At 48.4% G+C, this 115,343-nt stretch carries 104 protein-coding genes (1 of these 104 only partly in view); 54 read left to right on the top strand and 50 right to left on the bottom strand.

Annotated elements, in window-relative coordinates; genetic code table 11:
• Positions 1-35: 35 nt before the first annotated feature.
• Entirely contained in the window at positions 36-2,009 is a 1,974-nt protein-coding gene (locus SPK40_RS07250) for a starch-binding protein (RefSeq protein ID WP_330959964.1), read from the bottom strand.
• 596 nt (positions 2,010-2,605) lie between these two features.
• Here SPK40_RS07250 and SPK40_RS07245 point away from each other — a divergent pair.
• Both SPK40_RS07245 and SPK40_RS07240 read left to right on the top strand, forming a co-directional pair.
• The gene (locus tag SPK40_RS07245) at positions 2,606-3,514 is read left to right on the top strand and encodes an esterase/lipase family protein (protein WP_371929440.1); all 909 of its coding nucleotides are present in this window, start codon (positions 2,606-2,608) and stop codon (positions 3,512-3,514) included.
• 3 nt (positions 3,515-3,517) lie between these two features.
• Positions 3,518-4,387, top strand: coding sequence for a lipase secretion chaperone (locus SPK40_RS07240; RefSeq protein WP_330959963.1), 870 nt, complete (start codon positions 3,518-3,520; stop codon positions 4,385-4,387).
• A 78-nt stretch (positions 4,388-4,465) separates the two neighbouring features.
• On the opposite strand, the gene SPK40_RS07235 is transcribed toward SPK40_RS07240, so the two are convergent.
• From SPK40_RS07235 to SPK40_RS07225, 3 genes are all read right to left on the bottom strand, one after another.
• Positions 4,466-5,734, bottom strand: coding sequence for a DEAD/DEAH box helicase (locus SPK40_RS07235; RefSeq protein ID WP_330959962.1), 1,269 nt, complete (start codon positions 5,732-5,734; stop codon positions 4,466-4,468).
• Positions 5,735-5,888: 154 nt separating this feature from the next.
• A complete protein-coding gene (locus tag SPK40_RS07230) occupies positions 5,889-6,548 on the bottom strand; it encodes a glutathione S-transferase family protein (RefSeq protein WP_330959961.1) in 660 nt (219 codons plus the stop codon).
• Between the two features lie 151 nt (positions 6,549-6,699).
• Positions 6,700-7,287, bottom strand: a complete 588-nt coding sequence (locus tag SPK40_RS07225; RefSeq protein ID WP_248142439.1) for a phospholipid scramblase family protein — start codon at positions 7,285-7,287, stop codon at positions 6,700-6,702.
• A gap of 364 nt (positions 7,288-7,651) precedes the next feature.
• On the opposite strand from SPK40_RS07225, the gene SPK40_RS07220 reads away from it, so the two are divergent.
• Positions 7,652-8,830, top strand: a complete 1,179-nt coding sequence (locus SPK40_RS07220; protein ID WP_330959960.1) for a LysM peptidoglycan-binding domain-containing protein — start codon at positions 7,652-7,654, stop codon at positions 8,828-8,830.
• Positions 8,831-9,107: 277 nt separating this feature from the next.
• Here the strand turns inward: SPK40_RS07220 and SPK40_RS07215 are convergent, their stop codons facing one another.
• The 4 genes from SPK40_RS07215 to SPK40_RS07200 all read right to left on the bottom strand — a co-directional run bounded on the left by SPK40_RS07215 (position 9,108) and on the right by SPK40_RS07200 (position 13,966).
• The gene (locus SPK40_RS07215; protein WP_330959959.1) at positions 9,108-10,496 is read right to left on the bottom strand and encodes a hypothetical protein; all 1,389 of its coding nucleotides are present in this window, start codon (positions 10,494-10,496) and stop codon (positions 9,108-9,110) included.
• Positions 10,486-11,694, bottom strand: coding sequence for a hypothetical protein (locus SPK40_RS07210; RefSeq protein WP_330959958.1), 1,209 nt, complete (start codon positions 11,692-11,694; stop codon positions 10,486-10,488). The genes SPK40_RS07215 and SPK40_RS07210 overlap by 11 nt, the downstream gene beginning before the upstream one ends.
• An 18-nt stretch (positions 11,695-11,712) precedes the next feature.
• A complete protein-coding gene (locus tag SPK40_RS07205) occupies positions 11,713-12,630 on the bottom strand; it encodes a hypothetical protein (protein WP_330959957.1) in 918 nt (305 codons plus the stop codon).
• 109 nt (positions 12,631-12,739) lie between these two features.
• Complete coding sequence (locus SPK40_RS07200; RefSeq protein ID WP_330959956.1) at positions 12,740-13,966, bottom strand: hypothetical protein; 1,227 nt, start codon at positions 13,964-13,966, stop codon at positions 12,740-12,742.
• Between the two features lie 746 nt (positions 13,967-14,712).
• Here SPK40_RS07200 and yiaA point away from each other — a divergent pair.
• From yiaA to SPK40_RS07185, 3 genes are all read left to right on the top strand, one after another.
• The gene (yiaA, locus tag SPK40_RS07195) at positions 14,713-15,186 is read left to right on the top strand and encodes an inner membrane protein YiaA (protein WP_330959955.1); all 474 of its coding nucleotides are present in this window, start codon (positions 14,713-14,715) and stop codon (positions 15,184-15,186) included.
• A gap of 137 nt (positions 15,187-15,323) precedes the next feature.
• Positions 15,324-16,232, top strand: a complete 909-nt coding sequence (locus SPK40_RS07190; RefSeq protein ID WP_330959954.1) for a LysR family transcriptional regulator — start codon at positions 15,324-15,326, stop codon at positions 16,230-16,232.
• Positions 16,233-16,301: 69 nt separating this feature from the next.
• Positions 16,302-16,421, top strand: coding sequence for a 3-ketoacyl-ACP reductase (locus tag SPK40_RS07185; RefSeq protein WP_248142447.1), 120 nt, complete (start codon positions 16,302-16,304; stop codon positions 16,419-16,421).
• 43 nt (positions 16,422-16,464) lie between these two features.
• On the opposite strand, the gene SPK40_RS07180 is transcribed toward SPK40_RS07185, so the two are convergent.
• The 7 genes from SPK40_RS07180 to SPK40_RS07150 all read right to left on the bottom strand — a co-directional run bounded on the left by SPK40_RS07180 (position 16,465) and on the right by SPK40_RS07150 (position 24,456).
• Positions 16,465-17,223, bottom strand: coding sequence for an SDR family oxidoreductase (locus SPK40_RS07180; protein WP_330959953.1), 759 nt, complete (start codon positions 17,221-17,223; stop codon positions 16,465-16,467).
• 27 nt (positions 17,224-17,250) lie between these two features.
• Positions 17,251-18,162: a 3-hydroxyisobutyrate dehydrogenase gene (mmsB, locus tag SPK40_RS07175; RefSeq protein WP_330959952.1), complete on the bottom strand. Its 912-nt coding sequence runs from the start codon at positions 18,160-18,162 to the stop codon at positions 17,251-17,253.
• 129 nt (positions 18,163-18,291) lie between these two features.
• On the bottom strand, positions 18,292-19,452 hold the full coding sequence (locus SPK40_RS07170) for an enoyl-CoA hydratase/isomerase family protein (RefSeq protein WP_330959951.1): 1,161 nt from the start codon (positions 19,450-19,452) through the stop codon (positions 18,292-18,294).
• Positions 19,453-19,518: 66 nt separating this feature from the next.
• The gene (locus SPK40_RS07165; protein ID WP_330959950.1) at positions 19,519-20,313 is read right to left on the bottom strand and encodes an enoyl-CoA hydratase; all 795 of its coding nucleotides are present in this window, start codon (positions 20,311-20,313) and stop codon (positions 19,519-19,521) included.
• 126 nt (positions 20,314-20,439) lie between these two features.
• A complete protein-coding gene (locus SPK40_RS07160; protein ID WP_330959949.1) occupies positions 20,440-21,594 on the bottom strand; it encodes an acyl-CoA dehydrogenase family protein in 1,155 nt (384 codons plus the stop codon).
• A 23-nt stretch (positions 21,595-21,617) separates the two neighbouring features.
• Positions 21,618-23,114, bottom strand: coding sequence for a CoA-acylating methylmalonate-semialdehyde dehydrogenase (locus SPK40_RS07155; protein ID WP_248142453.1), 1,497 nt, complete (start codon positions 23,112-23,114; stop codon positions 21,618-21,620).
• A 76-nt stretch (positions 23,115-23,190) separates the two neighbouring features.
• Positions 23,191-24,456 (bottom strand): thiolase family protein, encoded by a 1,266-nt coding sequence (locus tag SPK40_RS07150; protein WP_330959948.1) that lies wholly within the window; start codon positions 24,454-24,456, stop codon positions 23,191-23,193.
• Positions 24,457-24,659: 203 nt separating this feature from the next.
• Between SPK40_RS07150 and SPK40_RS07145 the strand changes: the two genes are divergently transcribed.
• From SPK40_RS07145 to SPK40_RS07120, 6 genes are all read left to right on the top strand, one after another.
• Entirely contained in the window at positions 24,660-25,082 is a 423-nt protein-coding gene (locus tag SPK40_RS07145) for a MerR family transcriptional regulator (RefSeq protein WP_330960358.1), read from the top strand.
• A gap of 75 nt (positions 25,083-25,157) precedes the next feature.
• On the top strand, positions 25,158-26,327 hold the full coding sequence (locus SPK40_RS07140; RefSeq protein ID WP_330959947.1) for an isovaleryl-CoA dehydrogenase: 1,170 nt from the start codon (positions 25,158-25,160) through the stop codon (positions 26,325-26,327).
• Between the two features lie 26 nt (positions 26,328-26,353).
• Positions 26,354-27,967, top strand: coding sequence for a carboxyl transferase domain-containing protein (locus SPK40_RS07135; RefSeq protein WP_330959946.1), 1,614 nt, complete (start codon positions 26,354-26,356; stop codon positions 27,965-27,967).
• 25 nt (positions 27,968-27,992) lie between these two features.
• The gene (locus SPK40_RS07130) at positions 27,993-28,874 is read left to right on the top strand and encodes an enoyl-CoA hydratase/isomerase family protein (RefSeq protein WP_330959945.1); all 882 of its coding nucleotides are present in this window, start codon (positions 27,993-27,995) and stop codon (positions 28,872-28,874) included.
• Positions 28,867-31,050 carry an acetyl/propionyl/methylcrotonyl-CoA carboxylase subunit alpha gene (locus SPK40_RS07125; protein ID WP_330959944.1) on the top strand — a complete coding sequence of 728 codons (2,184 nt, stop codon included), beginning with the start codon at positions 28,867-28,869 and terminating at the stop codon, positions 31,048-31,050. Before SPK40_RS07130 ends, SPK40_RS07125 begins: the two co-directional genes overlap by 8 nt.
• 7 nt (positions 31,051-31,057) lie before the next feature.
• Positions 31,058-32,002, top strand: coding sequence for a hydroxymethylglutaryl-CoA lyase (locus SPK40_RS07120; protein WP_330959943.1), 945 nt, complete (start codon positions 31,058-31,060; stop codon positions 32,000-32,002).
• A gap of 71 nt (positions 32,003-32,073) precedes the next feature.
• Here the strand turns inward: SPK40_RS07120 and SPK40_RS07115 are convergent, their stop codons facing one another.
• Positions 32,074-32,343 carry a hypothetical protein gene (locus SPK40_RS07115; protein WP_248142460.1) on the bottom strand — a complete coding sequence of 90 codons (270 nt, stop codon included), beginning with the start codon at positions 32,341-32,343 and terminating at the stop codon, positions 32,074-32,076.
• A 329-nt stretch (positions 32,344-32,672) separates the two neighbouring features.
• Here SPK40_RS07115 and SPK40_RS07110 point away from each other — a divergent pair, with 329 nt between their 5' ends.
• Positions 32,673-33,713: a hypothetical protein gene (locus SPK40_RS07110; protein WP_330959942.1), complete on the top strand. Its 1,041-nt coding sequence runs from the start codon at positions 32,673-32,675 to the stop codon at positions 33,711-33,713.
• 25 nt (positions 33,714-33,738) lie between these two features.
• Here the strand turns inward: SPK40_RS07110 and SPK40_RS07105 are convergent, their stop codons facing one another.
• A complete protein-coding gene (locus SPK40_RS07105; RefSeq protein WP_330959941.1) occupies positions 33,739-34,290 on the bottom strand; it encodes a GNAT family N-acetyltransferase in 552 nt (183 codons plus the stop codon).
• 445 nt (positions 34,291-34,735) lie between these two features.
• Here SPK40_RS07105 and SPK40_RS07100 point away from each other — a divergent pair, with 445 nt between their 5' ends.
• The 6 genes from SPK40_RS07100 (at position 34,736) to SPK40_RS07080 (ending at position 38,534) form a co-directional block, all read left to right on the top strand.
• Positions 34,736-35,242 carry a cupin domain-containing protein gene (locus SPK40_RS07100; protein ID WP_248142463.1) on the top strand — a complete coding sequence of 169 codons (507 nt, stop codon included), beginning with the start codon at positions 34,736-34,738 and terminating at the stop codon, positions 35,240-35,242.
• 82 nt (positions 35,243-35,324) lie between these two features.
• The gene (locus tag SPK40_RS07095; protein WP_330959940.1) at positions 35,325-35,636 is read left to right on the top strand and encodes a hypothetical protein; all 312 of its coding nucleotides are present in this window, start codon (positions 35,325-35,327) and stop codon (positions 35,634-35,636) included.
• Positions 35,620-35,973, top strand: a complete 354-nt coding sequence (gene yidD / locus SPK40_RS22985; protein WP_371929428.1) for a membrane protein insertion efficiency factor YidD — start codon at positions 35,620-35,622, stop codon at positions 35,971-35,973. The genes SPK40_RS07095 and yidD overlap by 17 nt, the downstream gene beginning before the upstream one ends.
• Positions 35,974-36,497: 524 nt before the next feature.
• The gene (locus SPK40_RS07090; protein WP_330959939.1) at positions 36,498-36,923 is read left to right on the top strand and encodes a GNAT family N-acetyltransferase; all 426 of its coding nucleotides are present in this window, start codon (positions 36,498-36,500) and stop codon (positions 36,921-36,923) included.
• Between the two features lie 75 nt (positions 36,924-36,998).
• Positions 36,999-37,967 (top strand): phosphotransferase enzyme family protein, encoded by a 969-nt coding sequence (locus tag SPK40_RS07085; RefSeq protein WP_330959938.1) that lies wholly within the window; start codon positions 36,999-37,001, stop codon positions 37,965-37,967.
• Between the two features lie 78 nt (positions 37,968-38,045).
• Positions 38,046-38,534, top strand: a complete 489-nt coding sequence (locus SPK40_RS07080; protein ID WP_330959937.1) for a GNAT family N-acetyltransferase — start codon at positions 38,046-38,048, stop codon at positions 38,532-38,534.
• Positions 38,535-38,639: 105 nt separating this feature from the next.
• On the opposite strand, the gene SPK40_RS07075 is transcribed toward SPK40_RS07080, so the two are convergent.
• Together SPK40_RS07075 and SPK40_RS07070 are read right to left on the bottom strand one after the other, a co-directional pair.
• A complete protein-coding gene (locus tag SPK40_RS07075; RefSeq protein ID WP_330959936.1) occupies positions 38,640-39,440 on the bottom strand; it encodes a TSUP family transporter in 801 nt (266 codons plus the stop codon).
• Between the two features lie 33 nt (positions 39,441-39,473).
• Entirely contained in the window at positions 39,474-40,331 is an 858-nt protein-coding gene (locus SPK40_RS07070; protein ID WP_330959935.1) for a TauD/TfdA dioxygenase family protein, read from the bottom strand.
• Positions 40,332-40,445: 114 nt separating this feature from the next.
• Between SPK40_RS07070 and SPK40_RS07065 the strand changes: the two genes are divergently transcribed.
• The 5 genes from SPK40_RS07065 to SPK40_RS07045 all read left to right on the top strand — a co-directional run bounded on the left by SPK40_RS07065 (position 40,446) and on the right by SPK40_RS07045 (position 45,221).
• Positions 40,446-41,345, top strand: coding sequence for a LysR family transcriptional regulator (locus SPK40_RS07065; RefSeq protein ID WP_248142471.1), 900 nt, complete (start codon positions 40,446-40,448; stop codon positions 41,343-41,345).
• Between the two features lie 225 nt (positions 41,346-41,570).
• Positions 41,571-42,497, top strand: coding sequence for a siderophore ABC transporter substrate-binding protein (locus SPK40_RS07060; protein ID WP_330959934.1), 927 nt, complete (start codon positions 41,571-41,573; stop codon positions 42,495-42,497).
• A 42-nt stretch (positions 42,498-42,539) separates the two neighbouring features.
• Positions 42,540-43,514: an ABC transporter permease gene (locus tag SPK40_RS07055; protein ID WP_330959933.1), complete on the top strand. Its 975-nt coding sequence runs from the start codon at positions 42,540-42,542 to the stop codon at positions 43,512-43,514.
• Complete coding sequence (locus tag SPK40_RS07050; protein ID WP_330959932.1) at positions 43,507-44,454, top strand: iron chelate uptake ABC transporter family permease subunit; 948 nt, start codon at positions 43,507-43,509, stop codon at positions 44,452-44,454. The genes SPK40_RS07055 and SPK40_RS07050 overlap by 8 nt, the downstream gene beginning before the upstream one ends.
• 5 nt (positions 44,455-44,459) lie before the next feature.
• Entirely contained in the window at positions 44,460-45,221 is a 762-nt protein-coding gene (locus tag SPK40_RS07045) for an iron ABC transporter ATP-binding protein (RefSeq protein WP_330959931.1), read from the top strand.
• Between the two features lie 41 nt (positions 45,222-45,262).
• Here the strand turns inward: SPK40_RS07045 and SPK40_RS07040 are convergent, their stop codons facing one another.
• Entirely contained in the window at positions 45,263-46,345 is a 1,083-nt protein-coding gene (locus tag SPK40_RS07040) for an autotransporter outer membrane beta-barrel domain-containing protein (protein ID WP_248142476.1), read from the bottom strand.
• A gap of 435 nt (positions 46,346-46,780) precedes the next feature.
• Between SPK40_RS07040 and SPK40_RS07035 the strand changes: the two genes are divergently transcribed.
• The gene (locus SPK40_RS07035) at positions 46,781-47,140 is read left to right on the top strand and encodes a hypothetical protein (protein ID WP_248142477.1); all 360 of its coding nucleotides are present in this window, start codon (positions 46,781-46,783) and stop codon (positions 47,138-47,140) included.
• Between the two features lies 1 nt (position 47,141).
• Here the strand turns inward: SPK40_RS07035 and glgB are convergent, their stop codons facing one another.
• The 3 genes from glgB to SPK40_RS07020 form a co-directional block, all read right to left on the bottom strand.
• Positions 47,142-49,004: a 1,4-alpha-glucan branching protein GlgB gene (gene glgB, locus SPK40_RS07030; RefSeq protein ID WP_330960357.1), complete on the bottom strand. Its 1,863-nt coding sequence runs from the start codon at positions 49,002-49,004 to the stop codon at positions 47,142-47,144.
• A gap of 45 nt (positions 49,005-49,049) precedes the next feature.
• Positions 49,050-51,233, bottom strand: coding sequence for a 4-alpha-glucanotransferase (gene malQ / locus SPK40_RS07025; RefSeq protein ID WP_330959930.1), 2,184 nt, complete (start codon positions 51,231-51,233; stop codon positions 49,050-49,052).
• 105 nt (positions 51,234-51,338) lie between these two features.
• The gene (locus SPK40_RS07020) at positions 51,339-53,798 is read right to left on the bottom strand and encodes a glycogen/starch/alpha-glucan phosphorylase (protein ID WP_442957558.1); all 2,460 of its coding nucleotides are present in this window, start codon (positions 53,796-53,798) and stop codon (positions 51,339-51,341) included.
• Positions 53,799-54,182: 384 nt separating this feature from the next.
• Between SPK40_RS07020 and malT the strand changes: the two genes are divergently transcribed.
• Entirely contained in the window at positions 54,183-56,900 is a 2,718-nt protein-coding gene (malT, locus tag SPK40_RS07015) for an HTH-type transcriptional regulator MalT (protein ID WP_330959929.1), read from the top strand.
• A 107-nt stretch (positions 56,901-57,007) separates the two neighbouring features.
• On the opposite strand, the gene SPK40_RS07010 is transcribed toward malT, so the two are convergent.
• The gene (locus tag SPK40_RS07010) at positions 57,008-57,544 is read right to left on the bottom strand and encodes a cysteine hydrolase family protein (protein WP_330959928.1); all 537 of its coding nucleotides are present in this window, start codon (positions 57,542-57,544) and stop codon (positions 57,008-57,010) included.
• A 352-nt stretch (positions 57,545-57,896) separates the two neighbouring features.
• Here SPK40_RS07010 and SPK40_RS07005 point away from each other — a divergent pair, with 352 nt between their 5' ends.
• A complete protein-coding gene (locus SPK40_RS07005; RefSeq protein WP_330959927.1) occupies positions 57,897-58,226 on the top strand; it encodes a DOPA 4,5-dioxygenase family protein in 330 nt (109 codons plus the stop codon).
• Here the strand turns inward: SPK40_RS07005 and SPK40_RS07000 are convergent.
• Both SPK40_RS07000 and arfB read right to left on the bottom strand, forming a co-directional pair.
• Positions 58,210-59,094 carry an aspartoacylase gene (locus tag SPK40_RS07000; RefSeq protein WP_330959926.1) on the bottom strand — a complete coding sequence of 295 codons (885 nt, stop codon included), beginning with the start codon at positions 59,092-59,094 and terminating at the stop codon, positions 58,210-58,212. The two genes, SPK40_RS07005 and SPK40_RS07000, sit on opposite strands and share 17 nt — an antisense overlap.
• Before the next feature lie 105 nt (positions 59,095-59,199).
• The gene (gene arfB / locus SPK40_RS06995) at positions 59,200-59,613 is read right to left on the bottom strand and encodes an alternative ribosome rescue aminoacyl-tRNA hydrolase ArfB (protein WP_330959925.1); all 414 of its coding nucleotides are present in this window, start codon (positions 59,611-59,613) and stop codon (positions 59,200-59,202) included.
• Between the two features lie 203 nt (positions 59,614-59,816).
• Here arfB and SPK40_RS06990 point away from each other — a divergent pair, with 203 nt between their 5' ends.
• Positions 59,817-60,149, top strand: coding sequence for a DUF3392 domain-containing protein (locus SPK40_RS06990; protein WP_248142484.1), 333 nt, complete (start codon positions 59,817-59,819; stop codon positions 60,147-60,149).
• Positions 60,150-60,186: 37 nt separating this feature from the next.
• Here SPK40_RS06990 and SPK40_RS06985 read toward each other — a convergent pair whose 3' ends face one another.
• The 3 genes from SPK40_RS06985 to fabG all read right to left on the bottom strand — a co-directional run bounded on the left by SPK40_RS06985 (position 60,187) and on the right by fabG (position 62,470).
• Positions 60,187-61,122, bottom strand: coding sequence for a DUF4382 domain-containing protein (locus tag SPK40_RS06985; protein ID WP_330959924.1), 936 nt, complete (start codon positions 61,120-61,122; stop codon positions 60,187-60,189).
• A gap of 149 nt (positions 61,123-61,271) precedes the next feature.
• On the bottom strand, positions 61,272-61,517 hold the full coding sequence (locus SPK40_RS06980; protein ID WP_248142486.1) for a hypothetical protein: 246 nt from the start codon (positions 61,515-61,517) through the stop codon (positions 61,272-61,274).
• Positions 61,518-61,735: 218 nt separating this feature from the next.
• The gene (gene fabG / locus SPK40_RS06975) at positions 61,736-62,470 is read right to left on the bottom strand and encodes a 3-oxoacyl-ACP reductase FabG (protein ID WP_330959923.1); all 735 of its coding nucleotides are present in this window, start codon (positions 62,468-62,470) and stop codon (positions 61,736-61,738) included.
• Positions 62,471-62,868: 398 nt separating this feature from the next.
• On the opposite strand from fabG, the gene SPK40_RS06970 reads away from it, so the two are divergent.
• The gene (locus SPK40_RS06970) at positions 62,869-63,822 is read left to right on the top strand and encodes a LysR family transcriptional regulator (RefSeq protein ID WP_248142488.1); all 954 of its coding nucleotides are present in this window, start codon (positions 62,869-62,871) and stop codon (positions 63,820-63,822) included.
• Positions 63,823-63,870: 48 nt separating this feature from the next.
• Here SPK40_RS06970 and SPK40_RS06965 read toward each other — a convergent pair whose 3' ends face one another.
• From SPK40_RS06965 to SPK40_RS06955, 3 genes are all read right to left on the bottom strand, one after another.
• The gene (locus SPK40_RS06965) at positions 63,871-65,310 is read right to left on the bottom strand and encodes a methyl-accepting chemotaxis protein (protein WP_330959922.1); all 1,440 of its coding nucleotides are present in this window, start codon (positions 65,308-65,310) and stop codon (positions 63,871-63,873) included.
• Positions 65,311-66,022: 712 nt separating this feature from the next.
• A complete protein-coding gene (locus SPK40_RS06960; protein ID WP_330959921.1) occupies positions 66,023-67,966 on the bottom strand; it encodes a DEAD/DEAH box helicase in 1,944 nt (647 codons plus the stop codon).
• 182 nt (positions 67,967-68,148) lie between these two features.
• Positions 68,149-69,870 carry a sensor domain-containing diguanylate cyclase gene (locus tag SPK40_RS06955; protein WP_330959920.1) on the bottom strand — a complete coding sequence of 574 codons (1,722 nt, stop codon included), beginning with the start codon at positions 69,868-69,870 and terminating at the stop codon, positions 68,149-68,151.
• Positions 69,871-70,282: 412 nt separating this feature from the next.
• Between SPK40_RS06955 and SPK40_RS06950 the strand changes: the two genes are divergently transcribed.
• The 3 genes from SPK40_RS06950 to SPK40_RS06940 all read left to right on the top strand — a co-directional run bounded on the left by SPK40_RS06950 (position 70,283) and on the right by SPK40_RS06940 (position 74,321).
• The gene (locus tag SPK40_RS06950; RefSeq protein WP_330959919.1) at positions 70,283-72,292 is read left to right on the top strand and encodes an exoribonuclease II; all 2,010 of its coding nucleotides are present in this window, start codon (positions 70,283-70,285) and stop codon (positions 72,290-72,292) included.
• Between the two features lie 87 nt (positions 72,293-72,379).
• Positions 72,380-72,925 (top strand): DUF1415 domain-containing protein, encoded by a 546-nt coding sequence (locus SPK40_RS06945; protein ID WP_330959918.1) that lies wholly within the window; start codon positions 72,380-72,382, stop codon positions 72,923-72,925.
• Positions 72,926-73,133: 208 nt separating this feature from the next.
• Positions 73,134-74,321, top strand: a complete 1,188-nt coding sequence (locus SPK40_RS06940; RefSeq protein WP_248142494.1) for a GGDEF domain-containing protein — start codon at positions 73,134-73,136, stop codon at positions 74,319-74,321.
• A 485-nt stretch (positions 74,322-74,806) separates the two neighbouring features.
• Here the strand turns inward: SPK40_RS06940 and malG are convergent, their stop codons facing one another.
• From malG to malE, 3 genes are all read right to left on the bottom strand, one after another.
• Positions 74,807-75,697, bottom strand: a complete 891-nt coding sequence (malG, locus tag SPK40_RS06935) for a maltose ABC transporter permease MalG (protein WP_330959917.1) — start codon at positions 75,695-75,697, stop codon at positions 74,807-74,809.
• 11 nt (positions 75,698-75,708) lie between these two features.
• Positions 75,709-77,250, bottom strand: a complete 1,542-nt coding sequence (malF, locus tag SPK40_RS06930) for a maltose ABC transporter permease MalF (RefSeq protein WP_330960355.1) — start codon at positions 77,248-77,250, stop codon at positions 75,709-75,711.
• Between the two features lie 106 nt (positions 77,251-77,356).
• Positions 77,357-78,538: a maltose/maltodextrin ABC transporter substrate-binding protein MalE gene (gene malE / locus SPK40_RS06925; RefSeq protein ID WP_330959916.1), complete on the bottom strand. Its 1,182-nt coding sequence runs from the start codon at positions 78,536-78,538 to the stop codon at positions 77,357-77,359.
• Positions 78,539-79,142: 604 nt separating this feature from the next.
• Here malE and malK point away from each other — a divergent pair.
• From malK to pcaF, 6 genes are all read left to right on the top strand, one after another.
• A complete protein-coding gene (gene malK / locus SPK40_RS06920; RefSeq protein ID WP_248142497.1) occupies positions 79,143-80,252 on the top strand; it encodes a maltose/maltodextrin ABC transporter ATP-binding protein MalK in 1,110 nt (369 codons plus the stop codon).
• Positions 80,253-80,449: 197 nt separating this feature from the next.
• Positions 80,450-80,635, top strand: coding sequence for a hypothetical protein (locus SPK40_RS06915; protein ID WP_248142498.1), 186 nt, complete (start codon positions 80,450-80,452; stop codon positions 80,633-80,635).
• Positions 80,636-80,913: 278 nt separating this feature from the next.
• Positions 80,914-81,747, top strand: a complete 834-nt coding sequence (locus SPK40_RS06910) for a 3-keto-5-aminohexanoate cleavage protein (protein ID WP_330959915.1) — start codon at positions 80,914-80,916, stop codon at positions 81,745-81,747.
• Entirely contained in the window at positions 81,744-82,736 is a 993-nt protein-coding gene (hemB, locus tag SPK40_RS06905; RefSeq protein ID WP_442957557.1) for a porphobilinogen synthase, read from the top strand. Before SPK40_RS06910 ends, hemB begins: the two co-directional genes overlap by 4 nt.
• Positions 82,723-83,391 carry an alpha/beta hydrolase gene (locus SPK40_RS06900; RefSeq protein ID WP_330959914.1) on the top strand — a complete coding sequence of 223 codons (669 nt, stop codon included), beginning with the start codon at positions 82,723-82,725 and terminating at the stop codon, positions 83,389-83,391. The genes hemB and SPK40_RS06900 overlap by 14 nt, the downstream gene beginning before the upstream one ends.
• Positions 83,384-84,589, top strand: coding sequence for a 3-oxoadipyl-CoA thiolase (gene pcaF, locus SPK40_RS06895; protein WP_248142501.1), 1,206 nt, complete (start codon positions 83,384-83,386; stop codon positions 84,587-84,589). Before SPK40_RS06900 ends, pcaF begins: the two co-directional genes overlap by 8 nt.
• Positions 84,590-84,693: 104 nt before the next feature.
• Here pcaF and SPK40_RS06890 read toward each other — a convergent pair whose 3' ends face one another.
• On the bottom strand, positions 84,694-85,434 hold the full coding sequence (locus tag SPK40_RS06890; protein ID WP_330959913.1) for a helix-turn-helix domain-containing protein: 741 nt from the start codon (positions 85,432-85,434) through the stop codon (positions 84,694-84,696).
• A 564-nt stretch (positions 85,435-85,998) separates the two neighbouring features.
• Here SPK40_RS06890 and SPK40_RS06885 point away from each other — a divergent pair.
• From SPK40_RS06885 to SPK40_RS06870, 4 genes are all read left to right on the top strand, one after another.
• Positions 85,999-87,204 (top strand): maltoporin, encoded by a 1,206-nt coding sequence (locus SPK40_RS06885; protein ID WP_330960353.1) that lies wholly within the window; start codon positions 85,999-86,001, stop codon positions 87,202-87,204.
• Positions 87,205-87,280: 76 nt separating this feature from the next.
• Positions 87,281-89,296 carry a glycogen debranching protein gene (locus tag SPK40_RS06880; RefSeq protein ID WP_330959912.1) on the top strand — a complete coding sequence of 672 codons (2,016 nt, stop codon included), beginning with the start codon at positions 87,281-87,283 and terminating at the stop codon, positions 89,294-89,296.
• Between the two features lie 135 nt (positions 89,297-89,431).
• On the top strand, positions 89,432-89,809 hold the full coding sequence (locus SPK40_RS06875; RefSeq protein ID WP_248142504.1) for a hypothetical protein: 378 nt from the start codon (positions 89,432-89,434) through the stop codon (positions 89,807-89,809).
• A 12-nt stretch (positions 89,810-89,821) separates the two neighbouring features.
• Positions 89,822-91,207 carry a class II fumarate hydratase gene (locus SPK40_RS06870; RefSeq protein ID WP_330959911.1) on the top strand — a complete coding sequence of 462 codons (1,386 nt, stop codon included), beginning with the start codon at positions 89,822-89,824 and terminating at the stop codon, positions 91,205-91,207.
• A 23-nt stretch (positions 91,208-91,230) separates the two neighbouring features.
• Here the strand turns inward: SPK40_RS06870 and SPK40_RS06865 are convergent, their stop codons facing one another.
• The gene (locus tag SPK40_RS06865; protein WP_330959910.1) at positions 91,231-92,013 is read right to left on the bottom strand and encodes an EAL domain-containing protein; all 783 of its coding nucleotides are present in this window, start codon (positions 92,011-92,013) and stop codon (positions 91,231-91,233) included.
• 291 nt (positions 92,014-92,304) lie between these two features.
• On the opposite strand from SPK40_RS06865, the gene SPK40_RS06860 reads away from it, so the two are divergent.
• From SPK40_RS06860 to SPK40_RS06850, 3 genes are all read left to right on the top strand, one after another.
• A complete protein-coding gene (locus SPK40_RS06860) occupies positions 92,305-93,009 on the top strand; it encodes an HAD family hydrolase (protein ID WP_330959909.1) in 705 nt (234 codons plus the stop codon).
• Between the two features lie 228 nt (positions 93,010-93,237).
• Entirely contained in the window at positions 93,238-93,780 is a 543-nt protein-coding gene (locus SPK40_RS06855) for a cytochrome b (protein ID WP_330959908.1), read from the top strand.
• Positions 93,777-94,346, top strand: a complete 570-nt coding sequence (locus SPK40_RS06850; RefSeq protein ID WP_248142509.1) for a YceI family protein — start codon at positions 93,777-93,779, stop codon at positions 94,344-94,346. The genes SPK40_RS06855 and SPK40_RS06850 overlap by 4 nt, the downstream gene beginning before the upstream one ends.
• Before the next feature lie 68 nt (positions 94,347-94,414).
• Here SPK40_RS06850 and trpS read toward each other — a convergent pair whose 3' ends face one another.
• The 4 genes from trpS to SPK40_RS06830 form a co-directional block, all read right to left on the bottom strand.
• Positions 94,415-95,413 carry a tryptophan--tRNA ligase gene (gene trpS, locus SPK40_RS06845; protein ID WP_330959907.1) on the bottom strand — a complete coding sequence of 333 codons (999 nt, stop codon included), beginning with the start codon at positions 95,411-95,413 and terminating at the stop codon, positions 94,415-94,417.
• 267 nt (positions 95,414-95,680) lie between these two features.
• A complete protein-coding gene (locus SPK40_RS06840) occupies positions 95,681-97,360 on the bottom strand; it encodes a hypothetical protein (RefSeq protein ID WP_330959906.1) in 1,680 nt (559 codons plus the stop codon).
• Between the two features lie 122 nt (positions 97,361-97,482).
• Entirely contained in the window at positions 97,483-98,355 is an 873-nt protein-coding gene (locus SPK40_RS06835) for an SDR family oxidoreductase (protein ID WP_330959905.1), read from the bottom strand.
• On the bottom strand, positions 98,352-98,996 hold the full coding sequence (locus tag SPK40_RS06830; protein WP_330959904.1) for a TetR/AcrR family transcriptional regulator: 645 nt from the start codon (positions 98,994-98,996) through the stop codon (positions 98,352-98,354). The genes SPK40_RS06835 and SPK40_RS06830 overlap by 4 nt, the downstream gene beginning before the upstream one ends.
• 203 nt (positions 98,997-99,199) lie before the next feature.
• Here SPK40_RS06830 and SPK40_RS06825 point away from each other — a divergent pair, with 203 nt between their 5' ends.
• The gene (locus tag SPK40_RS06825) at positions 99,200-99,898 is read left to right on the top strand and encodes a DUF1223 domain-containing protein (RefSeq protein WP_248142513.1); all 699 of its coding nucleotides are present in this window, start codon (positions 99,200-99,202) and stop codon (positions 99,896-99,898) included.
• An 85-nt stretch (positions 99,899-99,983) separates the two neighbouring features.
• Here the strand turns inward: SPK40_RS06825 and SPK40_RS06820 are convergent, their stop codons facing one another.
• Both SPK40_RS06820 and SPK40_RS06815 read right to left on the bottom strand, forming a co-directional pair.
• The gene (locus SPK40_RS06820; protein ID WP_330959903.1) at positions 99,984-100,709 is read right to left on the bottom strand and encodes a thioesterase II family protein; all 726 of its coding nucleotides are present in this window, start codon (positions 100,707-100,709) and stop codon (positions 99,984-99,986) included.
• A gap of 250 nt (positions 100,710-100,959) precedes the next feature.
• Positions 100,960-101,139, bottom strand: coding sequence for a hypothetical protein (locus tag SPK40_RS06815; protein ID WP_036754379.1), 180 nt, complete (start codon positions 101,137-101,139; stop codon positions 100,960-100,962).
• 390 nt (positions 101,140-101,529) lie between these two features.
• Between SPK40_RS06815 and SPK40_RS06810 the strand changes: the two genes are divergently transcribed.
• From SPK40_RS06810 to yjjG, 3 genes are all read left to right on the top strand, one after another.
• Complete coding sequence (locus SPK40_RS06810) at positions 101,530-102,459, top strand: chemotaxis protein (protein WP_248142515.1); 930 nt, start codon at positions 101,530-101,532, stop codon at positions 102,457-102,459.
• Positions 102,460-102,549: 90 nt separating this feature from the next.
• The gene (locus SPK40_RS06805; protein ID WP_248142516.1) at positions 102,550-102,855 is read left to right on the top strand and encodes a hypothetical protein; all 306 of its coding nucleotides are present in this window, start codon (positions 102,550-102,552) and stop codon (positions 102,853-102,855) included.
• Positions 102,856-102,977: 122 nt separating this feature from the next.
• Positions 102,978-103,661 (top strand): pyrimidine 5'-nucleotidase, encoded by a 684-nt coding sequence (gene yjjG / locus SPK40_RS06800; protein ID WP_248143332.1) that lies wholly within the window; start codon positions 102,978-102,980, stop codon positions 103,659-103,661.
• Positions 103,662-103,798: 137 nt separating this feature from the next.
• Here the strand turns inward: yjjG and SPK40_RS06795 are convergent, their stop codons facing one another.
• Both SPK40_RS06795 and hdfR read right to left on the bottom strand, forming a co-directional pair.
• On the bottom strand, positions 103,799-103,963 hold the full coding sequence (locus tag SPK40_RS06795) for a hypothetical protein (protein ID WP_248142517.1): 165 nt from the start codon (positions 103,961-103,963) through the stop codon (positions 103,799-103,801).
• Positions 103,964-104,248: 285 nt separating this feature from the next.
• The gene (gene hdfR / locus SPK40_RS06790) at positions 104,249-105,109 is read right to left on the bottom strand and encodes an HTH-type transcriptional regulator HdfR (protein WP_248142518.1); all 861 of its coding nucleotides are present in this window, start codon (positions 105,107-105,109) and stop codon (positions 104,249-104,251) included.
• 162 nt (positions 105,110-105,271) lie between these two features.
• On the opposite strand from hdfR, the gene maoP reads away from it, so the two are divergent.
• The 3 genes from maoP to SPK40_RS06775 all read left to right on the top strand — a co-directional run bounded on the left by maoP (position 105,272) and on the right by SPK40_RS06775 (position 108,745).
• A complete protein-coding gene (gene maoP / locus SPK40_RS06785; protein ID WP_248142519.1) occupies positions 105,272-105,628 on the top strand; it encodes a DUF413 domain-containing protein in 357 nt (118 codons plus the stop codon).
• Between the two features lie 113 nt (positions 105,629-105,741).
• A complete protein-coding gene (gene gshB / locus SPK40_RS06780) occupies positions 105,742-106,770 on the top strand; it encodes a glutathione synthase (protein ID WP_330959902.1) in 1,029 nt (342 codons plus the stop codon).
• Positions 106,754-108,745: a flavohemoglobin expression-modulating QEGLA motif protein gene (locus SPK40_RS06775; RefSeq protein WP_330959901.1), complete on the top strand. Its 1,992-nt coding sequence runs from the start codon at positions 106,754-106,756 to the stop codon at positions 108,743-108,745. The genes gshB and SPK40_RS06775 overlap by 17 nt, the downstream gene beginning before the upstream one ends.
• Positions 108,746-108,821: 76 nt before the next feature.
• Here the strand turns inward: SPK40_RS06775 and SPK40_RS06770 are convergent, their stop codons facing one another.
• On the bottom strand, positions 108,822-109,340 hold the full coding sequence (locus SPK40_RS06770) for an aminoacyl-tRNA deacylase (RefSeq protein WP_248142522.1): 519 nt from the start codon (positions 109,338-109,340) through the stop codon (positions 108,822-108,824).
• Between the two features lie 112 nt (positions 109,341-109,452).
• Complete coding sequence (locus tag SPK40_RS06765) at positions 109,453-110,001, bottom strand: NlpC/P60 family protein (RefSeq protein ID WP_330959900.1); 549 nt, start codon at positions 109,999-110,001, stop codon at positions 109,453-109,455.
• Positions 110,002-110,298: 297 nt separating this feature from the next.
• Here SPK40_RS06765 and SPK40_RS06760 point away from each other — a divergent pair, with 297 nt between their 5' ends.
• The gene (locus tag SPK40_RS06760; protein WP_330959899.1) at positions 110,299-111,054 is read left to right on the top strand and encodes a 1-acylglycerol-3-phosphate O-acyltransferase; all 756 of its coding nucleotides are present in this window, start codon (positions 110,299-110,301) and stop codon (positions 111,052-111,054) included.
• On the opposite strand, the gene SPK40_RS06755 is transcribed toward SPK40_RS06760, so the two are convergent.
• The 3 genes from SPK40_RS06755 to SPK40_RS06745 form a co-directional block, all read right to left on the bottom strand.
• Positions 111,014-111,922, bottom strand: a complete 909-nt coding sequence (locus SPK40_RS06755) for an alpha/beta hydrolase (protein ID WP_330959898.1) — start codon at positions 111,920-111,922, stop codon at positions 111,014-111,016. The two genes, SPK40_RS06760 and SPK40_RS06755, sit on opposite strands and share 41 nt — an antisense overlap.
• 51 nt (positions 111,923-111,973) lie before the next feature.
• Positions 111,974-112,567 carry a TetR/AcrR family transcriptional regulator gene (locus SPK40_RS06750; protein WP_248143334.1) on the bottom strand — a complete coding sequence of 198 codons (594 nt, stop codon included), beginning with the start codon at positions 112,565-112,567 and terminating at the stop codon, positions 111,974-111,976.
• Positions 112,568-112,818: 251 nt separating this feature from the next.
• Positions 112,819-113,067 (bottom strand): hypothetical protein, encoded by a 249-nt coding sequence (locus SPK40_RS06745; RefSeq protein WP_248142526.1) that lies wholly within the window; start codon positions 113,065-113,067, stop codon positions 112,819-112,821.
• A 1,044-nt stretch (positions 113,068-114,111) separates the two neighbouring features.
• Between SPK40_RS06745 and SPK40_RS06740 the strand changes: the two genes are divergently transcribed.
• A protein-coding gene (locus tag SPK40_RS06740) for a methyl-accepting chemotaxis protein (RefSeq protein WP_330960352.1) crosses the window boundary here: on the top strand, positions 114,112-115,343 show its 5' portion. Its footprint extends 310 nt past the window's final position; the window shows 1,232 of its 1,542 coding nt (coding positions 1-1,232); its start codon is at positions 114,112-114,114; its stop codon lies beyond the right edge, outside the window.

Below are 115,343 nucleotides of genomic sequence, written 5' to 3'. Positions count from 1 at the left end.
AGATACTATTTGTTGTACGAAGTTGTACGAAGAAGCTATTGCAGCAATACCGAAATCGCCTTGGTGTTCCCGTCAAACGTGATCGAATAAGTTGCTTGATCTCCCACCTGATAATCCGCAGACGGATAAGATTCAGACCAGTTACCATCATCAATTTTAAAGCGGGCTGGCGAATCTTCACCATTAAAGCTTTGGGTCGTACGATAAAGCCCGGACTGCGCATCATATTGCATTTGTGTCAGTCCCCAGCCGTTTGATGTCCCCCGGAAATACCAGATTTGTTCTCCCCCAGTGGAGGCAGACAAACAATTTGTAAGTGCCGTCCAGACCCCGCTCTGATAACAAAGATTCGGATTCGATGGACTCAGATCTGCGCTCTGATTGTTTCCCTGATCGCTGAAAATAACATTCAGACTGACCAGGTTCACACCAAAATCATGACAGTAACGACCACCTTCAGCGGACATTGCGACTCCCGGCCAGGACGCATTTGCCACTGGTTCCGAAGCAGAAACATTCCAGTAATACAGAGTCGGCTGGCTGAAATTTTGCTGATTGTCGAAACAGACTTTCGTGTTTGAACTGCCACCTGTGTCCCCACAGCCGATGGTACATCCCTGCCCGACTTTCGCACCCACATGAATCGCTGCTGCATCATGAGCGCTGACGGTAAAATGTGCATATCCCTGACTGTCAACCTGCACCGTCGGGCCGCTGCAGCTGCCGGACTGCTCATCAAAATTACCCGCAATAATGTCGCAATATTCACCAGCCGGCATCCCGGTCAGCAAGGTCTGATTGATCCCTTTCGAGTCATCCCGGTTGATCACGACAAACCCAAGTCCACCGCGGCCAAAGGCAATCTGGTTATTCCCGTCATCCCACCAGTTCGTGACGCGGAATTCAGCCGCCGTATGATTACGAAAAGCCACCATATTTGCGACACCCCGCCACTTGTGTTCACACACCCAGTCTCCGCCGTCAAAACCGCAGGCATTACCTGAATGCACACCCGTTGAAGGGGGGCCCGCATCAAAATCGTTAAAATAGTAACCCGACATGATTTTCGGGTAGCCATACGGATAGGCCAGTGTAAACACGTTTCCGAGAAAATACAGATTCCCGAAATCTTGATGGCTCAGGACCTGTCCAGGATTATGACGTTCTTCATCATGATTGGTCACAAAGGTAACAGCACTGTCACTGGGCAGCCAACCGCTCCATGAACCGATGCCGTTCAGATCTTTAATCCCGCCATTTTTAAACTTCGGGCCAATCGTCCGGGCAAAATTAAACTCAGTCACGTCACCAATATACGTATATTCACTGGTTTTGACGGGCTCTCCTGCTGAGCCGATCACTTCCTGAAATATGTATGGATTCCCATTCAGTTTATTCTTAATTGCGGCAATATCAGCCGCTGGAATATGTTTAGCCGCATCAATCCTGAAACCCGCCACGCCCATACTGATAGCGTCGTTCATATAATCTGCAATTTTCTGGCGCACATAGTCAGACTCAGTTTTTAAATCATTCAGGCCAACTAAATCGCAGTTTTGAATTGACCAGCGATCGCTGTAGTTGATGTCACCGGTACAGGTATGGAAATCATTCGCATTAAAAGGTACTTCCGGAAAATATCTGTCTTGTGCAGCCATGTGGTTAATCACCGCATCCAGATAAATATCAACCCCAGCGGCTTTACAGCGCTGCACCATATCGACAAACTGTGCACGCGTACCACTTCTGCCTTCAAAGGAGTAACTGATAGGTTGATACCGGGCCCACCAGGCTGAATGATCCACACTTTTCTGGGGTGGCGACACCTGCACGGCCGAAAATCCTTTCGGGCCCAGAAAAGTTTCACATTCAGTCGCGACATCATCCCAACGCCACTCAAACAGATGAACGAAGGCCGTTCTGGGCACCACCTCTGCCATCGTCGGTGTGGCACTCAGCAATCCACTGCAGAATAGAAGCCCGGCAGGAAAATATTTTTTAAATTTCATTATTTTTCCTTATCTCTTGGTTGTAGGTACATTCAGTTTTTTATTTCACAGCTTCCTGTCAAAAAGCCACAAACACTGTAGATAAAGGACACAAAAGTGCTTTAACCAGATTAAAACGATGTGAATCGCATCTGCTTCGGTGTCATAAAAGAAATATTTTCAAGTGTTCGGATCACGGTTTGTACAGCATTAAGAATGCGATATATCAGTTAAATTATTCAACTCAATTCATGATAAAAATTTCGAATCCAGCTGAAATCATATTGTCTCTGAATGAGCAGTGCGCATAAATACAATCTCTAAATTGATGATATTTTTTATTTATTCGAAAATAAAGATATGTCATGCCGTATCTATTTTGATCTTTCACGATGGTCTGACGACACTGCAGCTGTCCAAAAGAGCCATCAGACCTCACTCGTTTACCGAAGCATTCAAATAAATAAATGTTTCACATATGTGAACAAATAAGATCACCGATCACAAAATGGCAACATTTTCTCCAATGCATCAAATTTAGTATTAACCTATTACTCATCGGAGGTCTGACAAGGAGACAGACATTGAAACAATTCATTACCCTGCTCATTTTCTGCATGGCAAGCTTTACCAGTCAGGCAAGTACCAGTACATCGGGCGTATCCCAAAAGGGATACACTGCAACCAAATATCCGATTGTGCTGGTTCATGGCTTGTTTGGTTTTGATTCCATTGCCGGAATTGATTATTTCTACGGGATTCCGCATGCACTCAACAAAGATGGTGCAAAAGTATTCGTTGCTCAGATCTCTGCAACCAACAGCACAGAGCTTCGTGGCGAGCAGTTACTGGCTCAGGTGGAAGATGTACTCGCGATTACCGGCGCGGAAAAAGTTAACCTGATCGGACACAGTCATGGCGGACCAACTGCACGTTACGTGGCTTCTGTAGCACCGGAGATGGTCGCTTCAGTCACCAGTATCGGTGGCGTGAATAAGGGATCACGGATTGCAGATATTGTTCGTGGTGCCGTCCCGGAAGGCTCAATTCCGGAAGGGATCGCAGTCAAACTGGCTGAAGGACTGGTCAGCATGATCAATCTGTTATCCGGTGGCAGTGATCTGCCTCAGGATCCGCTGGCTTCTCTGGCCGCACTGACCACTGAAGGGTCGCTGGCATTCAATCAAAAGTACCCGGAAGGGATCCCGGAGTCCGACTGTGGCGAGGGTGATTATGTTGCTGCCAATGGTGTGTATTACTACTCCTGGACCGGGACCAGCAATTTCACCAATGCGTTGGATCCAATTGATGCCGCAATGACAATCCTGGGGCTCGGATTCAACAATCCGAATGACGGCCTCGTCGGTCAATGCAGCACGCACTTGGGTAAAGTCATCCGGAATGATTACAAAATGAATCACCTGGATGAAATTAACGGCTTGCTTGGCATTACTCATCTGTTCGAAACGGCACCGACCACGCTTTATCGCCAGCACGCAAACCGCCTGCAATTACAAGGATTATAAGTTTTGAAAAAGACCGTACTTTCACTCATCTGTGTTGTTCTGACTGCGGGTGCGGTCTATACCTACAACTCACAGACCTCCGAACCGACTGTGACCCAGGTGCCCTCTCAGCAGGACACCCAAATTGATACCGATTCCGCCCGCGATACCTTCGACTATTTTCTGTCGGGTCTCGGTGAGGCGGACGTCGATACACTCAGAGAACACTTCCGCTCCTATAATGCCCAGCAGGCAACCGCCTACCAATTCGATGAAGATCTGTTCGAACGATTCATTCAATACCGAGCCGCATTGCGGGATCTCGACCCGGGCAATATCAATCAGCTGGATGCTGATGCCCTGAGGCAACTGAATGATCAGCTGATTCAGGCACAACTTCAGTTCTTTTCATATGAAGAGCAGCAACGGCTGTTTGCCGAAGAAAATCTCCAGCGGGATCTGGCACTGCGAAAGCTGGAACTCAAACAGCAAACCCAGGATCAGGAAGCCTATCTCAGCGCCTGGCAACAAGAACTGAATAACCTCCCTCCCGTCATGCAGGAAAGCTATCGCAACGCCAGCCTGCTGGCTCAGTTACAATCCACCCAGTCGATGGATCCGCAGGAGCGCTACCTGAACCAGCAGGCATTAGTCGGACCTGAAGCGGCAGATCGCCTGGCACAGCTCAGTCAAAAACGAGCGACATTTCAGACACAACTGGATGAATATTTTGAACAACGGGAAATGATTCTGGCAGATTCAGGAATGGCTTCAGCGGAACAGCAATTCGCCCTCGAGACCCTGAGAAATAACACTTTTACGACAAGCCAACGCCGTCGGGTCAAAGCATTGGAATCCATGCGTGACACACAGGGTGGACAATCAATCGATTGAGAACCAGGGGCATTTTGAATCGCACCCAATAAAAAACCCCGGTCAGATGACCGGGGTTTCTGATGACTCATTGTTCAATCAGTCTTTTTTAGGATGCTTATTCCTGGGTGCTCTATTCTGAGAGGCTTTGCTCACAGCGGCCTTATCCTTGGGCGTCTGAACCTTGGTCGCCTTATTCTTTGGGACATAGTTCAGAATTGAAACCGGCACCGGTTTTTTCGGGGTAAACCCTTCCACTTCGCGGCGTTCAATCAGGTGGCCCAGACGACTTTCAATCATGCACAGGTTCTTGAAATTGTCTTTTGAAACGAAAGAAATCGCTTCACCTGATGCATCTGCACGACCAGTACGACCGATCCGGTGAACATACTCATCCGCCGGGAAAGGCAGATCATAGTTCACCACGCGCGGCAGCTCTTCAATATCAATGCCTCGGGCACCCACGCCAGTCGCAATCAGATACTGAATCTTCCCGGATTTAAAATCTTCCAGCAGTTGAGCACGAATCGTCTGACTGCGGCCACTGTGGAAGGCTTCAGCCTGGATACCACGCTTCTCAAGCTGAGATGCCAGCTTGGCAGCACCGTGCTTGGTTTCAATAAAGATCAGCGCCTGATCCCACTGATTTTCTTGAATCAGATGGCTCAGCAGTGCCGATTTCTGATCTTTGTCGACGGTGATCAGCCACTGTTCAATATTTGATTTAGATGCCTGATTGGCAGCAATCGTAATTTCGTGCGGATCACTGACCGCAGATTTCGCCAGTTCACGGACTTTATGCGACAAAGTTGCCGAAAACAGCAAGAACTGAACCTGTTCAGGCAGTCGGTCTAAAATCTTGTTAATAGCATCAATGAAACCCATGTCGAGCATGCGGTCGGCTTCGTCCAGCACCACAATTTCGATTTCTTCGAAATACACAGCGCGCTGGCCATAGAGATCAATCAGCCGGCCCGGGGTCGCCACCAGCACATCCACACCTTCAATCAAACGCGCTTTCTGTTGCTGTTCGTCCACGCCGCCGTACATTGCCAGCGAGGTCAGCCCCAGATGCTTTCCGTAGTCTCTGACCTTCTCTTCCACCTGCACTGCCAGTTCACGGGTTGGTGCCAGAATTAACGCACGTACACGTTTTTTCCGTTGCGTCTGACCTTTGCTCAGTTTTTCCAGAATTGGCAACACAAAACTGGCCGTTTTACCGGTACCGGTCTGGGCTGCAGCAATAAGGTTCTGCCCCTGCAAAATCACCGGAATGGCTTTGTTCTGAATGGTGGTCGGTTTGGTATAACCTAACTCAGTTACGGCCTGAACGAGTGCGTTGCTGAGTCCAAGTTTAGAGAATGGCATGTATCGTCTCTGTAGTTCTGATCGCTTGAAGTAGAGCTGGCTCTACGTGAACGCGGGAGTGTATCACGGACTCAGGAAGCTGGTATGAAATATTACAAAAACGCCCCACCGGAATATTCAGAAGGGGCGTTTCAATCTTCATTCTTTCAAGAAGTCATGACTCGATTTCGATACCGGCTTCATCCTCAGGGACAATATCCGTTTCCTGTAATGCGTCTTCCAGCCAGAGACGAATCGCCGGAGACTGCAGCACCTGAGTCATATAACGCTGGCTGAGTTCTGAAACCTCAATACCATAAGTGATGAATCGCAAAACAACAGGCGCAAACATGCAGTCCGCAATACTCCATTGTCCAAACAGCCAGCCCCCCTGATCGCCATACTCCGTCATCTGCTCGCGCCAGATTTGATCAATCCGGGCAATATCTTTTTTCGCAGCTTCCGACAACTCAATCTGACGTTTCGCCCGACAGTTCATGGGCATTTCATTTCGTAATGCTGTAAAACCGGAGTGCATTTCACAACTGAGTGCACGGGCTTTTGCGCGCGCCACTGTATGTTGTGGCCACGCTTGTCCATCACAGTGCGCTTCATTTACATATTCACAAATCGCCAGCGAGTCCCAGACGGTCACCTCACCATCAATCAGAACCGGTACTTTCGCCGCCGGGGTATAAACTTCCAGCATGCGATAAAAACTGTCCTTGAACAGCACCAGCTTTTCTTCTTCAAACTGAATGCCATTCTGAGTCAGCATCAGCCAGCCGCGCAGTGACCAGCTGGAGTAGTTCTTATTGGCGATAATCAATTGCATGTGTCGTCCTCATCTTGAATGCACGTTGTGTCCCTGCGCTTCACTCTACGCACTCAACAATATGATGACTAACGCATAATTTTGATAACACACATCAGAAAATCGAATAGGTATCTGTCAACAGACCCAATCCGCTGGAAATCCGGTAATCTTATTCTTTCAGAACCATATCGATACACATGACCGCAGCCAGAATCAGCTTCCGCATATTATCGCCAGCCGGAATATCTTCCGATAGTTTCAGCACATAGTTGTCTGCACTGGTGAACAGCTCTTTCCCGAGACCAGCCCATTCTTTCGAGACATGCGCCAGTTCTTTATCGCCCTGGTTAAATTTGAAATCCCAGCCGGTCCACTTACCTTTCAGCTCACAAATGACATTGTCATCTTTGTCCAGCACATCAAATTTACCGCCAATCGTGAACAACTTAGGCTTAAAGCCGCCAATCACCTGATTGTCTTTATCCCGGACTGTCACTTTTCCCAGAAACAATGACACGCCACGCTGTACACGCACAATCGGCTCACCACCCGGTGTTACGATTTGAATATCGAAAGGCGTCATAATTTTATAATCGGTAAACCGAAACAGTTTGGTAAAAAAGCCCAGGTTCGGTTCACGGCATTCCATAATCACATTGCCGGTTGACGGATCATGAATGTCGTAGTTATTGGCTGCTTTCAGCACGCCGACATGTTCTTTTACTAAAAAAAGGTTTTGATTGATAACTTCGCTCATTGGTTAATATCCGGAAGAGTTTTTAAAGAAACACAGAAAGCGAAATTCCGCCCCCATAAAATCAATGGCGGTGTTTATCGATACAGACTCAGCCTACCAAGCGGTAACACTTTGCTCTGGAATGAAAAACAGCCTGGCCCGAATTACTCAGGCGACATCTACAGCAAAACATTGAAACAAATTTCAGTTAGATCTCCATTCGAAAAGCAGTAAAAAAATGCAACTCAAAGCCCGAATATCAATTTCACTGCAAATATAGTGAGAAAAACAGCTATAAATGACAGCCTGACTGATAAATTAGCATTTCATTCAGTAGATTACAGGCGTAAAATCAGCAAAAAATTCACCTTGTTGCATATTTTACATGTCCTATATACACAACCGACCAGCAAAATATGTTCCGGCGGGTTATCAGCCACTGGAGCCCGTGCCCCGAAGTTCTCCGATGCCGGTAAAAACACTCAGTGAAACTCAGCAGCAAACCGCTGAGTTTGAGTGCAACATTCAGATCTATTGCACAGCGGATGAACTCAGTTCATTGCAGACAGGGTTCTGGTCACTGAAAAGGACTCAAAATGAAAAAACAGTCATCAACTGGCAACACGCTCAAACATCTCATGGGTTAACCACACTGACTGCACTTTGTGTGGAACAAGAAGAAAAAAAACTGCTCCATGAGCGTTTCCAGTATGCCGGCTTTGCAAAAGAGTTTGATATTCATCCACAGCCCAAAGGCAGAGGACACATCAATGCTGTATTTCTGCCTGTGAAACTGGCTGTGCAGCAGGAAGATATGCTGGGATGGCCAACAACCGGGTATTTTTATTACTTTGTTGATCACAAGCTCTACCAGGAATTCAAACTGACCGGCGAAGACCGCTGGAGTTTCTATCTGACCGGTTCAGACGCTAACACACTCACCGATGAACTGGCCTCAGAACATCATTCCTCCAGTCTCTTACTGCCCTTCAAAATTGAAGGAAAGACAATGACCGGCCAATTCATTCTGTATCGAAAACAAAAACTATCGCGTGATGAATTTTCAAAACTCTCCCAGAGTTGGCTGGAGGAACATGCAACGCCGCTTGATTTAAAAAGTATCATTGCCAGCCGCACACAAGCGTTCATGGCACGCGACATCACAACACATCATGCCTGCAGTGACCAGAAATCTGCCTACTACAAAGTTAAAATGGATCCTGACAGCCGCCAACGAGAGAGCTGGCCTGAAATTGCCCAAAAACATGGCCTGTCTGCCAAACAACTCTTGGATTTGAATCCGGCATACAATGACAACCCACTCCGGCTTCAGATTGGTGACACACTGTGCGTCTCAGCACCACGCAGCAGTTCAGTCCACAAACGGCAAGATATTCCTTCACCACTATCTGAGTTTGAAACCGGCAAGGCCTACCCTTTCGGAAATGTCTGGGGAACGTTCAGACAACGCTATATCATGCCCGGACTGCTGCATATTCAGCCTGACAGCAAAGTTCCCCTCCGTGCCCCAATAGTGAATGCCGGACTTCTAAGCAAAGTATAAATATTGATGAGGCAGACAGTAATGTATTAGAAAATTTATCGCTGAGTTGAGCCACATGATGAATGCAAACTTACGGTGGTCGCAGAGCCTCAAAACAGAGAGCTGAACCTCGTGAAGATTCAGCTCTCTGACCCTGTAAGCAAAGCTGGTTCACTCAGCTCACGATACAAATTCTGCCATAGATTCGTTCAGCAAAAGACTCGTTCAGCAAAAGATGCTCAGCCACAGACTCATCGCAGCGACAAATACGCCACTGACATAAATATAACGTCCAATATTAATGACTCAGTTCACCAGGCTTCCGGTACATAAACTTTTGCAAAGCTTCCCGGCTGATACGAGGTCGTTGCATGTTCAATGAATACGTATCCAGGCATGCCGGGTTTTGAGCCCATCGCACAGGTAAATTCCAGCCTCCGTGCAAGCATTCAATGGACATATTGGTTTGCGGGTTTACAGTCAGAATGCTTGGACCGAAGTACAAATCAATATCTTGTCTGGGCAGGTTGGCTGCTGAACGATTGATCGCAAATCTCAATTCTGGCTTCGCAACAACAGTCGCAGGCACAAAGAAGGTAATACTGCCATTCGCGATAGGAATCATACGCTGCTCACTTCGCTTCGCGGTAGCCGGAACATTGGTATGTATTGGATTGCGAGTAAAAACCCATTGGGGAGCAAACAACTGCCTGCCTTTTAATACTTTATAAATCGCATCCGTTATCAAATTGATATCATTATCAGCGCTGTAAGTGTGAAGGTAAAACGGTGCATTCTGAGCCACAAGCGCGGTTTTCACCCACTCACGAATTTTTCTCTGAATATCACTGACGGTCAGTAATGCGGGATGTGCATTTTGAAATAATACAAATTGGTAAACTAAATCTGGCCAGTTAATATTGATTCGCCCGCGAGGCCGGTTGTAATGTGTATCCAGCTCCCACACTGTCACGACCTGAATTTTATCATCCCAGTTCTGACCCACAGTCGGATCATTTACAGGCAAATTATATCCCATTAACTCTTTTAACGTTTGTTTCCAGTAAGGGACCGTTATGCCCCTGAATCCAACGTAGTGGCTCATGGTATTTTCTGGCAGCTTCGATTCTAATTTAGCGACAAATTCCGCCGGATGTTTTCTTCCCTGCTGATCAAACACATAACAGACAGGAAAATCTCCGTTCGGCGTACTGATGCTCCCTGAGCAGTCTAAATCCAAACTTTGAACATCAACACCATCAATCACAAAAAAAGTTTCTGCCGCTTTGGGCTTAGCTGCGTAAATCCGGTATCCCTTTTGAGAAGCATACTGTGACAACAACTGCATGTCATTTTCAAGCCCCCGGGTATCGAAGGCTCCGCTGAACCACACCAGCTCTTCACCCGGGAAGTAGTCTGGGTGCTCACTATACGTACTTCCAATATCAAATTCCGGCTGATTAAACCCGGTGATGTCTCTTGCAATCGTCCCGAATTTGGGAACAAACCAAATCAGGTTTGGATCTTCGGTGTCGCCATACAGATAAAACTTACTCACCAGCTCATTGGTAAATTCTGCTTCAACATTCCTGATTGACGGATCAATTGGTGCAGCAATCGCGGCACTGATAGATGCCGATATCAATATCAAAGAATGGAGTGTGTTTTTTAAAATATTATTGCTCATGGGAAATCCATTTATCCTTGCAAATCATTTCATCTTCTTCATTTGGGCAACCCGACTTTATCCAGATGCCCAATAACTTAATCAGTTGGTTCGGTAACGGACGGCCAGTTGCTGGCATACCTGCTGGGTTCGCTCCCATTCCAAACTTCTGTTCTTTCTCCCGGATTGCCAAGCGCTGATATAACGTCTTTGCATCTTTTTCTCTCAACCAACGTTCAATATCCCGCCTGTTGGCCATGCTGAAAGCATCTTTGGCACGACCATCAATACCATGACAATGCACACACCCCCCATCACGCCATAAACGATTCCAGATAAAATGCAGTGCTTTGGGAGGAATCGTCCCTTGGGGTAATTGATCGAAATTGAGATCTATTTGCTGAATAGCTTCAGCAAGAGCCTTTTCGTTTTTGGCCCGAGCGTCTTGAAAATAAGCATAGAGATCATATGCGTCATGACGAGAAACCGACAGTTTCGGCATCGTTCTCCCTTCAACGGATTTCCCATTGGCATACAGATAAATCCAATCCGCAGAAAACAAACTCATCGCAGCTGCGTTATACCCGGTCAACTGGCTTGAGCCGTGGCACATCACACAATTATTTTCAAACAGCTTCAAACCTTTCGACTTCGCCCCCTGCCGTTCCATCTCTGATTCTGCAGGAATGGCATCCAGGTGCTTGCTCAGGGATATCACGTCATTTTCGTGAATACCGGTATAAGCCATCATTTTGGGTGCAGCACACTTCCCCCCACTGCAGGTTCCATGGGGAGTATTTAAAAATTTCGTGAGTGTTTTTCTGTTTACCCTTGCGGTTTGCTTTTCGAATATTGGCCAAACCGGTGCATTCAGATAAGAAAGAGGATATTTCTCCATAGACTGTAGCCGCTCATCCTTCACCGGCAGTGCGACATATCTCGGGTCATGAATATGATTCCGGTAATTACGAGCAATTTCATCGACTTCTGTATGACAGGCGACACATTTTTGATCGGTCCACTTTCGGGATCCATTCGGCATCGTACCAACAGGTTTCATTCGGTTCTCAAAATGGCAACCGTGACACTCCTGCTCAATCGCATTTTTATATAAACGTTGATCGAATTCGAATGCTTGCAAACCGAAAGACATGAAAAACGTTGCGCCCAGCAGCAACACCAGCACGCAACGCCCCCACATACAGCGACAGTAGGTCATCAAACACTTCATAGAAAATCAGTACGAGACCTCTATGAATGGCGCTGAAGGTACAGGTTCTGAAATAACGATTTTCTTCGCTGCAAGTTCTTCCGGAATAACCCAATACGCGGGTTGACCTTCGATGGTCTGAAACAGATCAATAAACTGTGTCCAGCGCTGGAACAACAAAGATTTATCCACGATCTCACCTTCAAATCCAAACAGACTTGGATCGATATGAGACGAATAAAAATTGATACCCTGGTCAAGTCCATACCAGCCAATATCTACATGAGGGATACCAGGCTCAGTTGGGTCAACTGGCAGAGGTAAATCCTGCTCTAACACTTTTTGGTCCACCAACTGATTTACTATGGCTGGCACTTCAATGTATACACCGGGCGCAGGCTGACTACTCGGATCAGACAACGCAAATTTCGCATGCATCAACTGTTTGGTATCCACGAGTTCGAACAACTTTGCTTCTTTCTCGGCACTTGTATTGTAACGAATCACCAGACTGCAAAGTTTCGGATAACCCGGAGGACGAGTCGATACTGAAGAATATTCAAAAGTCGTGAGCAATTCTGTCAGCGCTTGGGTCGGTTGACAAAGAACCGCATCATCAGGAACGAGCGTTTTTCTGTTTGGAGAAATATTATTTTCTTGTGCAAATACCGTAAATTCACCACTTTGAATACTGCTGGGAACGAAGCTGACTGTCAGCGTTTTATTTCTGTAAGCTCCCGGGACAGGTAAAATGTAATCATATTCATAATTACGAAACCAAACATAACCAGTACCACGCGTGGTATTTTTAAATGGTGCAAACACGATATCACCATTGTCGATCGTGGAATTAAAATCTAACAATGACAATTGGTAATCGCTCGAATGAGCTGAAGCTGCCGTCAATAATGCGGCACTCGCAAGTAAATGAGTGAATTTTATCATGGGTATTCCTTGGAATAGCCCACAAACAACGTGGGCTAGATACTATTTATGCAGCACAATGAGATAACGCTTCATTACGGTGTATTCCGTAACTTCAGAATCATCTCAGTTACGGTTGAGTTGCATCTTCAACAATCGCGTGACAGCCTACATCTGTACTCCACTCAACAGGTGTTCCGAATCCGCCAACAACACAATCGACACTCATTTCAGTTTGAACGGTCTCCATTGACATGCCTGGATTCCAGTTGATGGTTCTTGTTTCGTTGCGTTTCAGCACTTGTTTTTCATAGTTTGCACGCAGCGTCCACATTGAGTTGGTGCTTGTATCCACCTTCCCTAACTGCGACTGACTATATTCCTGAATCTGGTCAAACAACTCTGCCTGTAATTCAGCCTGAATACCTTCCACAGCTTTAATAAATGCAGCCTGATTTGGCGCTTGCTCTTCGTACTGCTTCGTTTCAGGGTTGTAATACTCGACATAAACCCCTTTTCCTTCCTGTACTAACTTCTTAAAGAAGGTTTGGATTTCAATGTCTACACAGGCAAAGTTGTGGTAAGCAGCAAATGTGTGGGCTTGCTCAAATGTCTGGTTCCAGTCCACGGTAATACGAGCTGCACGCGTCTCTCTTTCCGTCTCTAGTTCCCAGTCCACAATCAGGCTGAAGTACGGCGATAGACTGTTCCCAACCGCCAGATCATTCTCAATGGCATTCGTCATGTCATTATCAGGTAATGTCACCAACTGGAATGGTACATTCACAGATGCACTCGTTCTTCCGCCTGGTACTTTCGCGTATGCCTTTTCAACGATCGTTGTAGGCTGCTGTTTGCCATCAATCGTTGTCACGTAACAGTTATTAATCGTGACATTGATCGTCTGACCTAGTGGGTCCGTCACTGTTAACGGCTCATCCACACATTCAACGTCAATTCGTCCATCCGCGTTTGCATCAATACCATCAACAACAAATAACGCCGTTCCTCGCGTAACCACAGCAGGAGAGACACTGAAACCCACTTTTTCTGCTTCGGTTTTCAAGAATTGGACATCTTCAACACGTCCCATCGTATTGAACGCACCACCCATCCGGATTTGAGCTTCTCCCGGACGGAGTGCAGCCCAGGTACCAAACCTTGGGATGTAGCTGGAGGCATTGAAGTTTGGTCGGGTATTGTCCCCGGTACCACGGTATGCAACATAACCAGATTTAGGCACATACCACATCAGATCTTTTTTATGAGAATCTTTATACAGGTAGTATTTACTTTCTAATTCAGCCGATACACTGCCCGGAAAATGACGGTAAGCATTATCATCATTTGGGTCCATTGGTGTGGCCGTAACCGCGCAACTAAGCAAAGCTGAAGCGATAGCGCTCAGCTGAATAATGTGAGTCCTTTTCATGTTTTCCTCAAATTAACAAAATTAATTATTATTCAACTAGTTGAGTATCAATTATGTCCACAGGAAAAATACAAGAAGAAGGTAGCATTCCTATTTCTGACGATTGGTTCGAAAATTCAATATGAAATACAAAGTACGACCACAATTTAATGAGATCAAATCCATACTTTCGATTTGAATATCAACGAATGATAATATATCGATGTTGAAAATATCCTTTCACTGTATCCATCTACCAGAATTAAATATTTCACCATCATGTCATCAAGTCGCAAACAAGAAATTGATTGCAGCGTTCGAAAATGATTCAAAAATATTGATCAGGTTTAATCTGACACCAGACATTAGTTACGACAGGCATCACAACTCCCTCATAATATATATCTTCATGAACAATGAATATTGATGAAATAGACCACATAAAAGCCATGGAAATATCACCTCAACGCATTGATATTTATCTGAAGTTCCAAATTGACCCGACATAACACAAGTTAAAAAGAGTCTCACCCGGTTCAGACCAATGCATCAACCCTAGTCCAATAACCAGCTGCCTTTTGTAACCCCCTGTTGCCTCTAAAGAAACGTCACCAACCTGCCGCCTTGAGAAGAATAAGGCTTCTTATATTCTGCCTGTTGCTCATTCCACCATTTTCTTACAGGAATATTCAATGAACGTATCATTAAAGCCAACCAAGGCTTTTGTCATCACGTCTTGGGCTGCACTTGCACTGGCTGTGCTGGCTTATGGTGTCGGTTTGCTCAATGCCAACCTCCAGCTCAATGAAAAAGGTTACTATCTTGTAGTCCTGCTGTTTGGCCTGTTCAGTGTCATCACGTTACAAAAAACTGTGCGGGATGAGATGGAAGGTATCAATGTCACCGCATTGTATAAAACTATGGTCATTGCCGGTGTCATCATTTCATGTGCCTTAATGCTGATTGGACTCTGGAATGCCAGTACTCTTGCGTTAAATGAGAAGGGATTTTTCGCAATTACATTCGCTTTAGGCTTATTCAGTGCTGTTGTGACACAAAAAAATGTCCGTGATCTGGCTTTTTTCGAATCTGCTGAACCTCAGGCAGAGCCTCATCGTCCTGCCAAGCCAGCAAGCCCGGCCGAACCTGAACATCCTCAGGACTGATTTCAAAATCTGGCTCACTCCATGAAGGCAACCTGAGTTGCCTTTTTCTTTCCGGCTTCACGTTTCAATCTGTTCAAGCCACTGTGATTTCCAGTATGATTATCAGCAATTCAAATGGATATTCATCAGGATTGCTTATGGATATTGAAGCGCTTCGAAGCTTTTTAGCATTCATCGATACCGGTAGTTTTACCCGGGCTGCAAAGCAGACATTCAGGACTCAGTCTGCAATCAGTATGCAGATGAAAAAACTGGAGCAGGAACTGGATCAAACGCTCTTTCAGCGGGAAGGCAGACAACTGGTGTTGACCCATGAAGGCCAGAAACTGGCCAGTTATGCCAGACGTTTACTGAGCTTACATGATGAAGCGGTTTCCAGTCTGCGCACTCAGGCCGACAGCCAGCCCTTGTTATTTGGCTGTCCGGATGACTATGCTGAAACCTTGCTCCCCTGCCTGGTGTCTTTGATTCGTCAACATCTTGGGCCTGTCCAGATCCACGTCATGTGCGCCACCAGTGTTCGTCTGCGCCAGCTGATGGATAAAGGTGAGCTCCACGCTGCAATACTCACCCGGCAGCCCGGCTCAGATGAAGGCCACTTTTTAATGCAGGATCAAGGCGTCTGGTACGGCTCACCTGAAACTGACATATTATCCCTGCGTCCACTACCCATCGCGCTGTTTCAGGCAGATTGCAAATTTCATGCAGCAGCACTGGATGGGTTGATGAAGCAGGAAATCAGTTTCGATTTAGTCAGTTGCAGCAGTAGTGCAACCGCCCAACGAGGCATGGTGCGGGCAGGACTGGCCATTGGTGCCATGGCAAGAAGCAGTATGTCTCCGGATTTAGTCGAACTCCGGGCTGACTGGCTGCCGCCATTGCCGGGAATTGAAATCGCGCTGTCGCTGGCACCTCAGTCACATTCCGGTCTCACGAGTCAGATTGCGCGAACAATCAGTCATGCATTTCTCGCGGCATTGCCAAAAAAATGCGACACCGGCGGAAAACATCTGACCATCATGAAAACTGCAATCAAATGTGAATAGCGCTCGCCTGCCTGGCTGAAATATGGCATGGTGCGCGGTGTCAATTGATTGTGAACGACAAACTTCAAGATGCAGAAAACGAAACAAAAATGGCTGTCGGTGCTGACTCAATTCACCGTTTACCTGTCTTTGCTCATGCTGGTCATTGGCGGGGGCTTAGCACTTTACGCGATCGTTTACGGGCCATAACTGGCCCGTTTACTCACCTTCCTTGAACAGGATGGGATGACTTTTACATCCGCATACCACCGTCCACTTCAAGGACTCGCCCGGTAAAGTAATCATTTTCCAGAATATATTTCACAGCATTTGCGATATCTGTTGATTGCCCCACCCGGCCCAGCGGAATCATTTTTTCTAAGCGCTCAATCGCTTCCTGAGGCAATTGATCTGCCATGGCAGTCCGGACGACACCTGGTGCAATCGCCGCAGCCCGGATACCATAACGGCCCAGCTCTTTTGCCCAGCAAACAGCCATCGTTGCGACGGCCGCTTTGGAAGCAGCATAGTTGGTCTGTCCGAAATTACCCGCACGGGCAACGCTGGAGATATTGATAATAGCGCCGGGCCGTTTGGTTTGTATCATGCGGGCTGCTGCTTCGCGACCACAAAGAAATGTCCCCGTGGCATTCACTGTCATCACCGCATTAAACTGCTCCAGCGACATTTTACTGATCACGCCATCTTTCATTTTGACCAATAATCCGTCACGAAGAATCCCGGCGTTATTCACCAGCCCATCCAGCTGACCAAAATCCTCAATGATCTGATCGAAAACTCGCTCGACCTGATCTTCCTGCGTAACATCCACTTGATACGTTAACGCTTTACTGCTGAGCATCCGACACTGTGAACGGGTCTGTGCCAAACCTTCCGGATTCATATCAATCAATGCCAGATCAGCCCCGGCCTGAGCCAGGGTAATCGCCATCATTTGTCCCAGTCCCTGACCTGCGCCAGTGATTGCAATGACAGAATTTTTAATATCCATATTGAACTCCCTGAATGCTGCATACACTTATTTTTGCTGACGCTGATAGAACTCAAACAAACTCGAAAAATCCAGAAGCTCGTTCCCGTTCGCATTATGGAAAGCGTAAAGGTTCCGAGCCAGTGTCCCCATCGGGACCGCGGACTGGCTCTGCAGTGCAGCATCCATGCCAAGCCCCAGATCCTTGAGCATAAGCTTACTCATAAATCCGGGCTGATAACCTTTGCTGGCCGGTGCATTTTCCATGACACCCGGACAAGGGTTATAAAGTTCCAGCACCCAGTTACGGCCCGAGCTTTGTAACATAATGTCTGACAGCACCTTCGGATCCAGGCCGTTTTCGATCCCTAAGTTCAATGCTTCACAGGCACCCGCCATTTGCACCGCCAGCATCAGATTATTACAGATTTTTGCCATCTGTCCGTCACCAGCCTGACCCGCATGGAAGATATTCTTCCCGACATATTGCAAGACAGCTTCAGCCCGGTGAAATGCAGAATCCGTTCCGCCGACAATAAACGTCAGCGTACCGGCTTCAGCCCCGGCCACCCCGCCAGACACAGGCGCATCCACAAATTCGAGCTGATGCTGCTCGGCATATTTTGCGACTTCTTTTGCCGTCGCCGGATCAATCGTTGAGGAATCAATCAGAAAAGTACCCGGGGCAACCATGGAGAACAGTCCTTGCTCAGGTTGACCTTTGGGTCCCAGGTAAACATCGTGAACATGCTGCCCGGCCGGCAACATCGTAATGACAGTGTCCGCACCAGCGACGACCTCTTTCAGGTTCGCTGCCGCAACTGCACCATCGGCTTCCAGCTTGCGGGCCGCTTCCATATTCAGGTCAAAAACCTTCACATGACAACCCGCTTTTAATAAGTTTCTCGCCATCGGGCTGCCCATATTGCCCAGCCCGATAAACGCAATCGTTGTCGCCATAACACACTCCTTTTCAGATCTTCAATCTGTGGTGCAGTGATGCAGGTACAACTAAGGGGCGAACAATACTCCCCCAACAACTCGCTGCAATTTCAATTCAGGCGGAAACATCCTGAGTATTTCACAATTTCAGGACATTGATTCCGCACCTAAGTCAGCCAATGGATGTTCAGAGGCTTGCCACATTGGCGCAAATAAATCATCAATCACACTTTCATCGACTGCAGAAACAGCAGAAAAGAGCCATGTGGGTTCTCCGCTCTTATCAATCAGACGCGCGCGAACGCCTTCCTGAAACTCGCCCAGTAATCCGCATCTCACCGACAAACCCAGTTCCAGACGGAAACAATCGGCCAGCGTCAGGTCGCGATACCCTTTCAGTTGCCGGTAACAGATATGCGCAGAAACCGGGCTGCCATGTTTCAAGTTTGACTTCGCGGTTTCAAGCCAGGTGCCTAAACCATCAATCGCCATGATCTGCTGGCAAATCTCTTCCAGATTACGGCCAACCGAAGCTGCCTGAATCTGAGGGAAGTAAGGAATCATCTGGCTTGGCGGCCAGTCGCGTTTTGCCGATTCTGCAAATTCACGAAGGCAATCAGACACAGCCTGATCCGCGTCCGGCACGCTTTGCCAGTCAATTGCCTGTAACGCTTCTAAAACAGCCGACTTATGTTCCGCCAGCAGAATATGATCGGCCATTTTCAGGTCCAGCGCGTCACTCGCGTTCACCCGGGCTCCCGTCAGCCCTAAGAACAGACCGACGCCTGCCGGCAACTGATTCAGAAACCAGGTACCGCCAACATCAGGGTACAGACCAATGGAAATTTCAGGCATGGCTAACATGCTGGATGGGGTCACGACCCGATGACCGGCACCGATATACAGCCCGATCCCACCGCCCATGACGATCCCTTCACCCCAGGCAATCAACGGCTTTTTAAACTGATGAATCTGATAATCACACCGGTATTCGACGCTGAAATATTCGGTCAGGAAAGACTCTGGTGACGCTCCGGCCTCACCCGCTTCTTTATGCGATTCAGCTTCAACCATCGCTTTGTAAATGGCCCGTACATCCCCGCCTGCACAGAATGCTTTCGCATGGTCACTGTGTAAAAACACACACACAATCTGATCATCCTTTTCCCATTCAGCCAGACGGGCACTGAGCTGTCGCAGCATCTCTAATGTGAGTGCATTTAAGGAGGAAGGGTTATCAATTGCCGCAATACCAATTCGCTGGCCGCGCCCACACTCAAGTTCGCTAAAAGTCATTGTTCCAGTCATGTTCACTCCATGCACGCGAATGGCAGGATGGTCCATCATTCGCTGATCAGCATTTATCTGCCGTTATTATTCGTTTTTCCATACCGGAGGACGTTTTTCAAAAAACGCCCGGACCCCTTCCCGTTGATCCAATGTATCAAACAGGCGGATAAAACGTTCCCTTTCCTGAATTAATCCCTGATGTAATGGGGCAAACCGGGCATTCTGAATCAGCGATTTACATGCCGTCACGGCAGTTGGCGATTGATGCGCGACTTCGGCAGCCAACTTTTTCGCCGTCTCCAGAGACTGTCCCGTCGCGACGACTTCTTCAACCAGACGGATATCCAGTGCCTGTGAGGCGCTAACTCGCTCGCCACACAAAATCATCCGCTTGGCCCAGCCTTCGCCCACCAGCCAGGCGAGGTTCTGTGTCCCGCCCGCACAAGGCAGCAAGCCAACACTCGCTTCCGGCAAAGCCATGATCGCATGCGCTTCCGCAATACGGATATCACACGCCAATGCAACTTCCAGCCCGCCCCCCATGGCATAGCCATTAATGGCAGCGATAGATACACCGCGAAAATCAGACAAAGTTTCAAAAGCCTGACCAAAGCAAAACGCCATATCGGCTGCAACCGCCTTATCGCCCTCGGCAAACAGCTTCAAATCTGCGCCGGCAGAGAAAAACTTTTCTCCTTTGCCGGTCAGCACCAGGGCATAAATATTTTTGTCTTCATTCAGTGCTTTGACCAGAGCCTTCAACTGATTCAGACTGTCCGCCGTCCAGGTATTGGCTGGCGGGTTATTCATGGTCAGTACCGCGACATGGTCATCAATTTCAACTTCAATCGGACCACTTGTTTTTGTCAGTGCGTGCATAACGCCCATCCTTTTTGGGTTGAGATCCATGCAAGGCAACTGGACTGAGTGCCGATAACCTTCACTCGCACCGCTGCCACCCCCGGAAGAACGGGCATGGCAGCCGTGAGAAAACATCAGAGTTATTCAAAGCAGTCCAGTATCCTCACTTAATAAACGACGCGCGATGATCAAGCGCATGATTTCGTTTGTTCCTTCCAGAATTTGATGCACCCGGACATCCCGGAAATGACGTTCGATCGGATAATCCTGAATGTACCCGTAACCACCATAAAGCTGCAGGGCATGATCACAGACCGTGAACCCAACATCCGTCGCAAAGCGTTTTGCCATCGCACAGTACGCTGTTGCTTCCGGATCGCCCTTATCCAGCTTGGATGCCGCAAACCGGACCAGCTGCCGCGCCGCTTCAAGTTCAGTCGCCATATCAGCCAGTTTGAACTGCAGCGCCTGAAACTGTGCGATAGGTTTGCCAAACTGCTTCCGCTCAGTCATATACTGTCGGGCCAGATTGAGCGCCTGCTGCGCTGTACCGACAGAGCAAGTGGCGATATTGATCCGTCCGCCATCCAGCCCTTTCATCGCGAATCGGAAACCTTCGCCTTCCTCGCCCAAGCGGTAATGGACCGGAACCTTCACACTGTCGAATGTGACGGCACGGGTTGGCTGACTATGCCAGCCAAGCTTCGGCTCTTTTCGGCCATAACTGATCCCTTCAGCATCCGCAGGCACGATAAAGGCAGAGATCCCATTGGCTCCGTTCTCTCCCGTACGGGCCATCACAACCAGCACATCGGTATCACCTGCCCCGGAAATGAAGGCTTTCGCCCCCGAAATCACATAGTGATCCCCTTTCCGTTCTGCCCGGGTCGTCAAAGATGCAGCATCTGAACCTGCGTTGGCTTCCGTCAGACAATAAGAACCCAGCCACTCACCTGTGATTAATTTCGGAATACATTCCGAACGGGCCTGCCCGGAAGCAAAGCTCGCGATCATCCAGGTCACCATGTTGTGAATGGTCATAAAAGCTGTTGTTGAAGTGCAGCCCATCGCCAGTTGTTCGAAAATGATCGAGGCATCCAACCGGCTCAGCCCCATTCCGCCGGACTCTACCGGGGTATAGAGGCTGAGAAACCCCATTTCTCCAGCCTGTCTGAGCACATCTTTCGGGAATGTTGAGGTTTCATCCCAGCTCGCCGCCATCGGCAGCAATTGTTCCTGAGAAAACTGCCTTGCAGCCTCAGCAAACGCGCGCTGATCATCATTCAGTTCAAAATCCATCGCCTTACTCCGTCGGTTCAGTCTTAATGATCGATGTTAATCGTCAGGTTCGGGCCTTTCGGAATATCGTCATCAAACCAACGTGCAGTCACCGTTTTCGTTTCAGTGAAGAAACGCACGGCTTGTTTCCCGTAAGCATGCAGATCTCCATAAAAACTGCCCCGCCAGCCGGTAAAAGAGAAGAATGGCAGTGGCACCGGAATCGGCACGTTAATCCCGACCTGGCCGACCTGAATTTCATGCTGGAACTTCCGGGCTGCCGCACCGTTGGCCGTAAAGATCGAGGTCCCGTTACCGTACGGGTTGTCATTGATCAGTGCGATGGCTTCTTCCAGTGAACTCACTTCCACACAGACCAGAACCGGTCCGAAGATCTCTTCACGGTAAATGCTCATTTCCGGTGTTACACCGCTGAACAGCGTTGGTCCCACCCAGTTACCTGCCGGATAATCTTTCACCGTGCAATCACTGCCGTCGAGTTCACACACAGCCCCCTGCGCTTTCCCTTCCTGAATCAACCGCAGCACACGGGCTTTGGCTTCCGGATTGATTAACGGACCGTAAGCCGCGTCTTCCTCATCCCATCCGCCGGGTTTCATTTTCGCCATGGCTTCTTTCAGTTCAGGAATCCAGTCTTTGGCCCCATCGACAAAAACCGCAACGGAAATCGCCATGCAGCGTTGGCCCGCCGCACCGACTGACGCACCGACCAGATTATTAATCACCTGTTGTTTGTTCGCATCCGGCATCACCACCAGATGGTTTTTCGCCCCGGCAAATGCCTGAACGCGTTTCAGGTGGTGTGTTCCTGTCTGGTAGATATAGCGCGCCACCGGCACAGAACCCACAAATGAAACCGTGCGGATATCCGGATGCTCCAGCAAATGATCAACCTGTGCTTTACGCCCGTGAACCAATTGCAGCACGCCCGGAGGTGCCCCTGCCTGCTCAAACAGCTCTGCCAGTCTGACCGAAGTCAGCGGCACCTGCTCAGAAGGTTTCAGCACAAAGGTATTCCCAGCCGCGATCGCCAGCGGGAACATCCAGAGCGGAATCATGGCCGGAAAGTTAAACGGAGTAATCCCACTACATACACCCAGCGGCTGAGTCAGGGAGTATGTGTCGATATTATTTGCAACATTTTCACTGGATTCACCCATCATCAGGCTGGCAATATTGGCGGCCTGTTCCACCACTTCAATACCGCGCCAGACATCGCCTTTGGCATCGGCAAGAATTTTGCCCGTCTCGCTGGAAAGCAGACAAGCCAGTTCGTCATGATGTGCTTTGAGAAGTTGCTGATAACTCAGCATCAGCCTGGCACGCTCAGGCACCGGCACATTTTTCCACTTCTCGAAGGTTCTTTTTGCGCTGGCAATCGCCTCATCCATTTCCGATGTTAATGCACACGGCAAATGGGCAATCACTTCATTGGTAGCCGGGTTGGTCACATCAATCCATTCTTCTGACTGTGACTGACGGAATTGGCCATCAATGAACAGGGGTACTCTCTCAATCATTTTCACGTCCTCTAAACTGTCTTTTCCATTGCTGGTGATACAGCGACCAGGTGCGAATTTATTACTGAGTTGGGATTTACTGAGCCGGAAGTTCAATCGCGATAGCGGTTGCTTCGCCACCACCGATACATAAGGATGCGATGCCCCGGCTGACCGGTTCACCCGCCTGTTGTTTACGGCGCAGTGCATGAATCAAACTGACGATAATGCGGGCGCCGCTGGCACCAATCGGATGACCCAGAGCACAGGCCCCGCCGTGAATATTTACTTTGCTGGCATCCAGTTGCAGCTCACGGACCGCAATTTGCGTGACGACGGCAAAAGCTTCATTGATCTCCCAGAGATCCACGTCATCCGTTTGCCATTGCAGCTGTTCAAGCAACTGCCGGATGGCATCCACCGGAGCAACGGTGAATTCAGACGGGAGACGGGCATGGGTCGACTGACCGCGAATAATCGCCAGCGGCTCAAACCCATGCTGTTGGGCTGTGTCGCTGTCCATCAGCAGTAAGGCTGCCGCGCCATCGGCGATAGAACTGGAGTTTGCAGCAGTCACACTGCCGCCTTTGGCAAAAACAGGCTTCAGTTTGGGGATCTTGGCCGGATCAACTTCTCCCGGATGCTCATCCACTTTAACCAGGTGCTCACCTTTTCGATCCGCGATCACGACAGGGCAGGTTTCCTGCTCAAACGCCCCGGATTCAATCGCCTGACAGGCACGCTGTACGGACATCGCAGCCCATTCATCCATGGCTTCCCGGCTGAATTGCTTGGCATCGGCAATCTGCTGGGCGTAAACCCCCATGAGTTCTCCTTCATAGGCATCCTGCAAACCATCCAGAAACAGATGATCATGCGTAGTCTGGTGCCCTAAACGAAAACCGCCCCTGGCCTGCTTCAGCAGATAAGGGGCGTTGGTCATACTTTCCATCCCACCGGCGATTGCCGTCTGAATACTGCCGGCACGAATCATATCTGCGGCAAGCATCACAGTTTTCATTCCTGAACCACAAACTTTATTTACCGTCACGCAGCCGGTCGAAATCGGCAGTCCGGCGTTGAGCGCTGCCTGACGTGCAGGCGCCTGACCACATCCGGCAGGCAGAACACACCCCATCAGGACTTCATCGATCCGGAGACCATCGGCCTTGCCCGGGAAAAGTTCATCGGTAAAAACCCCGATACTCTCGAGGGCACCTTTGATGGCATAAGCCCCTAATGTCGGGGAGGACAACGACGAAAACTGCCCCTGAAAACTGCCTAAAGGGGTACGTTTGGCTGAGACGATCCACACTTCTTTCTCAGATGAAGATACTGCAGTTGAACTGGTGCTGGTTTCCATTTTCCAGGCTCCGCTTTTCTTGACGTTTACGTAAGCATAGCACTAACATTTACGTAAACGTTAAGAAACAACAGCACAACAATATTGATTGATCAGCGTACAGAATTGTTGCCATTTCCGGATAAACCGCCGTGTTCTGGTCTCACTCTGACGAGGTTGCTTTTCAGTCCCGCATTTACGAACATCGGGAGGACAGCAGTGTGGTGGATACCTTTAAGATCAGCGAGCTGGCAAAAGAATTTGGCATCACCACCCGCAGTATTCGTTTTTATGAAGACGTGGGTCTGCTCCAGCCGGAAAGAGACGGCACAATCCGAGTCTATCAACGCCGGGATAAGATCCGGCTCAAGCTGATTCTTCGCGGGAAACGGCTTGGATTGTCTTTGGCTGAAATTCGTGAACTCTTTGATTTATATGATACAAATCAGAGTGATAGCCAGCTTCACCAGATGATTAAAATCATCGAAGAGAAACAATCAAAACTCCAGCGTCAGTTAGATGATATCGATATCCTGATGCAGGAACTGGATGCTGCAAAAGCACGGTGCCAGCAGGCGCTGGACGACAAAAGCAACACCAGCAAGCGCAGAAAAAACAATCACAGTCAGTCGAAATTTGAAGGCTGAGACAATCACTGATCATCCTGAGAATTTAGTTGTATCTCATGACTCATCCGAATATTCGGATACAAGGGAGATGCTATGAAAGACCTGTTTACCCCGCTCAATTTTGGCTTGGGCGAAACCCTGGACATGCTCCGTGAGCATGTCAATCATTTTGCCGCCGATGCCATTGCACCACTCGCCGAACAGATTGATAAAGACAACCTTTTCCCCGCTCACCTCTGGGAAAAACTGGGCAACATGGGTTTACTTGGGGTCACCGTCAGTGAAGAGTTCGGTGGCGCGGGTATGGGCTATCTGGCCCACGTTGTCGCCATGGAAGAAATCAGCCGGGCATCCGCTTCTGTCGGGCTGAGCTATGGCGCTCATTCCAACCTGTGCGTCAACCAGATCTACCGGAACGGTACGCAGGCACAGAAAGAAAAATACCTTCCCAAACTGATCAGCGGCGAGCACATCGGCGCACTCGCAATGAGCGAAGCCAATGCGGGTTCAGATGTCGTCAGCATGCAGCTGAAAGCCGAAAAACAAGGCGAAGTCTTTGTCCTGAATGGCAACAAAATGTGGATCACCAACGGACCGGATGCCCATACCTTTGTGGTCTATGCCAAAACTGATTCGCAGGCAAAATCCCGTGGGATCAGTGCGTTTATTATTGAACGCGATTTCCCTGGTTTCACCCGGGCGCAAAAACTCGACAAACTGGGCATGCGGGGATCAAACACCTGCGAACTCGTGTTCAACAACTGTGAAGTTCCGGCTGAAAACCTGCTGGGGAAACTCAATCAGGGGGTTGAAGTACTGATGAGCGGTCTGGACTACGAACGGGTTGTGCTTGCAGCCGGTCCGCTGGGAATCATGCGCGCTTGTCTGGATATTTGCCTGCCCTATATTCACGACCGCAAACAATTCGGGAAGTCCATCGGTGAGTTCCAACTGATTCAGGCAAAAATTGCCGACATGTATACCCGCATGAATGCGGCGCGCGCGTATGTCTACACCGTTGCGGCCGCGTGTGATCGGGGTGAGACCACTCGTCAGGATGCAGCCGGTGCGATTTTGTACTGTGCGGAGCTGGCGACGCAAATGGCACTGGACGCCATTCAGATCCTCGGTGGTAACGGCTACATCAACGAATTTCCGACCGGACGACTGCTCCGTGATGCCAAGCTCTATGAAATCGGTGCAGGCACCTCTGAAATTCGCCGCATGCTGATTGGCCGCGAGCTGTTCGAACAAAGCCGATAAGTATCAATACAACAGGGACAGATATCATGGCGATACTTGAGAGCCACATTCAGCCTCATGACACACAGTTTCAGCAGAACCACCAGGAAATGGCAACACTGGTTGATGAACTGCAGACCCGTTTGAGCATCCAGCTTCAGGGCGGCGGTGAACAGGCACAAGCCAGACAGCGATCCAAAGGCAAACTACCCGTCCGGGAGCGGATTGACCGGCTGCTGGACGCCGGCAGTCCTTTCCTGGAAGTCGGCCAGTTTGCCGCCTGGGAAGTCTATGATGAGAACATTCCCTGCGCAGGGGTCGTTGCAGGGATTGGTCAGGTGTCCGGTACCGATGTGATGATCATTGCCAATGATCCGACCGTGAAAGGCGGGACTTATTACCCGTTAACCGTCAAAAAACATCTGAGAGCCCAGGAGATAGCGGAACGCTGTCACCTGCCCTGCCTCTATCTGGTCGATTCCGGCGGTGCCAACCTGCCCCACCAGGCCGAAGTTTTTCCGGATAAAGATCATTTCGGACGGATCTTTTTTAATCAGGCCCGCATGTCGGCCAAAGGGATTCCGCAAATTGCGATTGTCCTGGGGCTCTGTACTGCAGGTGGCGCGTATGTGCCTGCCATGGCCGATGTTGCCATTATGGTGAAAAATCAAGGCACGATCTTTCTTGCCGGTCCGCCTCTGGTAAAAGCTGCAACCGGTGAAGATGTCAGCGCAGAAGCATTAGGCGGAGCCGATGTGCACTGTAAAACCTCTGGCGTCGCAGACTATTACGCTGAAGATGAGCCCCATGCACTGGCACTGGCCCGGCAGGCTGTCGATAGCTGTCATCGCCAGAAGGCATCCGTCTTGTCCGTGCAACCCGACCCTGTCAAAGCACCGCTTTATCCGGCAACCGACTTATACGGTATTGTCGGAACCGACCTGCGCAAACAAATTGACGCCCGTGAGGTGATTGCCCGGCTGGTGGACGGCTCTGAATTTGACGAATTTAAAGCCCTTTACGGCGAAACCCTGATTTGCGGCTTTGCCCGGTTACACGGTTATCCGGTCGGCATCGTGGCAAATAACGGCATTCTTTTTTCGGAATCGGCACAAAAAGGGGCGCACTTCATTCAGCTTTGTACGCAGCGCAATATCCCGCTGCTGTTTTTGCAGAACATCACTGGTTTTATGGTGGGCCGGAAATATGAAGCAGAAGGCATTGCCAAACATGGTGCGAAGATGGTGATGGCGGTTGCCTGTGCCAATGTCCCGAAATTTACCGTAATCATCGGCGGTTCTTACGGCGCCGGAAACTACGGGATGTGTGGCCGGGCTTATGATCCCACCCTGATCTGGATGTGGCCCAACGCCCGTATATCTGTCATGGGAGGTGAGCAGGCTGCTGGTGTCCTGGCTCAGGTCACCCGGGATATCAAACAGCGCAAAGGTGAAAGCTGGTCAGCAGAAGATGAAGAGACCTTCAAACAACCCATCCGGGAACGCTACGAAAAAGAAGGCTCCCCCTACTTTGCCAGCGCCCGCCTATGGGATGACGGCATCATCGATCCGGTTCAGACCCGGGATGTTCTGGCGATGGCCCTGAAAGCCGCTAGCCATGCGCCGAAAGAAGACAGCCAGTTTGGCATTTTCCGAATGTAACCGTCCGCACAAGCGAGGACATACCATGACATTTCAAGGAACGCCTGTTTTTCAGCCCGGTAATATTGCGGAGATTCTTCATGCGACCGCCCGGGACACTGTACTTTGCACGATCAATCGCCAGGGAGTTGCGACGCTGACACTCAACCGGCCCGAAAAATATAATGCCTTTGACGATCACTTCATTGCGGCTCTGCGTCACTATCTGAAGCAACTGGCCCGCCACCCGGATGTCCGCGTCCTGTTACTAAACGCTACCGGCAAACATTTCTCGGCCGGGGCTGATCTGAACTGGATGAAATCGATGGCAAGTAAAAGCCGTCACGAGAATCTGAATGACGCACAAGCGCTGGCTTTACTGATGCATGAACTCGATACCTTCCCTCATCCGACGATCGTTTGCGTTCAGGGCTCTGCATACGGCGGTGCATTGGGGCTGATTTGCTGTAGTGACATCGCGCTGGGAACAGAAAATACGCGTTTCTGTTTAAGCGAAGTCAAATTGGGCCTGATTCCCGCAACGATCGGACCTTATGTCTGCCGCACCCTCGGGCAACGACAGGCCCGGCGTCTGATGCTGACAGCGGAAGCCTTTGATGCACAGCGCGCCCAGGAAATGGGCATCCTGCATGAAGTCTGTTCCGAAGCGCAACTTGAGGCACGGCTGCAACAGACGATCAATGCGCTGCTTGCGAACAGTCCTCAGGCCATGAATCAGGTCAAATTGCTGTGCCGTCACTGTGAAACCTCCCCAATCGATGATGAACTGATTCAGCTGACCAGTGAAATGATTGCTGACATCCGTGTCTCTGAACAGGGTCAGGAAGGTTTATCTGCATTTTTTGACAAGCGACGCCCGAACTGGATTCAAGAGAATCACTCTATGCAAGGAGAGCATGATGAGTAAACCCGGTGATCTGCTACAGCCACTCCAGGAACAACCTGCCATAACAGGCGCACTTGGGTCTTCTGCATCTGCCGACACACATACCGCCATTCGCCGCCTGCTCATCGCGAACCGCGGCGAAATTGCCTGCCGCGTCATTCAGACTGCAAAAAGCATGGGCATCACCACGATTGCCGTCTACTCTGAAGCTGACCGACATGCCCGGCACGTCCGTATGGCAGACGAGGCGCTCTGTATCGGGCCTGCCCCGGCTCTGGATTCCTATCTGGCCATCGACAAACTGATTGATGCCGCCAAAAACAGTCAGGCTGATGCAATTCATCCCGGCTATGGCTTCCTCTCTGAGAACGTCGCATTCGCAAGAGCTTGCCAGCACAACCAAATTATTTTTATCGGCCCGGGCCCTTCGGCGATGGCCGCAATGAGCTCGAAATCCGATGCGAAAACCATCATGTCTAAAGCCGGTGTGCCGCTTTTACCCGGCTATCACGGTGACGAAGATAACCTTGAGAATCTGACAAAGACAGCCGCTCAGATTGGCTACCCAGTGATTCTGAAACCGGCTTTAGGCGGTGGTGGTAAAGGGATGAAAATCGTCCACCGGGAAAGTGAACTGACGGAAGCCGTTCAGTCTGCCCGGCGGGAAGCGAAATCCGCATTTGGGGACCAGACCCTGTTGCTTGAAAAATACCTGACTCAGCCACGTCACATTGAAGTTCAGATTTTTGCCGATCAGCATGGCAACTGCGTTTATCTGTCAGATCGTGATTGTTCTGTTCAGCGACGTCACCAGAAAATCATTGAAGAAGCCCCGGCTCCCGACCTCAGTGATCGCCTGAGAAAAGAGATGGGTGAAGCTGCTGTACAGGCAGCGCTGGCCATTCAGTATGTCGGCGCTGGGACTGTTGAATTTCTCTATGACAGTCAGAGTCAGGCATATTACTTCATGGAAATGAACACCCGGCTTCAGGTTGAACATCCGGTCACCGAGCTGATTACCGGCCAGGATTTAGTCCAGTGGCAAATTCGGGTTGCCGAAGGGCATCGCCTTCCCCTCGCACAGCATGAAATTCAGCATCACGGCCATGCGGTTGAAGCCAGGCTTTATGCAGAGGATACCGAGCAGGACTTTTTACCCGCATCTGGCTTAATACAGTACCTGAGGGAACCGGTTACAGAGCATGCAGCGGCCCTCCCGGGACATCAGGTTCGGGCGCGCGTCGACAGCGGCATTGCTGAAGGTGACACCGTCACGACACATTATGACCCCATGCTGGCGAAAGTCATTGCCTGGGCAGAAAACAGACAAAGTGCTATTCAGCAGTTGAAAACACTTTTATCTGATTATCAGCTCGGCGGTCTTGCCACCAACCTGAAATATCTGCAGCGCATTCTCAGTCACGAGGCTTTTGTTCAGGGTTCGCTGAGTACCCATTTTATTGAACATCATCAGGACGCCTTATCGGCAGACTCGGCTGCTCAGTTGGAAATAAAATCAATCACCGGTGAGCCCGTCCACCTCCCGGTCAATCAGCTGCTGTGTGCCGTCACCCTGTGTTTTCAGCAAGCTGCTCAGCGCGAACTGACAGGCTGGCGACTCAACCAGCGCAGTCTGCACAACATCACGCTTTGCGATCCACAGAATGACAGCTGTATCTTCGTATTTGAAAGCGTTTCAGAAGGCCGGATCTGGCTGAAACAATGGATGTCCGGATCAGACACCCTGCAATTGGCACCTGTGTATATCACTTTGCTAGAGCTGGATTCGCAAGTATCTGTCATTGACTGCAAAGTTGAAATCCATGGTGCCCGTCATCAGATCCGCCTGGTCCGGCTGGCCGATTCAGATGTGCTGCTGGCATTCACCCATGGTGAGCAACAGCAGTATCAGTTGCGTCCCAATCCCAACTTCAGCCACCATCGTTCAGACCAAAACGACAGCCCTGTCGCGCCGCTCAACGGCATTGTGTCTGAAGTTTTATGTCAGCCCGGTGATACGGTCGAAAAAGATCAGGGGCTGGTGGTCATTGAAGCCATGAAAATGGAATACACCGTCCGTGCGCCACATGATGGCCAGATTATCTCCGTGCTGGTCAGCAATGGCGATCAGGTTCAGCATGGGCAGGAACTGGTACAACTCAGCGCCGCCGGTGAAGAACCGGGCCATACGGAGTGAAATCAGCATGAGCAAAGATACGTTGATGCCGTTAGCCACATTGCATGCGCAGGTTCCCAAAGAGGTCAAAATTGTTGAAGTCGGACCGAGAGACGGCTTGCAGAATGAGCTCAGTGTCAGTACGGCCGATAAAGTCGCTTTGATCAATCAGCTTTCAGCGACCGGACTTCGCCATATTGAAACGGGCTCCTTTGTTTCACCCAAATGGGTGCCGCAAATGGCCGATTCTGCAGAAGTCTTTCAACAAATCAACCGCGTTTCGGGAATTACCTACGCGGCCCTAACGCCAAATATGAAAGGCCTTGCGCTGGCAATTGAGGCGGGCGCCGATGAGATCGCTGTTTTTGCTTCCGCATCAGAAGGGTTCAGCCAGCATAATATCAACTGCAGCATTGCAGAGAGCCTGAAACGCTTTGAACCCGTGATTCACCACGCGAGAGAATACGGGATTGCGGTGCGTGGCTACCTGTCCTGCGTGACAGACTGCCCTTATGACGGCCCGACGCTTCCGGCACAAACGGCCCGTATTGCCCAAACGCTCTTCAACATGGGGTGCTATGAAATCTCGCTGGGAGACACCATTGGCAAGGCCACTCCCCTTCGGTTTGCAGCCATGCTTGAAGCCTGTATGGAGGACATGCCTGTACAGACTCTGGCCGTTCACTGCCACAATACCTGGGGGCAGGCACTTGCCAATATCTACCAGTCACTGTTAATGGGGGTTTCAACGATTGACGCCAGTGTTGCCGGTTTGGGCGGATGTCCTTACGCACCCGGTGCAAGCGGAAATGTCGCAACCGAAGATGTGGTGTATCTCTGCGAACAGTCAGGCATCAGCACCGGGATTGATCTCATGAAGCTGGCTGAAGCGGGAGCAGCGATTTGCCGGCGTTTAGGCAAGCAACCCAATTCAAATGCAGCTCTGGCTTTACTGGCTGCCCGGTACAAATGACATCATGAAAAAACGAGGCCAGTGCCCTCACACTGACCTCGTTTTTTCCTCTTGAAGCGCTGGTGGTTCCGCTACTCGGAACGCAAGAACCGTTGCTCGGCTTCCAGCTCATTTACAACACGCCATACCTTCTGCTCACGTCGTTGCTTGATGTCTGATGGCATGCCCAGTCCGGCTCCCCTCAGCGAATCGTCCGGACCAACATATTCATCAATATGTTCATTAAACATGGCCCGGAATTCTTCCATCGTCGGCATGCAGTAATTTTCTTTTTCATAAGCTTCAAAAATGTGTTCAACTTTCAGTGAGATATCTCTTCTGATTCCATCAAAATCTGACATATCCATCCTACACCTCACCATCATTAACCTATGCAGGGGTGCATAGATTTTCTTTACGGGTAAAGTGTAGCCGAGATTTGTGACACAAAAATTTAGCCACAAGCGCAAAGTTTTCGACAAATTGTTCTCATAGCGGATAACTCTCAGTGCCGAAAGCCATTTCTTTCATTCCCGCATAATCACCCATGTAAACGATTTCAAAACTTGCTTCCAATTTTTAGATATGATTCAAACTTTTCAGTCAGAGGATTCCGGAACAAGCCTGCTTCAGTTTTATCTATACTAGATGCAGGGATATCAAATTGTTAGCACCCGATCCGAGGACTTTTATGAAGTGTCTGCGCCGAACCGGTATCATTTTTTTAACGACGGTCTGCTGGATCGGGACACCTGCAATTTGTACCGCTGACACAGCGACCACAGATCCCTGGCAATACCCGGAAGATGATGACGACAAACTTTTACCTGCCTGGTTAGACACAACACAGACATCCGTCTCTGATACCATTACCGACATGAGTTCAGGTATCGATGAGTTTCTCAGCTTCAATGAGGAAGAGGAACCCATGGTCAACGAAAGCTATCTGCGAATCAGACTAAAACCCTATTACACGCATCGGGGCTACTTTGAGTTCGACTCCAGTATCGCGCTCAGAATGGATCTTCCCCATGCGGAAAAAGACTGGAAACTGATTTTTGAAACCGATCCTGAAGATTACGAGAGCCTGGAAAATAAAGAACGGGGCATCGCGGATACAACCGGTACAGAAAATCGCGGCGCTATCGCAGGGGTGCGTCTCGAAAGCCGCAAGTTTGGTGAATGGTACGCCGACTTTGATATTGGTCTGAAACTTCGTCTGCCCTTAGATCCCTTTACCCGGGCCCAGTTCAGGCGTGTTGATAAATTAGGCGCCGGCTGGACAAGTCTGGTCCGGCAGGAATTCTTTTACTATCACAGCAAAGGGCCCGGTAGCCTGACTTCAGCTGATTTTTATAATGCTCTTGAACCAACCGAACTGACAATTCTCAGAGTCGGCACCAGTGCACAGTTTCTGGATGACGATGACAACTGGCAGTTCGTCAATCTGGCCGAAATCTATGACCGGATCAGCAACCGAAATTTACTCACCTACTCAATCGGCATGAGTGCGAACAGCAGGCCAAACCTGTCGACTGAAAACGCCTGGATTTCGTTCAGTTGGCAACGCAGATTACATAAACATTGGCTCTATATGAAACTGACGCCGTCTGTGAATTTTCAGAAAGAATATGACTACAAAGTTAACCCAGGTTTTCTGGCCGAGATAGAACTGTATTTCACAAAAAACAGACGGTTTAACCGGCTCTACCGCAGTATTCCCAAACCGTGAATATATGTCTTTCAGCAGCACCTGACTATGACGTTAAAACACGCTCAAAGAACAGCACACCTGCCGGAGCATCAATTGCGACTTCATCAAAACCATGTTTTTGAAGCAGTCTGACTGACTGGAAATTCTCCGTTTCCACCCCGGCTACTAAAGCAGAAACAATCTGTGCTTCCTGACACCATGCAATCAGTCCAGCCAGACACTCACTGGCATAACCCTGCCCCCAATACCCTTCACCCAGCAGATAACCCACATGTGCTTTTTGTAAACCCGCATCATCATACTGAGAGAGAAATATAAAGCCGATGATTTCTTGTGTCACTGTCACCTGAATCACAAGAACATGGCTTTCTTTCATCATTTTCCGCGCCCACACTCGGGCCGAATGCTCACATTGAACCGATTGAAACTCAGGTGGAAGCGAATGTGTTACTTTCGGGGTCAGTAAATTCAAAGCTGCGTGCGCCAACAGCTCTTCCAATGTTGTCCGATTCTGATTCAGAAGCTTCGAAATATGGCTCACCCGCAACCGCGCGGTATGAAATTCACAGCCTTCAAAGTAATCAGCAACTGACATCAAATTCATTCCTTTCATACCATGGACAAACTCTAAGCAAACGCAGCACCATGGTAACAATATTGCGAATACTTTGACCTATTCACGCGCATAATCAAGTTCCTTCTGTGAGCATTCTCAGTATCCGTTGATAAAGCAGCCTGTCAGACCATTTGGCTTTTCGCCTAACGCCCTATCGCAGGAGCCACTTTGCACTTACCCACAGATATGCAGCACAAAAACAAGCATTTAATGCAACATTGCTGATATGCACCTATTATATTGACCCCAAATGGAATTACTCATCCTACGCGTGGCTTGATTGCCAGGGGCGGTAGCGTGTTCGTGAATCCGTTAGACCGCTGAGTACTGATATACCTTGGTTGTCGTGATTTAAATCATATCCTTTAAAATCGTTTTGCGAGTCCTGCTCCTAAACGAGTGCTGAGTAACAGAACGGAAAAAGATGATGACAAAAGCAAAAGAAGCCCTGACTTTAAAAGGCGAAACATTTAACCCTTTCCCAGAACCATTCAAGTCTCGTCTTGGTCAGTCTGAATACAAGAGTTTAGGTGATCCTTTTGGACTGACTCAATTCGGTGTAGATTTAGAATTATTGGAACCAAATTCTCAATCGGCGCTTCGACACTGGCATACCAAATCAGATGAGTTCATTTATGTACTCGATGGTGAATTGTGTCTGGTTACCGATGATGGGGAGCAAGTTCTTACGTCTGGCATGTGTATCGGTTTCCCAGCTGGGATCGATAACGGTCATCACTTAATCAACCGAAGTAATGAGCAAGCAAAGTTTATCGTCGTGGGTAGTCGAGTCGCAGGAGACGAAGTACATTATCCAGATGATGACTTCAAATGGGTTGTTGAAAGCACAGGTAAGAAGGTGCCTTCCAAAAAAAATGGCACTCCCTATTCGTTTCGTAATAAATCGCTCAACAATGGCTTGAAAGCATAAATACAATTTTCATTGATGTGTGTTCCCCACGTTTATAGCAAGCAATTTCATTGAATCAATCAGATTATTGAAAGGATGTATTTTGAATATTAAAGCTAGTTTTCTTGTCGTATTATTTTTCTGTTTTACTGATTCGACTTATGCTAATGAATTAGACTTCTCACAATATGATGGACAAGAATATGACCTTGTAAAAAATGATTTACTCACCAAAGGTTGGACATATACACCGACACAAGAAGACGAAGTGTCAATGAATGAACAGTATCCGGAAATTTCATGCGGTTTGGGTTCAATGGCCATTTGCTCTGTGGGTTTTCGCAACAGCAATCATACGGTCGCTTTTGTCATCAAAAAGTCAGGTAATAAAATCATAATTGCAGGGCAATACTAATCCCGTTTATGGCGTTCAAAACGAGGCAGGCAATAAATTGAAAATATTGGCAATTTGGTCAATCCGTGGTTATCAAAAATGGATATCACCACATAAAGGCTTCCGGTGTGCTCATACAGCTTACTATGGCGGTAAAAGTTGTTCAGCAGCTATAGTTGAGTTCATCGAAACACTTCCGTGCAGAAAGTTACCTGTAGCGATTAAACAACGCTTTCAAGAATGTCAGAGGGCATCGAAAAAGCTGAATGGCGGTCGAAATCGTAAACGGCGCAATCCCAATAATTCGGAGGCTGATTGCTGTTTTTGGGTTAGTTGGGATATGTGTTGGCCCGATTAAATGTTGGCTCGAATGCAGACAGAATGAAATGGATTTGAGCCGCTTTGCAATTTATGCAAGCCCATTCAACCAATACGAAAAATTGATTCTGTTGATTATAGATTTTATTAGACTGGTGATGAGCGTCTTCCCTTTTTTTATTTTTCCGCCTTGGTTTTATTTACCTTCTTGGTTTATTTTCTCTACCTCCAAACAATTTAACCTCATATGCGATCACAAATTACAAAATTCAAAATTTCATATCGTTTTGTGGTTTCCGGAACTTTCCAGAACAAAAACCAATTAAAGGATTCGATAACGAGTGACCCGATATTTTCATTTGATTTTCAGGTGGATATATAAAGGAGAACATTCCAAGATTCCAATTAAAACATGGTAAAGACAATCAGTTTTTTGTTGATGTAAATTGCATCATATTTTTATATAAAAGTCATTTCAGCACCTATCATATAACGTACCTTTCTCTTTTTAACACGATATTAATTATTTTATATAACATTTAAAAACAGAGGAGATAAACGCCTGTGAATATTGTTGAACTTGAGATAAATGAAATTGAATCACTATGGAGAAATTTAAATGATTTACACTTTAAACATTCAACACACTTTAAGACACACTTTCAAAATTTAAAGTTTGAAGATCGAACAAATAAGATACTTTCCAACAAGCACGTCAAAATTTTCGGTATAAAGGATGGCAATGATATTGCGGGCTACACTATCGCAACTGTTAATTCTGAAGCTGGAGAAATCTATTCACTTTTTGTTGATATTAACTACCGTGGAAAGGGATTCGGACAGAAGCTAATGAAGCATTCTATCGAATGGTTAAAAGCAAAGCAATGTGAGAACATAAGAGTTTATGTAGCTGAAGGCAATGAACAAGCACTCCCTTTTTATGAAAGCATTGGTTTTAAACATCGATTTCACGTACTTCAACTCAGCTAGGCTGGTACATATCACAAGGCAAAGTCAGTATTTATGAGCGCTCTTAATTTTGGATTGATTTGAAAAGGAAAACAAATGAGTCATCCTCAAATAGATATCAGTTCTGTGTACCCTGTTCTTTCCCCAAAAGAACTGATATCAAATGTCGTCCCACTGTATAAAATACCCAATCCGATTTCATGTGAAATTTTGCATCAAGGAATCAATGATTCTTATATTGTCACAAGCGAGAGAAAAAAGCACCTTCTCCGCATATACCGAAAAAACTGGAGATCTTTGCTCGATATTGAGTTCGAAATTGAAGCATTAAATTATCTTCATGAGAAAGGTGCTCATGTTGCTTACCCAATTGAAAAAAATCAGGGCGGATACATCACGGAAATAAATACACCTGAAGGTTTAAGATATGCCATTATCACAACTTTTGCAGAGGGTGAAGAATTAAAATATAAAAATATAGATGATGCGGCTCAATATGGAAAATCCGTCGCTAAGATTCACCAATTATCAGATGATTTCATTTCAAACCATGCTCGCTATAAATTAGACCTCAAGCATCTGGTAGAAGAGCCTCTTAAACGCATTAAACTCTCCCTCTCACACCGAGTGGATGACTGGGTATTTTTGAATAACTACGCGTCTGTACTATCCAAGAAAATCAATGAATCTGATTCAGTTTTACTTGACTATGGTTTTTGTCATGGTGATTTCCATGGTTGGAATGCCCATAAGCACAGAGAAGAAATTACATTCTATGACTTTGACTGCTGTGGTTTTGGTCTGAGAGCTTATGATTTAGCTGTGTTTAAGTGGAGTGCAAGGTTAAGAAATAAAGAAAATGAATGGTGGGTCCCATTTTTGAATGCCTATAGAAGGGTAAGACCAATATCTGAATATGATTTAAGCTTTGTGGATATATTTATTTCTATCCGTCACATTTGGCTGATTGGGTTACATATTGAAACAGCAAGTGATCAAGACTGGCTGGATGATTCTTACTTTGACAGAGAGATACAATTTTTAAAACAAAATGCTGGTCTTTGAAAATTTCATCATCTGGCAGAAAACGCTGACTCATAGAACGCGATGTTATTCGTCAAACAAATTGAAAGGATTCAGGTCATGTTGGTTACTCAAATAAGGTTGGAGCATGTAGAGAGTTTCCATGAATGCTTAGATACTGTCGCCAAAGAAAATCGTTTCCTGGCACAAACAGAAGCATTGCCTCTGGAAATTATAACTTCATTTGTCAAAGATAGTATTGAGAATGATGCCATCCAGTATGTTGCACTAGTCAACAATCAAGTCGTCGGTTGGGCAGATATTTTTCCACACTGGGCATCAACATTAGCCCATAGAGGAAATTTGGGGATGGGCGTTCATCCAGCTTACCGTGGCCAAGGCATTGGTGAACAACTACTCAGAACCTGTTTAAAGAAAGCCAGATCCAAAGGCATCTCCCGGATAGAATTAGAAACTCGCGCAGATAACTTCCCATCCATCAACCTGTATAAAAAATTAGGTTTTGTTACTGAAGTGACCAAGAAAAATGCCATGAAATTTAATGAGACGTTTTTTGATTCAATACAAATGTCACTCATCTTCGAGTAGTACTGACTCAAATAGACCCGAATATCAACAGCCGCCCTGCCCCGAGAAAGAAGACATCGAAGTATCATACACAGGGCCAGGGCTGCACACCAAAATCCCGTATACCTAAAGCAGCGCGAGTAAAGGCCCGGTTCCTGTTTCATATATCAGTTTGACGGTCATCAGTAAGGTCACCGTAATGAAGACCGGCCGAACCACTTTGTCACCATTGCGAATCACAATTTTACTGCCTAACACAGACCCCAGGATCTGGCCCAGCCCCATCAGCAGTCCTATTTTGTAGTTCACACTGCTGATCATGATGAAAAAGAACAGTGAAACAAGATTCCCCATCAAGTTCAGCGGCTTGGTTGCTATACTAGCCTGCTTCGCGGTATATCCGAGGAGTATCGCAAAAGCGATCATCCAGATAGCGCCGGTTCCCGGACCAAAAAAGCCATTATAAAAACCGATGAGCAGACCCATGGAGATCATAAACCATTGTACAGATATCTTCGGCTCGGCGGCTTCATTGCTTTTAAACCGCTTAGACACCACAGAATAGATGGTGATGACCACCATGAGCACAGGCAGCAAGATTCTTAATGCGTCTGCCGGGAAAAGACTGACCGCATAAGAGCCCGCAAGTGCGCCCACCGCTGTCGCAATCATGCCGGACAACAAACCATTCAGATTCATTTGCTGATGCCACAAATACGTCAGAAATGCCGTCAGTTCCCCAATAACGGCTTGCAGCCGATTTGTACCCAGGGCAGTTAACGGCGGAACACCGGCCAGCAGCAGACTCGGAACCGTAATTAACCCGCCTCCGCCGGCAATGGCATCTACGACCCCGGCGAGAAAGGCCGCGGCGAACAATATCAGCAGAACACTATCCGACGGTACAAAAGTGACAGACTCCAGCATATATTTTCCTTTGATTTCATTGAGGTTGAGATATCAGCGCTGACCGGAGCGAATAATGAGCCGGTGCATCACCCGTAATTCCCCGAAATAATCATTCACAGCATGATGCTGGAGTCCCCGGTTATCCCAGATCACAATGGTGTCGTTTTCCCATTGAACACGCGCTGTAAATTCATCCCGCGTCAGGTGCCGGAAAAGGTAATTCAGAATCGGGGCGCTTTCTTCTGTGGACATTGATGAAAAACGACTCGTGTGCTCGTCATTGACATAAATGGCCGGAATGCCGGTTTCTTCATGGCGTTTTGCTGCAAAATGAGAGGCGGAGAAATATGTGTTTGCCATGGCAATTTCGGTGAAATTCACCAGGTGAGACGCCTTCTTACCGGCATCCTGAAATTTATTCGAAATATATTCTGCCTTTTCGGCTAACAGAAATTTTTGCATCCCTTCAGACAGCGCAGAAAAAGCCTTCTGAGCATCAGAAAACACGGTATCTCCGCCAACTAAGGGCGTCTGTTTTGCTGCAAGCAAAGTGAAATCCGGTGGCGAATCCAGGTACGTCGAATCAATGTGCCAGACACCACTGAAAACATTTTGCTGCGTCGGTTCTTTGCGAATTTCAACGATTTCAGGGTAATCCTCAATCCCGCTGGAAAATGGATAGCGCTGCACCTCACCCATTGCTTTTGCTATCTGGATGAGTTGCTTTGGTGACGTATCCTGCTTCCTAAAAATCAGAAGTTTATGGCGGATCAGGGCCTGATAAAGTTCATGGAAGTGATTTGAGACTAAATTTGCCAGAGACTGATGGGTAAATTCCAGACCAAAACTCGGTGCCAGGGGCTTCGCTTCACTTGCCAGAGAAGCCAAAGATAAGCCGTGACTGTTCATCGTGATATTCTCTCTGCTTAATATGCCTTGGGTTCATAAACGCGCCTAGTTGTACCAAGGTTGCACATTAAGTTAAATTAACGATTACTTATTCACACATTTAGATAGAACTTAATGATTAATTCTCAGGACATCGAATTCTTTCAGGTTGTTGCCGGTAGTCCGTCATTGGCGGCAGCTGCGAGGAAACTGAATGTCACGCCACCGAGTGTTTCACAGCGATTGCAAGCTCTGGAACGAAAACTGAACGTAACCCTTGTCGACCGTAACCTGAGATCCACCAGGCTTACATCTGAAGGTCAGCGGCTGGCCCGGGAAGGACACAGTATTCTGCTGGCACTGGAAGCCCTGCAGAATGATCTGCTCAGTAATCAATCCATGATCGAAGGTAAACTGAATGTGCTGGCACCGCTGGGGTTCGGTTCTGCCTATATCGCACCGCTGATCGCTGCGTTTCAGCAGCATTATCCGAATCTGGTGATCGAACTGACGTTGTCCGATAACCCAAGCTGGTCTCATACCCTCGAACCGGATGTCATGATCTATATCGGTCAGCTCCGGGACTCCTCACTGAAATGCATTCATCTGGCGAACAATCGTCGTTTCTTACTGGCCTCGCCAGCGTATCTGGCTTCAGCGCCGCCGCTCAACACACCGGAAGATCTGCACAAACACGCCTGTATTGCACTGAAAGAAAACAATGAAGATGTCACGATGTGGAAGTTCAATCCGCAATCCCGCCAGTCCATCAGCATTCGGATTGAGCCTAAGCTGGCCAGTAATGTAGGTCAGGTCGTCAAACAATGGGCACTGGCAGGTCATGGCGTGATTCAGCGTTCTGAGTGGGATGTCAGAAAAGAAATCGATGCGGACAGACTGATTCCCCTGCTCACCGATTATGCGCTTTCTCCGGCTAATATTGTGGCGCTGGTTTCAGCAGAAAAAAGTAAACGCTCCAGAAAACTCAGTCTGTTTCTGGACTATCTGAAGGAAAATCTGCCCCGCCAATGGTAAATCAGTGTAAAGACCGGAATTACATGCAAGGCAGACATCCACACCAGAATCACCTACAATCCTATGATTTTAAGGTGATTTCTGTCTAAAAACTCAGAATATACAGCATTCTTTTTACACCAAACATCAAATACAAAAAAGAACGATTATCAGTTTTATTCGTGACAATAAACTGCAAATTGAATAGCATTGTGCGACTTATTTCATCCTTAGGACGTAGAAACAATGAAATCATTTGGCCTTCTGTCACGCATTGTTCTGCTGGCTGCCGGTTTGCTGACTGCACAAGCCGTATTTGCTGACAACAATTCACCGAAAACGATCAAACATGCTTTGGGCGAAATCACGCTGAGCAAAGTACCACAACGGGTTGTTGTTCTGGGTCAGGGGAGCCTGGATACGCTGGATCGCCTGGGTGTCGAACCAGTCGGTGTCGTGAAATCTATGATGCCTGCGTACCTGAACAAATATCAGGATGAAAAATATGCAGGCGTAGGATCAGTTGTGGAGCCGGATTTCGAAGCCATTTTTATGGCCAAGCCTGATCTGATTATTGCTGAAGCACGCATGAAACCTCTGATGGATCAGCTTCAGGAAATCGCTCCGACCATCATGTACTCCGTTGAATACGGTCAGTACTGGCAGGATGCGCAACAAAACTGGCGCATGCTGGGTGAAATTTTCAACAAACAAGCAGAAGCCGAAAAACTCATCGCAGACGTTCAGACAAAACTGAATGCCACCAAACATCGGGTAAAAGACAGCAAGATGAATGCGCTGATGCTGATGAACAACGGCAACAAGCTCGCCATGTTCAATGAAGGCAGCCGTTTTTCGATGGTCTTCGATGATTTTGGCTTCTCCCCTGCCCGAAGCGAGAAAGTTTCAGCTGGCGGCCCGCACGGCAACCTGATTTCATTTGAATACATTGCTGATGCCAAGCCAGATGCCATGCTGGTTCTGGACCGGGAACAAGCCATTGGCCGTGATTCCGGCAAAGCAAAAGCGCGTTTCGACAACTCGCTGGTGAAATCAACGCCAGCTTTTCAGAATAACCATATTGTCTATCTGAACCCGAACGCCTGGTACATCACCATGGCTGGCGCAACAGCGACCGAGTTAATGATCGACGATATAAACGCCCTGTTCTAATCCATGTTGTGAGGCCTGCCTTCCGGCAGGTCTCGGTTTACTATGAATTCATCAAACATTTATTTTTCCCGGATTTTCATATCCGGCACGTTGCTGCTGTTCCTCAGCGCTGCCTCTTTGTCCGTCGGTGTTGCAGATCTTCAGCTCAGCAGCCTCTGGCAAGGCGATATCGAAGCCACCTCTATCCTGATCACCAGCCGTATCCCACGTTTGCTGGCTATTTGTCTGGCCGGCGCCGGATTAAGTATTGCCGGGCTGATCATGCAGCAGATCTGCCAGAACCGATTTGCAGCCCCGGATACCACAGGAACCATCGATTGTGCCCTGCTTGGTTATGTGGCCAGCATGGTGTTTTTTTCCGGTCTGAGCAAATGGGTCGATCTAGCCGTCATTTTTGCGTTTGCAGTCGGTGGCACCCTGCTGTTCGTCAAATTCCTGCAGCGGCTGACGTTCAAAAATACCGTGCTTGTCCCTCTGATCGGGATGATGTTCGGGAATGTCGTCTCCGCTTTTACTCAGTTCATTGCCTACAAATATGATCTGGTTCAGACCATGGAAACCTGGACCATCGCCAACTTCTCTTCGGTACTTCAGGGGCAGTATGAGCTGTTATATCTTGCGATTCCGGCTTCTGTGCTTGCCTATCATTTTGCCAGTCAGTTCAGTGCAGCCAGCGTTGGCGAAAGTTTCGCGAAAAATATCGGGCTGAACTATCAGAACATTGTGCTGATTGGCGTCATCATTGTGGCCGTGATTTCCGCGTCGGTCGTGATGATCGTGGGTGTGATTTATTTTGTCGGCCTGATTATCCCGAATCTGGTGTCTTTGTTCCTCGGCGACAACATGAAGCGAAACCTGCCCTGGACAGCCTTCTGGGGCGTCGTGGTCGTTCTGGCCTGTGACATTCTCGGCCGCCTGATCATCTTCCCTTATGAAATTCCAATCTCCATGATCGTTTCCGTGCTTGGCGGTGCAGCGTTCATCTATCTGGTACTGAAGGACAAAACCAATGCGTGATTCCATGAAAGTCATCTGGATGGCAGCTTTGTCTGTGCTCATCATTGGCTATTTCATCGGGCAGGGACTGACACCGGATAACTACAGCTTTTTCCTGTCCCGCCGCATCCCGAAAGTCTTAGCGATTTGTCTGGCAGCCATTGCCATTTCAGCATCTTCGATGGTGTTCCAGACCATCACCAATAACCGGATTCTGACACCGTCCATTCTGGGGTTTGATTTTCTCTACATCATGCTGCAAACCATTATTGTCGTGTTGTTTGGCAGCGCCAGCATTCTGATTATCAATCAGAAAATCAATTTCTTTGTTTGCGTGTTCCTGATGACAGGTTTGTCTGTCCTGCTGTTCAGTCTGTATTTCCGTCGCCGCAATACCAATGTCTTTACGCTGCTGTTGCTGGGAATTGTGCTAGGCAGTCTGTTCTCCAACATCTCAAACTTCTTTGCCATGCTCATCGACCCGCATGAGTTCACCGTGGTTCAGAATGCGATGTTTGCCAGTTTTAACAATGTGAACAGTGAACTGGTTTACTGGTGTGCTCCGATGCTCACAATTTGCCTGTTGTATCTGTTGCACCTGTCTCCGCAGCTAGATGTGATGTGGCTGGGAGAAGACAACGCAAAAAGTCTGGGGATCGATACCCGCAAGCTGACCCTGCAAGTCATGCTGGTCGTCTCCGTGATGATTTCAATCTCGACTGCGCTGGTCGGCCCCGTTCTTTTCTTTGGCCTGATTGTCGTCAGCCTGACCCGGGAGATCTTCCGGACTTACCATCACAGATATCTGATTCTGATTTCCAGCCTGATGGCAGTATTGCTGCTGATCAGCGGTCAGTATTTCGTTGAAAAAGTACTGAAATTTGAAACCACTGTCAGCGTCCTGATTAACTTTGTGGGTGGCAGTTATTTTCTGTATCTGCTGACCCGAAATAAAATCTGAAGCTTATGATCGAACTAACCGGATTAACCAAACATTATGGCAATACCACCGTGGTGAAAGATGCTTCGGCGCTTTTTCCCAAAGGTGAAGTGACTTCTATTATCGGCCCGAACGGCGCGGGAAAAAGCACCCTGCTCTCCATGGCCAGCCGACTGACCCACAGTGATGCCGGTGAAGTGGTGATTGCCGGCACGCCTCTATCCCAGTGGGACAGCAAAGCCCTGTCGAAACGACTGGCTGTACTGCGGCAGTCAAATAATATCAATATGCGGTTTAAAGTCCGCGAGCTGGTTGCGTTTGGTCGTTATCCGCATTCTCAGGGACGACTGACGGCTGAAGATAACCGCATCATTGATGAAGCGCTGGATCACCTGGGCATCCGGGAGATTCAGGACCGTTTTATTGATGAGCTCAGTGGCGGCCAGCGACAAATGGCTTTCATCGCCATGGTTGTGGCGCAGGATACTGACTACATCTTTCTGGATGAACCACTGAACAATCTGGATATCCGCCATTCCGTCGACATCATGATGACGCTTCGCCGACTCGCAAGAGACATGCAAAAAGCCGTCGTCGTCGTGATCCATGACATCAATTTCAGCTCCTGTTATTCAGATAACATTATCGCGATGAAACGCGGCGAAGTGGTCGCCAGCGGGAAAGTCCATGAAGTGATTGAAAAGAACATCATGGAAGCTATGTATGAAATCCCGTTTGATATCAAGGAGATCGACGGACAGCGGATTTGTCTGTATTACGGCGGTTAACAAAGCTGGGTAAGGCTTATCCTGAATCAATCGGATAAGCCTTATTTAAACGGAATAATCACTCCGACACTGTAGAGTGACGGTGTCATATCATCCAGACCAACCAGCGTGCTGGCCTCGGCGTAAGCAACCCACTTGTCGTTAAATGCACCGGAAACACCGGCGTGAAAACGACCGTAAAACTGATCTTCAGACTGTGTGATCACCGGAAGATTGCTGCTGGAATAACTGGATTTGAACTGGCTGACAATACGGTCGGAATGGAACTGATAATCGTAATGCAGGTAGCTTTTCAAATAAGGCTGAAAAATACCGATGCTGGTCCGGAAAGGCTTTGAAATGGTGGCGCCGGTGATAAAAGTGGTACCTTCAAGTTTACTGACGTCATCAACACGGGAAATCACGTAGTTCGAATTCCCTTTGGACAATCTTTCGTTATATCTGTCCTGATCTGAAAGCGTATATTGCACTGAACTTTCAAAGGCAATTTTGGCATAGGGATAATCCACCACATATCCGCCGCCGAGCGTAAACACCCAGACATCCGAATCTGCATCATCCATACTGCTCACCACCGGATCGGTATACATATTTACCTGACGGTTCATATCGGTATCGATCAGGGCATAGCTGGCCGTAAAATCAAGAAACCATGCATCTTTGAAATAGCTGAAGTAACCCGACGCGACTAAACCATCAATGTCACTGCCGGTCTCATTTTCATAGTCTGCTGATTTATAACTTGGCATCCCCAGAGCTAAACCAAACAGATAATTGTTGTTCAGCAGATAATCCCCGCCCATGGTGACAGAATATTCCTGGCTGGCCGATGATTGCTTCCGTCCGGAATGATACTGGCTAAACGTCAGTTGCGGTGTTGAACGTTCAACTCGCATGTAGGTGCCAAGCCCGCCGTTCGCATTGTCAAAATATGAAGCTGCAGAACCCGGTTCGTTCGAAGACGCATAAACCGCACGACCCCGGCTGTCCTGACGGACACTGCTGGTCCGGGCACTGACATCTCCCGGATATAACGCGACTGACGAAGAATAAATACTGGCTGCCGGATGAACCGATTCTTTCTGGCTGGGTTTGTCGACCCGGACATCGCTGGCAATAGTCATCAGAGAATCCATGACCTCATCTGACACTGAACTGACGAAACTGGATTTACTGCTGTCCGCCCATGAAGACTGCGGAACTGACACTGCAAGCAAGACTGCTGGTACCCAGACACCGTGACACCGATATGCGCTTCCCATATCGCCCCCTAAACCTACACGCTTATAATGTTATGTACGCCTTTATTAGACGCATCTAATACATCGTCACAAGTGCATCTAGTCTTGAGTATAGGGTGGGCGTTTTTTGAACAACGTCGCAAAAATAATACAAGTATTTTTTTGCGAACCAAAGTATGCCGCATTTGTATTTATCTGCTATGGGGACAAATCCAGATTGCCTGATGTGAGAAAGACTTAATGATCAGCACATCCTCGACATCGCAAAATTGTACAACACATTTATATCTTCAATTTTTTTCTTGGCCGGAGTTCTACATGAAAAAGCTGACCCCGATGTTCCTGGCAACCCTCATCATGACCGCCCCGGTACAGGCCGATGACTTGGATCAGGCGGCAAAAGACGTTTGTGGTTGTCTGGCTGAACCCTATGCAGCCCTGGAAAAAGCCTTACAGGCAATGAAAACGGAGAAAGGCAATGACCTGAGCCGTCTGATGAGTTCGAAGGGTGAACTGACACAGATGCTCAGTGCAACTGAAGCATGTATGGAAGCACTGCGAAAAAAATATCCCGGCATTAATGCAGATCAGTCGCTGCAAAAACAGGTGTTGGACAAAACCCGTCAGTTCTGTCCAAACCCGCTGGAAACTGTGGACTTAAGCGCACCGGCAAAATGAATCAGTCTGCATCATACCGTAAAAATACAGTCGCAAGCGGTGGCAGGTTCAGCACCAGCAGATGCGTCTGACGGGTTTCATCCCAGAATGTGCCGGTACGCGCCTGAACAGTTTGACCGCTGCCCCAGAACTCTGAATCATCCGTATTCAGCAGCACCTGATAGTGTCCGGCAGCCGGTACCGGGATACCGTAATTCTCACGCGGAACGGGCGTGAAATTACTGACCACCAGCACCTTCTCCCCATTTTTGGCATAACGTTCATGGGCAATCACACTCTGTTCTGCATTTGACTGAGTACACCAGGCAAATCCGGCCGGATCGCAATCCTGTTCATACAGCGCAGGCGTCTGACAATACAGCTGATTCAGCGCCTTCACCAGACGTTGCACCCCGGCATGGCGCTCATATTGCAGATAATGCCACTCCAGCACGCCGTCATGATTCCACTCAACACTCTGAGCAATTTCTGAACCCATAAAATTCAGTTTCTTCCCAGGCTGACCATACATGTAACCCAGATATGCTCTGAGGTTTGCTGTCTGCTGCCATTCATCACCCGGCATTTTATTCAGCAGGGCCCCTTTTCCGTAAACGACTTCGTCATGCGAGAGCGACAGCACATAGTTTTCGCTGAACGCATACACCAGCGGAAAGGTCAGTGTGTCGTGATGATAACGGCGATGAATCGGATCCTCACGCATATAAGTCAGGCTGTCGTGCATCCAGCCCATGTTCCATTTGAAGCCAAAACCCAGCCCGCCTTCATACGTCGGACGGGAAACGCCGGGAAACGTCGTCGATTCTTCCGCAATCGTCATTGCATTCGGATATCGGCTGTAGACTTCTTCATTCATCCAGCGCAGTAAACTGACTGCATCGTGATTGATGTTGCCGCCATCTTCGTTCGGAATCCACTGGCCCGGCTGACGGGAATAGTCCAGATAAAGCATCGATGCGACGGCATCGACCCGCAGTCCATCGATGTGAAAATGCTCAAACCAGGAAAGTGCATTGGCAACCAGAAAGCGACGAACATGCTCACGCCCGTAGTCATAAATATAACTCTGCCAGTCCTGATGCCAGCCCCGGCGCGGATCCGGATCATGAAACAGCGCCGTGCCGTCAAAAAACGCCAGACCATGATCATCCGCCGGAAAATGCGCCGGCACCCAGTCCAGAATCACACCTAACCCTGCCTGATGGCACTGATCAATGAAAAATTTAAAGTCGTCCGGTGAGCCGTAGCGGCTGGTCGGAGCAAATAAGCCAACGGGCTGATAACCCCAGGAGCCGTAAAACGGATGCTCCGAAACCGGCATCAATTCCACATGGGTATAGCCCATCTCAGTCAGATAAGGGATCAGTTCAGCCGCCAGCTCGCGGTAGCTCAGGTGCTCACCATTTTCGTGACGTCGCCACGAACCGGCATGCAGTTCATAAAACGAAAGCGGTTGCTCATGCTTTGGGGTAACCGGACGTCGCTGCCAGTCCTCATCCTGCCACTGGTAAGCACTGTGGTCATAGACCAGAGATGCAAAAGACGGATACTGCTCGGCCTGATACCCCCAGGGATCCGCTTTATGCGGCAGCTGATGACCAGACGAATCGCGCAGCTCGAACTTATACCGCACTCCTGCTGACAGTGCTTCGACAAAACACCCCCAATAACCCTGTTCCAGAGAGGTCAGCGGATGACGTCGGCTGTCCCACTGATTAAAGTCACCCACCACGCTGACTGCACTTGCATTCGGCGCATACACCAGAAAACGTACGCCAGTCACCACACCTTCAGAGCAGTCAATTTCCATGAGCTGTGCCCCCATGTGGTGATACTGGGTCGACGGATGACCCAGTTCAGCCATATCCGGCAGCCAGTGTTTGATTTCGACGGGTTCAGTCTTCACTGGCTACTCCGCTTTTTGTGATGCCCGGGCGCGAACTTCTGTCAGGCGTTTGGTCAGATCCACAATGTACTGACGGTTGAACAGATCTTCCAGATTCGCAGACAGTTTACGGCGCCAGTTCGGGTATTCATCTACGGTGCCCGGAATGTTCACGGGTTTATCCATCTCCAGCCAGTCTTCCAGCTGCAGACTCAGCAAGGCACTGGCACCCGCAGCCAGATGCAATTGCAGGCCTTCACTCAATGCACGATCCATCGGAACGTACAACGCATCCCGACCCACATTTTCCGGCAGGAAACCGTGCCAGTTCACGCTGTCGAGAATACGCTGCTTGCTCTCAGCACGACCGTCGAACAAGGTTTTCAGCTGTGCCTCATCCGGGTAGAGTCCCAGCTCGCGGCCCAGCTTCAGATCATCACAATGCCAGAAGCCACGCAGTGTCGGCATATCATGTGTACACAGGGCCGACATTGACTGTTCGGTATAATGTGCCGGTGAATAATAGCCGCCGTCTTCCGCAGTTTCGAAGAAGAACACCTTGTAGGAATGAATCCCTGCCGTTGCCAGCTTCTCTACAATCTCATCCGGTACTGTGCCCAGGTCTTCACCGATTACAGTACATTGGTGACGATGACTTTCCAGCGCCAGAATCGCCATCAGATCATCAACCGGGTAATACATGTAGGCACCCTGTTTAGCCGATTCGCCTTTCGGAATCCACCACAGACGCAGTAAGCCCAGAACATGGTCAATTCGCAGAGCGCCACAGTGACGCATATTGGCACGCAGCAGATCGATATAAGGCTGATACGCTGTATGACGCAACTGCTGCGGATTAAACGGCGGTAAGCCCCAGTTTTGTCCGAGCGGGCCCAGAATATCCGGCGGCGCACCAACACTCACGTCCTGACATAATGCCCCCTGATCCGCCCAGGTTTCCGCGCCAGAATCGCAAACGCCAACGGCCAGATCGCGATACAAACCCATTACCATGCCTTTTTCTTCAGCAAGCTGCTGTGCTTCGGCCAGTTGGGTATCCGCAAGCCATTGCAGGTACATATACAGCTGAACCTGCTCCGGATGCTGACTGATAAACTGTTTCACCGCTGCATTTTCAAAATGGCGGTATTGTTCAGGGAACACCGGCCAGCCCCAGATTTGATCATCTTTCTGTTTCAGCTCAGCATGTAAGGCATCAAAGGCAGCCTGATGCATCAGGCTCTCACCACCGGTTTCAACAAAATCAAGGAAAGCCCGGCCACGCGCTGTTTCTGCTTTCAGGTGACGTTGTTTGAACGTCGCGAACAGCATCGGCAACACCGCCATTTTCAGGCAGGCAACTTCACTGTAATTCACCCAGTTACTGTCACGCGCTGCAACTAAACGCTGCTGGAAAGTCTCACTGCCCACCAGCTGAAGCGCGTCATCACATTGTGCAAACTCCGGTACGGAGCACACATCGATATAGATGATATTCAGCCAGCGTCGGGAAGACGGACTGTAAGGACTTGCCCCTTCCGGGTTTGCCGGAAACAGAGAATGAATCGGGTTCAGACCGACAAAATCACCCCCCTGCGCAGCGATATCCGAAACCAGTTGCTTCAGATCGCCGAAATCGCCGATACCCCAGTTATGACCGGTACGCACGGAATACAACTGCACACTCGGGCCCCAGAGCTTGGTTCCTTTTTCCAGCGCTGGCTGCTTGTAACAGGCAACCGGCGTGACAATCAGTGTCATTTCATAAGGTGACTGACGGCGCTTGCGGAAAATTTCCAGCTTGTGATAACCCAAAGGGAGATCCGGCAGCGCAAACAGCATGTCTCCGCCCTCCTCCCTTTCGTCAGAAACCAGCTGTGACTGCAGCCAGCCTTCCATCACCTCGCCCTGTTCCGTTTCGAGTTTCCAGCTGAAATCGCTGACACGGGCACTGCGGCCGAGTGTCAGTTCCACCCGGACCGGTTCACCGCGACGAATCACCTTCACCGGCGCCAACACTTCTCTTGGCTGCAATCTGGCTGCTGACGCTTCCAGCGATTCATCGCTGCTGACATCGTAGCCCAGCGCTGCCAGCAAGCGTGTCAGCGTATCCGTACTGACTGCGGTCTCTTCTCCCCAGGCACTGATGTAACTGGCTGCCAGCCCAGCCTGTCTGGCAATGTCTTTCACAACCTTTTCTGTTCTCATTTTTCTTCTCCGTGACACCACAGGGGTCTCTCTCCCGAATGTGTTCGAACGCCCTGGTTCACCACAAATCACAAAGCCGGGGCCAAACCAGCCCCGGCAAAAATATCAGCGTTTTACACGCTTCAACTGCCAGATATTGTCGACATAATCACGAATACTGCGGTCAGAACTGAATTTGCCAACCAGCGAAGTATTCAGGATAGCCTTACGGGCCCAGCCTGCCTGATCCCGGTAAGCTTCATCGATTCGCTCATGTGCAGAGACATAATCTGCAAAGTCAGCCAGCACCAGATACGGGTCGCCGCCTTCCAGCAGGTTATGACGAATCCCGGCCAGCGCTTCCGGCTCACCCGGTGTAAACGTCTCACCCAGCAACAGATCCAGTGACGCTTTCAGCAGACTGTCGGACTCATAATAACGGTACGGCAGATAACCCTGTTGCTTGAGTTCAAGCACTTCGTCCACCAGCAAGCCAAAGATGAAGATATTGTCATCGCCCACTTCCTCGCGAATCTCGACATTCGCGCCATCCATGGTGCCGATGGTTAACGCACCGTTCAGCGCCAGTTTCATGTTCCCCGTGCCTGATGCTTCCTTACCGGCTGTTGAGATTTGCTCCGACACATCGGCTGCCGGAATAATGATCTCAGCCAGGCTGACACGATAATCCGGAATAAAGACCACTTTCAGCTTGCCGCCCAGACGCGGATCGTGATTAACCTTATCGGCCACTTTGTTGATTGCAAAAATAATATCTTTCGCCAACGCATAGCCCGGTGCCGCTTTAGCTGCAAAGATGAAGACACGCGGATGCATGTCGAAATCCGGATCATTGAGTAAGCGGTGATACAGCGACAGAATATGAATCAGGTTCAGATGCTGACGCTTATATTCGTGAAGACGTTTAATCTGCACATCAAAAATGGCATCCGTATCCAGCGTGATGCCCATATTTTCAGAGACCCAGTCAGCCAGACGTTGTTTATTTGCTTTCTTCACCGCCATGTAGCGCTTCTGGAAGGCTGAATCATCCGCAAAATCAGCCAGTGCTGACAACTGCTCCAGATGCGCCGGCCAATCGGTTCCGATTTTTTCATCAATCAGCGCACTGAGTGCCGGGTTACAGAACTTCAGCCAGCGGCGCGGGGTCACCCCGTTGGTCACATTCTGAAGTTTACCCGGGAACATTGCATCAAACTCAGGGAACAGATCGCGTTTCACCAGTTCGGAGTGCAGCGCTGCTACGCCATTCACCGCATAGCTGCCGATCACACATAGAATTGCCATCCGCACCATGCGCTGCTCACCTTCCTCAATCACAGAAAGCTTCCGCTTGATGTCATCGCGACCCGGCCATTTGGCATTGACTGCTTCCAGGAACCGGTGGTTGATTTCGAAGATGATCTCCAGGTGACGCGGTAACAAATGAGCAATCAGCGATTCGCTCCAGGTCTCCAGCGCTTCCGGCAGTAAGGTATGGTTGGTATACGCAAATACCTGATTACAGATAGTCCATGCCGCATCCCAGCTCAGGTGGTGCTCATCCAGCAGAACGCGCATCAGTTCCGGAATAGCAATCGTCGGGTGTGTATCATTCAGCTGAATCGATTCCAGCGTTGCAAGTGTCTCAATCGCATGGCCTGCGGCCAGATGACGACGCAGAATATCAGCTACTGAACAGGCACAGTGGAAATACTGCTGCATCAAGCGCAGTGTCTTACCCTGCTCATGGTTATCATTCGGGTACAGCACCTTGGTGATATTCCCGGCCTCAATGGCCGAATACTGGGCACCGACATAGTCGCCGTCATTAAACATGGCCAGATTAAACGGTGCCGGTGCACGGCACTCCCACAGTCGCAGCGGGTAAACACTGTTATTCTGATAGCCGATTACCGGCAGATCCCAGGCGATCCCATCTACCTGCAGACCCGGAACCCAGCGGCGACGTTGTGCGCCGGTTTCATCGGTATAAACTTCCACCTGCCCAAAGAAACCCACCGTCTGGTTCAGTTCAGGACGCTGTACTTCCCACGGATATCCTTCCTGTCCGCGCCAAGCATCCGGCGCTTCCATCTGACGGCCACCATCAAATGACTGACGGAACAAACCGTACTCATAGTGCAGGCCATAACCCACGGCCGGAAACTCCTGCGCCGCCAGTGAATCCATAAAACAGGCTGCCAACCGGCCCAGTCCGCCGTTACCCAGTGCCGGATCCCGCTCTTCTTCCAGCAGATCCGTCAGGTTCTGACCGAACGATGCCATCACTTCTGAAACCTGCTCATATAAACCGAGGCTGATCAGGTTGTTCCCGGTCAGACGGCCAATCAGGAATTCCATCGAAAGGTAATTCACGCTACGACAAGATTCGGCAGCCAGTTGCTGCTCTGTGTCAATCAGGTTGCCCGTACTGATTTCTGCCAGCGCACGGCTCATGGCCATATACCAGTGACGAGGTGCTGCTGTTGCTGGTGTCTGTGCGTAGGTTGTCAGGAGATGTTGCTCAACCGAAGTCTGAAATGCGGCCTTATCAAAAGACGCTTTAGTTTGCTTCTGCATCATGGGTTTCTCGCTGTCGGGTTAATGCTTCGAAAATGAAAAAATCTGATGCTAATGCTGCCTGTGGCATTGGGGAAAAACATCATCCTGAATTGCCGGGACTGAGGGAGGAGTAACAGGGCGTAGTTCTCGAGGGAGACCCAAATATGTGACAATTTCCTGAATTTTCATCCGTTCAGAACCACTTACACTGACTGACATCACAAAACCCGGGTTCTTTGCGTTCGTGCAAAGCTGTCCCGAAAAATAGCCGCATGATTATTAAAGTGTGACCAGTCACTTATTTTAAGGGATGAGACAGCAAGAAATGCTGATTTAGTCTGCAAGTCAGGTGATGATAAAAATGCGCTTACACCATGAACCATCACAATATAGATAATCAGAATTATGTGGATACCTTCAAAGCTGACCCGCCCGGCACGCCTGCACAACGCTATTTTACGACCACGGTTGCTGGATTTGCTGCAACATGCCCCTGCATACAGGCTGGTGCTTTTCCGGTCTCCGGCAGGATATGGCAAAACGACAATGGCGGCACAGTGGCTGAACGAACATCCGCATACGGGCTGGTTTAATCTCGATGACAATGACAACGATACGTTTCGTTTTGCCAATTACCTGCTTCAGGCCCTGAACAAGGCCACGCATGATGCCTGCCTGAAAACAAAAGCCATGGCAGAACGCAGACAGTTTGCCTGCCTCAGCACACTGTTCGGCGAACTCTTCGCGGAACTGCAGGATTACCCTCACCCGACTTTTCTGGTGCTCGACGATTATCACGTCATCCACAACGAAGATATCCACGACGGGATGCGTTTCTTTCTGAAAAACATGCCGGATGAGCTGACTCTGGTCGTTACCAGCCGCAGCCTGCCTCCGCTGGGCACTGCAAACCTGCGTGTCCGGGATTTACTGATCGAAGTCGATCACGAATGGCTGGCGTTTGATGAAGAAGAAACGACCCGTTTTTTCAGCAAACGTGTGGCGAACGAGTTAGAAACAAGCGCACTCAGCAGCCTTCGTGCTCAGGTTGAAGGCTGGCCTTCTGCACTTCAGCTCATCGCGCTTCATGCCCAGCAGCGCCCCAATCATCTGGCTGAGTCAGCTTTGTCGCTGGCTAATTTTAACCGCAGTCATCTGTGGGATTATCTTGCGGAAGAAGTGTTTGACCTGCTTGATGAGGATACCTGCGCCTTCCTGCTTCAGTGCTCTGTGCTGGATATGTTCAATGCCGAACTGGTGATGGACTTAACCGGGCGCAGCGATGCGCTGATGAAGCTGGAAATGCTGAACCGCTACGGACTCTTTATCAGCCCGCTGGAAGGGGCAGATAACTGGTATCGCTTCCACCACCTTTTTGCTGAATTTTTGCGTCACAAACGCCATGCACACATCCCTGAACAGCGCATAGCGCTGCATAATAAAGCGGCTCAGGCCTGGCTGAATCAGAACAGTCCGCAGCAGGCTCTCTATCATGTCCGCAAGAGCAGCAATCATGAGCTGATGGTGGCCATCCTGTCGGATCACGGCTGGAATATGTTCCACCACGGCGAATTGAAACTGCTGGAAGAATGCATTGCTTCGCTGGACAAATCGATGCTGTTCAGCAGCCCGCGCCTGATTCTGCTCAGACTCTGGCTGGTTCAGAGTCAGCACCGCTATCATGAAGTCGGAGACTTAATTGCGGAATCCGAAGCCGAAATGCTGGCGAACAACATCGTTTTTGACGATGCACTTCAGGGGGAGTTGAATGCACTGCGGGCGCAGGTTGCCATCAATCAGGGGCAACCGGAAGAAGCCTTACTGCTGTCAGAACAGGCACTCGGTCAGCTACCGGCGACAACATACCGCAGCCGGATTGTCGCAACGTCTGTCGTGGGTGAAGTCCATCACTGTCTGGGGAACCTCAGCCGCGCCCTGCCGATGATGCAGCAAACGGAAAAGATGGCCCGGCAGTACCACGTATACCATCAGGCCCTGTGGGCACTGCTGCAACAGAGTGAAATTCTGCTGGCGCAGGGTGCCGTTCAGCCCGCTTTTGAACTGCTTGAGCAGGCCTTTAAACTGATCAAAGATCAGCATCTACAACAGGTGCCGCTGCATGAGTTCCTGCTGCGGCTGAAAGCACAAATTCTCTGGTGCTGGAACCGGCTTGATGAGGCTGAAGAAGCCGCATTCAAGAGTCTGGACGTTCTCGCACCATATGACGATACGAAGTCATTACAGGCCTATTCCATGCTTGCCCGTATTGCCGTTACCCGTGGTGAGCAAGACAAAGCTGCCCGTTATCTGCAGCGCTGTAATGAGCTGATGGAATGTGCCGAATATCATATTGACTGGTGCGCGAATGCCGATATTGCCAACCTGCTGTACTGGCAGCAAATCAAAGATATTGACAGCGTCGGCAAATGGCTGCGTCAGGCTGTTGAACCGGACGGCTCCTGTAATCACTTTCAACAGCAACAATGGCGAAACCTGGCGCTGGCTAACCTGATCACCGGCCAGATTGAACAGGCTCAGAACATCCTCACAATGCTGCTCGAAAGCTGCGATAAGCATCAGCTGGTGACCGATCGCAACCGAAACCTGATTCTTCAGACGGTGATCAGTAAACATGCCGGCGATCGTTCGTCTGCACTGGCACACCTGACGGAAGCGCTCCGTCTGACCAACAGCACGGGCATGGTGGGCAATTTCCTGATCGCGGCTAATGATATTCAGGATCTGCTGCAGGAACTGGTTGATGACAAAATGCTGAATGAGCTGTCACTGCATCGTGCCCGTCAGTTGCTTCGGGATATGAGCAGTAAAGAAAGGCATCGTCTGGTTCACTTTGATGAAGCCTTTGTAGAGAAGCTTCTGAATCTGCCTGACTTACCAGAGCTTGTGCGGACCAGCCCGCTGACACAACGGGAATGGCAGGTTCTGGGATTGATTTACACCGGATATAGCAATGAGCAAATTGCATCGGAACTGGATGTGGCGGCGACAACCATCAAAACTCACATCCGGAATCTGTATCAGAAGTTGAATATTGCAAACCGCAATGAGGCGATTGAAACGGCTCAGGAACTTCTGGGACTGATGGGTTATCAATCCGCCTGACCGGTCTTCCACTCGACCGGTCTTCCGCCTGAACGGTCCCCCGTCTGCTCTGTCACCGGGGGGAGGACTCTCCTCCCCCTTTCTCATCCCTGTTTTTTCAAGCCAAGTCAGCCTGAAATCAGCTCAGCCGTCGGCATCGCTATAATCCGTTTCGGGAAACTCTCTGCCCAGGACAGCACAGAAGTATGATGTTTACGAATCAGTTCACCCGTCGCATAAGGCTTATCATGGGTTGTATGCGCATCTGAGACCAGTTCCACGCCATAACCTAAGCAAGCCGCCCGACGCGTAGTGGTATCGACACAAAAATCTGTTGCGTAACCACAGATCACCAGTTCATCCACGCCAAGCTGATCCAGCGTCGCTTTCAGTTCCGTATTCAGGAAAGAATCTGGCGTTGTTTTGCGGACATAGTGATCGTCTTCAGCGGTCACCAGCGCACGATGCAGCTGCCAGCCATCGGTTTGATAAGCAATCTCGGTTCCTGGCTCTTCATGCTGAATAAAAACCACAGGCAACGATTTATCTCTGGCCCACGCAGTCAGCTGGTTGATCCGGGCAACCACCGCGTCCGCTTCAAATGGCTGCGGCTCAGGCTCAAAACAAATGCGCTGTACATCAATGACAAGCACGGCTTTTTTCATAACGTGTCCTTACTCTGAATCCTGACTTTAAGTCTGGTATTGGCGTGAAATGTGTGTTGTATCAGCTAATTACCGGGAGCGCAATTTGAAGTGAATCCGTTTGTTTCTGAGCAGAGCTCCCTGTGATTCAACTCCCTTTTTGCGACCTTGTTCAGGTTTCACATATAGCGATGAACATCCTACCCTACATTTTCGAATTAGCGCTGTAAGATGATGGCCCACCTCGCTCAGTTGTCCCGGGAATGGATAAACTGAACCATCGAATTTTTCGAATAATTGCTTCACTTTCATGCGCTGGTCATAATGTCTCACAGGGATAAGATGCAAGCATAAACGACTGAAGGAGAGAGTTATGTATCATGCTCACGTCTATTTTGATTTATCTCAGCAAATCTTAGCTGAGCAGGTTCGTCAGAAAATTATCGGGGAAAGAGCTGATGACATCCTGGCTATTTTTCCGTTAGTTCCAAGACGGGTGGGCCCCCATGATAAACCCATGTTTGAAATGCATTTTTCGGATAACAGGACTGGTTTTATTGAATGGCTGGACCAGAACAGAGCGGGATTATCTGTTCTGATCCATCCGGTTTCTGCCAATGAACTGGCTGATCATACCGTCAATGCGAGCTGGTTAGGTCAGCAGTTGCCGATCCATACCGGAATTTTTACAACGCAACCGTAATCTTTTCGGCCAGAGACATAGCCAGATTGTTGTCGTAATACGCGGCTTCGTTAATAAAATGCGGGTAAGCTTCGTAGTTTCCGTCCCAGTGAATCTCGGTTCCATCGAATAAAGTGAAAATCGGGTCGCCGTTATGCAGGGGTTTGAAATCGTTGTCCTGCACATTTTTATGCACCATGCCGACCCGTTCACCTTTGGCATTTTCAGGCAGTTTTAACGTTTCGGTATACCGGTACGCTTCGTAGGTTCCAGGCAGCGCTGGCAGTTCGTTTTTGTTGTATAAATCGACGTAATCGAGGATATGGCCGGTCATGGCGTCCATCCAGTCCAGGACATCCTGACGAATCACAGATTGCGGCTGCGGACCAATTTCAACAATCACGCCCTGTTGTGCGATAGAGCTGACAAACTTATGTTCCGCCAGCGGGATCTGATCTTCAAAAACAACCACGGCCTCTGGCATCCGGGCTTTCACATAAGCACCCATTTTGATGTTGAAATCATCAGATTGCAGCACAATCAGTGTTGGCCCCATGTTACTGGTCGTATTGTGTAAATCGATGATGAAGTCTGTTCTGGCGTTACCTTTTGGCCCCAGAATTTCATTCATCACTTTTGCCCTGCTCTGCTCATAATTGGCCAGCTCAGGATTAGCCAGATCTTCCACTGAAAACTGACGATTCAGATCACTGTCGACGTAACGTTTGTTTTCTTCATGCGCCTTGGGGTTCGCAAACAGAGTCTGCGTTGTGAAACTGTCCCGGGTAATGCGCTGCGGATTTTGCTGCCATTGACGTAACAGGTAAATACCGCTGAATTCATTGCCGTGAGTACCGCCCACGACTGCGACAGAATTAATACTTTTCATCCTTGTCATCACCACTTGGAATCATCAGAAAATTTGAAGAGGGCCTCAGTATGCCAGCCTTCAACACGCGAATAAACAAGCATTTTTAAAGACTTTTTATTTCAATCAATAATTCACTTTACTTCGCATCGACTTCACCTGCCCGCGTTGTGATTTCTTATCCATTCGACGTTGCTTGGATGCCCGGGTCGGCTTGGTTGCTCTGCGTTTCTTCTCCTGTTTCATGGCCGACTGAATCAATTGCTGCAGCCTTTGCAGAGCATCTTCCTTGTTTTGCTCCTGCGTCCGAAACTGCTGCGCCTTGATAATGATCACGCCGTCTTTTGTGATGCGCTGATCAGACAAATTCAGGAGTTTTTCTTTATAAATATCAGGCAAGCTGGAGCGATGGATATCAAAACGCAGGTGAATAGCACTTGAAACTTTGTTGACGTTCTGACCGCCGGCTCCCTGAGCACGAATCGCTGAAATTTCAATTTCCCAGTCCGCGATTTGAACGGCATTCGAAATGTGTAACATAACTGTCTTTCGCTGTAATTACGCTTTCCCTATTCTCTGATTTCAGCTGCAAATGTCCAGCAAAACCAAACCTGAAGTCAGGACGAAAGCAATTTCAATCTGTGATCTTCTTTGCATCTCACTGACAGCGACATTCATCGTTCCTCTGACTCAGCGTATCCTGTCCGGCACCAATTGCTCCTTTTGTTTGATAACAATCAGTTATGGATACAGTACTACATTATTTAGCTGAATCTGGTCAGTGGATGCGTCCCTGGATCAATGATATTTCAATGGCGATGATGGCATGTTTACTTGTTGTATTCGGTTCGGATATCAACATGATCATGAGGCGTTACCTGTCGGGAACCAACTTTCTCATCCGCACCTGTGCTTTTATTTTCGTCAATGCTTTTGGCTACGGCCTGTTGATTGTTGCCGTTTCACCCTGGTTAGCCACAAAACTGGCAGGGTTAAGCAACCTTTGGCTGTTAGCTGTGGTGCTGGGTACCTTTGTGATACTTGGCAGCTGGGCTCAGCGAAATAATCAGGTATAAAAAAACCGCCTTCCGGCGGTTTTTTTATCGAAATCTGTCAGAAGTTTACGGTCAGGCCATCAGTACCTAAGATCTGATCATAAATGGTCGTTTCGACCGTCAGCAAATCATTGGCCTGCTCAGGATCGTCTTCGTTCCCATTACAGACCAGATTCAGGTCATAAGTATCCAGCGGCAGATAGCCCACAGAGTACTGGCCTGTGACCGGATCAACTGCTGCCGAAGTCAGTGGTTCATGCTCAGAACCCAGATCTCCGAACTCACCGCCATTCGATAACGGATAAATATAAACAAAGGCATTCGACAAATCATTGCTGCAAAGCGCTGTATCTACAGTGCCGCCAATCGTCGCAACCGCTGTATTTTCAACAACACGTACGCCGCGAGGCTTCAGCTGATAGCCATTTGCATTCAGGACCATGCTCTTGCGCAGATCAAATTCAATCGTATATGCCTGAGTTGAATCCGCTTCCACCGTGAAACCATCCAGTTTCAATTCTCCGCTTGGTACGCGAATTCCTTCCACAGCATCCGTATCAGTCACCACATGAGAATACGGTGTGCCATCGGTATAACTGCCTTTCTCCAGTACAGACAAACGCATTTGCGTATACTGACCAGCAAGTAACACTTCATCACTCAACACCTGCAGTGCTTTACTGCCCTGATAGTCGAGTAAATTGATAACCATGAATTTTGGCTGACCGTTTTCATCTTCCGGAATGCTCAATCCATCAGGAACACAGGTCGCTGAACTCTGATCCGCTGCGAAAGAAGTCGCACTCCAGGATGATTCGCTCCCGCCTGTGTGGTGCACAGTAATGTTATCGAAAGCGACACAAACCTTCTCCAGACCATCAACAGGCGCATCAGACATGCCAAGAGAAATCTTACCTGTCGCCTGATCGTCAGAGCCGGAACCACATCCAGCAAGCACCAGACTTGCCATCCCAGCGATCAAAACCTTTTTCATGAAACTGCTCCATTTGCTTTTTGTGCAAGCTTAGCGATTCAAAATGCAAATAACAGCATCGCAGCGAAGAGTTAACAACAAAATGACAGAGGGGGATAAAAAAATGACAAGGCTATAAATCAGGTCACATATCTTCTGCGAGATATCGTTTAATCGACGCGCATGCAACCATGCTGAATTGAGCGGGGATTTTCCAGACGATTCAGGCAAGAACCAACTGACTGCAAGTCCTGATACTGATATTTCGCCACCATCGCAGCAGCAATAAGCAGACCGGCCAATGAGAATCGCGTCAGCCAGAGCCACTGTTTTTGCAGCGCAATCGCCAGGGTGATTAAGCACACCACAACAATCAACAGCAGACTTGGTGAAACAAAACCAGAAAGCACTCTCACAACCTCAAAAACCTGCAAAGTGGCAAAATAATACGGTGTTGAAGGTCATAGTTAAAGAAAATTTATGCATATTTACACTTCGTGTAATCCCTTGTCTGAATAGGACAGTTGACCATTTCCAGACTCTTGAATCATGATCGCAATTCGTTGACTCAAAAACAAAAAAGCCTCGATTTTTCAAGGCTTTTGTGTACAACAGGCATAAATACTACAGCGACTTAAATCACCAGTCCGCCATCAATTTTCAGTGTCTGCCCGGTAATAAAGGATGACTGTTCACTTGCCAGAAATAACGCACCATTTGCAATATCTTGCGGCTGCCCCATTCGCTGAAGCGGGGTTTTCGATTTCATATAATCCAGAATTTTCTCAGGCAGGTCGACTGTCAAAGGTGTTTCAATAAATCCTGGTGCAATACAGTTTGCTCTGACCTGAGCACCTTTGCGGGAAAATTCCTTCGCCCAGCCTTTCGTCATTGCAATGACACCGCCCTTCGTTGCGGCATAATTACTCTGGCCAATATTACCATCCGTGCCCACAACGGAAGACATCGTGATAATTGAGCCGCTTCCTAGTTCCATCATGAGTGGCGCAACCGCCTGCGTCATGTTGAAAACCCCTTTCAGGTTAACGTCAATGACCATATCCCATTCTTCAACCGACATTTTCTCAATCAGGTTATCCCGGGTAATCCCGGCATTATTGACCAGTACATCTACACGACCAGACTCATTGCGAATCGCATCAATGAAGCGGGTAATCGCGTCACGGTCGCAAACATTCAACTCAATGGCTTTCACATTTTTGTAAGTTTTCTCCAAATCAGCCATTGCAGCTGCATTCATATCGCAGGCGTACACGACTGCAGCCTGATGCCTTGCAAAGGTCTCCACAATACAACGGCCAATGCCCTGCGCGCCTCCCGTTACAATGCAAACCTTGTTGTCTAACATAGTCTTTCCCTCTTGGTTCGAAATGCCGAAGTGAAAATCAAATACAGTGCGGGCACACCGCTTCCCTGCTCACTTCATTCATACCTGATTTTAGATGAAATAAATCAAATGATTACACTCAAAGCTGCAATTCACCTTTGCGATCACCCGGATGGGACCAAGCCAGATTCAGCTGAAACATAGATTAATACGAGGATAACCCACCTCATTATCATCAAATGACAGATAGAAATAACATGATGTGACATCATTTTCTGACACAAGGTCAAAATTACCGATTTCTTATTCAACAATCACTTACAACTGTCATCCAAGACTTCATCAACTCTTCACTGGTATTGAACGAAGCCTTTGCTATAAATGTAAGAAAGGAATTGAACAAGGATCTGTTGCAGAGCATGCTCGATAAAGTAGTTTTTTTTCTACATGTGGTGCGAAGTGGTTCGCTGAGCGAAGCCGCAAAGCAGTACGGGATCTCTGCGTCTGCCGGAAGCCGTTGGCTGACCGAACTTGAAGAAAGCATGGGCGTCAGTTTACTCAAACGGACCACCCGAAAAATATCCCCGACTCAGGCCGGGCAGCGCCTGTATGACAGATTCAGTCTGATTAACAGCCAGATTAATGATGTCTTTAATGAAGTTCAGAACCTCAGCAATGAGGATAAAGGCTTAATTCGGGTCGCCAGTACGCCTTTATTCGCCAAATATTACCTGAGTCAGATCATTGGCGAATATGTCCAGATTCATCCGTCTATCAATTTTGTGGTGATAGAGACAGCTTTTGAAGTCGATCATGTCCATGATGTCGATTTTGCTGTTCGGGCCAATGCAACCTACCGGGGTCTGCAGGATAAAGACAGTTTGCTGGTCAAACGTTCCCTGCTCCGTGAACCGTTAATTGCCTGCTGCTCACCACAATACATTGCACATCACGGCGAACCTGTATTACCCGATGAGCTGAAAAGTCACTTTTGTCTGTATGCGACCACTCTTGTGGGCGGCAATAAATGGATATTCGAGCAGAACGGAGAATATAACTCTGTTGAAATTGCACAGACAGTCGAAGCGGATGACAGTGAAATCTTAAAAAATATTGCCCTTGCCGGGGGCGGCATTGCTTATCTGCCCTATAGCCTGGTCAGCAATGATTTAAAGGAAGGCCGGCTGCAGGCAATTCTCAAAAATTATGTCAGCAGCCAGTTCGAACTCAATCTTTACTTCAAACCACGGAAATATATGCCGGCCCGTTGCGTAAATTTTAAAGATTATTTAATCGGACGCGTTCAGGAAATCGACCAGCAGAACAAAAGTGCCCTGGTGCAACAGGAACCCGCACAAGTGGTGTCCGAGTAATCCGCCAGGGCTTCATTCGTTCGTCACGTTACTTTTCAGAAAGACGCACTACTTCGATAATTTAAAGAACTGCAGCTGATGAGCCATATTCTCCGCCAATTGCGAGATCTCCCGGCTTGAAGAGGCACACTGACTGATTCCAGTCGCATTTGTCGAAACGATATCATGAATGTTGGCCAGATTTTCGTTGATTGTCTGTGTCACTTCCGTTTGCTGATCGGACGACTCCGCAACCTGATGGTTCAAATCTCCAATTTGCGTAATCGCTTCTTTAATCTTGCCCAATGCCAGCGATGCTCTTTCTTCAAGATGCATATTATTTTCCAGCAGTTCAGCTATCCGGCTCATTGACTGACTCGCTGATTGTGAACGAACCTGAAGCTCTTCAATGATTTTTTGAATATCGCCGGTCGATTGCTGCGTTCTGGCTGCCAGCTGACGAACTTCATCGGCAACGACCGCAAAGCCTCGTCCGCTCTCTCCTGCTCTGGCCGCTTCAATGGCCGCATTCAAAGCCAGCAGATTTGTCTGCTCAGAAATCGCATGAATGACTTCGAGCACTCCGCTGATCTGAGCGGATGCTTGCTCCAGCTCCCCAATTTCGACAACGGCTTCTCCGACACCCTGACTCATCTGCAGCGTTGCCTGAGAAACCTGACTGAACATCTGTTCACCTTCTCCCGTGATCTGGACAGCTGATTTCGCTCCCTCATCCGCCAGAAATGCCATTCCGGAGACTTCTCTGGCGGATGTCGCCAATTCTTCGATTGCAGAAGCAATCGACTCAATTTCACGGCTCTGGCGCACGGCATTGTGTTCAGATTCCTTCATCACTGTTGCCAGTTCAGAGGTTGATGCCGCAGTATTGTCTCCGATATGACGCAGACCAGAAACAATTGAGCGTAGATTTACAGCCATTGAATCGATGTTTTGTCCAAGCAGGCTCAGTTCGTTCGTCCCCGCTAAATAAGCGGAAATTTCCAATTCACCTTTTGCAAATTGCTGCATCTCTTTACTGAGCGAAGAAAGCGGCTTCGCAATAAAACCAGACAAATACCAGCCTGCAAATAATCCAATCATAATTGTGCCAATGCTGGCCAGTAAGCTCCAGAACAGGACATTCTCGTGATGTGCAACCTGCTGGCTCATGTACGCCGAAGATAAATCATTCAGCTTTTGAGACAGCGTCTCAATCCGCTGAATCAGCACATTTCCTTTATTACGATATGGCACCACGTATGCGTCGAACGCCTGATCCGACATGGCTCCACTGTGCCGCTGCTTCAGCACCTCAAGCATGGTTTGGCGGCTGTAGATCAGATAATCATCCACAGCATTTTCCAGTGAAGCCAACTCAGGTGCAGCTCCCTGGAAATGTTTGAGTGCAGGCAGCAATTGTTTAATTTCAGTTTCCCGCTGTGCCAGGGTATCCCGGAGTGTGTTCAGCTGGGTTTCATCATAAAGCGCATAAATCGCGCCAACACGCATTGCATATGTACTTTCAATCAGCTGCGCTACATTATCTTTTAAAGATAAAGATTGTTGAGAAGCGGAATTTAATTCACTGACAGTATCAACTAATACCTTCTGGGATATAACCACAGACGTAAGTAATAATATCGCTGATATGATTACAGGAGTAAGAACCTGATTTCGAATGGATATTCCTTTCAGCATTAGTTTCAACCCTTATGATTCATTATTCACAACATGTTTAAATTTAAATTTTAAAATCAAGTTATTATTCATAAGTTGAGGTGAATATCAATAATTAATAAAATTATTATCACAATTAAAGTTTATTATAAAAAAGCACTTTCTAAAATAAAGAATTCATCTGTTTTCAGGGATATTCTAATTTAATTAAAAATAAAATAAGAAATACAGATTTAAACCGGTGCCGGTGCATTGATGAGAATTATTTTAAGTGAACGAACTTGTCATTGAGGATGATGTGTCGCTGCTGTTTGCGTCGAGTCCCCGTGACACAAGCTGTGGTGTCGCAGCAGCAAGTAGTCATGTCAAAATAACGACACAGACAATAAGCATAGAAAACAATAAGGATTCTCTGAACAGCAGTATTTAAAAGCGCAGGAATGAACAACCTGAAAACAAATGAGGTGTATACCGAAATGAAGGTATAAAAAAACCGGGGTATCCCCCGGTCTTTGATATTTCTGAAGTTTCACATGGGTGTGAATCAGTCGAAACGTGGTTTGCTGCGTTCCTGACGCTGACCGTGGTTACGTTCACCACGGAAGCTGCCACGATGATCGCCACCGCGGTTGCGGTCAAAACGACGTTCGCCTTCACGACGATTACGGAAACCACCTTCACGTTGGCCGCCTTCACGTTGGCCGCCTTCACGCTGACCACCTTCGCGGTTTCCACCACGACGGAATCCACCTTCACGATTGCCGCCTTCACGGCCACCGCGGCGATGTTCACGTAAAACGTTGTCTTCAACAACGACAGCTTTCGCTTCGTTCTGGCGAATACGAAGTTTCTTCAGTTGTGCAACAACGTCAGAACTCATCTTCTTCGGCAGCTGAACATAGGTGTGCTCAGGTGCCAGTTTAATCGCACCGATGAAGTCTTTACTCAGGCCCAGTTCGTTTGCGATTGCACCAACGATATCTTTCACCTGAACACCTTGCTCACGACCAACATGCAGCTGATAGGTATCCCAGTCCGCAGCGTTGTACTGACGGCGTTCACGACGTTCGCCTCGCTCACCGCGTTCGCCACGCTCGCCTCGTTCACCGCGTTCGCCACGACGGTCACGACGCTGCTTCTCACGCTCAATCGCAGCAATCATCGGATCCGGACCTTTGTAGAACAGAGGACGGTTGCCTTGCTGACGTTTCAGCAGGATTGCAGCCAGTGTCGTTGCATCAACCTCAACAGATTCCTGCAGCTTTTCAACCAGCTCGACAAACGCTTCCAGACTTGCGCTTTCTTTCTGCTCTTCCAGCTCTTTGCCCAGACGATCCAGACGCGCTAAAGCGACATCATCACGCATCGGAAGTTGAATTTCTTCCATACGTGACTTGGTCACACGTTCAATCGTGCGCAGCATACGGATCTGGTTTGTACGAACCAGCAGGATTGCTTTACCTTTACGTCCGGCACGACCTGTACGCCCGATACGGTGGATGTAAGATTCAACATCGAACGGAATGTCGTAGTTGAATACGTGCGTAATACGCGGCACGTCCAGACCACGGGCAACAACGTCCGTCGCAACCAGAATGTCAATGACGCCACGTTTGATGTGATCAACAGTACGTTCACGCAGAGACTGCGGAATGTCACCGTGCAGCGCAGCTGCTTTGAAACCGCGGGAAGACAGCCAGTCAGCCAGACGCTCAGTATCCTGACGGGTACGAACGAACACGATTGACGCGTCAGTTTCTTCAGTTTCCAGCAGACGAATCATTGCTTCGTCTTTTTCTACGCCTTTCACTACCCAGAACTGCTGCTCTACTTTGGCAACTGTACGGTTTTCACCAGCAACGTCGATTCGTGCAGGCTCACGCAGGAAACGATCAACGATTTCCTTCACCATTGGTGGCATGGTTGCAGAGAACAGCACGCGCTGAGCAGATTCTGGTGCTTGTTCCAGAATCCAGGTCACGTCGTCAACAAAGCCCATTTTCAGCATTTCATCGGCTTCATCCAGAATGAAGGTATGAACCTCATCCAGATGCAGACGGTCACGGCTGATCAGATCTTTGACACGACCTGGTGTACCAACAACAATGTGAGCACCAGATTTCAGAGCACGCATCTGGTCTACGATAGATGCACCACCGTAGATTTCCAGAACTTTCAGGCCCTGGATGTTCTGACCCAGGTTCTTGATCTCAGCAGCAACCTGAATCGCCAGCTCACGCGTCGGAGCCATCACGATTGCCTGTGGCTTATGTTGCTTCAGGTTGATCTTGTTCAGCAGTGGCAGTGAGAATGCTGCAGTTTTACCGGTACCTGTCTGAGCCTGACCCAGAGCATCTGTACCCGTTAATAGAAGTGGAATAGAAGCCGCCTGAATAGGGGTCGGCGCTACGAAGCCCATCGCGTCAAGTGCGGATAAAATAGTGTCGGCCAGTTCTAACTGGCGAAATTCTGTAACAGATTCTTGCATTGGGATCCCAATAGATGATCGAACGAAAACGGGGCCCCTTTGCCTTTTAACACGGTTCAGCAACTGTATCCACAAGCATGGGCCTCGACTAAGGCGCGCATTGTGCGCTATTCAGGGCTGAATTACCAGAAAAAATTGATTGATGTCACAAATTAAAACTTAAGCATTTATTTATTATTCAATCAGCCTGCGATATGTACACCTTGGTAAGCTTTCTCTGCCTTCATAGTGTCATCCCATTGAAAATATTGATTCCTTCCGTGTTGTTTTGCCAGATATAAACCTTGATCAGCCCCAGCAAGCAGTACTTCTTCCTGTATCTCTTCCGAAGGGATCCGGCTATACAATCCCAGACTGATACTGATGATCCCTTCCCGTGTTCCTGAGTGAGGAATGCTCAGTTGCAAAACAGCGTTCAGCATCTGATCAGCCAGCACACGAACGGCTTCAGCGGTCATATTCGGAAGCAGGCAAACAAACTCCTCACCGCCATAACGGCTGAAAATCGCTTTTTCATGATGATGCGCCAGCTTTTCCAGGGTGACTGCAACCTGTTTAAGGCATACATCCCCACGCTGATGACCGTAAGTATCATTAAAAGCCTTAAAATGATCGACATCGAGAATAATGATACTCAGAGGCAGCTGTTTCCGGCTTGCAACCTGCCAGTAACGTTTCAGGGTCAGGTCGAAGAAACGCCGGTTTGCGACACCGGTTAATCCATCCTGCATCGACCAGGCTTCCAGTCGCCGATTCGCTTCTTCCAGTGCTCTATTGGTTTGTTGCAGCTCCTGAGTCCGCAACTGGACCCGCTGTTCCAGTTCAGCATTCAACCGGGTCAGCGCCTCATGACTGCGTTTGATCACAATCTGCTGACCCAGGGCAGCACCAAACAGCTTCATGATCTCTTTCTGATGTTCTGTCAGACTGCGCTGGCTGATCAGATTATCTGCAGCAACCCAGCCAATACAATCATCACCGTTCCACATCGAGATCATGGCATTCCAGCCCGTGCCAACCTGTTGTGTGCCAAAATAAAGCGGCGCATTTTCCTTCACGACCACAACGTCTTTCCGGCTCAGAGCCTCATGCACCAAGGGATGATCTGGAATATCACTGACAAAAGAATAGCGGGAGACCAGATTTCCTTCCGGATCGGTGCCGTATGTTCCTTGCATAGTGGAGTTTTGAATATCTGTCAGAAATACTGCCAGACGATCAATGCCCAGTTTTTTTCTGCCTAACTCAATTGCCGTACGATATAAGCTGTCAAGATCGCAGGATTCCGCGAGTGACAGCGTCACTTCATGAAGCTGCTTTAATAAAGAGAGGTATTCACGCAAAGAGTAATTCCGAACTTCTAATTCAGCTTCCACACTCCGGCGGCTGATATTATGCGTCAGCGCTTCTTCTCTGAGCATGTGTACACTGATATCAGAAGCAATCAGCAGCAGAACCCGTTCGAAAGCCTGTAAGTTTTCATCCAGTCGTTCAGGGTACTGAGTTTCTGCATACAGGTAAGCGACCGGCTTCTCATGCATAATGATCGGAAAAAGTACCCGCCGCCATTCTGTTGGCTTGTCGTTCCAGATGGCCTTAAACGGTTTTTGTGCAACGGTACTGATGGCTTGCCTCAGCTGTTTCACTTCGAGCAGATGTTCAGGTGGGACACCATTATAATTGGAGAGTGATAAAGGATGCAGATAATACTTAAACTCTTCATTCCCCATCCAGCTGGCCAGTACCCTGGTCTGCCCTTCCTGCTCAACTAACAAAGTCAGGTAAGTTAAGTCCAGTGTATGATGCAATGCTGACAGCAAACGATGGCACCAACGCTCCATGTTTGCCTGACGGGCAAGCGTATCAACAAGTTTATCCAACTCATCGTTGAGTTTAAACGGCATGCTTTTCCTTTGACAATGTGTCTTCATTCATTTGATCGGTGTGAAACAGAATACAAAATACTCCAAGTCGAAGATAATAACGACCTTCATGAGGGACTTCGAAATCATGATTACGATTTTCTACGATATTTGTGACCAATAATTTAAAGAAAACGTTTCGCTCAGGTCTGCATGTCAAAAAGAATTCTCTGCCACTATTGATACATATATTATTGACCAGTAAACAAAACATGAGATTTATTCCACGGGCGCAGACATCAGGCAAGTCGTTCAAGATACATTCAGCGTTGCGGAAAAGATGGCAGCTTTAGCGTTTCAGTACCCGATCTGACTGCTGAAAAATCGGATTACCCTTGGTTTTAGCCTTGTTAATCCGTATAGTGTGACGGTTCATAATCCGGGACCAGGCATAATGTTTCAAGATAATCCGCTTTTAGCACAACTGAAAAAACAGATTCAAGAATCACTTCCGAAGAAAGAAGGCCAGATTAAAGCAACCGATCGCGGTTTTGGCTTCCTGGAAGTTGATGGCAAAGACAGCGTCTTCATTCCGCCTAACTATATGAAAAAAGTGATGCACGGTGACCGTGTTGTAGCTGTCATCCGCACGGAAAAAGAGCGTGACGTTGCTGAACCGCAAGAATTAGTTGAACAGTATCTGACCCGTTTCATCGGTCGTGTAAAACTGATCAAAGATCGTCTGAATGTTGTACCTGATCATCCGCAACTCAAAGATGCAATTAAAGCTCGGGCGGTGAAAGGTCTGAACCCTGAAACCCTGAAAGAAGGTGACTGGGTTGTTGCGCATATGACGCGTCACCCGCTCGTGGGTGAAAACAAAACTTTCTTCTGTGAAATTAAAGAAAAAATCACAGACAGCGAAGATAAAATTGCTCCTTGGTGGGTCACCCTTGCCCGCCACGATCTGCCAAACGCAGAACCAGCGCCGCAAGACAGCTGGGCGATGCTGGACGAAGGTCTGGTCCGTGAAGATCTGACCGATCTGCCGTTCATCACGATTGATGGTGAATCCACCAAAGACATGGATGATGCCATTTACACCGTTGCCAAAGATGACGGCAGCTTTGAAATCACCATCGCCATTGCAGATCCGACTTCATATATTGAAGTTGGCAGCGACATGGACAAAGAAGCCCGTGAACGTGGCTTTACTATCTATCTGCCGGGCCGCAACATCCCGATGCTGCCACGTGAACTGAGTGATGAACTGTGTTCACTGATGGAAAATGAAAAACGCCCTGCTCTTTGCTGCCGTGTCACGGTGGATAAAGATGGTGTGATTGGTGATGACATTACCTTCTTTGCCGCCTGGGTTCGTTCGCAGGGACGTCTGAACTACGATAATGTTTCTGATTATCTTGAACATGGCGCAGCCGAAAACTGGACGCCGGATGCAGTCATCGAAGCACAAATCAAGGCACTGAAAGCCTTTGCCAACGCACGCAGCGATTGGCGCAGTAAACATGCGGTCGTTTTCCCGGACCGTCCGGACTACCGTTTCGAGCTGAGCGAAGATAACGATGTGATTGCGATTCACACCGATCCGCGCCGTACAGCGAACCGGATGATCGAAGAAGCGATGATCACAGCGAACATCTGTGCTGGCCGCATTCTGCAAGAGAAGTTTGGGAAAGGTGTCTATAACTTCCATAACGGCTTCAATCCGGAAAAACTGGAGAACGCCATGGAATTCCTGACAGAAGCAAATGCGCCTTTCGAAAAAGAAGCCCTGCTTTCACTGGACGGTTTCAGTGCGCTGCGCCGCTGGCTGAACGCTCAGGACACAACTTATCTGGACAACCGTCTGCGTAAGTTCCAGGCGTACAGTGAAGTTGGTAACGAACCTGCGGCACACTTTGCAATGGGTCTGGATGTCTATGCAACCTGGACGTCTCCAATCCGTAAATACGGTGACATGATCAACCACCGTATGCTGAAAGCTGTTGTCACTGGCCTGGAACCAGTACAGACGCCAGATGAAACGATTGGTGAAGAAATTTCAACACATCGCCGCAGTCACCGCATGGCTGAGCGTGATGTTGCAGACTGGCTGTATGTTCGCTTACTGAAAGATGCCGTGAAAGAAGAAACGGTATTCACTGCAGAAGTGTTTGATATCAACCGCGCTGGTATGCGTGTACGTGTCCTGGAGAACGGCGCGTCCGCCTTTATTCCTGCACCGCTGGTTCTGGATAATAAACAACGCATTGAGTGTAACGGTGATCTGGGTATCATCAACATTGATAAAGTTCGTGAATTCCAATTAGGTGATCATTTTGAGATTGTGCTGACCGAAGTTCGCGAAACAACCCGTCAATTAGTTGCAAAACCAGTCAAACAGTTCCCTGAAGTTATTACTCAGGAAAATGCAGATCAGCAGGCTGAAACAGAAAAAGCCTGATAAACCAAGAGCCAGGACGAACCATATCGTTCTGGCTCAAATCATACCCTATCCAACCTGAGTAACACGTTAGTAGTCTGGTGCCTCATGTCTTATCTCCTCAAAGTTGAACAATGGCTTGATGATGTTGTCATTGGACTAAACTTGTGTCCTTTTGCAGCAAAGCCACGAAGAAATGAACAGATTCGTATTGCTGTTTATGAAACTGATTCTCTGGAAGCACTTCTGGAAGGTATTTATCAAGAAATAAAACGGCTGGATGACACCCCAGCATGTGATCTTGATACCAGCCTTGTCGTTTGTCCGAACCTTTTACAGGATTTTGACGAGTACAATCAGTTTCTTGATATGGTAGAGGCGCTAATCAGCCAGTGTGGAAAAGAAGGTATTTATCAGGTGGCAAGTTTTCATCCTGATTACTGTTTCTATGGTGCAGCACCCGATGATGCTGAGAACCTGACTAACCGTGCACCCTATCCAATCTTCCATTTAATTCGAGAAGACAGTATGGAAAAAGTGCTGGCGCATTATCCCGATCCGGATGCTATACCGGAGCGGAATATAGAAAAAATGAACGCGCTCACGGATGAAGAAATCCGTCGCCTTTTCCCTTATTTAATTAGCAAAAACTAATATTGTAGCCCCGCATCTTGCAGGGCTTTTTCATTCTATAGCTATAGCCCATGATTCAGTACCTTATATTAACCAGACATATTTCATACAGGCATTCAAATTTGTTGGGATTAAGCATCAAGTTAGCTATGATATCTCCTTGACAGGGAATATTGTAATGCAACCATTTTCATTCTCAGTATTTAGAAATGCTAAAATGCGTTTCGCGATGCCTTTAGCACTCGTTACAGGCACGTTTGCTGTACACGGCGATATTGTGGCTTTTATGTCACAGCATATAGAAGTGTTGCTGCTGCTTCCCTACATCCTGTTGAGCCTGGTCATGATGCTGTGCCAGCCGTTCAATCAGAGTAAAACAGGAATCAGCGCGATGCTGATGCTGCTTGCCTATTACCTGATCCAGCAGAATCTACAAACACCGCTTGCTCAGTCAAAAACCGGGCTGACTTATATCTTGCTGGCAATATTGCTGCCTTTGAACCTGTTTCAGCTTCATTTCATCCCCGAGCGACGGCTTTTCTCACGTTTCGGGTTGATTTATCTGGCCGTACTCGGTCTTCAGATCTCCTGGGGGTGGCTGCTCGTCAAGCATGTTGAACCCAACCAGGACACAGAAATGTGGCAAACCTATTTCTACACTTTGGGTGACTTCTCACCTTTACCGTTAGTGTTGATCTTAATGCTGCTGTCGCTGAGCTGTGCCAGTGCTTCAATCATCCTGAAACGTAATCAGGGCTATGATCAGGCAACATTTATCTGTCTGCTGTTTTCCGGGCTCACCTTGGCCCAGTTTCAGCAGCCTTTTATTTCCAGTGTTGCTTTTACCGTTGCGTCCGGCCTGCTTTTGCTGAATCTGATGTCCTGTTCTCATGAGCTGGCATTTATTGATCCGCTGACAGGGATTCCGGGCCGGCGGGCCATGGAAACGGAACTGAAGCATCTGGGCAGAACCTATACACTTGCGATGTTGGATGTTGATCATTTCAAGCAGTTTAATGATCAATACGGCCACAAAACCGGGGATGATGTCCTTCGGCTGGTTGCGCAGTTTTTGCTGAATATCAACATCAAAGCCGATGTCTATCGGTATGGCGGAGAAGAATTCACCATTCTTTTCAAAGGAAAGCGTAAAAACCAGTGTTTAGAGGCTTTGGAAGAATTACGTGAAGCTATCGCGAACTATCCGATGCATATCCGGGATATTGAGACACGCCCGTTGAATGATGTCGAAGGCAAGAGGAAACGCGGCACTACGAAAAATCAGGAAACCGTGCAAATTACAGTGAGTATTGGTGTCGCCGACAGTCAGGAAGATTCCAGAACGGCCAATGTTCTGAAAGTGGCGGACAAAGCGCTGTATAAAGCCAAGCAAAATGGCAGAAATCAGATCGTCTGAAACCATGCCGGGCATTTGAAATCTTCAAAGTGCCACCTTTACAGGTGGTGTTTTATTTTCGGTGTGCACAAGAAATTGTTCACACCGAAATACGTCTAACTAGCCTGCTTCTGTCAGCTTTGCTGCCTTTCTCTTTGTCAATCCATCCCCTCATCCCCTATTCAGAGACCGGACATGTTTCAGATGGAACCCCGCCGTTTCATTCAAGTTACTTAGACCCACGGTTTGCTTGATGTACGTCAGCGCGAGAAGCTTGCTTTTACCGATACAAAAAACAAGATAATAAAAAAGCCCGGTGAAAACACCGGGCTTTGGTTACCAAATCAACCTGCTGTTTTGTTCAGAACAAAGCGCAAGTCCAGCTATGCAGCAACGCCAATAATGTGGGTGAAGTGACTTAACTGATCGGCGGCCAAACCAAATGTTAAGGCTTCAACTCCAGGGGATTGGCCCACCCTAAGTGAACATGGGCCATTTTCTTATTTTTATCCCTTTACCCCGCCGGCAGTTAAACCACCGACAAGAAACTTCTGGGCCAGCAAAAATACGATGGTGATTGGCATCGCAGACAACACAGCGGCTGCTGCGAAGTCACCCCATAAGTAATTCTGCGGATACAAATATTGCTGCATTCCAACAGCTAATGTGTAGGAATTTACATCACGTAACAACAAGGATGCAACAGGAACTTCTGTAACTGCGGCAATGAATGAAAGAATAAACACGACAGCAAGGATAGGTACAGAAAGCGGCAATAAAACCAGCCTGAAAGCCTGCCACGGTGTCGCGCCATCCAGTGCCGCCGCTTCTTCAAGTGAAGCATCAATCGACTCAAAATAGCCTTTGATTGTCCATACGTGCAGCGCAATACCTCCCATATAAGCAAAGATCACACCGCCGTGCGTGTTCATTCCAAGGAATGGGACATAAGCACCCAGTCGGTCAAACAATGCATAGAGCGCAACCAGTGCCAGTACTGGCGGAAACATCTGCAATATCAGCATAGCACGCAGAATATGGCTTTTTCCGGCAAACTTCATACGGGCAAAAGCGTAAGCACAGGTTGTGGACAATGCCACAATACCAATGGCAGTCAGTCCCGCGACTTTCACCGAATTCCATAGCCAGGTCAGGATCGGGAACGGAGGCAGCGTCTTGCTCCCGTCGGCATGTTCAATTGCAATGCCCAGCGCCAGTTTCCAGTGTTCTAAGGATGGATCGCTCGGAATCAGCTCACCTGAAGCGTAGTTCCCTTCCCGGAACGAGATCGCGACGACCATCAGCAGCGGCAACATGATGAGAGCAAGGAAACACCACATTGCGATATGTGTCGCCCATACCCTGTATTTCAAAGATTTAGCTTGTACCATAGCCATGTGTTTTTCCCTTACTCAAGATCCAGTTTTGAGAATTTCATATTCAGCAGCGATAAACCGCCGACCAGCAAGAAGATCAGTGTTGCTATCGCCCCTGCCAGACCAAAGTCCTGACCACCGGAACCTTCGAAGGCAATCCTGTAGGTATAGCTCACCAGCAAGTCTGTATGCCCGGCCGGCACACTGGTGCCCAGCATGTCCGGCGCACCGTTCGTCAGCAGCTGGATCAGAACAAAGTTATTGAAATTAAAGGCAAAGGTCGCGATCAACAGTGGGATCATTGGTTTCACCAGCATTGGTAAGGTAATGCGGAAGAAATTATCCAGCGGCCCTGCGCCATCCATCGCGGACGCCTCGTACAAGTCATCCGGGATCGCTTTCAGCAGCCCCATGGCCAGAATCATCATGTAAGGATAACCCAGCCAGGTATTTACAATCAGGATCATTGTCTTTGCCAGGAATGGATCGGTAAACCATGACGGACTCAGGCCGAACAGCCCTTCTAACACCTGATTAATTTCACCAAAGCTTTGATTAAACAAGCCCTTAAAAATCAGAATCGAGATAAATGCCGGAACCGCATAAGGTAAAATGAGCAACACACGGTAAACACCACGCCCCTTGAGCGCTTCCCAGGATACGACCTGTGCCAGCACCACCCCCACAGCCAGCGTGAAAACAACCGTCAGTCCGGAGAACAAGACTGTCCAGACAAAGATACTGATGAATGGTCCCTGAATTCCGGGGTCAGTAAAGATACGGGTAAAATTATCCCAGCCAATATTCACGATGAACCCGGGAGAGAGCGGCTGGCCGATAAACTGCCCTGCTTCATCAACCTGCTGATAAAAACCGATTTCCCAGTTCGGCTGATACACAGCCTGGGTTTTCTGATTCACCAGCATTTCGCCATCACTCTGCAGCTGATAAAGCGGCTCACTGGCTGCAAACTTCCTTAACCCCGACATCGTCAGCTGTTCGCCATCAGGTAAGACAACTGTCAGTGCACTGAGCTGCTGACGATGCTGAATCACCATTTTCAGAGGCGCTTTCCCGGCAGATGGCGCGGACGCAGGGTGAAGATTCAGTGAACCGGGTAATGCGTTCAGATCAAGGCCATCACTGAGATAAATTCCTTCGTCCGTTTCCAGTGCCAGCTGATACTGACCGTCGTTTCCGTACAACGAAAAGTTATACCCTTGTCCTGACTGAAAACTTTGCTCCATCAGAACAGACTGTGCCCGCTCAAAACTCAGCTGATTCGTACCGCTGTAATTGGTGAATGCCAGACTCACTGTATAAGTCAGCGGGAAAATGATGAATAAAATCATGCCGGCAATGCCCGGGAAAATGTAGCGATGGGCATAGGTCCGCTTACGGGCAAAGACATACACGCCCAGAGAGGTCAGAATCAGCGTCAGCAATGCAAACGCATACTCTGAACGCGAATACATCAGAATCATGGCGTAACCATTGATGGCGCTGATTCCCCCCAGCGCTGCCCACTTGAACCAGGTTCTTAATGCAGGCTTGGTTGTTGAATTTTTTGTCATATCGGTAGCGTCAAGCGCCAGTTCGGCAACAGGATGAGACTGCATCAGCATTCCTCGCAGTACGTCAGAGGAAGGAGCAGACGACTGCCTGCTCCGATAGGTAAGTTTACTTGGTCATTCGGTCAGCAACAGTATTCAGTGCTTCATCCACAGACTGACGACCGTTTACAACGTTATTAATTGCTGCTTTTTCTGCATACCAGAAAGAAGACATTTGCGGGATATTCGGCATAATTTCGCCGTTCATCGCATTCCCCATGGTCGCAGCAATTCGTGCATCTGAACTCAGTTCCTCCTGGAAAGCGTTCAGCGCAACCGCGCCCAGCGGTGTATCATTGTTCACTTTACGCAAGCCGTCGCTGGTCAGCAGGTAGTTCTCCAGAAACTCAACAGCCAGGTCTTTGTTTGGTGATGCAGAGCTGATACCCGCAGTCAACACACCGACAAAAGGTTTGGAAGGATTGCCATTCAGTTTCGGCAGCATGGCAACACCATAATTGATGCCGGCTTTATCAATGTTTGCCCAGGACCATGGACCATTAATGGTCATCGCCACTTCACCTTTGTTGAAACCAGCTTCGGCGATGGCGTAGTTCACATCTGGAGCAATGACACCTTTTTCAACCAGACTCTTCACGAAGTTCATTGAACGCTTCGCACCGGCATTATTGACACCCACATCTTTGGCATCATAACCGGATGCGGTAAATTTGAAGGCATAACCACCATCTGCTGCAAGCAGAGGCCAGGTGAAGAAAGGTTCCTGCAGGTTCCACATGATGGCGCGTTTGCCCTGTTTTTTCAGCTTGGCGTCCAGTGCAGCCACGTCTTCCCAGTTCTTTGGTGGTGTTGGCAGTAAATCTTTGTTGTAGATAAGCGACAATGCTTCAACCGCGACCGGATAGCCGACGTACTTCCCGTTATAAGACACGGCATCCCAGGTGAAATCCGCGAACTTGCTGCGGAACTCGTCAGATGGTTTCACTTCAGTCAGCAAACCCGCCTGCGCATAACCGCCAAAGCGATCGTGTGCCCAGAATACGATATCCGGACCGTCTCCCGTTGAGGCAAGCTGAGGGAATTTCTCTTCCAGCTTATCCGGGTGCTCAACAGTCACTTTGATGCCAGTGTCAGCTTCAAACTGTTTACCGACTTCAGCCAGACCGTTGTAGCCTTTATCACCATTAATCCAAATGGTCAGCTGGCCTTCCTCAATTGCTGCATGAGCTGAGACAGAACCAAGTGCGGCAAGGGTGCAGAGTGCGACAGTACTGAGGACTTTCTTCATTGTTATATCCTTCCAGATGGTTATCGTTGCAGCGTGAACTGACAACACATTTTCCAGCCTCTATCATCTATCAGTCATTCTTATAGGGCATCATCCTAAGCGCTACGCCCCCCATCATGGATAGTGAAAAGCGTGATCATCATCATCACGTTCAGTGACCCTGATCTAAAAACGAGCCCTATTCGTGACGGGACGCACATACTACTTGCAATGAAATCATCAGGCAGTACATCAGGTTGTAAAGTGTGATCCAAACACTCATCCCCCCTCATCCCCCCGGGAAGAATCCTTGAAGGAGGATGTTGCCTGAGTCAGTTTTACGCACAATGACAACACCCTCAACATGGCTTGAGCTTGTTCAACTGTAACACTGTCTTTTATTGTTGACTGTTGCTGACATCAGCAGCTTTGATGTCCATTGCTTGGCATCAGCACACTACGGGAAAGCTTGGGGAAGTCTCTCCTGTGGATTATGGGTAGCGACCTTATCAGTAACTGCCGTTCATTTCGGCGCTACCCTTTTTTTTCTTCACCGACTTTTATCGGCACGCCGACCGGCAATGACCACGACGCGGGCTGGAAACAACATATAGAGGTAAGCCGGATGGCGAGTGTCACTTTACGCAATGTTTGCAAAGCTTATGGCGAAAACCTGATATCAAAGAATGTCGATCTGGATATTGCAGAAGGCGAATTCGTGGTCTTCGTTGGGCCTTCGGGCTGCGGAAAATCAACACTGCTGCGCTGTATTGCCGGCCTGGAAGACATCACTTCCGGCGATCTGTACATCGGAGAGCAACGGATGAACGATATTCCGCCGGCTCAGCGTGGCGTGGGTATGGTTTTCCAGTCTTATGCCCTGTATCCGCACCTGAACCTGTTTGACAACATGTCTTTCGGGATGAAGCTCGCCCGGGCAGACAAAGAAGAAATCCGGAAGCGCGTTGCGCATGCAGCCGATATTCTGCAACTGGGTCATTTACTGGAACGTAAACCCAAAGCACTGTCTGGCGGACAGCGTCAGCGCGTCGCAATCGGCCGGACGCTGGTTGCTCAGCCGAATGTCTTCCTGCTGGATGAGCCGCTTTCAAACCTTGACGCCGCACTGCGTGTCCAGATGCGAATCGAAATCGCGAAGCTGCATAAGCAACTGGGCAGCACCATGATTTATGTCACCCATGATCAGGTCGAAGCCATGACAATGGCCGATAAGATCGTTGTACTGGATGGCGGCGCCGTCTCTCAGGTTGGCAAACCACTGGAACTTTATCACTACCCGGAAAACCGGTTCGTCGCAGGCTTTATCGGCTCCCCGAAAATGAACTTCATGAGTGTATTCGTCGAACAGGTAGAAACGGATCGCGTGATGGTGCAGCTTGCCAACGGAACCACCTTCTGGATTCCGGTAGACGGCACAACTGTGACCCGCGGTGACCGCATGTCACTGGGGATTCGCCCTGAACATCTGACGACAGAAGACCAAGGCGATGCCGTCGTTGAAGGAAAAATTCAGGTCGTCGAGAAGCTGGGGCATGAAACTCAGGTTTACCTGAACCTGAAAGGCGTCGATGCCGATTTCATCTTCCGTCAGCCGGATGTGCTGGATGTGGACACAGGTGAGACCCTCAGCGTCGGTATTCCGGCCTACCGTTGTCATTTGTTCCATCGTGATGGCAAAGCGTGCCGTCGTCTGCATCAGGAACAAGGGGTATAACCTCCCCCTAGCGACACATTGAACGGGCATGATTCACGTGCCCGTTTTTTTATTCCTGTTATTTATAAACCCGCAGGATGAACCAATGCGATCGGAATGAGCAGGACCGCTATTTTCAAGTATGATTGTTATTGGGATGTGTCAGGAAGACACCACCTGACACTGATTGCGACACTGTACATGAGTCGGAGGTCACAATGAGTATCCGAGAACGCATTGAAGACATCGAACAACGCCTCACCGCCGCATATCAGGATGGGGACTATCAGCAGGTCCGAATGCTGGAAAACCAGCTGAAAGAAATCCGCGGCCACCAGAGTATCGTTGACGACAGGGAGCCGTACTCGCCGGAAGGTCGCTTCTATCCTGATGATGGGGAATAGCGCCACCAGCATCAATTCCTCCGCCCGGTCAGTCACTCTGACCGGGCTTCTCTTTATCTTGAGCCTGACAATAACGGAAAGAGTTTCATCCTGTCTTAAACGCGCCGGGTACAGCTGTGCCCTGAATATCCTCTTCGCCTGTTGCAGCAATCAATCGACCGCCTGCAACCATTTCCTTGTCCGATTTGAATAAAGATGTGTCCGATTCGCGAAATACTTTTCGTCCTAAAACCATAAAAATGTATCCAAATCAATCATACAGGACAAAATGTGCGGTCATGAATAAGTTAATGATCACCGCAGCGATCAATGGCGGTATCACCTCAAGACAGAAACATCCCAGCGTGCCCTACACGCCGGACGAAATTGCTGAATCAGCCTATCAAGCCTGGAATGCCGGTGCTTGTATCGCGCATATTCATGCCAGGGATATCCACGGAAAACCGAGTTATGAGAAAGGGATATGGGGAGAGATCGTAGCCAAAGTACGTGAACGTTGCGATATTTTGCTGAACCTCAGCACTTCGTCCTACAACCTTCCTGACGAGATGCCCATCGAAACAGCATGGAACCACGTAGAGTTCCGACCCGAAATTGCATCTTTTAACTGCGGTTCTGTTAATCATGGCAGTAAGCCATTTGTCAACGCTCCTCAGGATTACACTCAACTCGCAGAAGCACTGAAATCACATCAGATTCTCCCCGAAGTGGAGGTTTACCACACTGGCGTCATTTCCGAGGCTAACGCATTGCTAGAGGCCGGATTAATCCCAGAGTCAACCATGTACTCACTTGCCCTGGGCATTCATGGCGGTACCCCTGCCACATTAAAAAACCTCTTAAATTTGATCGATAACTTACCGGAAAACAGTACCTGGAGTGCACTTGCCATTGGGAAACATCAGTTGCCGATCAATGCGCATACCTTATTACTTGGCGGACATGTCAGAACGGGATTGGAAGATAACGTCTACTACCATCGGGGCGAACTAGCCAGCGGTAATGCGCAGCTGGTTGAGCGAATTGTCCGTTTATCCCGTGAACTGGGCCGGGAAATAGCCTCCCCTGATGATGCCAGAACCATGCTTGGGTTAACGAAAGGACAATCATGATGACAACGATGTACCGTCGGCAGCGACGCCTCAGAGCAACGCCTCATCTTCGAAAACTCGTTCAGGAACACCAGATCGAGATTCAGGATTTAATCCAGCCTATTTTTATCGAAGAGCAGATTACGACAAATAAACCGATCGATGCCCTGCCGGGATTAGTACGCTATGCAGAGCAGAATGTCGCTCAGGAAGTTCGTGAGTTGTACGAACTCGGTATCCGTTACGTGATGCCATTTGGCATTTCGCATACGAAAGACAGCCAAGGATCTGATACGTGGGATGATCAGGGTTTGCTCGCGCGTATGATCCGAACGATTAAGCAGGCATGTCCAGACATGGTTGTGATCCCCGATATCTGTTTTTGTGAATACACGACACACGGCCACTGTGGTGTGATTCATCAGGACGATGTCGATAATGACGCCACACTGGAAAATTTAGCCAAACAAGCAGTGACCGCAGCAAAAGCCGGGGCTGACATGCTGGCTCCTTCGACCATGATGGACGGCCAGACACAGGCGATTCGTCAGGCTCTTGATAAGGCCGGATACACTCATGTCGGCATCCTGGCCCATTCCATGAAATATGCTTCTGCATTTTACGGCCCATTCCGCCAAGCGGTGGATTGTGAGTTGACCGGCGATCGCAAAGCCTATCAGGCCAATCCGGCAAACGGCCGGGAAGCCCTGACAGAAGCTTCACTGGATGAGCAAGAAGGTGCCGATATCTTAATGGTCAAACCCGGCACACCTTATCTCGACATTGTTCACCGCATCCGTGAAAACACCAACCTGCCCGTTGCCGTGTACCAAGTCAGCGGCGAGTACGCAATTCTGCAACATGCGATACAGGCTGGTCTTGTCGATGAACGGCAGTCGGTTATGGAAACCATGCTCGGCTTCAAACGTGCCGGTGCAGATATCGTGGTGACTTACTTCGCCAGACGCATCGCCCAATGGTTACAGGAAGGTCACAATGTCAGTCAATAATCGGAATTCAATTCATCCCAACCTGTTTCAGTTAGAGCAATTTGGCCAGCCCATTTCTCCAAAACACCCGGTCGTTATCCTTTTGCATGGCAGAAGGCAAACAACGCAGGACATGCAGAAATTGTATGAAAAGCTGGATATTTCAAACTACACAGTCCTCGCGCCCATAGCGCCGGAAAATACATGGTATCCCCGGGGCTTCATGCGGGAAATCTCGGACAATCAACCTCAGCTCAATGATGCATTGAACTACCTCGACAGCCTGATCGTTTTCTTGGTGGAGTCTGGAATCCCACTCAACCAAATTTCTCTTGTTGGTTTCTCACAAGGGGCATGTATCGCAATGCAATATCTCAAAGAATCGATGAAACCAGTACGTTGTTGCATCGGCTTTACAGGGGGGCTTTTTGGACCAGAGCTCGAACTGAATATTGCAGGATCTGCTGCGCTGAATGATGTGAAAATCTACCTTACAGGGAGTCAGACAGATACCTGGGTACCCGCTCAGCGCGTACAGGACACAGCCCAATACTTTACAACCTGTGGTGCCAACGTTGATGTGAAAATTTTCGACAGTCGTGACCATCTCATTTCCGACGAAGAAATATCTCAGGCACGCGAAGTTTTGACAAGCCAGGAGCTTTGTTATGAATGATGCGTATATCTGCGATTACATAAGAACCCCTATCGGCAAATATGCAGGCAAACTGGCACAATGTCGGCCTGATGATTTAGCCGCTCTGACTTTGAGAACATTGATTGAGCGAAATCCGCATCTAAATGCAAGTGAGATTGATGAGATTGTTCTGGGTTGCGCTAATCAGGCCGGGGAAGATAACCGTAATGTCGCCCGGATGAGCTCATTACTGGCTGGGGTGCCGCAAGAAGTTCCGGGCATGACTGTCAATCGGCTTTGCGCTTCAGGTATGGATGCAATTGCAACTGCAACCCGAGCCATCAAAACTCAAGAAACACAGCTGATGATTGCCGGTGGTGTCGAATCTATGTCACGGGCGCCGCTGGTCATGCCCAAACCTGAGCAGGCCTTTTCGCGTCATGCTGAACTGTATGACACAACAATCGGCTGGCGATTTATCAACCCGAAACTTGCCGCACAGTTCGGCGCGGATTCGATGCCTCAGACGGCAGAAAATTTGGCTCAGAACTTTGGGATCTCCAGAACCGCTCAAGACAACTTTGCGTTCGACAGCCAGAGAAAATACTGCGACGCTCTGGAACGTGGTTTCTATCAGCACGAGATAGTGCCCGTTGAAGTTTCGGTGGGTAAACATCAGGTTGAAACTGTCACCCTGGATGAACATCCGAGACTCACCCTTCCAGAAAAGCTCAGTCAGCTGCGTCCTGTTGTATGCTCCGATGGCACGATTACTGCGGGGAATGCTTCGGGTGTCAATGATGGTGCAGCCGCTCTTTTACTCGCAAGTCGCAGTGCACTGGACCTGCATCATCTCACACCAATGGCGCGTGTAGTGGCTTACGCGACCAGTGGCGTCGAACCGCGTGTGATGGGGATCGGTCCTGCGCCCGCCATTCAGAAAGTCCTGTCGCTCTCAGGATTACAGCTGAAAGATATGGACGTGATTGAAATCAACGAAGCCTTCTCTGCTCAGGTACTTGCGGTATTAAAAGCCTTAAATTTGAATGCAACCGATCCGCGCATTAACCCGAATGGCGGTGCGATTGCACTTGGGCACCCGCTCGGCATGAGTGGCACACGTATTGTCGGTACAGCCGCGCGACAACTTAAAGAATCAAACGGGCGTTATGCATTATGTTCTATGTGTGTTGGCGTAGGACAAGGTGTTGCTATGATCATTGAATCTGTCAATTAAGCCGCATTAATTGAACCGCTTTGGCCAAGTGTCTCCGATGAACACGGTGCACTTGGCTTCTTCCCAAAGCTGGTTATTCATTCCGTGCCGGATCATCTCAAAGTTCATTCACAAGCATGAGCTTTGACGTAACATACGGGAGAAAAGCCGGTGATTTGTTTAAAGACGGTGGAATAGCTCGCTTGAGACTGGTAACCAAAATCCAGTGCAACCTGGCTCGGTCTGCGACCATGTAACAATTCTGGAATCGAAAGGTAGACACGGATCAGCTTGCGCATTTGCGAAAAGCCTAAGCCAAGTTCTGATTTAAACAGTCTTGATAAACTTCTTGATGCCATCCCTACATCCGCAGCATATTGCTCAATCGGAAGATCGCACTTCGGGTTCAGTAACAACCGCTTGCACACTTGAAATAAGCGCCAGTCTCTCAGGCGGGAAATTTGCTCAATTGCAGTAAATTGTGTATTGAACATCCCCTCATTCTCACGACTGCTCAAGGATAGTGCGTGTGTCACGGTTCCGGCGATGAAGCCATGCTGATCCAGAATGACTTGCTTCTTTATATACAACTGGTGAACGCACCCTGACACATCAATCAGTGGCAGACGTAAGCTATATTGCCGCCCGCTCATAATATCTTTCTCATACATCTGATAAAGGCTGGCATAACTTCGCCAAGGCAAGTCATTGTCCGTCAGGCCAAGCATCTGAGCATGTTCACGGATCCCTGTTAACTTCTGGTGAGCTTCATTGCAGGCGACAATCTGGTGTTTTTTGTTTTTGACAACAAGATACCCTTCAGGAAAAGGAATGAATGGATTTTGAAGGAAATATTCAATATTCATAGTCGAGCCAAAGAAACATCTTGTTACATATATACCACCAGTTTCTTATTGTGTCTCTAGTTAGCACTCAATGCTGTGGGGCAGACACAATCAAATTCATGACAGAGCACAATGTTGATTGGTTCCTGCTCTGTACTTTAGGCTTACACCTTACTTCTCATCCCAGCGAAAACGTGATCTGAAGGGCTTATTTCAAGCACGTTCCCCTTCCTGGACGGAAAATTCGTGATCCAGTGATCAAAAAAGTTCAAATTCAGCATAAAAATTCACCTTCCCCCTACAAAGTGTGATCTCCACACTCATCCCCCCTGCTCCTCCATCAATCAAGGTTATTGAGGAGGATGTTACTGGTCTATGACAGGCGCAGAATGAAACCATCCAAAGCGGACGCCCCTTTGCAGAGGCACTCGGATGTACTGGACCCGGTGCCGTCATTCAGCTGAGGGACGCGATCAACAGAGTGACAAGATCTGTACCAGGTCACTCTGACTGCCTGATTCGGTAATAGCCGGAACGGAGCAAGATAATAAAAAGCGCATCCATCAAGGAGTTTATGCAATGAAACTGAACAAAATTTGTCTGACTGCAGCAGCTGTATCCGCTGCACTGATGTCTGCTGCAACCTACGCAGAAGACGTCGACTTTCACGGTTATATGCGTGCCGGTGTCGGAATCAGCGGTGAAAACGGTGCGCCTGTCGCCTATGAGAAAAACAAAGTTGGCCGTTTAGGGAACGAAAATGATGTTTACGGCGAGCTGGGTTTAGGAAAAGAAGTCTACAACGAGAATGGCAAATCATTCTATGTCGACTCCATGCTGGCAGTTGCAACTGACGGTTCGAACGACTGGGAAGGCCTGGGTGTGAACGACGACGGTTCAGACAACATCGCACTGCGCCAGTTCAACGTTCAGGCAAAAGGTTTCATTGCGGGTGATGCAGACGCCACACTGTGGGCCGGTAAACGTTACTACCAGCGCCACGACATTCACATCTCAGACTTCTACTACTGGGATACATCAGGTGCCGGTGCCGGTATCGAGAAACTGAGTTTTGGCCCGGGTAAGGTGTCCTTTGCCATCATTCGGGATGACTCCGGTGAAGTCAACGTCAATAACATCGACCTGCGTTATTCTGAAATCAAACTGGCACGCGACCTGAGCCTGGAACTGGGTCTGAACTATGGTCTGGTGAATGAGACAGATGCACAGAAAGCCGCAGAGACCTTCAATGATGGTGCGATGTTCACTGGTGAACTGACTATCGGCAACTTCTTTGGCGGCTTCAACAAATCAACCGTTCAGGCCGGTTCAAACGGGTATGGCGAACAAATGGCCGGTCTGGGCGCAGGGCACTACTTTAATGCGACCTCGAATGATGACGCACTGGGGTACCGCCTGATTAACTGGGGGGTGATTGCGCCTTCAACGTCCTGGGAAATCGGCCACCAGCTGATTTTTGCAAAAACCAGTTTTGACAGCAAAGATGATCACACCATTCTGAGTGCAGTTGTTCGTCCTGAGTACAAGTGGAACAACAACATGAAAACCATCATTGAAGCCGGTTATTATGATGAAGATGATTCTGGCGTCGACAAATCTGGTAGCAAGCTCACTCTGGCTCAGGCATTTACCGCTGGCCCAGGCTTCTGGGCGCGTCCTGAACTGCGTTTCTACGCCAGTTATCTGTCTGACTACGACAATGATAATGCCTTTGGCTCTGGCAACGACACCGAATATAACATCGGTGCTCAGGTTGAAGCCTGGTGGTAATCACCATTGCATTGAGTGACAAAACAGCCAGTCTTCAAAGACTGGCTGTTCTTTTTTCAGCCCTTTAAGGTTTTTCATGAAAATTTCTATTCCAGAACCAACTTTGGGACAGGATATGACTTTGGACCCCGGTGTTCCCCTGGGCTCGACACTGACGGAACAAGGCTGCCACTTTCGTGTACATGCTCCGGACAGCCAGCAATTATTTGTAGCACTGTTCGGAGATAACGGTCAGATCATCGAGACTTTCCCGATGTCACGACAGCCCAATGGTGACTGGTATCTGTACATTCCGTCGCTTCAGGCTGATTCAGCTTACAGTTTTTATCAGATCAACCCGGCCACTCAAGCCACTCAGGCCCGTCAATGGTTGTTGGACCCACATGCGCACAATGTGTTACAGCGTCACCAATTTTCACACCATCAAACATCATCGGAGAAGATAACCGCTGGAAACGACGCACCAGAATGGGTTTCACTCACAACACGTCATCACTTCGACTGGCAAACCCGGACACATCCGGAAACACCGCTGAGCAACACTGTCATCAGTGAAATTCATATCAAAGGATATACCAGACAACACCCGGCGATTCCGCCTGAACAAAGAGGCACTTATCTGGGGCTGTGTCACCCGGCCATACTCGCCGATTTCAAAGAGAACAACATCACCTGCCTGCAACTCATGCCCATAGCAACAAAAGTGGATGAAAGTCACCTTAAGACAAAATCACTGACGAATTACTGGGGATACAACCCGCTGGCATGGTCAGCGCCGGACAGACGTTTTGCCATTGCAGATCCGGTTAAGGAGTGTAAAACCATGATCCGTACCCTGCATGCCCACGGAATCGAGGTCATTCTGGATGTGGTTTACAACCACACCGCCGAGGAAGGCGACGGCGGACCGATTTATCACTTCAAAGCACTGGATCAGCAAACGTATCTGCACCATCAGAACGGCGGCCTGAAAAACTTCACCGGCTGCGGCAATACCGTGGATCTCAGCCATCCGCCTGCACTGGAAGCCGTATTGCAATCATTACGGCATTGGGTTCTGAATTATCAGGTTGATGGCTTTCGTTTTGATCTGGCTGCAACTTTGGGACGGCAGGACGACAGGTTTTGTAAAAACGCAGCATTTTTCAGAGCCATCAACAATGATCCTGTCCTCAGCCAGGTCAAACTGATTGCCGAGCCCTGGGATATTGGCCCGAATGGCTATCAACTAGGTCATTTCCCGGGTCACTGGCACGAGTGCAATGACACATTCAGGGATACCTGGCGCAGTTACTGGCTGCACCGTGCCACCAACGCAGAAATCGCATCCTTGTTGCTTGGTTCACAAGAAAGATTCCCGGCCTGGAACTGGCCGGAAAAGATGAGCGTCAATTATATCTGCTACCATGACGGCTTTACGCTTCAGGACTTAGTTTCCTACGGCGAAAAACATAACCGTGACAACGGTGAAGACAATCGGGACGGTCACCCGGACAACCGGTCGAATAATCATGGCATTGAAGGTCAAAGCAACGCTCCGGCGATCATTAAAAAACGTGAGCAGCAAAAACGAAACCTGATGACCAGTCTGCTCTTCAGCTTCGGCATCCCACACCTGTTAGGTGCCGATCTGCACGCTCACAGCCAGCTGGGAAATAACAATGCATATTGCCAGGATAACGCGATCAGCTGGGTGAACTGGGAAGGTCAAGTACAATCGGGCGATTTCAGGCAGTACTGCCAGTCATTGCTGACATTGCGACAAACAATCATGCCAGCATTCACACAGGCACTGTCGGCTCAAACTCAGTCCGTCGAAATTCAATGGCTGGATCACCGCGGAGCAAATCTGTCAGAACAGACTTGGGCTGAAAACTCTCCCTTCGCCTGTCTGATCCGCATACCATGCGAAGAAAGTCTGATGTACATATTCAATTCAGGCGAATTGCCCGTGCGTTTTGCTCTGCCGGATTCACACTGGAGATGCCTGACAGATACTGCCGATAGTCGCGTTCTGACGAAAATCTTAAGACAAACCGCCACTTATGTGCGTCCGCATTCAATGATGATTCTCCACCGAGCGCCAGATTGATGACACTCAGTTTTGTTCATGACGCTAAAACCCCGACAAGCCTGCGACCTCGTATAAACTTCAGGGAACAGGCTTGAAACCCAACCACGATAATGATAATAATTATCATTATTTTATTGGGGTGTGGAGCGTTTTATGGACAAAACCAGAGAGCTGTACCGGCAATATTTCCTGGCTGAGGATCGTTTTCTCAACCACCCTCTGATCCCGGGATATGAGCAGGACGTCATCATCGACATGACGCAGGCGGGCATGAACCTGGCCGCTTATTACGGACAACCGACACCCGTCAGAAACCCCTTACTCCAGGAGCTTTTTCTCCGGCGGGTCTTTTTCCATTTGCTGAACACGATCGATAACCGGCATCAGTCGAGAATTTTTCGTCGTATCTGTCTGGATTATTTGCATTGCCCGCTCCTGGCCCTGAAAAAATTCTACGGCGACAGCCACACCGACAAATTCCTTTCTCTGAAACAAAACCTTCTACAGTTACAACATTCGTCCGGATTATAAGGAACCGCTGACATGACGAAAGATTACCGAATTGAAAAAGACAGCATGGGTGAAGTACAGGTTCCCCAGAATGCGCTGTATCAGGCACAGACCCAACGCGCGGTGAATAACTTCCCTGTCAGCGGCCTGACCATGCCAGCCCGGTTCATTCAGGCTCTTGCATTTGTCAAACAAGCCGCCGCGAGAAGTAATCTTGAACTGGGCCTGCTCGACAATGATATCGCTCATGCCATTATCGACAGCTGTCAGGAGATCATTGACGGCCATCATCTTGATCAGTTCCCGATTGATGTCTTCCAGACAGGGTCCGGCACCAGCTCTAACATGAATGCCAATGAGGTCATTGCAACGCTGGCATCAAACCGGTCAGGTCTGACCGTCAATCCAAATGACCATGTCAACATGGGACAAAGCAGTAATGACGTTATTCCGACAACCATTCAGGTCAGTGCAGCTATTGCATGTCATGAACACCTGTTCCCGGCCATGGTACATATCAGCAAAACGCTGGATGAAAAATCGGCTGCAGTCGGTCATATCGTCAAAACTGGCCGCACTCATTTAATGGATGCGATGCCGGTGACACTGGCGCAAGAACTGCAGGGCTGGAAGACGCAAATTGAAAAAGCACACCAAGGCATTGTTCAGAGTCTTGAAAACGTCACCGCGCTGGCCCAGGGCGGCACCGCGGTTGGTACCGGGATCAATGCAGATCCGAAATTTGCTGCAACCTTTGCCAACAACTTGTCCGTTTCTGCTGAAATACCTTTCAGCTGCAGTGATAACTTTTTCTACAACCTGAGCAGCCAGGACGCCATTGTGGCCTTATCCGGACAGCTGAAAACAGCTGCCGTCGCCATGATGAAAATTGCCAATGATCTGCGCTGGATGAATTCCGGACCGCTGGCTGGTTTAGGCGAAATAGAACTGGAAGCCTTACAGCCCGGATCATCCATCATGCCCGGTAAAGTCAACCCGGTGATTCCAGAGGCGGCAGCCATGGTCTCTGCACAAGTCATCGGCAATGATTCAACCATCACAGTGGCAGGACAATCCGGGAACTTCCAGCTGAATGTGATGTTGCCTGTGATTGCTTATAACCTGTTGCAAAGCATTGAGCTGCTGGCAAACGCCTTCACCCTGCTGGCAGATAAAGCCATTGCCGGTTTTCATGTCCGTGAGGATAAACTTCAGGAAGCACTGGCGAAAAACCCAATTCTAGTGACGGCACTGAATCCGGTGATCGGCTATTTGAAAGCGGCTGAAATCGCTAAAAAGGCTTACAAAGAGAAACGGGATATTCTGGATGTTGCTGAAGAGGAAACTGAACTGACGCGCAGCGAACTGGAAAGTTTACTGGATCCGCAGAAGCTCACGACGGGCGGCGTCGCTCATTAAGAACATAGTCTCAAGGGTTTACCTCAGTAAACCCTTGATTCCAGCATCTCAGACAATAACTGCGGACGGCCAAGATAGAATCCTTGCATATAGTCAACCCCCAGCTGCGTCGCTACTTCCCGCCCTTCCTCGTTTTCTACGCCTTCCAGCAACAGTTTTGCGCCGAGTTCCTGAGCCAGTTTCACAACCTGAATCAGCGGCTGCGTGTCTCCGGCCAGATAACCGGCCAGCAAAGAGCGATCCACTTTGATCATATCCGGATTTAACAAACGCGCCCGGCGTTCTGACGAAGCTTTCACGCCATAGTCATCGATCGCAATTTTCAAGCCCTGTGCCCGCATCTGACCCAGCACACATTGAAGCTCATGATTACATGAACAATCGTGTTCAAGTAACTCGACATAAACCTGACTGGACATCAAACCGAAGTCATTAAACTTTTCTGCAGAAGCTTGCCTGTTATGAGCCAGCAGCACATCAGGCATCATATTAATGAAGAGGAAATGGGCAGGAAAAAAACTGGCAAAGTTTTTCACATGAATTGCTCGTGCCAACCGATCCAGGTTGACCTGGTCTGTCATGTCGAGATATTCAGAAGTAAAAAAAGGCTCAGTTTTCAGTTCTTCACCAGCCTCATTAAAAACCCGGGCCAGTGCTTCATAGCCAAAAAACTCACCATGAACGGTATGAATCGGCTGAAATGCGGTTTTGATTTGATAGGCATCGTACGCTGCACTAATACTACCGTCAGATTCCGTTCTCAGGTGCATATCAATGTCTTTGATTGTGGCGATAATTTTGCTCACATTTATCTCTTCACACGATGAATGAAATGGCATACGCTCATGAAAGCTTGCACTCCTGCCTGCATACTCACGTAAAACCGCCGAACTATAATAGAGAGTGGCGACCAAAAACTGTCTCAAGATTGAGACATGTGAAGTTTATGCGCTCATGCTGGGAAAAATGTCACAAAAAAGTTAATTTTCCTGATTTATCTATCGCGAGATGACTTCAAACCGACATTTCACTGAAACATTCGTGTCATGGTTCGCACATAATCTTACCCCTTAAATCTGAAGGAAAGGAAAGACACGTTGTTATCCAACATTCAACCCATCACAAAATTACCCAATCTTGCCATCTTCGATTTAGATGAAACCCTGATTGCCGCAGATTCGGCTTCATTGTGGGTAAAATTCCTTGTCGACAAAGGACTGGCATCTGAGCATCTGCTCGAACAAGAGCAGGCACTGATGCAGGATTATGCGAAAGGCAAGATGGATATGCAGACCTATATGACTGCGACGCTTGCGCCGATTTCAGGTAAATCTGAACTGGATCTGGCGCCAATGATTCGTGAATTCGTCGAACAGCGCATTCAGCCCGCTATTTTTCCTGATGCCTCTGAACGAATCACCTGGCACAAAAAGCGCGGTGATACTGTCATTATTATCTCTGCGACCAGTGAACATCTCGTTAAACCAATCGCTGAATTACTCCAGGTTGATGATGCGCTTGCGATTCGGCTTGAAACCATTAACGGCATTTATACCGGCAGCACCACCGGTACGCTGAGCTATCGTGAAGGGAAAGTCACGCGATTGAAGGCATGGCTGCAGGATCAGTTAACCCAGTTTCACAGCCTGTATTGCTATACCGATTCAATGAACGACCTCCCACTTCTCCAGGCTGTTGATTTCCCATTTGCAGTCAATCCGGATCCAGCTTTAGCCCTGCATGCTCAAATGCAGGAGTGGACAATTATGAATTGGCGCCATGAAAATGACATCCAGCGCTAATTGCATGATTAAAAAGCACAAAATTGCTCAACAGCCCTCCGTCTGAGAGGGTTGTTATATCTGGTTACAAATTTATCACTCTTGACTTCGGCCGATTACATCACGATTTCATTGGCTTTTTCCGACTTGTTCAATTTCTTCGAAGAGCTTGTTCAACATAATGCACTGATTTTTGAAACATTTGCCTCTAGAATAGAGAAGTAGTTCTCATTCAGGATATCCGGATACATGAAAAAAGAGGTCACGCATTACGATTGGGTCTCCATTACCCTGCATTGGCTCAGTGCTGTCGTCATTATCGGACTCTTTGCGGTTGGCCTATGGATGGTCGATCTCAATTATTATTCTTCTTGGTATACCGTTGCACCACACTGGCACAAATCTATCGGCCTGAGTCTGATGGCTGCGACGCTGTTTCGTCTTCTTTGGAAAACCATCAAGAATCAACCTGAAATTATTGGTTCCGGACTGGAAAAAATCTCCGCGAAATCAGCGCATGCCGTCATCTATATTTTACTGTTCGGATTGTTTATCAGTGGTTACCTGATTTCGACCTCTGATGGTCGCGGTATTGAAGTTTTCAACTGGCTGACGGTTCCATCGATGGGAGAATTGTTCCTGGATCAATCCGATATTGCCGGAGAAATTCATGAATATCTGGCTTACACCCTGATTGGACTGGCACTGCTCCATGCAGTGGCGGCATTCAAGCACCACTTTATTCATAAAGATAATACCCTGAAAAAAATGTTGGGAGTGAATGAAAAATGAAGAAGCATCTTACCGCTTTAAGTCTGGCTGCGGCCCTGGTTGTTCCGGGAATTGCCAATGCTGCAGATTACATGATTGATAACAAAGGTGCGCATGCATCCGTTAACCTGAAAATCAGCCACCTGGGCTACAGCTTTATTAAAGCGCGTTTTAATACTTTTGACGGTAATTTCAGCTATGACCCTGAGAACATCAGTGCTTCAAAAGTTAAAGTGAATATTGATACCACCAGCTTCGATTCAAACCAGGCTGACCGTGACAAACACGTTCGCAGTGAAGATTTTCTTGAAGTCCGCAAATTCCCTAAAGCGACGTTTACCAGCACCAAAGTGACCGACAAAGGCAATGGAAAACTGGCGATTGACGGTGATCTGACACTGCGAGGCCAAACCAAACCAATCACAATTGATGCAGAATTTGTAGGTGCAGGTAAAGATCCATGGGGCGGTTACCGCGCAGGATTTACAGGCACAACCCGCATTGAACTGGCTGATTTCGGCATTCCGGTCATGGGCACGTCAAGCTATGCGGACATGGAACTGCATGTTGAGGGTGTTCGTCTGTAATCCTGATATGACACCATATCAAGTGCTGAAAAATCCGGCCTTATACAGCCGGATTTTTTCATGCTCACTCAAAACATGGCAATGCCTAATGCCCGTTTCACATCAAGTAACACGCCTTGGCTGACTTCATTGGCTTTCTCCGTGCCGGCTCTGAGGACCTCAACCAGCATCGTTTTATCTGCCAGTAACTTTTCGCGCTCTTCCCGGATAGGCGTCAACATAGACTGCAAACAGTCTTCGAGAATTTGCTTTGTTTTTCCGTCACCTAATCCCCCCTGACGATAGTGGGATTTCAGTTCCTCAACAAATGCTTTGTCCGGGTGAAAGGCATCCAGATATGTAAAGACGATATTTCCTTCAACCTGCCCCGGATCTTCAATACGTAAATGATTCGGATCTGTGTACATGGCTTTCACCGCTGTTCTTATTTCATCAGCTGTCGCTCCCAATGGAATGGCCGTCCCCAGCGATTTCGACATCTTTGCTTTACCATCAACGCCGGGCAATCTTGGAAAATGGCTCAACAATGCCCGACACTCATAAAGAACCGGCTCGTGAACAACTGAATTAAACCGGCGAACAATTTCATTGGTCTGCTCTATCATGGGCAATTGATCATCACCAACCGGCACTTGGGTTGCACGGAATGCTGTAATGTCAGCAGCCTGGCTGATTGGATAAGTTAAAAATCCGGCAGGTATAGTTTTTCCGAATCCCCGAAAATGAATTTCGTTCTTAACCGTTGGGTTCCGTTCCAGCCGGGCAATCGACACCAGGTTCGAGTAATACATGGTTAATTCAGACAAAGCCGGTAATGCAGACTGAAGACAAATCGTTGTTTTGCAGGGATCAATCCCCACAGCCAGATAGTCTGCGACAACATTCAGAATATTGTCTGAGATTTTTTTCGGGTTCTGACCGTTATCGGTCAGCGCCTGTAAATCTGCAACCAAAATGGTTTGTTCATGGGTATGCTGAAGTTTGATCCGTTGCTGAAGCGAGCCGATAAAGTGCCCTAAATGTAATGAACCGGTCGGTCTGTCACCGGTAAGAATGCGTTCTTTCATCTTGAGTTTCCTTGAATAAAGCCAGTCTACGGCAGCCAAAGGAAACATCAGATCGGAGACATTGCGTTCATTGGCTGCCAATTCCGGCGGCAAATGAACGTAAAAATTCAGTGCCGCTCCTTCAGGAGCGCCACCAGCGAATTGATAAGGTGAATTGAGGAATATTTGAGTTCATGCTCAACACACTAACGGCATACTCAATGGATTGCAAGCACGGCTGCATGGCCGTACTTGCCTGTTCTACCGCTATATGTGCAAACAGAGAGATCAATAAATGACCACACTGCTGTTTAGGTCAACGTCAGTGGTTGCCATCTGAGGATTTCTAAGCATTAAACCACTGGCCCCGATCGCAACAGCACTGCCATCCTGATTGAGATCAATCGCATGACCAAAATAAGCATCACTTTTTATTTCCGTCGCACGCAGTGTGACACTGTGCTGCCAGTTTTGCTGTTCATCTGACTTGTAAATATAAGTTGTACCTGCTTTGATGATTTGAGTTCCCGGATTGTCCGGATCAGTCACATCTGTAGTAATTGCTCCAATGGCAATCACTTTACCATTCTGGCTGACACTCAGTCCCCGTTGACCAAAATCACTGTATTTATCCTGCTGTGGATCAGAAATTTCTGCACTGAGTATCCAAGAACCCGAAGACGTTCGTTTGTACACCCGAACTCCCCCTGTAACATCCCCTTTTCTGCCAGGCATGGTAATCGCCAATGTATCGCCACGGCTGTCCATATCAATTTCTGATCCGAATTCAGCAACAGGTTCCCTTGCTCCTTTCAGAATTCCTTTGAACTGCCAGTGACCTTCTGCATCTTTTGAATAAGTAAATACTTCACCATAGCGGTATGTGCCACCAGAATAAGGCATTCCGACGACAAGTTGCGTTCCAGCGCCATCCATCGCCATCGCGTAACCATAGCCAGCCCCTCTTTCCAATCCTGCAGCTTTCAGATATTGGTTTTCAATCCAGCTGCCATCGGATTGACGTTCGAACAAATACACCCCTCCCGTATCTGCTCTGGAGTTATCAAACGGATCATCGGTTGTCGCGGCATCGTGACCTATAGCGGCAATGGCAAGCGTTTTTCCGTTGCCACTGAGTTCAACCTGTCCACCGAAGTAATCCCATAAATCCAGGCTGGAAGAACTTTTGATGTACGCTGTTTCCTGCCATTGACCATCATCATTTGATTCGAAAATATACACAGCTCCAACGGCATCATTCATATTTTGCGTCGGTTGGTCAACGAATGTTGACTGTTCGCCACTTGCCCCGACTGCCAGTGTTTTTCCATCATCCGACAAGCTGATACCGATACCAAACCAATCGTAGCCATCTCGATTGCTGGCAATAATCTGAACCGGATCTTTCCAGTAACCGGCCTGATCACGTCTGTAAATGTAAACGGCACCCGCATTTTGTTCAAAAAATGACTCGCTGATATTGTCAAACGGCGCAGCAACTGCAATGGTGTTGCCGTCTGCACTCATACTAACATTGGCTGCAAAGATCGATTTTTTTTGGCTGTCAGATGGGAAATAGACCCTGGCTGTTTTAATCAGGTCTGAAACCGGAAGTGCCATCAGGTTGGAATCGGTATAACCGTCTGAATTAATTGCGCGGATGAAATACTGGGGTTGTGTCAGTGCCTTACTGCTTTGGAGAGTGAGGATCCGTTCAAGACCCGTGGTTTCGCCAATGGCTGTACACTGACGCTGCTCTTCAATGCAGATCTGATAGCGCTCTGCTCTTTCTGATGGCTGCCAGGCAAAACTGATCCTTCCGGACCCTTCCTGCTCAATCGCAACATCCGTCAGATTAAATGCTGCCGGAGCATTCCCCTTTTCGCCGCCACCGCCGCAGGCTGCAATGCCAAGTAAGGTGGCAATTGAAATTCCCCAGATTTTTATCGTATTGTGTTTGCTGGTCATGCCTGATTCCTTGATTATTTGTCCCTGAATGCTTATTTATGCATTTTGTTTCATTCATACTGACTGTTGACTGAATCAGAAGCAAGTCATCATCCCATCCTATTTTGTAAATTCACTCTTTCTTAGTTTGGATCGGTTGAACGCGCGTAACTTGTATAAAATGCTTCAAGCGTATGCTGACCATACACAGGAGCCACCATATCCTGAGCGGTCGCAGCCGCAAAAAACTCAACCGGACCGGCAACTTGCACAGGCAACAAGCGAGCGACAGCCAGGACCCCCTTCCGTAACCAGTCGGGCAGGCAGGTGATTTTTTCAGGTTGTTGCAATACACGAAATGCAACTTTTGCAATTTCCCGGTGGGTGAGGATTTGCGGTCCACCGACATCCAGTTCTTTCTGATTGGAATCGATGGCTTCTATACAAAAATTTGCCAGATCATCCCCGTGAATCGGGTTCAGTTTCAGTTGCCCGGTTCCAAAAAGATATACACGCCCTCGCTTGGCCATCTTGTAGAACTCTGTCATATCCGAGAAAAATCCGTTTGGACGGATAACACAGGGACTCGCGATAGTGGAAATCAGCAGGCGATTTGCAAATTGCTCTTTTGCTTTCAGTATCCGAACGGTCTGAAATTTGGGTGCATTGAAAGCTGAAATATAGATAAATCGCTTCACACCCGCGCGTTCTGCTTCCAGTAACAAATTCAGATTGGCCTGATAATCAACGTCCATATAACTCAGTCCATCTCGCTGACGGGTGATCCCAACGCAGGAAATCACAACCTCAACACCTTCACAGCATCCTTTCAGTGATGCTGGTTCGGTAACTTGTGCAATACGGATCTGTTCATCGTGAAGCCCCATTGCTTTCAGCTTCTCAGGACTCCGTGCTAACGCCTGGAAATCATAACCGTGCTGTTGTAATTGCTTTGTCAGGTGCATCCCAAGATAACCCGTTGCACCGGCCAGTAATATTTTCGTAGAACTTTTCATGCACCCGACTCCCGCTCCAGTGCGTTGAGAAAAAATTGTGTTCTGATGAGCACGTGTTGTTCAAGCTGCGCCGGGGACAACGGCATGTGTCCCGTGAACCGCAGTTCATCATAAAAATCACTTTTCCAGAGCTGAAACAGCATGTCAGCCAGTTGCGCAAGCGTGAACGACAGTGAATTCACGCCTGACTGCGACAAAATAGCGCTGATTTCACGGACCACACGCTGGGGACCGTGACGAAACAATTCTTCCTTTAACCCCTGAAATTTAGGTCCTGCCGCGGCAATTGCGTTATCAAATGCAATCACACTGGGCTGACTGAGCAGCACCATCACTTGTGTCCCTAACCGGACCAGTTTCTGTTCAGGACTGAACTGCCCAAGTGATTGCATTTCAGAGAGAGAACGCTCAAGCGCAGTTTGTGTGAAACTTTCGACATAAGCACTGATCACACCTTCGAGGTTAGTAAAGCGCCGATATAAAGTGACTTTCGACACTTTGGCTGTACTTGCAATCCGTTCAATGGAAAGACGGGCGATTCCTTCAGCCGCCAGTATTTCGTCAATGGCTGAAAAAATCTGCAATGTCTTTTGGGAATCAACTGGCCGCCCGGCTAAACCGTTACGAGTTTCTGTGTTCATCACGATCTTCTTTGTCAACAATCAGGGTGAAAATATAGCCACCATAATTATGAAACGCAATCGTTCATTAATTGTTTTTCTGCTGATTACCGGGTTCGCAATGATCCACATGGCCCCTCAAATTCAAATCATTGCATGCTGTCTGAAATGCAAGTGCCTCAACCCAGGTCTGTTCAGATAAGACATCCAGTGGGAAAAGAGAAATGAAAACAGTCATCGCTGCCAGCTTACTTCTTGTCAGCCCAATTACTCCTGCACAAACTTGGCAACATTCTGGCCCCCCAGCGCAGGTCATTGAGCTGTTTACGTCACAAGGCTGCTCCAGTTGTCCGCCGGCCGATCACTTCACCAGCGCTTTGAAACAGAAATATCAACTCTGGGAAGAGATCCTTCCAGTCGTCTATCATGTTGATTACTGGGATTCACTGGGTTGGAAAGATACATTTTCAAAGCCAGAATACAGCCTGAAGCAGCGGCTCTATCATCAGTACAGAATCTTAAGCGGCGTCTATACGCCGGGATTTGTGATTGACGGCAAGGAGTGGCGTGGCTTTTTTCGCAGGCAGCCGTTACCGGCGCACAATTCCCGAGCTACAGAAATTCTGAAACTCACCCGAAATGGAAATACATTTCAGCTCGATTACAAAGGCAAAGGTCGCTTTATTGCTCAATTAGTCATTCTGGCGATGGATGAGCAAACTCAGATAAAGCGGGGTGAAAATGCCGGAAAAAATCTTGTGTATGACCATATTGTCTTGAGTGATTCCCGTAAAGCCTCAGAATCCACCTGGACTTTCACGCAGGTTGAGATTCCACTCAATGCGGATGCTGTAGCTGTCTGGCTCACCAGAGAAAACAGTTTTGTCCCGGTACAGACTGTCGCCGGATGGCTGGAAAAGTAAGCAGACGAATCAGTGACGTCAGTTCAGCCATGCAAACACCCGATGGCGTTAAAATCCACGGGTGTCTGCAATGTTCAATGTTCGGTTAACGGGTGATTAAGGCAATCATCTCATTCATTACCGCATGCTCATGGAGAAAGAAATGACCTCCAGGAAAATGATGAATATCCGGTGATTCAGTAAACCCATTTTCCCACTCAGCCAGTTCCTGTTCTGAGATTTCATCCTCCAGACCGGCAAGAACAGTCGCAGGGACAGCCAATTGACGTGTTTCTTCAGAGCTGTATTGTTCAACAAGCTGATAATCAGATTTAATAAATGGCGTACACAGTGCCATCAACTCCTGATTGTTCAGAATCTCTTCCGGAAAGCCCCCTTTTCTTTTCAGCTCGTTGATAAATTCATCATCATTGAGGTGGCTGATGAGTTTCGCCCGATTTTTTTTCCAGGGTGACTTTGCCGCAGAAAAAAATGCTTTCATCGGCACATGCGGGTTCTCTAGATGCAATTTTCTGACAACTTCATAGGCAATAAGCGCACCCATGCTATGGCCAAAGAGAATCAATGGTTTTTCTAAGTGTCCCTGTAAACCACCCCAGATATCCTCAATATACTCCTGCATCGTGATACAGCCAGGTTCAGCCATACGCTGCGCCCGCCCGGGAGGCTGATAAGCTAACAACTGGACATGGCGGGGCAACTGCGCCACCCATGGATGAAATATTGCTGCACTTCCGCCCGCAAATGGAAAACAAACAAGATTCACTTCCGCTGTCGGGTTTGGCTGATAACAAATAAAGCGACCACGCATACGTATAACATCCTTTTTAAAACCGAGTTCTTTAATTTTCTATCGCGAATCAGAATGAAGACTGAAATGAAATGATGAAAACAGATGATTTATATTCTCCATTCATCAATGTGATTCCCATGAATATTTGAAACAGACAAAAACGACTCCCATTTCACCACAGAAGTACAAAGCATAACGTGTTTATTTCACGAATATCAATCCATGCTGAAATAGAAAAAAGCCAGAGCAAAATGCTCTGGCCATCAATTCATTGATTCGAAGGATACTCACCTTCTTTTTTCTGACGGGATTGCCTGATCGTCCAGTGTTCATTGGGATCATAGTTTTCGTCACACAGATCAATTGAAAATCCCATATCGACAATTTCTTTCAACGTAAGATTGTCTGCCAGGTGAGCAATATCGCCAGTTCTATTCCGTAATTCCATAACCACACCTATCTCAGAGTTCAACGTCCTCAGCATTCCATGCGTTTCACTGCACCGGGTTCACAGCCCCTTCCCTGTATGCCTTTTGACTATAACTATAGCTGTATTCAACGCACTCCGGCGACATTCCAAGCGCATTCAGCTCCAGATGACCCGCTATATAAAAGCCCAATCTTCCCCCGCATAATCCGCGCCACGAGGTCACTTGGGACAAAAGATTTCTCCTGAACCGGGAAAAAGCTGGATCAGCCTCAAAGTTCAAGTACTAAGAATAAAATCAATACGATGAATTCCTTTTGCCAGAACCACAGGCTACTATAATCGGATTAAAATCTTGTCCTCTTCTGTTGCAACAGAAGACAATTTGACGGGTGGAAAAGGGAAGCTGCAATGCTCAAAACCGCAACCAATCAATCTCAGGGGATGCTGCTTTTTCGGCTGAATTCCCGGCAACTGTTTGCCATTGGCACACTGAAAGTGAAAGAAATCGTTCCTTTTACGCCTTTAACTGCTATTCCGCAATCCCATCCAACGGTTTTAGGAGCAGCCAGCCTCCGTGGTGACACCTTGCCGGTGATCGATATGGCTAAGGCCATCGGTTACCCTGCGCTCACACCGGAAGAACTGAAGCAATGCTATATCATTATCACCGACTGCCGCCGCCGGCTGGTTGGTTTTCTGGTTCGAGGGATCAACAAAATTACAGAGTGTAACTGGCATAACATTGACGCCCCGCCGCCATCGCTGGGCCGAAACATCTTTGTTACCGGTGTGACAAATATTGAGAACCAGTTGGTTCAGTTATTAGATATTGAGTTGTTGTTGTCTAAAGTGTTTCCTGATTCTCCTGAAAGCCTTCATCCGGTTCTGACCGATGTTCAGCGCGAAATTCTGCGCCCGCTGAAAATTCTGCTGGTAGATGATTCTGCCGTTGCCCGCCGCCAGCTTTGTCAGGCAATGGACAGCGTGAGCATCCCTTATCACATCGCAACTACCGGGACTGACGCCCTCAGAATGCTGAATCAGGCTGCCGACGCAGGTCACCCCTTTGAAATTCTGGTCAGTGATATTGAAATGCCGGGACTGGATGGCTACGAGCTGGCATTTGAGGTCCAGAACAGTGCCAAACTGAGTGGCACCTATATAATCCTGCACACATCGCTGTCGAGCGAAATCAGTGTCTCTCAGGCACATCAGGTGGGTGCCCATGAAGCACTGACTAAATTCGAAGCAAATGAGCTGATTCATGCCATGTTAAGAGGTGCACATCAGCACCAGGAAAATGTGTTGACTGAAGATCAAAAAAATTATGTCGAATAATCCAAATTAACAGAATGCTGACATTCACTGCGGCAGCTATGGCACAGTTGCCGCTATGAGCAATATTCATCTTTCATTGACGGAACCCACATGTTTCAGCGCATCATTTTCAGTGCCATTCTTCTCAGCGCCTCTGGCTCAGCTTTAGCCAATCCTGAACTGCTTGCCCCTGATGAAGCAAATCATGGTTACTTTCAATTAGTCGAAACGATTGAAGTCAAAGGTGACATCGACGACAGCATTGCCCAGCTGGTGAAGAAATCTTTAAAAAATAAAACCGGCCAGTTCTACACCATAGACACCATTAAAGAAGATACACAAAAAGAAACGCTGACCCTGGTGATCAAGCTCTACAATGAACCCACAGGGATGATGACCGACCATCTGGCAGCATAATCATCACACTGCCATTTCCGCTGCTGTATCAATCATGTAATTCCGCTGTTGCCCGGTTTCTTTTGTTGCCGGGCGATGAAAAGAGTAAGATGTGGGTTTCCTCAACTTCACAGGCTGACTCTATGAAATACCAGTGGATATTGTTTGATGCTGACGAAACACTTTTCCATTTCGATGCTTACAGCGGCCTCAAACTGATGTTTTCCCGTTTTGAGGTTGATTTTACCCCTGAGCATTTCTCTGAATATCAACGTATCAACAAACCACTTTGGGTGGATTATCAAAACGGTGATATCAACGCTGAACAAATCAAACACCTGCGTTTTGAATACTGGGCTTCCAAGCTCAATGTCACGACAGTCACTCTGAACAGCGCATTTCTTGAGGCGATGGCAGACACCTGTTCATTGCTGCCAGGCGCAGCTTCAATGCTGGAACGGCTGAATCCGCACGTAAAAATGGGCATTATTACCAACGGGTTTACTGAACTTCAGGATGTCCGTTTACGCCGGACCGGGGTCACAGATTACTTCTCTACATTAATCATTTCAGAACAGGTCGGCGCAGCCAAACCAGCCCCTGAGATTTTTGATTACGCGCTGAATGCGATCGGTAACCCAGAACGCAGTAAAGTGCTCATGGTCGGTGACAATCCGCATTCAGACATTCTGGGGGGCATCAATGCAGGCATGGATACCTGCTGGCTGAATCATCATGATCACGAGGCACCGGAAGGTATTCGTCCGAGTTATATCGTCAGCCACCTGGATGAGCTGTCTTCACTCTTACTGAAAGACGTACAGTAAAATTCAGCCCTGATTGAAAAGATTTTGCTGAAGAGATTCCAAAAATAACAAAGCGCACCCTTGGGTGCGCTTCTCGTGTCTGGTTTCCAGCTGAACGTGAATCGTTACTTACTGGAGGCTATGTCGTGAAATTTTAATTACTCGTAGTCGAAATCCATGTACTCACCGCTGTCCTGACGCTGGCGCGATGGGCGGCGTTTTTTCTTCCGCGCCTGCTGATTGTAATCAAAAAAGTCATCATCAAAATCACTCTTGAGTTTGGACTTCGACCCTTTGCGGAACTTCTCATCTAACTTTGCCATGCTTGTTTCCTGACACACAACCAGATAAAAACATTGAGGATGTTGGGCCACCCCAAACCGGGCTGACCATCACCACTAAGCATAGGGGAACAATTCAAAAAAACACAAATGCTCAGCGGTATGACAAGAAAGTCGGTTCATTCGCTGCACATAGCCAATACAGCGAGAGCTTGAATTCACCAGAACCGCCCTCCTTCCAGCAGCGAGACTAATGCAAAGCCTGAATCTCTGTACAACAAGATATTTTAATCATGACAACAAAATATATTATTCAGAAAACTGTGCTTATACACTTTCACTAATCTCGCTGAACGCAACGTCCAGCAAGCGATCCAGCAACTCAATTTTCTCGTTGTCATCGCGCCAGATCAGATACAGAGTTTGCTCCATCACGGGTGCATTCTTGACGACATAAAGCTCCCCTGCTTCAACACTGTGAGCAATCACAGGCGATGGCAGATAACCGACACCACCATTATTCAGCAAATGCTCCAGCGCCATCTTGCTTGAATGGGTATGCAGTATCGGTGTTTTCTGTAACTCATATATGCGGCTATGCTCTACCGCGAAACGGGTTCCCCAGTCCAGATAAACTAAAGGCATATCTTTGACACCTGTCATATCACAATCCGGCATATGACAAACCAGTTGTAACTGATACTCCCTGACTTTATTGACAATCAGGTTGTCAATCTTGGGCGGTTCACTGGTAATGACCACATCAATGCTTTTATTCAGAATCTGTTTCGCCAGCCCCTGTCTTGAAACCGTCTCGAGTCGCAAAGCTAGGTCCGGAATCGCGCCATAGATGCGGCTGATCCAGTCTGAGATGCCATCAAACTCCCACACCAGTGCCGAAGCCCCCAGCGTTATCTGATTATTACAGGAGTCTGATAAAGCAACATCCTGCCTCGCTCGGCTCCAGGTCTGTAAAATCGCCTCAGCATAAGGCTGCAGCCGCTCACCGGCTGCCGTGAGGTGAACATTCCCACGCTGGCGAGAAAACAAAGCATTACCCAATTGTGATTCAAGCTGCCGTATCCGAAAGCTGACAGCCGACTGCGTCAGATATAAATTGTCGGCAGCCCGGCCAAAATGCCTTGTTTTGGTGACTTCAAGAAATGTTTTCAGTAATTCGGTGTCCACAAGTTAACCCGTATATATAGAAGAAGGGACTCATGGCGATACTACACTGAGCGACCCGCACTTATCATTAAAAAGTTTTATCGTGACGACGAAAAACCTTTGATTTACAACTCGACAAACCTGAAAGAATATCAGCGCAAATCTCACATGGCAGGTGATCAGATGAGAAGTGTAGGCAAATTTTACGACGATAAAAATTTCCCACGCGGCTTTAACCGCTCAGGCGTATTCACACTCAGCGAAGCCAATATTCTGGAAAGTTACGGACGTACCATGCGTGGTATCCAGGAAGGTTTGCTTCAGCCTGAAAACCCGGAAGAAGTGCAGTTTTTTGCTGAAATTACAGGTCAGCAGGAAATTGCATCAGATTTCGCGAAGTGCTGGATGAAGTACCTGAAACAGACATCCACCAAGGTACGTAGCTATACCTTGTGCAATTCTCCTCGCAAATCTTCGGCGAACAGCTTTGAAGATGACAGCGATGATAGCGGCGGTAGCGATGAGGATATGGATTACTGAGTAATCTGTTGACTATCGCCATAGCAAGATGCTTTACCGAGCCATTCGCCTAATAGCGCGTGGCTCTTTTCTTTTTTGCCCCATGCAACCGGGCAATAAACTGGTTTATAGAAATGAAAATTTGTTTCGTGATGTACCCTTGGCACAAAGTAGAACCGGAAACCGACTCTACTCTACGATTGATCCATGAAGTTGCCAGTCGTGGCCATACTGTTGCTCTGACAACGCCTAGTAACCTGACCATGCGTGACAGTATGGCAATTGCCTTTTGCCGAGTGCTGAAAAAGACAACCGTTTCCAACAATGTTCCAAGCTTTTACCGGAAAGCAGAATTCCGCAAAGCCGAACTGCCGCTGGCAGGGTTTGACGCCATTATCATGCGTGCTAACCCGCCGCTGGACACAATGGCGCTGAACTTTCTGGACTCGGTACGTGACGATACTTTCATTTTTAATGATATTGACGGCCTGCGGGTTGCCAATAACAAACTTTACACGGCTTCCCTGCCTGACCCGAACCGTGAGTTCATTCCGGTCACTCACGTTTCCAAAAACCGTGAATATCTCGAGCGTGTGCTGGAAGAGAACCCGAATGACCGCATGATCATGAAACCGCTGAACGGTTACGGCGGCAAAGGCGTGATTCTGGTTGAGAAAAGTGCTAAATCCAGTGTACGTTCTTTGCTCGACTTCTATATCGGCGATGACCACAACTATGTGATTTTGCAGGATTACATTGAAGGCGCCGAACAAGGCGACGTGCGCATCATGATGCTGAATGGTGAGCCTATTGGTGCAATGAAGCGTGTTCCGGCAAAAGATGATGTCCGTTCGAACATTCATGCCGGTGGTCAGGAAGTGAAGCACACGCTGACCAAACAGGAACTGCGCCTGTGTCGTCATATCGGCCCGAAACTGGTCCGTGACGGCCTGTACTTCGTCGGTCTGGATGTGATCAACGGCAAACTGGTTGAAGTCAATGTACTCAGCCCGGGCGGGATTACCCGTATCAACCGCCTGAACCGCACAAAACTGCAACGTGAAGTAATCGACTTTGTCGAGAGCGTTGTGAAAGCGAAAGATGTCAGCATCGCGCGTAAAAATAAATTCAGACAGGTTATCGAAGATGCGGCAACTAGCTGAGCATGAAGTGCTGGCACTAATCCAGCAAAATATACCTTTTGAAGCTCAGCTGGCTGATGGCAGTCTGACCATCCGTATTTCTGAGTACCAGCCGTTTGTGGCAACAGCCATTCATCACGGCAGCAGAATGCGTCCTGAACTGGTGGCCAAGTGCCACCTTTCTGCACAGGAAAGATATTTCGAAGAAGATCCTTATACAGGTGAGTTTGTCGCATCCATGCCGATTGTGCTGCAGGGCGAAGATTCCCGCTATGAATACGATCTTAATCGCGATCCGAAAAGCTGCATCTACTCTCAGGCTTGGGGCAAAGATGTCTGGCACGCTCCGCTGACCGATGCAGAAAGGTTCGCATCCCTTGCAAAGCACAGTTGCTACTACCGGATTTTTCATGCGCTGATCACGGCTCTGGAGCATAAGTTCGGCTACTGTGTCGTCTATGACGTACACTCATATAATTACGAACGCATTACCACACCGTGCCCTACCTTTAACCTGGGTACGGCGCAGGTTGATCGTAAAGAGTGGCAGTCAGAAATTAAGGATTTACTGACGCGTCTGGGTCAGGTGAACCTGCCCAACCTGGCAGTGACTGCCGGTGAAAATCTGGTCTTCCAGGGGATGGGATATCAGGCCACCTTTGTCCGTGATCATTTCTCCCGCACCCTGATCTTACCGATTGAGATTAAGAAGGTGTATATGAATGAGAATGGTGGTGAAAGTTACCCTCTGGTCATAGAGCAACTCAAAACCGAGCTGAAAAGCACTCTGACAGGCCATGCGGCTTATGTGATTGAATCACGTATGAAGCAGCCTTCAACGCGCCGACGTCAGAAAGCGCACGTACTGGACTCTAAACTGCCAAAGGAAGTTGTGCAGCTTGATCGCCAGTTATACCGGTTTGCCCGTGGCCTGAATACCCTCAGCTATATCAACCCGATCAACCTGAAGCAGGAAAAAAGACGCTTCCTGCATAATCGTGATGCGTACCAGCCTAAGTTTACGTACCGGCAGTTGGATCTGGATCCGTATAAATTCCGTGAGCAGCTCTATCGTTTGCCTGTAGAAGACATTCGTGACGCAGGAATTCAGGCCATGTACCGCAAGGTGATTGACCAGCTGGCTGTTCGTATCGACCTGCTGACCAGTCTGGGCCATGAAGAGTTTCTTTATAACTCATTGCGTTACTACGGTCGCCCGGATGAAAGCGACATCGCCAATGCCCGGTTCATCCTGCATGCCCGTGAATACGCAGAGCGTGAAACAGCTACAATCAGCGCAGAAGAGGCGATTGATGCCTTCAACCTGGCTGCCGAGGACTACGGTTTCAGCTGTAAAATCCAGGGCACAACCAAACTGATCGCCCGCGCGATGGTCAGCGGACGCACAGTGAAGGTGAACCTGAACAGCCGCTTCACCCCTGCTGACCTGTATGCCCTGATTCACCACGAAATGGGTGTGCACATGGTCACCAGCGTAAATGCTGAAGCCCAACCCCTGAAAGTGCTGCAACTGGGCCTGCCCGGTAATACCCATACGCAAGAAGGTCTGGCTATTTTGTGTGAGCACCTGTCAGGGAACTTCCCGCTCCACCGGCTGAAAACCCTGGCACTTCGCGTCGTAGCCGTGGATATGATGGTAAATAAGCGCAGCTTCAATGAAACCTTCAGCACCCTGAAATTCGACTACGGTTTGTCTGACGATACGGCGTTTACGATTACCACCCGTGCTTACCGGGGCGGTGGCTTCACAAAAGACTTCCTCTATCTGCGAGGTCTGAAAGATGCGCTCCGCTTACACAGAGAAACCGATCTGACTTCACTGTTTATCGGGAAAACCGGCTTTGAATTCAAACCGTTGTTAGACGAGCTGATTGAACGTGAGATACTGTTACCCCCACAGTACATGCCTAAGGCCCTGTCGATGAACACAGAGACGGATCCGATTATTAATTTCATGCTGAATTGCATTGATTAAGAATCACAGACAAAAAAGACGAGATTCCCGCCGGGGATCTCGTCTTTGTTTATTCAGGCCGATCACTTACGGTCTGCTATTCCCATTCCCAGTGACGTCCGTCATGTTCCTGTGTAAACAGCATCCGGTAGCCTGAAATATTGCGGTGTGGAATATCCCGCATCACTTTGTGGAACTGCTTGTTGTTCAGATGGATCAGGTTTTCATGGTCCCCTGATTCGATATACAGTTCATCTTGTTCAAGCAGCAAATCATCCACCAGCATATTGATCTGATATGCCTGTCCCAGCGAAGGAACCGCACCCGGCTCACAGTCCTGGAAGATCTTGGACAATTCATGCTCACCCACCAGAAAATACTGTTTGCCCATAATCCGGTTGATTTTATCAATCATCACCCGCCGGTTTGAGGGGACAACCGCCATCAGATGGTCTCCCTGCTGATCTTTCAGTAAGACCGCTTTTGCCACTTGAGATGTGGGCACATGTGCAGAGATTGCAGAGCTGAAAGACGTATCAGTATGCCTGTGATGTGTCAGGCTGAAGTCCACATTATGGCTGTTGAGGAATTGCCCGACTGTCATTGCCATCGCCATAGGTCACCTCCTGGAAATCCAGTCCCACACAAATTATGAGGGGGCTCCGGCCATTTTGCGAGCCAGAGGCCCAGAAATTTTGGTGGCATATGTAAAGGTCAGCGACCAAGAATCACTGTAACCGGCGTACCTGCCAAAATGCCCGCTGCCAATAGGGGGCATCCATGCTGGAAACAACAACCCCCTGTGACGTAGAAGCATGCAGGAACTCATTGTTTCCCATGTAAATCCCAACATGACGCATGGTTCGGCCCGTCCGAAAAAAGATCAGATCACCTTTTTTCGCCAGAGATAATGGCACCGGCTTCCCTAAACGGGATTGCTCCGACGTCGTTCGGGGCAACATTTGTTGATATACCTCTGAATAAGTCAGTTGCACAAATGCAGAACAGTCAATGCCGCTTCGGGTGGTTCCGCCCAACCGGTATGGTGTCCCTTTCCAGCTTTGGTATACGGTCTGAAAACTGGGTGCAGGTGGTTGAATGGCAAGACTTACTGGAACATGGGTTGGCGTCTTTGCAGTCAGCGTTTTTTCTGCGGCTTCGTCGTTTATATCAGGCTTACTGCTGCAGCCCGTCAGGATAAGAATTGCGACAAGGGCAAACATTTTCAGCAGTTTCTGTCGGAAGCAGAAGAATGAAATCAGCTTCGTCGTGACCATTTCAACCTCAGCGCAAAAAAGTACCACAAAGGAGTGATTATGCACGAAGCCCTGTCCTGATGCACTCATGTCGCCGCCATCTGGACAATCTTAAAGCACTTCTGACAAAGATATTTTCACCCTACAGAACAGTCCAAAATCATTAATGCGCAGGATACGCAAGAAATTGTTTTCATTTTCAGTGAATTAGCATGCGATTTTGTGAGTTGTTGCATACAACTCATCAGACCTCTTTTGCGAAATTCCTGTACTGGATTACGCTAAAGAAAAAGCAGTTTGTGTATATAAGGAGTTGTTGTGCTCGCTTTTATCCGCCTCTTACTGGCTACCGTTTTTATTGTGTTCACCTGTCTGTTCGCGTTGGTTTACTGTCTGTTCAGTCCGCGCGATCCGAAACATGTCTATTTTTTCAGCCAATGGTTTAAAGTGCTGAGAAAAATTGTCAACGTGCAGATTATTGAGCGCGGTGAGGAAAAAGTTACCGGGAGCGGCAAGGCAGTCTACATCTCAAACCACCAGACCGTTTTTGATTTCGTCACCTCCCCCGGAATGGTTCGGCCCAGAACAGTTTCCATCGGCAAGAAAAGCCTGCTTTGGATCCCTTTTTTCGGTCCGCTTTACTGGATTACCGGTAATATCCTGATTGACAGGGAAAACAAAGCCAAAGCCCGAGACACCATCAAACAGGTTGTCACTGCTATTCACGAGCGAAATCTGTCGGTCTGGATGTATCCGGAAGGCACCCGAAGTAAAGGACGAGGTCTGCTGCCCTTTAAAACTGGTGCATTCAGAATGGCCATTGAGGCAGGTGTACCCATTGTGCCTATGGTGGTCAGCAGCACTTACAACAAGATTGATCTCAGCAACCGGGACAACGGGACCGTGATTGCTGAGTATCTTGACCCAATTGACACTTCAGCAATGACCGTCCAGGACGCCAGAGCACTGGCTGACCACTGCCATGAAATGATGCTGAATCATATTGCTAAACTGGATGCAGAAGTTGCTGCACTTACCGCTCAATCTGAAACTGTTGCAGCGAAATCGAGCTGATCCGGTGCCGCGATAATGCGGACGGACTGATGACATCAAATGCATCCAGGACCGCCTGACTGCTCAGGATCCGACTATGCCCTAACCCTTCGGTTTCTATCAATTCGACATGGTTCAGGGCATTCGCATCCCGGGATTGCTCAATCTGTGCAAACCGATCTGAAACGTCATGTACGATCAGAACCTTCCCCTGATGTTCAGACAGCCGGGCAAAAGTATCGACTGTATCAATCGGATACTGATATTGCTGCTCGATTTCCCCGACCACATCCCGGAATAAACGAAGCGAAAAACCGGACACATCAACCATCCGATAAAGGTTGTCCCTGTAGTTCAGTACCGGGGCAATCAAAAACATCGGTTTTCCAGCCAGCTTCGGATGTTTACTTTCCAGGACCATCGTACAGCCCATGCTGTGAGCCACGACGCCTGCCAGCTCTTCCACTTCCTGATCAATCACAGCTTCCAGCCCCTTTACGAATCCCGGTAAGTGGCCATACTGCCCTTCACTGTTCCCATGAGCGGGATTATCAAACGCCAATGCGGTAAACCCCGCCGCTGCAATTTTTTCCATCAGCGGGAAAAACTGACTGGCTGAACCTGACCAGCCATGCCCCAGCAGCCACACCGGGCCATCCCCCAATGCATAAGTCATCAGACTGCCTTCAGTGCTTTGAATCGCTTTAATGCGCATCCCGTCAGGCTGTTCCGCTTGCTTGATTATTTTTTCTGGCGTCAGTAACAATTTCCGCGCCGTATTTACAGCATGAGATGGAGCCATTCTGTGATAAGCACGGGTGATCAGATTCGTTGCGCGGCGTCTGAGATTCAGGCCACCCGCTGTATTGAAATAAATTTTGCTGCTCATTGCTTGCCTCCACAAAAAAAGAACGGTCGTGCTTTTTTAAGTTTTTAAAAATTATGGTGTTCGCCACTCGGCAAAAACGGTTTCGACTTCACACCAGAACCGACGACTTTCATCGTCTTCCAGCGCCAGAGAATGAAAGAGCTGACTACTCAGATAAGCGCCATACAGCCGAAAAACTGACTGCCAGGTATCTAAGTCTGCTCTGAACTCACCTGACAACTTCCCTTTCTCCACCTGGAGGCAGAGATAATCCAGCCAACGCCTTGTAATGATGTCGAGCTCCAACTGGACAGAATCGTCACCGTGCCTTCGTTCTTTCCAGGCATCAATAAACATACACCGGCCCTGAAAAGAATGGTTCCATGCCAGCCAGTGGCTCAGCAATGACCTGAGTTTTTGTTCTACCGAGTCAAATTGAATCCGACGGACGGGCTGAATAACATGCAGTGCAAAATAATCTCCCGCATACTGCAACACTGATACCTGCAGATTTTCCTTGGAATTGAAGTGTGCGAACAGCCCGCTTTTCGACATCCCGGATGCTTTGGCAAGCTGACCAATGGTCAGACTGTCCAGTCCATCTTTGCTGGCCAGATCGAATGCCGTTTTCAGTATGTGTTCGCGAGTGACCCGCCCTTTACTCATTGCACTTCCTTTCTCATTCCCTGAGTCTGCTGATTTTGCCTGCACACGCCACTCGGGTGACACCAACTTCGCCGAAGAACTCATTCGTGCTGTCAGACAGCCAATGGTGATCAACAGACCGACCAAGTAAAGCACGATCGTTCTATTTCAGACAAGGAAAGAGTGGTCGAACCAGCATGGTTACTTCCGACCACTCAATTCTTCCGTCCGCTAGAAATCCACGATCTCAGCAGGACAACAAAGAGTTAGTGCTAGCGTTCAGAGAAATGAAACAGACTGTCGACCTGAATCGGACAGTCGCCAATTTCGTGAACAATATCCTCTGCCTGTTTCAGAGAATCATAGCTGCAGGGGATCCCGTACACATCCGTCAGCGGATAATCATTCCCATCATTATCCTTGAAGTTCACACTCCAGCCGGCACTCAGAAAGTCATGCACCAGCCTCGCCTCGACCAGTGTGTGTTGGTTGAACATTTCGCGACATTCAGAAAGAACCATAATCAAATCCTCTCACTGCTTGGATAAAGAATAGAAATCCCTTCTCCACCTCATCACGATTCTTAACAATATAAATATAGCTAATTCTGACCGTTTCCCGAGTCGCAGGTGAACCGTTCCTGCGGGTACCGACTTCAGTAACGTGGAAGACAAGAAATTGAACCATCGCTTCCGACTGAATTAGCGTTTGAGATCAACCGGATTACGGGGATAAAGAACAGCAGACTTCAGCGCGGGATGCCATCAGGCTGGTTAAACATCATCTTCTTCGAAGGGAGGGTTGCAAGAAGAGGAGACAAACTTCTCTGAAGCCTGCGTTTGCAGGCTTCAATTTTATGACGACATCGTAAACAAAATTTATTCGCCAATTGCAATAAATGAGAAGCTTCTATTCTGAAAGCTCCCATTCGCACCGCCAACATTGGCTGAAAACCCTGTTGTTTCAACAAAAGGAAAAACGATGTTGTCGAGTGGGCTTTGATTAGAGCTATCGTAGTCAGTTTGAGACCCGACAACACTTGGCGCTAAGTGAAAAGCTTGGTTAAAGTCAACTTTGTAATGGCCCGCACCAACATTTTCAACTGTATGTCACCACTACCAGATACAATGTTTCCATTTTTATCTATGTTGCCATAAACGATTTTCATAAATGCTCCTTATCTCTGATTAGCCATCATGTGAATAAGTACCTTTATGAATTCAAACGCACATCAATTCGATACTCCAAGAGCATAGCAAGCGATGCTTTGATGTCAAATAAACCCTACCATTCAAATTTATTGCATAATTTCCATTGAACGCTCACTGGTCTGTCATCCGAGTGATTCACCTTCTCCCCCTCGCCGGATCATAAGCGTTGGATTGAGTATCGGATTTTTAGCGCAACCTCACACCACCAACCATCTTTGCCATTAATTTTCGTGCGGTTATAGATGATTTCGCTATCCTCCTATTGAAATCTCAGATGCATCTATGCTCTTATTCACCCGATAAAAAATCATATTAAAACAAGGGTTATACGTGTCTGCTATCTCCATTCACACCATGAAGGACGGTGAAGTCACATTTCCGGCTGGCGAACAGCTTGTATCTGCGACTGATCTGAAAGGAACCATTACTTATTGCAACCCATGTTTCTGCCAGGTTGCAGGCTACGCTGAATCTGAATTACTCGGTAAACCCCACAATATTATTCGCCATGCCGATATGCCAAAAGCCGCTTTCGCGGATATGTGGAGTCACCTGAAAAAAGGAAATGCCTGGCGCGGCGTGGTTAAAAACCGAACCAAAAATGGCGGTTTCTACTGGGTTGATGCCTACGTGACGCCGATCTATGAACACGGGAAAATGGTCGGTTATCAATCTGTCCGGGTAAAGCCAACCCCGGAAATGGTAAAAACCGCAGCGCAGGCTTATAAAGTCCTGCGGGGAAATGAAGGCAAAAGTACACTGAATCTCACAGTGCCTTCAGCTGTGCGTTATAGCTTGCTTGGTGCAGCGACTCTGCTCCCCGGCTTATACAGCCTCATGCAGGATGGTTTCTCATGGAGTGTTTTATTTTCCATGATGCCTTTACTGGTGCTGGCGCTTTGGTTCCGGGAGGAACTGTTCAATACACCACAACAGCTTCATCAGCTCAGACAGAACTATGACAGCATCAGCCGCCTGATTTATTCAGGAAACGGTCAGTACTCCATTGCCGACTACCACCTGAAAATGGCATCGGCCCGTATGCGTACGGTTCTTGGCAGAATGACAGATGCCGCCCAGCCTTTACATGTATTGGCAGAAAATCTGAGTGAAACAGCAACCCGGGTCAATCAGGCAATCCGCCATCAAAACGATAACATTCGGAATGTTGCCAGTGCACTTGATGACATGACCGGCTCTGCGCAGCATGTCAGCCAGCACGCGGAAGAGTCCGAACAATTGCTGCAAAGTACGCAAAATTTCAGCGATCAAACGCGTCATCAGTTAGACGCAACTCAGCAAAACCTGCAGGTTCTTTCTGCTCAGGCTGAACAGGCAACCGCAGCAACAGTGCAACTCAGTGATGAAGCCGCCAAAGTCAGTACGGTGATGACAGAGATTCGTGGGATCGCCGATCAAACCAACCTGCTGGCGCTGAACGCTGCGATCGAAGCCGCGCGTGCTGGTGAGCATGGCCGTGGTTTCGCGGTCGTTGCAGATGAAGTCCGGGCGTTATCCTCAAGAACTCAGACGGCAACAGAACAAATCCAGAACAGTATTGAACACATGCTGAGCACCATCGACGA

Origin of the sequence: Photobacterium sp. 53610, assembly GCF_036409375.1 — a bacterium.
Lineage (GTDB): Bacteria > Pseudomonadota > Gammaproteobacteria > Enterobacterales > Vibrionaceae > Photobacterium.
This window is presented reverse-complemented; position numbering and strand designations above follow the sequence as displayed.

Excerpts from the sequence above, each read along its gene's own strand:
- SPK40_RS06915 (WP_248142498.1), top strand. The coding sequence starts at position 80,450 with ATGAGTATCCGAGAACGCATTGAAGACATCGAACAACGCCTCACCGCC.
- SPK40_RS07020 (WP_442957558.1), bottom strand. The coding sequence starts at position 53,798 with ATGATGCAGAAGCAAACTAAAGCGTCTTTTGATAAGGCCGCATTTCAG.
- malQ (WP_330959930.1), bottom strand. The coding sequence starts at position 51,233 with ATGAGAACAGAAAAGGTTGTGAAAGACATTGCCAGACAGGCTGGGCTG.
- SPK40_RS07225 (WP_248142439.1), bottom strand. The coding sequence starts at position 7,287 with ATGAGCGAAGTTATCAATCAAAACCTTTTTTTAGTAAAAGAACATGTC.
- SPK40_RS07250 (WP_330959964.1), bottom strand. The coding sequence starts at position 2,009 with ATGAAATTTAAAAAATATTTTCCTGCCGGGCTTCTATTCTGCAGTGGA.
- glgB (WP_330960357.1), bottom strand. The coding sequence starts at position 49,004 with ATGGCTGAACTGGGTCATCCGTCGACCCAGTATCACCACATGGGGGCA.
- SPK40_RS07115 (WP_248142460.1), bottom strand. The coding sequence starts at position 32,343 with ATGTCAGATTTTGATGGAATCAGAAGAGATATCTCACTGAAAGTTGAA.
- SPK40_RS07210 (WP_330959958.1), bottom strand. The coding sequence starts at position 11,694 with ATGACCTACTGTCGCTGTATGTGGGGGCGTTGCGTGCTGGTGTTGCTG.
- SPK40_RS06775 (WP_330959901.1), top strand. The coding sequence starts at position 106,754 with ATGCGGCAACTAGCTGAGCATGAAGTGCTGGCACTAATCCAGCAAAAT.
- SPK40_RS06755 (WP_330959898.1), bottom strand. The coding sequence starts at position 111,922 with ATGAGCAGCAAAATTTATTTCAATACAGCGGGTGGCCTGAATCTCAGA.
- SPK40_RS07005 (WP_330959927.1), top strand. The coding sequence starts at position 57,897 with ATGTATCATGCTCACGTCTATTTTGATTTATCTCAGCAAATCTTAGCT.
- yjjG (WP_248143332.1), top strand. The coding sequence starts at position 102,978 with ATGAAATACCAGTGGATATTGTTTGATGCTGACGAAACACTTTTCCAT.
- SPK40_RS06945 (WP_330959918.1), top strand. The coding sequence starts at position 72,380 with ATGTCTTATCTCCTCAAAGTTGAACAATGGCTTGATGATGTTGTCATT.
- malF (WP_330960355.1), bottom strand. The coding sequence starts at position 77,250 with ATGACAAAAAATTCAACAACCAAGCCTGCATTAAGAACCTGGTTCAAG.
- SPK40_RS07040 (WP_248142476.1), bottom strand. The coding sequence starts at position 46,345 with ATGACTATTGCCAGCGATGTCCGGGTCGACAAACCCAGCCAGAAAGAA.
- SPK40_RS06880 (WP_330959912.1), top strand. The coding sequence starts at position 87,281 with ATGAAAATTTCTATTCCAGAACCAACTTTGGGACAGGATATGACTTTG.
- yiaA (WP_330959955.1), top strand. The coding sequence starts at position 14,713 with ATGAACGTATCATTAAAGCCAACCAAGGCTTTTGTCATCACGTCTTGG.
- SPK40_RS06825 (WP_248142513.1), top strand. The coding sequence starts at position 99,200 with ATGAAAACAGTCATCGCTGCCAGCTTACTTCTTGTCAGCCCAATTACT.
- SPK40_RS07065 (WP_248142471.1), top strand. The coding sequence starts at position 40,446 with ATGATTAATTCTCAGGACATCGAATTCTTTCAGGTTGTTGCCGGTAGT.
- SPK40_RS07075 (WP_330959936.1), bottom strand. The coding sequence starts at position 39,440 with ATGCTGGAGTCTGTCACTTTTGTACCGTCGGATAGTGTTCTGCTGATA.
- SPK40_RS07125 (WP_330959944.1), top strand. The coding sequence starts at position 28,867 with ATGAGTAAACCCGGTGATCTGCTACAGCCACTCCAGGAACAACCTGCC.
- SPK40_RS07100 (WP_248142463.1), top strand. The coding sequence starts at position 34,736 with ATGATGACAAAAGCAAAAGAAGCCCTGACTTTAAAAGGCGAAACATTT.
- malK (WP_248142497.1), top strand. The coding sequence starts at position 79,143 with ATGGCGAGTGTCACTTTACGCAATGTTTGCAAAGCTTATGGCGAAAAC.
- SPK40_RS06990 (WP_248142484.1), top strand. The coding sequence starts at position 59,817 with ATGGATACAGTACTACATTATTTAGCTGAATCTGGTCAGTGGATGCGT.
- SPK40_RS07185 (WP_248142447.1), top strand. The coding sequence starts at position 16,302 with ATGCAGAAAACGAAACAAAAATGGCTGTCGGTGCTGACTCAATTCACC.
- SPK40_RS07205 (WP_330959957.1), bottom strand. The coding sequence starts at position 12,630 with ATGATAAAATTCACTCATTTACTTGCGAGTGCCGCATTATTGACGGCA.
- SPK40_RS07215 (WP_330959959.1), bottom strand. The coding sequence starts at position 10,496 with ATGAGCAATAATATTTTAAAAAACACACTCCATTCTTTGATATTGATA.
- SPK40_RS07110 (WP_330959942.1), top strand. The coding sequence starts at position 32,673 with ATGAAGTGTCTGCGCCGAACCGGTATCATTTTTTTAACGACGGTCTGC.
- SPK40_RS06810 (WP_248142515.1), top strand. The coding sequence starts at position 101,530 with ATGCTCAAAACCGCAACCAATCAATCTCAGGGGATGCTGCTTTTTCGG.
- SPK40_RS07190 (WP_330959954.1), top strand. The coding sequence starts at position 15,324 with ATGGATATTGAAGCGCTTCGAAGCTTTTTAGCATTCATCGATACCGGT.
- SPK40_RS07045 (WP_330959931.1), top strand. The coding sequence starts at position 44,460 with ATGATCGAACTAACCGGATTAACCAAACATTATGGCAATACCACCGTG.
- SPK40_RS06900 (WP_330959914.1), top strand. The coding sequence starts at position 82,723 with ATGTCAGTCAATAATCGGAATTCAATTCATCCCAACCTGTTTCAGTTA.
- SPK40_RS07245 (WP_371929440.1), top strand. The coding sequence starts at position 2,606 with ATGGCAAGCTTTACCAGTCAGGCAAGTACCAGTACATCGGGCGTATCC.
- SPK40_RS06965 (WP_330959922.1), bottom strand. The coding sequence starts at position 65,310 with ATGCGTGTTGGCGCGATTTATGCGCTTTATGATGAAACCCAGCTGAAC.
- SPK40_RS06855 (WP_330959908.1), top strand. The coding sequence starts at position 93,238 with ATGAAAAAAGAGGTCACGCATTACGATTGGGTCTCCATTACCCTGCAT.
- SPK40_RS07155 (WP_248142453.1), bottom strand. The coding sequence starts at position 23,114 with ATGATTGAGAGAGTACCCCTGTTCATTGATGGCCAATTCCGTCAGTCA.
- SPK40_RS06940 (WP_248142494.1), top strand. The coding sequence starts at position 73,134 with ATGCCTTTAGCACTCGTTACAGGCACGTTTGCTGTACACGGCGATATT.
- SPK40_RS06960 (WP_330959921.1), bottom strand. The coding sequence starts at position 67,966 with ATGCAAGAATCTGTTACAGAATTTCGCCAGTTAGAACTGGCCGACACT.
- SPK40_RS06815 (WP_036754379.1), bottom strand. The coding sequence starts at position 101,139 with ATGGAATTACGGAATAGAACTGGCGATATTGCTCACCTGGCAGACAAT.
- SPK40_RS07150 (WP_330959948.1), bottom strand. The coding sequence starts at position 24,456 with ATGGAAACCAGCACCAGTTCAACTGCAGTATCTTCATCTGAGAAAGAA.
- SPK40_RS06745 (WP_248142526.1), bottom strand. The coding sequence starts at position 113,067 with ATGGTTCTTTCTGAATGTCGCGAAATGTTCAACCAACACACACTGGTC.
- SPK40_RS07060 (WP_330959934.1), top strand. The coding sequence starts at position 41,571 with ATGAAATCATTTGGCCTTCTGTCACGCATTGTTCTGCTGGCTGCCGGT.
- SPK40_RS07055 (WP_330959933.1), top strand. The coding sequence starts at position 42,540 with ATGAATTCATCAAACATTTATTTTTCCCGGATTTTCATATCCGGCACG.
- SPK40_RS07035 (WP_248142477.1), top strand. The coding sequence starts at position 46,781 with ATGAAAAAGCTGACCCCGATGTTCCTGGCAACCCTCATCATGACCGCC.
- SPK40_RS06835 (WP_330959905.1), bottom strand. The coding sequence starts at position 98,355 with ATGAAAAGTTCTACGAAAATATTACTGGCCGGTGCAACGGGTTATCTT.
- SPK40_RS06795 (WP_248142517.1), bottom strand. The coding sequence starts at position 103,963 with ATGGCAAAGTTAGATGAGAAGTTCCGCAAAGGGTCGAAGTCCAAACTC.
- malT (WP_330959929.1), top strand. The coding sequence starts at position 54,183 with ATGTGGATACCTTCAAAGCTGACCCGCCCGGCACGCCTGCACAACGCT.
- SPK40_RS06955 (WP_330959920.1), bottom strand. The coding sequence starts at position 69,870 with ATGCCGTTTAAACTCAACGATGAGTTGGATAAACTTGTTGATACGCTT.
- gshB (WP_330959902.1), top strand. The coding sequence starts at position 105,742 with ATGAAAATTTGTTTCGTGATGTACCCTTGGCACAAAGTAGAACCGGAA.
- SPK40_RS06910 (WP_330959915.1), top strand. The coding sequence starts at position 80,914 with ATGAATAAGTTAATGATCACCGCAGCGATCAATGGCGGTATCACCTCA.
- arfB (WP_330959925.1), bottom strand. The coding sequence starts at position 59,613 with ATGTTACACATTTCGAATGCCGTTCAAATCGCGGACTGGGAAATTGAA.
- SPK40_RS07120 (WP_330959943.1), top strand. The coding sequence starts at position 31,058 with ATGAGCAAAGATACGTTGATGCCGTTAGCCACATTGCATGCGCAGGTT.
- SPK40_RS06950 (WP_330959919.1), top strand. The coding sequence starts at position 70,283 with ATGTTTCAAGATAATCCGCTTTTAGCACAACTGAAAAAACAGATTCAA.
- SPK40_RS07130 (WP_330959945.1), top strand. The coding sequence starts at position 27,993 with ATGACATTTCAAGGAACGCCTGTTTTTCAGCCCGGTAATATTGCGGAG.
- SPK40_RS06750 (WP_248143334.1), bottom strand. The coding sequence starts at position 112,567 with ATGAGTAAAGGGCGGGTCACTCGCGAACACATACTGAAAACGGCATTC.
- SPK40_RS06850 (WP_248142509.1), top strand. The coding sequence starts at position 93,777 with ATGAAGAAGCATCTTACCGCTTTAAGTCTGGCTGCGGCCCTGGTTGTT.
- SPK40_RS06840 (WP_330959906.1), bottom strand. The coding sequence starts at position 97,360 with ATGACCAGCAAACACAATACGATAAAAATCTGGGGAATTTCAATTGCC.
- malE (WP_330959916.1), bottom strand. The coding sequence starts at position 78,538 with ATGAAGAAAGTCCTCAGTACTGTCGCACTCTGCACCCTTGCCGCACTT.
- hemB (WP_442957557.1), top strand. The coding sequence starts at position 81,744 with ATGATGACAACGATGTACCGTCGGCAGCGACGCCTCAGAGCAACGCCT.
- SPK40_RS07105 (WP_330959941.1), bottom strand. The coding sequence starts at position 34,290 with ATGTCAGTTGCTGATTACTTTGAAGGCTGTGAATTTCATACCGCGCGG.
- SPK40_RS06870 (WP_330959911.1), top strand. The coding sequence starts at position 89,822 with ATGACGAAAGATTACCGAATTGAAAAAGACAGCATGGGTGAAGTACAG.
- SPK40_RS07160 (WP_330959949.1), bottom strand. The coding sequence starts at position 21,594 with ATGGATTTTGAACTGAATGATGATCAGCGCGCGTTTGCTGAGGCTGCA.
- SPK40_RS06765 (WP_330959900.1), bottom strand. The coding sequence starts at position 110,001 with ATGGTCACGACGAAGCTGATTTCATTCTTCTGCTTCCGACAGAAACTG.
- SPK40_RS06890 (WP_330959913.1), bottom strand. The coding sequence starts at position 85,434 with ATGAATATTGAATATTTCCTTCAAAATCCATTCATTCCTTTTCCTGAA.
- maoP (WP_248142519.1), top strand. The coding sequence starts at position 105,272 with ATGAGAAGTGTAGGCAAATTTTACGACGATAAAAATTTCCCACGCGGC.
- SPK40_RS07165 (WP_330959950.1), bottom strand. The coding sequence starts at position 20,313 with ATGCACGCACTGACAAAAACAAGTGGTCCGATTGAAGTTGAAATTGAT.
- SPK40_RS06830 (WP_330959904.1), bottom strand. The coding sequence starts at position 98,996 with ATGAACACAGAAACTCGTAACGGTTTAGCCGGGCGGCCAGTTGATTCC.
- SPK40_RS06770 (WP_248142522.1), bottom strand. The coding sequence starts at position 109,340 with ATGGCGATGGCAATGACAGTCGGGCAATTCCTCAACAGCCATAATGTG.
- SPK40_RS07070 (WP_330959935.1), bottom strand. The coding sequence starts at position 40,331 with ATGAACAGTCACGGCTTATCTTTGGCTTCTCTGGCAAGTGAAGCGAAG.
- SPK40_RS07170 (WP_330959951.1), bottom strand. The coding sequence starts at position 19,452 with ATGACTGGAACAATGACTTTTAGCGAACTTGAGTGTGGGCGCGGCCAG.
- trpS (WP_330959907.1), bottom strand. The coding sequence starts at position 95,413 with ATGAAAGAACGCATTCTTACCGGTGACAGACCGACCGGTTCATTACAT.
- SPK40_RS07050 (WP_330959932.1), top strand. The coding sequence starts at position 43,507 with ATGCGTGATTCCATGAAAGTCATCTGGATGGCAGCTTTGTCTGTGCTC.
- malG (WP_330959917.1), bottom strand. The coding sequence starts at position 75,697 with ATGGCTATGGTACAAGCTAAATCTTTGAAATACAGGGTATGGGCGACA.
- SPK40_RS07135 (WP_330959946.1), top strand. The coding sequence starts at position 26,354 with ATGGCGATACTTGAGAGCCACATTCAGCCTCATGACACACAGTTTCAG.
- SPK40_RS07230 (WP_330959961.1), bottom strand. The coding sequence starts at position 6,548 with ATGCAATTGATTATCGCCAATAAGAACTACTCCAGCTGGTCACTGCGC.
- SPK40_RS07080 (WP_330959937.1), top strand. The coding sequence starts at position 38,046 with ATGTTGGTTACTCAAATAAGGTTGGAGCATGTAGAGAGTTTCCATGAA.
- SPK40_RS07220 (WP_330959960.1), top strand. The coding sequence starts at position 7,652 with ATGTCCTATATACACAACCGACCAGCAAAATATGTTCCGGCGGGTTAT.
- SPK40_RS06985 (WP_330959924.1), bottom strand. The coding sequence starts at position 61,122 with ATGAAAAAGGTTTTGATCGCTGGGATGGCAAGTCTGGTGCTTGCTGGA.
- SPK40_RS07000 (WP_330959926.1), bottom strand. The coding sequence starts at position 59,094 with ATGAAAAGTATTAATTCTGTCGCAGTCGTGGGCGGTACTCACGGCAAT.
- mmsB (WP_330959952.1), bottom strand. The coding sequence starts at position 18,162 with ATGGCGACAACGATTGCGTTTATCGGGCTGGGCAATATGGGCAGCCCG.
- SPK40_RS07235 (WP_330959962.1), bottom strand. The coding sequence starts at position 5,734 with ATGCCATTCTCTAAACTTGGACTCAGCAACGCACTCGTTCAGGCCGTA.
- fabG (WP_330959923.1), bottom strand. The coding sequence starts at position 62,470 with ATGTTAGACAACAAGGTTTGCATTGTAACGGGAGGCGCGCAGGGCATT.
- SPK40_RS06970 (WP_248142488.1), top strand. The coding sequence starts at position 62,869 with ATGCTCGATAAAGTAGTTTTTTTTCTACATGTGGTGCGAAGTGGTTCG.
- SPK40_RS07140 (WP_330959947.1), top strand. The coding sequence starts at position 25,158 with ATGAAAGACCTGTTTACCCCGCTCAATTTTGGCTTGGGCGAAACCCTG.
- SPK40_RS06820 (WP_330959903.1), bottom strand. The coding sequence starts at position 100,709 with ATGCGTGGTCGCTTTATTTGTTATCAGCCAAACCCGACAGCGGAAGTG.
- SPK40_RS07200 (WP_330959956.1), bottom strand. The coding sequence starts at position 13,966 with ATGGACCCAAATGATGATAATGCTTACCGTCATTTTCCGGGCAGTGTA.
- SPK40_RS06875 (WP_248142504.1), top strand. The coding sequence starts at position 89,432 with ATGGACAAAACCAGAGAGCTGTACCGGCAATATTTCCTGGCTGAGGAT.
- SPK40_RS07010 (WP_330959928.1), bottom strand. The coding sequence starts at position 57,544 with ATGAAAAAAGCCGTGCTTGTCATTGATGTACAGCGCATTTGTTTTGAG.
- SPK40_RS07085 (WP_330959938.1), top strand. The coding sequence starts at position 36,999 with ATGAGTCATCCTCAAATAGATATCAGTTCTGTGTACCCTGTTCTTTCC.
- SPK40_RS07180 (WP_330959953.1), bottom strand. The coding sequence starts at position 17,223 with ATGGATATTAAAAATTCTGTCATTGCAATCACTGGCGCAGGTCAGGGA.
- pcaF (WP_248142501.1), top strand. The coding sequence starts at position 83,384 with ATGAATGATGCGTATATCTGCGATTACATAAGAACCCCTATCGGCAAA.
- SPK40_RS06805 (WP_248142516.1), top strand. The coding sequence starts at position 102,550 with ATGTTTCAGCGCATCATTTTCAGTGCCATTCTTCTCAGCGCCTCTGGC.